Origin of the sequence: Myxococcus qinghaiensis, from assembly GCF_024198215.1 — a bacterium.
In the GTDB taxonomy this organism is placed as follows: Bacteria; Myxococcota; Myxococcia; order Myxococcales; family Myxococcaceae; genus Myxococcus; species Myxococcus qinghaiensis.
In genome coordinates, this window is record NZ_JAKCFA010000008.1 from 1 (window position 1) to 115343 (window position 115343).

The 115343-nt window shown below is 68.7% G+C and carries 90 protein-coding genes and 2 pseudogenes (1 of these 92 running past the window's edge); 47 read left to right on the forward strand and 45 right to left on the reverse strand.

Features of this window, described 5'->3' with window-relative positions; all coding sequences use genetic code 11:
* Positions 1-385, forward strand: a pseudogene (locus tag LZ199_RS16030) (IS4 family transposase); the annotation flags it as partial.
* 79 nt (positions 386-464) lie between these two features.
* Here the strand turns inward: LZ199_RS16030 and LZ199_RS16035 are convergent.
* Positions 465-1022, reverse strand: coding sequence for a hypothetical protein (locus tag LZ199_RS16035; protein WP_253994573.1), 558 nt, complete (start codon positions 1020-1022; stop codon positions 465-467).
* Between the two features lie 245 nt (positions 1023-1267).
* On the opposite strand from LZ199_RS16035, the gene carF reads away from it, so the two are divergent.
* The gene (gene carF, locus LZ199_RS16040; RefSeq protein ID WP_253994574.1) at positions 1268-2134 is read left to right on the forward strand and encodes a plasmanylethanolamine desaturase; all 867 of its coding nucleotides are present in this window, start codon (positions 1268-1270) and stop codon (positions 2132-2134) included.
* A gap of 175 nt (positions 2135-2309) precedes the next feature.
* Here carF and murI read toward each other — a convergent pair whose 3' ends face one another.
* Together murI and LZ199_RS16050 are read right to left on the reverse strand one after the other, a co-directional pair.
* Positions 2310-3125: a glutamate racemase gene (gene murI / locus LZ199_RS16045; protein ID WP_253994575.1), complete on the reverse strand. Its 816-nt coding sequence runs from the start codon at positions 3123-3125 to the stop codon at positions 2310-2312.
* A gap of 115 nt (positions 3126-3240) precedes the next feature.
* Positions 3241-4554 (reverse strand): hypothetical protein, encoded by a 1314-nt coding sequence (locus LZ199_RS16050; protein ID WP_253994576.1) that lies wholly within the window; start codon positions 4552-4554, stop codon positions 3241-3243.
* Positions 4555-4723: 169 nt separating this feature from the next.
* On the opposite strand from LZ199_RS16050, the gene LZ199_RS16055 reads away from it, so the two are divergent.
* From LZ199_RS16055 to LZ199_RS16085, 7 genes are read left to right on the forward strand one after another with little or no spacing between them, the layout of a single operon-like run.
* Positions 4724-5434, forward strand: coding sequence for a MotA/TolQ/ExbB proton channel family protein (locus tag LZ199_RS16055; protein WP_163865353.1), 711 nt, complete (start codon positions 4724-4726; stop codon positions 5432-5434).
* A gap of 12 nt (positions 5435-5446) precedes the next feature.
* The gene (gene tolR / locus LZ199_RS16060) at positions 5447-5920 is read left to right on the forward strand and encodes a protein TolR (protein ID WP_253994577.1); all 474 of its coding nucleotides are present in this window, start codon (positions 5447-5449) and stop codon (positions 5918-5920) included.
* Positions 5921-5923: 3 nt separating this feature from the next.
* Entirely contained in the window at positions 5924-6709 is a 786-nt protein-coding gene (locus LZ199_RS16065) for an energy transducer TonB (protein WP_253994578.1), read from the forward strand.
* Positions 6706-8001, forward strand: coding sequence for an LpqB family beta-propeller domain-containing protein (locus LZ199_RS16070; protein WP_253994579.1), 1296 nt, complete (start codon positions 6706-6708; stop codon positions 7999-8001). The genes LZ199_RS16065 and LZ199_RS16070 overlap by 4 nt, the downstream gene beginning before the upstream one ends.
* A gap of 50 nt (positions 8002-8051) precedes the next feature.
* Positions 8052-9236 (forward strand): aminotransferase class V-fold PLP-dependent enzyme, encoded by a 1185-nt coding sequence (locus LZ199_RS16075; protein ID WP_253994580.1) that lies wholly within the window; start codon positions 8052-8054, stop codon positions 9234-9236.
* A 14-nt stretch (positions 9237-9250) separates the two neighbouring features.
* Positions 9251-10186, forward strand: a complete 936-nt coding sequence (locus LZ199_RS16080; RefSeq protein ID WP_253994581.1) for a Ppx/GppA phosphatase family protein — start codon at positions 9251-9253, stop codon at positions 10184-10186.
* On the forward strand, positions 10183-11484 hold the full coding sequence (locus tag LZ199_RS16085) for a spinster family MFS transporter (protein WP_253994582.1): 1302 nt from the start codon (positions 10183-10185) through the stop codon (positions 11482-11484). The genes LZ199_RS16080 and LZ199_RS16085 overlap by 4 nt, the downstream gene beginning before the upstream one ends.
* A 226-nt stretch (positions 11485-11710) precedes the next feature.
* Here LZ199_RS16085 and LZ199_RS16090 read toward each other — a convergent pair whose 3' ends face one another.
* The 19 genes from LZ199_RS16090 to LZ199_RS16180 all read right to left on the reverse strand — a co-directional run bounded on the left by LZ199_RS16090 (position 11711) and on the right by LZ199_RS16180 (position 38720).
* Positions 11711-13030: a lysophospholipid acyltransferase family protein gene (locus tag LZ199_RS16090; RefSeq protein WP_253994583.1), complete on the reverse strand. Its 1320-nt coding sequence runs from the start codon at positions 13028-13030 to the stop codon at positions 11711-11713.
* Positions 13031-13065: 35 nt separating this feature from the next.
* Positions 13066-13584, reverse strand: coding sequence for a hypothetical protein (locus LZ199_RS16095; RefSeq protein ID WP_253994584.1), 519 nt, complete (start codon positions 13582-13584; stop codon positions 13066-13068).
* 9 nt (positions 13585-13593) lie between these two features.
* Positions 13594-16680, reverse strand: coding sequence for a POTRA domain-containing protein (locus LZ199_RS16100; protein WP_253994585.1), 3087 nt, complete (start codon positions 16678-16680; stop codon positions 13594-13596).
* A gap of 11 nt (positions 16681-16691) precedes the next feature.
* Positions 16692-20624, reverse strand: a complete 3933-nt coding sequence (locus tag LZ199_RS16105; RefSeq protein ID WP_253994586.1) for a translocation/assembly module TamB domain-containing protein — start codon at positions 20622-20624, stop codon at positions 16692-16694.
* Positions 20625-20629: 5 nt separating this feature from the next.
* The gene (locus tag LZ199_RS16110; RefSeq protein ID WP_253994587.1) at positions 20630-21577 is read right to left on the reverse strand and encodes an ExeA family protein; all 948 of its coding nucleotides are present in this window, start codon (positions 21575-21577) and stop codon (positions 20630-20632) included.
* 24 nt (positions 21578-21601) lie between these two features.
* Positions 21602-24832 carry a type IV pili formation protein SgmX gene (sgmX, locus tag LZ199_RS16115; protein ID WP_253994588.1) on the reverse strand — a complete coding sequence of 1077 codons (3231 nt, stop codon included), beginning with the start codon at positions 24830-24832 and terminating at the stop codon, positions 21602-21604.
* Between the two features lie 188 nt (positions 24833-25020).
* Positions 25021-26406, reverse strand: a complete 1386-nt coding sequence (accC, locus tag LZ199_RS16120; protein WP_253994589.1) for an acetyl-CoA carboxylase biotin carboxylase subunit — start codon at positions 26404-26406, stop codon at positions 25021-25023.
* Between the two features lie 67 nt (positions 26407-26473).
* Positions 26474-27067 carry an acetyl-CoA carboxylase biotin carboxyl carrier protein gene (gene accB / locus LZ199_RS16125; RefSeq protein WP_253994590.1) on the reverse strand — a complete coding sequence of 198 codons (594 nt, stop codon included), beginning with the start codon at positions 27065-27067 and terminating at the stop codon, positions 26474-26476.
* 28 nt (positions 27068-27095) lie between these two features.
* Positions 27096-27677, reverse strand: a complete 582-nt coding sequence (efp, locus tag LZ199_RS16130) for an elongation factor P (protein ID WP_253994591.1) — start codon at positions 27675-27677, stop codon at positions 27096-27098.
* A gap of 135 nt (positions 27678-27812) precedes the next feature.
* Positions 27813-28175 (reverse strand): roadblock/LC7 domain-containing protein, encoded by a 363-nt coding sequence (locus tag LZ199_RS16135; protein WP_253994592.1) that lies wholly within the window; start codon positions 28173-28175, stop codon positions 27813-27815.
* A 32-nt stretch (positions 28176-28207) separates the two neighbouring features.
* A complete protein-coding gene (locus LZ199_RS16140) occupies positions 28208-28843 on the reverse strand; it encodes a hypothetical protein (RefSeq protein WP_253994593.1) in 636 nt (211 codons plus the stop codon).
* 36 nt (positions 28844-28879) lie between these two features.
* Complete coding sequence (gene pilQ, locus LZ199_RS16145) at positions 28880-31609, reverse strand: type IV pilus secretin PilQ (protein ID WP_253994594.1); 2730 nt, start codon at positions 31607-31609, stop codon at positions 28880-28882.
* Between the two features lie 57 nt (positions 31610-31666).
* On the reverse strand, positions 31667-32239 hold the full coding sequence (locus tag LZ199_RS16150) for a pilus assembly protein PilP (protein WP_253994595.1): 573 nt from the start codon (positions 32237-32239) through the stop codon (positions 31667-31669).
* A 43-nt stretch (positions 32240-32282) separates the two neighbouring features.
* Entirely contained in the window at positions 32283-32864 is a 582-nt protein-coding gene (locus LZ199_RS16155) for a type IV pilus inner membrane component PilO (protein ID WP_253994596.1), read from the reverse strand.
* 15 nt (positions 32865-32879) lie between these two features.
* A complete protein-coding gene (locus tag LZ199_RS16160; protein ID WP_253994597.1) occupies positions 32880-33563 on the reverse strand; it encodes a PilN domain-containing protein in 684 nt (227 codons plus the stop codon).
* A 27-nt stretch (positions 33564-33590) separates the two neighbouring features.
* The gene (pilM, locus tag LZ199_RS16165) at positions 33591-34673 is read right to left on the reverse strand and encodes a type IV pilus assembly protein PilM (protein ID WP_141642888.1); all 1083 of its coding nucleotides are present in this window, start codon (positions 34671-34673) and stop codon (positions 33591-33593) included.
* 197 nt (positions 34674-34870) lie between these two features.
* Positions 34871-36289 (reverse strand): sigma-54-dependent transcriptional regulator, encoded by a 1419-nt coding sequence (locus LZ199_RS16170; protein WP_253994598.1) that lies wholly within the window; start codon positions 36287-36289, stop codon positions 34871-34873.
* Positions 36290-36355: 66 nt separating this feature from the next.
* Positions 36356-37477 (reverse strand): sensor histidine kinase, encoded by a 1122-nt coding sequence (locus LZ199_RS16175; RefSeq protein ID WP_253994599.1) that lies wholly within the window; start codon positions 37475-37477, stop codon positions 36356-36358.
* Positions 37478-37493: 16 nt separating this feature from the next.
* The gene (locus tag LZ199_RS16180; protein WP_253994600.1) at positions 37494-38720 is read right to left on the reverse strand and encodes an A24 family peptidase; all 1227 of its coding nucleotides are present in this window, start codon (positions 38718-38720) and stop codon (positions 37494-37496) included.
* Positions 38721-38952: 232 nt separating this feature from the next.
* Here LZ199_RS16180 and LZ199_RS16185 point away from each other — a divergent pair, with 232 nt between their 5' ends.
* The 4 genes from LZ199_RS16185 to LZ199_RS16200 all read left to right on the forward strand — a co-directional run bounded on the left by LZ199_RS16185 (position 38953) and on the right by LZ199_RS16200 (position 42267).
* Entirely contained in the window at positions 38953-39522 is a 570-nt protein-coding gene (locus LZ199_RS16185; protein WP_253994933.1) for a prepilin-type N-terminal cleavage/methylation domain-containing protein, read from the forward strand.
* 92 nt (positions 39523-39614) lie between these two features.
* A complete protein-coding gene (locus LZ199_RS16190; RefSeq protein ID WP_253994601.1) occupies positions 39615-40526 on the forward strand; it encodes a tetratricopeptide repeat protein in 912 nt (303 codons plus the stop codon).
* The gene (locus tag LZ199_RS16195; RefSeq protein ID WP_253994602.1) at positions 40523-41503 is read left to right on the forward strand and encodes an ABC transporter ATP-binding protein; all 981 of its coding nucleotides are present in this window, start codon (positions 40523-40525) and stop codon (positions 41501-41503) included. Before LZ199_RS16190 ends, LZ199_RS16195 begins: the two co-directional genes overlap by 4 nt.
* Entirely contained in the window at positions 41500-42267 is a 768-nt protein-coding gene (locus LZ199_RS16200; protein ID WP_253994603.1) for an ABC transporter permease, read from the forward strand. The genes LZ199_RS16195 and LZ199_RS16200 overlap by 4 nt, the downstream gene beginning before the upstream one ends.
* 51 nt (positions 42268-42318) lie before the next feature.
* On the opposite strand, the gene LZ199_RS16205 is transcribed toward LZ199_RS16200, so the two are convergent.
* Positions 42319-44037, reverse strand: coding sequence for a tetratricopeptide repeat protein (locus LZ199_RS16205; protein ID WP_253994604.1), 1719 nt, complete (start codon positions 44035-44037; stop codon positions 42319-42321).
* Between the two features lie 257 nt (positions 44038-44294).
* Between LZ199_RS16205 and LZ199_RS16210 the strand changes: the two genes are divergently transcribed.
* Entirely contained in the window at positions 44295-45404 is a 1110-nt protein-coding gene (locus tag LZ199_RS16210; protein WP_253994605.1) for a glycosyltransferase family 4 protein, read from the forward strand.
* Positions 45405-45408: 4 nt separating this feature from the next.
* Here the strand turns inward: LZ199_RS16210 and LZ199_RS16215 are convergent, their stop codons facing one another.
* From LZ199_RS16215 to LZ199_RS16225, 3 genes are read right to left on the reverse strand one after another with little or no spacing between them, the layout of a single operon-like run.
* Complete coding sequence (locus tag LZ199_RS16215) at positions 45409-45978, reverse strand: class I SAM-dependent methyltransferase (RefSeq protein ID WP_253994606.1); 570 nt, start codon at positions 45976-45978, stop codon at positions 45409-45411.
* 51 nt (positions 45979-46029) lie between these two features.
* The gene (locus LZ199_RS16220) at positions 46030-46689 is read right to left on the reverse strand and encodes a methyltransferase domain-containing protein (protein ID WP_253994607.1); all 660 of its coding nucleotides are present in this window, start codon (positions 46687-46689) and stop codon (positions 46030-46032) included.
* On the reverse strand, positions 46689-48521 hold the full coding sequence (locus LZ199_RS16225; RefSeq protein WP_253994608.1) for an ArnT family glycosyltransferase: 1833 nt from the start codon (positions 48519-48521) through the stop codon (positions 46689-46691). Before LZ199_RS16225 ends, LZ199_RS16220 begins: the two co-directional genes overlap by 1 nt.
* Before the next feature lie 227 nt (positions 48522-48748).
* On the opposite strand from LZ199_RS16225, the gene LZ199_RS16230 reads away from it, so the two are divergent.
* Positions 48749-49735, forward strand: coding sequence for a glycosyltransferase (locus tag LZ199_RS16230; protein ID WP_253994609.1), 987 nt, complete (start codon positions 48749-48751; stop codon positions 49733-49735).
* Positions 49736-49773: 38 nt separating this feature from the next.
* Positions 49774-50508, forward strand: a complete 735-nt coding sequence (locus LZ199_RS16235) for a class I SAM-dependent methyltransferase (protein ID WP_253994610.1) — start codon at positions 49774-49776, stop codon at positions 50506-50508.
* A gap of 6 nt (positions 50509-50514) precedes the next feature.
* On the opposite strand, the gene LZ199_RS16240 is transcribed toward LZ199_RS16235, so the two are convergent.
* The 6 genes from LZ199_RS16240 to LZ199_RS16265 form a co-directional block, all read right to left on the reverse strand.
* Positions 50515-51915: a sigma-54-dependent transcriptional regulator gene (locus LZ199_RS16240; RefSeq protein WP_407667206.1), complete on the reverse strand. Its 1401-nt coding sequence runs from the start codon at positions 51913-51915 to the stop codon at positions 50515-50517.
* 47 nt (positions 51916-51962) lie between these two features.
* Complete coding sequence (locus LZ199_RS16245) at positions 51963-53504, reverse strand: two-component system sensor histidine kinase NtrB (protein ID WP_253994935.1); 1542 nt, start codon at positions 53502-53504, stop codon at positions 51963-51965.
* 64 nt (positions 53505-53568) lie between these two features.
* Entirely contained in the window at positions 53569-54822 is a 1254-nt protein-coding gene (locus LZ199_RS16250) for a type II secretion system F family protein (protein WP_253994611.1), read from the reverse strand.
* 57 nt (positions 54823-54879) lie between these two features.
* The gene (locus tag LZ199_RS16255; protein ID WP_253994612.1) at positions 54880-55992 is read right to left on the reverse strand and encodes a type IV pilus twitching motility protein PilT; all 1113 of its coding nucleotides are present in this window, start codon (positions 55990-55992) and stop codon (positions 54880-54882) included.
* A 39-nt stretch (positions 55993-56031) separates the two neighbouring features.
* Positions 56032-57732 (reverse strand): type IV-A pilus assembly ATPase PilB, encoded by a 1701-nt coding sequence (gene pilB / locus LZ199_RS16260; protein ID WP_253994613.1) that lies wholly within the window; start codon positions 57730-57732, stop codon positions 56032-56034.
* A 212-nt stretch (positions 57733-57944) separates the two neighbouring features.
* A complete protein-coding gene (locus LZ199_RS16265; RefSeq protein ID WP_253994614.1) occupies positions 57945-58874 on the reverse strand; it encodes a bifunctional riboflavin kinase/FAD synthetase in 930 nt (309 codons plus the stop codon).
* A gap of 66 nt (positions 58875-58940) precedes the next feature.
* Between LZ199_RS16265 and trmB the strand changes: the two genes are divergently transcribed.
* The 7 genes from trmB to LZ199_RS16305 all read left to right on the forward strand — a co-directional run bounded on the left by trmB (position 58941) and on the right by LZ199_RS16305 (position 66962).
* Positions 58941-59561 carry a tRNA (guanine(46)-N(7))-methyltransferase TrmB gene (gene trmB, locus LZ199_RS16270; RefSeq protein WP_253994615.1) on the forward strand — a complete coding sequence of 207 codons (621 nt, stop codon included), beginning with the start codon at positions 58941-58943 and terminating at the stop codon, positions 59559-59561.
* 108 nt (positions 59562-59669) lie between these two features.
* Entirely contained in the window at positions 59670-60713 is a 1044-nt protein-coding gene (locus tag LZ199_RS16275; protein WP_253994616.1) for a diguanylate cyclase, read from the forward strand.
* Positions 60714-60768: 55 nt separating this feature from the next.
* Positions 60769-61185, forward strand: coding sequence for a hypothetical protein (locus LZ199_RS16280; protein WP_163865394.1), 417 nt, complete (start codon positions 60769-60771; stop codon positions 61183-61185).
* Positions 61186-61567: 382 nt separating this feature from the next.
* Positions 61568-62431 (forward strand): hypothetical protein, encoded by an 864-nt coding sequence (locus LZ199_RS16290; protein WP_253994936.1) that lies wholly within the window; start codon positions 61568-61570, stop codon positions 62429-62431.
* Positions 62432-62495: 64 nt separating this feature from the next.
* Positions 62496-62918: a cupredoxin domain-containing protein gene (locus LZ199_RS16295; protein WP_253994617.1), complete on the forward strand. Its 423-nt coding sequence runs from the start codon at positions 62496-62498 to the stop codon at positions 62916-62918.
* Positions 62919-62974: 56 nt separating this feature from the next.
* Positions 62975-65920 carry a helicase C-terminal domain-containing protein gene (locus LZ199_RS16300; protein ID WP_253994618.1) on the forward strand — a complete coding sequence of 982 codons (2946 nt, stop codon included), beginning with the start codon at positions 62975-62977 and terminating at the stop codon, positions 65918-65920.
* A 292-nt stretch (positions 65921-66212) separates the two neighbouring features.
* Complete coding sequence (locus LZ199_RS16305) at positions 66213-66962, forward strand: Uma2 family endonuclease (protein ID WP_253994619.1); 750 nt, start codon at positions 66213-66215, stop codon at positions 66960-66962.
* 21 nt (positions 66963-66983) lie between these two features.
* Here the strand turns inward: LZ199_RS16305 and LZ199_RS16310 are convergent, their stop codons facing one another.
* Together LZ199_RS16310 and LZ199_RS16315 are read right to left on the reverse strand one after the other, a co-directional pair.
* Complete coding sequence (locus tag LZ199_RS16310; RefSeq protein ID WP_253994620.1) at positions 66984-67724, reverse strand: sensor histidine kinase; 741 nt, start codon at positions 67722-67724, stop codon at positions 66984-66986.
* Entirely contained in the window at positions 67721-68470 is a 750-nt protein-coding gene (locus LZ199_RS16315) for a HEAT repeat domain-containing protein (RefSeq protein WP_253994621.1), read from the reverse strand. Before LZ199_RS16315 ends, LZ199_RS16310 begins: the two co-directional genes overlap by 4 nt.
* 158 nt (positions 68471-68628) lie before the next feature.
* Here LZ199_RS16315 and LZ199_RS16320 point away from each other — a divergent pair, with 158 nt between their 5' ends.
* From LZ199_RS16320 to LZ199_RS16345, 6 genes are all read left to right on the forward strand, one after another.
* On the forward strand, positions 68629-69429 hold the full coding sequence (locus tag LZ199_RS16320) for a hypothetical protein (RefSeq protein WP_253994622.1): 801 nt from the start codon (positions 68629-68631) through the stop codon (positions 69427-69429).
* A 289-nt stretch (positions 69430-69718) separates the two neighbouring features.
* Positions 69719-70159, forward strand: a complete 441-nt coding sequence (locus tag LZ199_RS16325; protein ID WP_253994623.1) for a serine O-acetyltransferase — start codon at positions 69719-69721, stop codon at positions 70157-70159.
* Between the two features lie 168 nt (positions 70160-70327).
* A complete protein-coding gene (alaS, locus tag LZ199_RS16330) occupies positions 70328-73024 on the forward strand; it encodes an alanine--tRNA ligase (protein WP_253994624.1) in 2697 nt (898 codons plus the stop codon).
* On the forward strand, positions 73021-73686 hold the full coding sequence (locus tag LZ199_RS16335; RefSeq protein ID WP_253994625.1) for a hypothetical protein: 666 nt from the start codon (positions 73021-73023) through the stop codon (positions 73684-73686). Before alaS ends, LZ199_RS16335 begins: the two co-directional genes overlap by 4 nt.
* Complete coding sequence (locus LZ199_RS16340) at positions 73683-78221, forward strand: TIGR02266 family protein (protein WP_253994626.1); 4539 nt, start codon at positions 73683-73685, stop codon at positions 78219-78221. The genes LZ199_RS16335 and LZ199_RS16340 overlap by 4 nt, the downstream gene beginning before the upstream one ends.
* Positions 78222-78342: 121 nt before the next feature.
* Complete coding sequence (locus tag LZ199_RS16345) at positions 78343-78969, forward strand: outer membrane beta-barrel protein (RefSeq protein ID WP_253994627.1); 627 nt, start codon at positions 78343-78345, stop codon at positions 78967-78969.
* 10 nt (positions 78970-78979) lie between these two features.
* Here the strand turns inward: LZ199_RS16345 and LZ199_RS16350 are convergent, their stop codons facing one another.
* Positions 78980-80323 (reverse strand): glutamate--cysteine ligase, encoded by a 1344-nt coding sequence (locus LZ199_RS16350; protein ID WP_253994628.1) that lies wholly within the window; start codon positions 80321-80323, stop codon positions 78980-78982.
* A 60-nt stretch (positions 80324-80383) separates the two neighbouring features.
* On the opposite strand from LZ199_RS16350, the gene LZ199_RS16355 reads away from it, so the two are divergent.
* From LZ199_RS16355 to LZ199_RS16365, 3 genes are all read left to right on the forward strand, one after another.
* Positions 80384-81199 (forward strand): EI24 domain-containing protein, encoded by an 816-nt coding sequence (locus tag LZ199_RS16355; RefSeq protein ID WP_253994629.1) that lies wholly within the window; start codon positions 80384-80386, stop codon positions 81197-81199.
* A 218-nt stretch (positions 81200-81417) separates the two neighbouring features.
* Positions 81418-84660, forward strand: a complete 3243-nt coding sequence (locus tag LZ199_RS16360) for an MXAN_5808 family serine peptidase (RefSeq protein ID WP_253994630.1) — start codon at positions 81418-81420, stop codon at positions 84658-84660.
* A 171-nt stretch (positions 84661-84831) separates the two neighbouring features.
* Positions 84832-85743: a hypothetical protein gene (locus LZ199_RS16365; RefSeq protein WP_253994631.1), complete on the forward strand. Its 912-nt coding sequence runs from the start codon at positions 84832-84834 to the stop codon at positions 85741-85743.
* 10 nt (positions 85744-85753) lie between these two features.
* Here LZ199_RS16365 and LZ199_RS16370 read toward each other — a convergent pair whose 3' ends face one another.
* The gene (locus tag LZ199_RS16370; RefSeq protein ID WP_253994632.1) at positions 85754-86479 is read right to left on the reverse strand and encodes a glycerophosphodiester phosphodiesterase; all 726 of its coding nucleotides are present in this window, start codon (positions 86477-86479) and stop codon (positions 85754-85756) included.
* Positions 86480-86591: 112 nt separating this feature from the next.
* On the opposite strand from LZ199_RS16370, the gene LZ199_RS16375 reads away from it, so the two are divergent.
* Positions 86592-86819: a twin-arginine translocase TatA/TatE family subunit gene (locus tag LZ199_RS16375; protein ID WP_253994633.1), complete on the forward strand. Its 228-nt coding sequence runs from the start codon at positions 86592-86594 to the stop codon at positions 86817-86819.
* A 27-nt stretch (positions 86820-86846) separates the two neighbouring features.
* Here the strand turns inward: LZ199_RS16375 and LZ199_RS16380 are convergent, their stop codons facing one another.
* The 3 genes and pseudogenes from LZ199_RS16380 to LZ199_RS46965 form a co-directional block, all read right to left on the reverse strand.
* Positions 86847-87656 (reverse strand): hypothetical protein, encoded by an 810-nt coding sequence (locus LZ199_RS16380; protein WP_253994634.1) that lies wholly within the window; start codon positions 87654-87656, stop codon positions 86847-86849.
* Positions 87657-87661: 5 nt separating this feature from the next.
* On the reverse strand, positions 87662-89911 hold the full coding sequence (locus LZ199_RS16385) for a hypothetical protein (RefSeq protein ID WP_407667210.1): 2250 nt from the start codon (positions 89909-89911) through the stop codon (positions 87662-87664).
* A 372-nt stretch (positions 89912-90283) separates the two neighbouring features.
* Positions 90284-90382: pseudogene (locus tag LZ199_RS46965) on the reverse strand (zinc-ribbon domain-containing protein); the annotation flags it as partial.
* A gap of 163 nt (positions 90383-90545) precedes the next feature.
* Between LZ199_RS46965 and LZ199_RS16390 the strand changes: the two are divergent.
* Complete coding sequence (locus LZ199_RS16390) at positions 90546-91202, forward strand: polyhydroxyalkanoate synthesis regulator DNA-binding domain-containing protein (protein WP_163865414.1); 657 nt, start codon at positions 90546-90548, stop codon at positions 91200-91202.
* Here LZ199_RS16390 and LZ199_RS16395 read toward each other — a convergent pair.
* Positions 91199-92002: a ParA family protein gene (locus LZ199_RS16395; RefSeq protein ID WP_253994636.1), complete on the reverse strand. Its 804-nt coding sequence runs from the start codon at positions 92000-92002 to the stop codon at positions 91199-91201. The two genes, LZ199_RS16390 and LZ199_RS16395, sit on opposite strands and share 4 nt — an antisense overlap.
* 33 nt (positions 92003-92035) lie before the next feature.
* Complete coding sequence (locus tag LZ199_RS16400; RefSeq protein WP_256569177.1) at positions 92036-92347, reverse strand: hypothetical protein; 312 nt, start codon at positions 92345-92347, stop codon at positions 92036-92038.
* A gap of 165 nt (positions 92348-92512) precedes the next feature.
* Between LZ199_RS16400 and LZ199_RS16405 the strand changes: the two genes are divergently transcribed.
* The 4 genes from LZ199_RS16405 (at position 92513) to LZ199_RS16420 (ending at position 97094) form a co-directional block, all read left to right on the forward strand.
* Positions 92513-93427 carry an ArsA family ATPase gene (locus LZ199_RS16405; RefSeq protein WP_253994638.1) on the forward strand — a complete coding sequence of 305 codons (915 nt, stop codon included), beginning with the start codon at positions 92513-92515 and terminating at the stop codon, positions 93425-93427.
* The gene (locus LZ199_RS16410; protein WP_253994639.1) at positions 93424-94536 is read left to right on the forward strand and encodes an ArsA family ATPase; all 1113 of its coding nucleotides are present in this window, start codon (positions 93424-93426) and stop codon (positions 94534-94536) included. The genes LZ199_RS16405 and LZ199_RS16410 overlap by 4 nt, the downstream gene beginning before the upstream one ends.
* Positions 94537-94699: 163 nt before the next feature.
* The gene (locus LZ199_RS16415; RefSeq protein ID WP_253994937.1) at positions 94700-95839 is read left to right on the forward strand and encodes a tetratricopeptide repeat protein; all 1140 of its coding nucleotides are present in this window, start codon (positions 94700-94702) and stop codon (positions 95837-95839) included.
* A 61-nt stretch (positions 95840-95900) separates the two neighbouring features.
* On the forward strand, positions 95901-97094 hold the full coding sequence (locus tag LZ199_RS16420) for a M48 family metalloprotease (protein ID WP_253994640.1): 1194 nt from the start codon (positions 95901-95903) through the stop codon (positions 97092-97094).
* A 138-nt stretch (positions 97095-97232) separates the two neighbouring features.
* Here LZ199_RS16420 and LZ199_RS16425 read toward each other — a convergent pair whose 3' ends face one another.
* Positions 97233-97757, reverse strand: coding sequence for a tetratricopeptide repeat protein (locus LZ199_RS16425; protein ID WP_253994641.1), 525 nt, complete (start codon positions 97755-97757; stop codon positions 97233-97235).
* Between the two features lie 7 nt (positions 97758-97764).
* Positions 97765-99231, reverse strand: coding sequence for a hypothetical protein (locus tag LZ199_RS16430; protein WP_253994642.1), 1467 nt, complete (start codon positions 99229-99231; stop codon positions 97765-97767).
* Positions 99232-99424: 193 nt separating this feature from the next.
* Here LZ199_RS16430 and ruvX point away from each other — a divergent pair, with 193 nt between their 5' ends.
* Together ruvX and mltG are read left to right on the forward strand one after the other, a co-directional pair.
* Positions 99425-99895, forward strand: coding sequence for a Holliday junction resolvase RuvX (gene ruvX / locus LZ199_RS16435; protein WP_253994643.1), 471 nt, complete (start codon positions 99425-99427; stop codon positions 99893-99895).
* Entirely contained in the window at positions 99892-100953 is a 1062-nt protein-coding gene (mltG, locus tag LZ199_RS16440) for an endolytic transglycosylase MltG (RefSeq protein WP_253994644.1), read from the forward strand. Before ruvX ends, mltG begins: the two co-directional genes overlap by 4 nt.
* A gap of 13 nt (positions 100954-100966) precedes the next feature.
* Here mltG and LZ199_RS16445 read toward each other — a convergent pair whose 3' ends face one another.
* On the reverse strand, positions 100967-102550 hold the full coding sequence (locus LZ199_RS16445) for an ArnT family glycosyltransferase (protein WP_253994645.1): 1584 nt from the start codon (positions 102548-102550) through the stop codon (positions 100967-100969).
* 610 nt (positions 102551-103160) lie between these two features.
* On the opposite strand from LZ199_RS16445, the gene LZ199_RS16450 reads away from it, so the two are divergent.
* The 3 genes from LZ199_RS16450 to LZ199_RS16460 are packed head-to-tail and all read left to right on the forward strand — an operon-like array spanning position 103161 to position 107894.
* Complete coding sequence (locus LZ199_RS16450; RefSeq protein ID WP_253994646.1) at positions 103161-105224, forward strand: PrkA family serine protein kinase; 2064 nt, start codon at positions 103161-103163, stop codon at positions 105222-105224.
* Between the two features lie 26 nt (positions 105225-105250).
* Positions 105251-106360, forward strand: coding sequence for a DUF444 family protein (locus tag LZ199_RS16455; RefSeq protein WP_253994647.1), 1110 nt, complete (start codon positions 105251-105253; stop codon positions 106358-106360).
* Positions 106361-106400: 40 nt separating this feature from the next.
* The gene (locus LZ199_RS16460; RefSeq protein WP_253994648.1) at positions 106401-107894 is read left to right on the forward strand and encodes a SpoVR family protein; all 1494 of its coding nucleotides are present in this window, start codon (positions 106401-106403) and stop codon (positions 107892-107894) included.
* A 52-nt stretch (positions 107895-107946) separates the two neighbouring features.
* On the opposite strand, the gene LZ199_RS16465 is transcribed toward LZ199_RS16460, so the two are convergent.
* Positions 107947-109008, reverse strand: coding sequence for a serine/threonine-protein kinase (locus LZ199_RS16465; protein WP_253994649.1), 1062 nt, complete (start codon positions 109006-109008; stop codon positions 107947-107949).
* A gap of 202 nt (positions 109009-109210) precedes the next feature.
* Between LZ199_RS16465 and LZ199_RS16470 the strand changes: the two genes are divergently transcribed.
* From LZ199_RS16470 to LZ199_RS16485, 4 genes are all read left to right on the forward strand, one after another.
* Complete coding sequence (locus LZ199_RS16470) at positions 109211-110110, forward strand: RNA polymerase subunit sigma-70 (RefSeq protein WP_253994650.1); 900 nt, start codon at positions 109211-109213, stop codon at positions 110108-110110.
* 235 nt (positions 110111-110345) lie between these two features.
* Complete coding sequence (locus LZ199_RS16475) at positions 110346-111734, forward strand: S8 family serine peptidase (protein ID WP_253994651.1); 1389 nt, start codon at positions 110346-110348, stop codon at positions 111732-111734.
* A gap of 29 nt (positions 111735-111763) precedes the next feature.
* Entirely contained in the window at positions 111764-113620 is a 1857-nt protein-coding gene (locus tag LZ199_RS16480; protein ID WP_253994652.1) for a Hint domain-containing protein, read from the forward strand.
* A gap of 178 nt (positions 113621-113798) precedes the next feature.
* Positions 113799-115343, forward strand: partial view of a choice-of-anchor A family protein gene (locus tag LZ199_RS16485; protein ID WP_253994653.1) — the beginning only. 2166 nt of this gene lie beyond the right edge of the window; the window shows 1545 of its 3711 coding nt (coding positions 1-1545); the start codon lies at positions 113799-113801; the stop codon falls past the right edge of the window.

The following is a 115343-nucleotide window of genomic DNA, read 5'->3' on the forward strand; positions in this document are numbered from 1 at the left end:
CGACGAAATCAAGACGCACCTGTTGGACCGACAGGAAGCCATCCGCAGCCGCACGCCGCAGGGCGTGCGGCAGGAGGTGTGGGGCATTCTGCTGGCGTACAACCTGGTGCGTGTCGAGATGGAGCGATCCGCGGATGAAGCCGGCGTGGAGCCGACGCGCATCAGCTTCGTCAATGCGCTGTCACTCATCCGCAACGCGTGGCTGGTCTGGTCGACTCCGCCGCTGGCGCCCGGACGGATTCCGGAGCACCTCCTCGACCTGCGCAGGCACCTGGGACTGCTTCTACTCCCGGAACGAAGGAGCGAGAGGCGCTACCCACGAGTCGTAAAGATAAAAATGAGCAACTACGACAAGAAGTGGGTGAAACGCCCCCGCCCTAACTGACCGGCATTGGCCCTAGTCGGGAAGTGTCGACTTCCCGACAGCGCGCTCCCGGGACGACGTGCCACCAGGGAGCCGCGGGCTACTGGTCGCCTTCTCCGGCGAGGTAGCTGAGGATGACCTCGTCGAGGCTCTTCTCGGAGATGAGGTCCTCGCCGAACAGCGTCTCGACGCCGACCTCGTTGATCTTCGGCTTCTCCTTCAGGGCGCGAGCGGCGGCGACCTCGGGGGGAAGCGCGGGAGGCAGGGGCGCGACGGGAGCGACGACCACCGGCTTGGGTGCGACAGGGCCGGGCTGCATCTTCGCGTGGGCCTGTTCGGCCTCCGAAGCCAGCTGACCGGGCTGATAGTGCCGGACGGTGGACTCGAAGTTGTCGTACACGTTGTTGATGAGGTTGCGCAGCATCTCCTTGTGCTGCTCCTCCATCAACTCCCGGACGACCTCCGCCAGATTCTCCGCGTTGAGGATGTCCGAGTAGGACGTCTTCTTGGACGCGAGGATGTTACCGCCCACGAACAGGTGGGTGATGATGTGGGGGTTGTTGACGCCCGAGTCCTCGGTCTGGACGTGGTAGACCTTCCCCTTGTGCTTGATGTTGTGGTTGAAGCCGGTGACGGCCTTCTCGAAGGTTTTCGTCATTGCCGAGGGGCGGACCGTACCAGCCGCTTCCCCACGACACAAGGTAAGCGTCAACCCCGCATGTCGCGCCCTGGGGGACGGTCCGCCAGACGCGCGCAATTCTTGCGGTCGACGCCCGCCTGCCGTGCAGCCCACCCTTCGTGCGGGAACGCGACCTCCGTCCGTTGAAAAGCCGAAAGCGGCTGGGGTACGTACAGGACCTCGCGGTGCGGTGTTGAGCGGCGCCAACGTCCAGGACTCCACGGATGAAGAAGACGAACGAGATCAAGAACAAGGTTCGCCTCCAGGACGCCCAGGTCCTGGCCGGAGGCTACTCACCCGCCATCCGCGCCATGGAGATTGGCGCCATCGTCAGCTTCATCGCGCTGGAGCTGTTCCTCGTCTACCGGCTCTACAACAACCCGCATGGCGGCCCGTGGCTGCTCTTGAGCGCGGTGCTGTTGGGCTACCTCGCCGCGGACTTCGTCTCCGGCTTCGTCCACTGGATGGGCGACACGTGGGGCTCCACGGAGATGCCCATTCTGGGCAAGGCCCTCATCCGCCCCTTCCGCGAGCACCACGTCGACGAGAAGGCCATCACCCGCCACGACTTCGTGGAGACCAACGGCAACAACTGCCTCATCTCCCTGCCCGTGGCCGTGGCCGCCGTGTCCATGCCGCTCACCAGCTCCGGCTGGGTGTTCTGCGCCAGCTTCCTGGGCGCGATGATCTTCTGGGTGATGGCGACCAACCAGTTCCACAAGTGGTCGCACATGGACTCGCCGCCGGCCCTCATCGGCTTCCTGCAGCGCGTGCACCTCATCCTGCCCCCGGCGCACCACCGCATCCACCACACCGCGCCCTTCAACAAGTACTACTGCATCACCGTGGGCTGGCTGAACTGGCCGCTCAACCTGGTGCACTTCTTCCCCCTGGCCGAGCGACTGGTGACGCGCGTCACCGGCCTCGTCCCCCGCGAGGACGACATCGGCGACGAGGCCGCCCGCGCGCTCGTGGAGGCCCAGGTCGCCGCCGAGGCTCCTGTCGTCCAGGTCGCCAAGGAGCTGCTCACCAAGGCCACGACGCAGGAAGAGGCTCCGCCCGTCCCCGTCCCCACCCGCCCCTCCGCCTGAGCGGGCCCTCGGGCGGCGACGCCCGTGTCCCGGTGATTCGGGCGAGCTCCAGGCACGCGATGCGCTGGAGCCTGGACTCTCGACTGACTCGGGCGCGCTCCAGGCACGCGATGCGCTGGAGCCTGGACTCTCGACGAGTGAGGCCCGCGTGCCGCGCGGGGCGCCTCCTCCCGGCTCAGAACTTCAGGTCCACCTGCTCGGCGGAGTCGATGGGCCGGCCGAGGAACCTCGCCCCCACCTCCATGAAGCGCTCGGGCACGTCCGTCACGTAGTACGCGTGAGTCGGTCCACTCGTCGTGGCCGGAGCCAGCAGCTCCTTGCGAGCCAGCAGCGCCGCCACCGCCAGCGCGGTGGCCTCCGCCGAGTCCACCAGCGCGACGTCGGGCCCCACCACCTCCGCGATGACGCCCTTGAGCAGCGGGTAGTGCGTGCAGCCCAGGACGAGCGTGTCCACGCCGTCCCGCGCGAACTCCCCCAGGTACTCACGCGCCGTCAGCAGGGGCACGTCGCCCGTCGTCCACCCTTCCTCCGCCAGCGGCACGAAGAGCGGACACGCGCGCGCCTTCACCTTCACCTGGGGATTCGCGGCCTCCAGCGCCCGCTGATAGGCCCCGGAGCGGATGGTGCCCGGCGTGCCGATGACGCCCACGCCGCCGCCCCGCGTGCGCTCCAGGGCCGCCTGGGCCCCCGGCTGGATGACGCCCACCACCGGCACCGGCAGCGCGGCCTCCAGCGCCGGCAGGGCCGCGGCGGAGGCCGTGTTGCACGCCACCACCAGCAGCTTGATGCCGCGCTCCAGCAGGAACTCCGCGTTCTTCAGCGAGTAGCGCGTCACCACCTCGCCGGACTTGGTGCCGTAGGGCACCCGCGCCGTGTCCCCCAGGTACACCGTGCTCTCGTGGGGGAGGTGCGCCATGAGTGACTTGAGGACCGTGAGCCCTCCGACACCCGAATCGAATACGCCAATGGGACTGTGGCTGCCTTGCCGCATGCCCGGTGTCCCTATCACGTTTGATGCCAACGCCACGGGCTCCCCCGCAACGCGAAGAGGGCCGAGGCACGTGGCCCCGACCCTCTCCTTCACCCCACGAGCGAGCGGGCTTTGGCTACTGCCGCGGGAACATCGAGACGAGGGCGGCGCCGGTCGGCCCCGGGAACACATGGCCGTCGACGTTGACGAACACGCTGTCCTCCACCGAGAAGTACTCCGTGCCGTTGCCCGCCCTCGCGTACATCTCCACCTCGTAGCGGCCCGGGCGGAGGAACTCGTAGACCACCGGCGCGTCGTTGCAGCCGTGCCGGTCGCCGGTGATGCCGTACACCAGGTTGCCGGTGAAGACGTCGCGGAAGTTGATGGCCACCTCGGTGATGCCCGCCTGCGAGCAGCTCAGCGCGGAGCCACCGGAGCGCAGCTCCCACTTGATGGACGCCCCACCAATCACCCACATCGAGGCCAACACGTTCTTCGTCTCGCCGGCCTGGAGGGAGAACTGCCCGCTGTAATAATACCAGGGGTTGTTCTGCCCATCGACGGCCACCAGCTGCAGGTCATGGGTGCCGGCGTTCAGCGTGGGCGTGGTGACGCTGGCGCCCGAGCTTCCCTCCGAGCAGCTGAAGCGGACCCACTCGCCCCCGTTGATGCGGGCCTCCACGTGCGTCACTCCGGCCTGCCCGCAGCCCAGCGTGCTGGAGCCGTCCACGAACTGCCAGCGGATGGCGGCGCCGCTGCTCGAGGAGCGCAGGGTGGCGGTGTAGGACGTCGGCTCTCCGTAGCGGGTGACGAACCGGCCACTGTGGGCGTACATCGTGCGCTGCTGCGAGTCGAGGGCGACCAGCTCCAGGCTGTGCTCACCCGGGTCCAGGTACGGCGTCTTCACGCTGTTGCCACCATGCCCCGCCGCGCAGTCGAAGCGCGCCCACTGCCCACCATCCACCCGGGCATCCACGAAGGCCACACCCGCCTGGTTGCAGTTCGGGTTGCCGCTGCTGGAGTTCGCCGGGAACAGCCAGTTCACGTACGCGAAGGACGGCGGGGCTCCCAGCGGCGCGAGGTCGATGTTCACCGTCACGTCGCCATCCACCCGGAAGGTGCCGGTGGCCTCGTAGAGGACCTCGTTGGTGTAGCTGATGGCCTCCAGGTTGAAGCTGTAGATGCCCGGCGCGAAGTCGTGGAGGACGATGCCGTCGAAGCCGTTGGCCTGGCAGGCGTATTGGCCGTCGTTGGCGAGGCGCTCACCGGGAATCGTGATGTTGACCCCCTTGATGTCGCGGTCCTCGTCGCAGCGCAGACCGCCGAAGGTCCAGCGGAACGTCGCGTCGCCCGGGTAGATGGGCTCGTCGTAGCCGTCGTCGCCGTGGATGATGCAGCCGGTGGAGACCGCCGCCAGGCAGAGGAGAGCAACCAGCAGTCGGGAGTTCATGGGGGCAACCTGTCCGTGGGGTGTTGAGGTGTTCGGCCCGTTTCAGTCACCTCTGACGACCCCCTCCGGGAATTATTCATCCGTACGGCCAAGCAACTTCAAGCAGGCAACCAGCCCCCGCCCTGGTTTGTTTGACCCAGTTGTAGCGGAGTGTTACGCGCTCCAACCCATGACGCCCCACCTGCCCCTGGCGCTTGGCGCCATGAACTACGTGGAGATCATCCGCGACGCTTCCCTCATCGAGCTGGCCGTCCTGCTGCTCCTGATGGGTGTCTCCGTGGCTTCCTGGGCCCTCATCGCCATGAAGGCCACCCAGCTCTCCAAGGCTCGCGCACAGTCTCTCACCTTCCTCGACACCTTCTGGAAGGCGTCCCGGCTGGAGGCCATCTACCAGACGGCCCAGAAGCTCGACGCCTCGCCCCTCTCCAAGGTCTTCTGCGCCGGCTACGAGGAGCTGTCCAAGCTGGCCCAGGTCAAGGAAGGCGGCGCCGAGGGCGCCATGGCCGAGCGGCTGGGCGGAATCGAGAACGTGGAGCGCGCGCTGATGCGGGCCTCCACGTCGCAAATCACGGAGCTGGAGGCGCGGGTGTCGTTCCTCGGCACCGTGGGCGCGGCGTCGCCCTTCGTGGGCCTGTTCGGCACCGTCATCGGCATCCTCAGCGCGTTCAATCAAATCGCCGAGCAGGGCAACGCGACGCTGGCCACGGTGGCGGCGCCGGTGGGCAACGCGCTGTTCGCCACGGCGGCGGGCCTTTTCGCCGCGATTCCGGCCGTGGTCGCCTACAACTCGTTCGTCAGCCGCATCAAGGTGTTCGACACGGAGATGTCGAACTTCTCCGCGGACTTCCTCAACATCATCAAGCGTCACTTCTTCCGCTAGGCGGGCGCGACCATGGGCATGGGCGGAGGCAATCGCGGCGGTGGCCGCACCACGATGAGCGAGATCAACGTCACGCCCATGGTGGACGTGATGCTGGTGCTGCTCATCATCTTCATGGTGACCGCGCCCCTCATCCAGCAGGGCGTGAAGGTGAACCTGCCGGAGACCAAGGCCGCGCCCGTGGAGGCCACGGAGAAGAAGGTGGTCCTCTCCATCGACGCGGGCAAGAAGGTCTACATCGGCGACGCCGAGGTGCCCATGGAGGAGCTGGAGGCGAAGCTCGCCGCCAACGCCAAGGTGCAGGCCGATAAAGAGGTGTTCCTCCATGCCGACCGGGACGTGCCCTACGGCACCGTCGTGGAGGTCATGGCGGCCGCGCAGCGCGCGGGCATCAACAATGTGGGGATGATCACGGACCCTTCGACAGGGGCCAAGACGTCCAACACCTCGTCGACCTCGAAGAAGCCGAAGGAGGCGAAGCGCTAGCCCATGCACTCCGCGGTGAGCCACAGCCTGCTCGTCAATCGCTCCGCGCGGGTGTCGCCGTTCGTCATCGCGTCGGTGGTGGGGCACGTCGTCCTGCTGCTCGCCGCGGTGCTGTACGCGCGCTTCAACGCCTCGCCCCCGGTGGACCTCACCGCGCAGCCCATCCGCGCCACGCTGGTGCGCCTGGGCAAGCCGCGTGACGCGAAGCTGCTGCCCCGCAAGGAGCAACCGCCACCGCCGCCCAAGGAGGTGAACGCGCCCAAGCCCGCGCCGGAAGCGCCGCCTCCGCCCTCTTCCGCCGCCGTCGCGGTGCCCATCCCTGGCGTCAAGCCGGAGCCCACCTCCGCGGCCAAGCCCACGCCGGTGAAGGGCGAGAAGGAAGGCGAAGACCGCCGCAAGCGGCTCTTCGGCGCCTTCGACAAGACGGCCAAGGCGTCGCCGGACGAAGAGCCCGAGGGCGCCGAGGATGGAGACGCGGACGGCGACTCGGCCACCGCCGAGGGCGAGCGCTACTTCGGGATGCTCCAGGCGCAGGTGCGGCGCAACTACAGCGTCGCGGACACCATCCCCGAGTCGGAGCGCATGCACCTCAAGGCGCTCGTCGCGCTGCGCCTGGGACGCGCGGGCGAGGTGCTGGACGTGAAACTCACCAAGCCCAGCGGCAATGATTTGTTCGACGCGGCGGTCCTCAACGCCGTGCGCAAGGCCTCACCCTTCTCGCCTCCTCCCGACCACCTCCGAGACGCGCTGCAGAAGAACGGCGTCAACCTGATGTTCAACGCCCTATGAAAGCCCTGCTCCTCTCCCTCGTCCTCGTCCCGCTCGCGGCGCTCGCACAGACCCCGACCATCGAAATCTCCGGCGCCAACTTCCGCCCGCTGCCCGTGGCGGTGCCCGCGCCCATCACCCAGAACGAGGGCGCCAAGGCGCAGGCCAGCGCCTTCGACACGGCGTTCAACTTCGACCTCGTGGCCTCCGGCATCCTCCAGGTGCTGGACCGCAAGAGCTTCACGGCCGACCCCAAGGAGGGCATGGCCGCCGGCACCATCACCTTCAGCCGCTGGGCGGACGTGGGCGCCGAGGCGCTGGTGAAGATTTCGCTCGCGGACGACGCGGGCACGCTGCGCGGCGAGCTGCGCCTGTTCAACGTGGGCACCGGCCGCGAGGACCTGAAGGTCTCCAAGGACGCGCCGGGCAACAACCCGTCCCTGCTGGCCCACCGGCTGGCGGACGCGCTGTACCGGCACTTCACCCGCGAGCCCAGCCCGTTCCTCTCGCGCATCACCTACGTGCGCAAGGCGGGCAACAACCGCGACGTGGTGGTGTCGGACTGGGACGGCGGCAACCCGGTGTCACTCACCAAGGGCGGCATCAACATCCTCCCCTCGCTGAGCCAGGACGGCGCGCAGGTGGCGTACACGTCCTACCGGAAGAACCGGCCGGACATCTGGGTGCAGCGTCCGGGTGGCGAGGCACGCTCGGTGGTCTCCGCCGGGCAGATGGCCACCGGTGGCGCCTTCTCTCCGGACGGCAAGCGCCTGGCGTACTCGCTGGCCGAGGGTGAGAGCGCGCAAATCTACGTGTCCAACGCCGACGGCAGCGGCCCGAAGGCCATCACCGACACGCCCTACGGCCTCAACACCAGCCCCACCTGGTCGCCCGACGGCAAGCGCATCGCCTTCGTGTCCAATCGCGGCGGCAGCCCGCAAATCTACGTCATGGGCGCGGATGGCTCGGGCGTGCGGCGCCTCACCTTCCAGGGCAACTACAACCAGACGCCGGACTGGTCTCCGCGCGGCGACCTCATCGTCTTCACCGCGCGCGACGAGCGCAACGCGTTCGACCTGTTCACCATCCACGTCGAGACGGGCAAGGTGACGCGCCTGACGCAGGACCAGGGCAACAACGAGGAGCCCGCCTTCTCGCCCAACGGTCGGCTGGTCCTCTTCTCCACCACCCGGGCGGGGGGCTCGCAGCTCTTCGTGATGACGGCGGAGGGCAACAACCAGCTTCCCCTGCGGGCGGAGAAGGGCACGCTCCTGACGCCCGACTGGGCGCCGCTCGCGGACGCGCAGCCGTAGAAGTCGCGGCACGTTGACAGGGGGCGCGTGCTCGGGTCCAGTTCCCGCGCATGAGCGCCCCCTTCCGTTCCCACTGGGGACTGGACCCCGAGGTCCGGTTCCTCAACCACGGCTCCTACGGTGCGTGCCCCACCGCCGTGCTCCAGAAGCAGGCGGAGCTGCGCGCGCGCATGGAGTCGGAGCCCGTCCGCTTCCTCCACCGCGAAATCGAGCCGCTGCTGGACGCGGCCCGGGCCACGCTCGCGGACTTCGTGGGCGCGGATGCGGAGGACGTGTCCTTCGTCACCAACGCCACCAGCGGTGTCACCACGGTGCTGCGCTCGCTGCGCTTCGAGCCGGGCGACGAGCTGCTCACCACGGACCACGAATACAACGCCAGCCGCAACGCGCTCGACTTCGTCGCGGCGCAGTGGGGCGTGAAGGTCGTCGTGGCGAAGCTGCCCTGGCCGGTGACATCCGCGCAGTCGGTGGTGGACGCGGTGCTCGCGCACGTGACGCCTCGCACGCGGCTGTTGCTGGTGGACCACGTCTCCAGCCAGACGGCGCTGGTGATGCCCATCTCCCAGCTCATCTCCACGCTGCGGGAGAAGGGCATCGAGACGCTGGTGGACGGCGCGCATGGGCCGGGCATGGTGCCGCTGTCGCTGCGCACGCTGGGCGCGGGCTACTACACGGGCAACTGCCACAAGTGGCTGTGCGCCCCCAAGGGCGCGGCCTTCCTCCACGTGCGAAGGGACTTGCAGGAGGGCTTGATGCCCCTGGCGGTGAGCCATGGCCGCAACTCGCCCCGCACGGACCGCTCCCGCTTCCGGCTCAACTTCGACTGGACGGGGACGCATGACCCGTCCGCCGCGCTCTGCGTCCCGGAAGCCCTGCGGGTGATGGGTGGACTGCTACCCGGCGGCTGGCCGGAGCTGATGGCGGCCAACCGCAGCAAGGCCCTGGCCGCGCGCGCGCTGCTGTGCGAGCGCCTGAAGTCCGCCCCCGCCTGCCCCGAGGACATGGTGGGCAGCATGGCGGTGGTGACGCTGCCCCCGGGCTACCCGGTGCAACCCGAGCCGCCGCTCTACCTGGACCCGCTCCACCTGCGTCTGTTCGACGAGTACCGCATCGAGGTACCCATCACCGCCTGGCCCAAGCCACCCCACCGGCACGTCCGGGTGTCCGCGCAGCTCTACAACACGGCCGACGAGTACCAGGCGCTGGCGGACGCTTTGGAAGCGCTGCTGCGTTGAGTAGGCTTGCGCGCATGCCGCGATTCGCCACCATCGATATCGGTACCAACTCCGTGCTGTTGCTGGTCGCGGAGCGCACGGAGGAGGGCCGCTTCGAGGCCGTCCGGGAGCGTGCGGAAATCACCCGGCTGGGCCGAGGCGTGGACGCCACGCGCCAGTTGTCGGCGGAGGGGATGGAGGCCACGCTCGCGGTGCTGGAGTCCTTCGCGCGCGAGGCGCGGGAGCTGGGCGCGGAGGACATCGCCGTCTCCGCCACCAGTGCGGCGCGCGATGCGAGCAACGGCGCGGAGTTCCTCTCCGCCGCGAAGGAGCGCGCGGGCGTCACGGTGGAGATCATCTCCGGGCAACTGGAGGCGCAGCTGTCCTTCGCCGCGGTGTACTCGGACTTCGCGGGCGAGGCAGCGGGGCCGCTGCTGGTGCTGGACATCGGCGGAGGCTCCACGGAGTTCATCTTCGGCAACCCCGCGGGCCACGTGGACTTCCGTCACAGCTTCGACGTAGGCGCGGTGCGGCTCACCGAGCGCTGCGTGCGCTCCGACCCGATGTCCCCGGAGGACCGGGCCCGCATCGAGTCGCACCTGCATGACACCTTCAAGACGCTGCCGGCGCCTCCTCCCGCCTCGGTGCTGGTGGGAGTCGCGGGCACGGTGACGACGCTGTACGCGGTGCAGCACGCCATCGACCCGTATGACGCGGAGCGGGTGCACGGTGGCACGCTGTCCGTGGGCGAGCTGACCGCGCTCGTGGACCGGCTGTGCCGGATGCCGCTGGAGGAGCGACGAGCCCTGCCGGGCATGCAGCCCAAGCGCGCGGACGTCGTCCCCGCTGGGGCCATCATCCTGTTGGAGTCGGTGAAGGCCTTGGGCCTGGACGGGTGCCGCGTGAGTGACAGAGGGTTGAGGTGGGGACTGCTGGCGCACCGCTTCGGAGCCGGGGCGGCCCGTTCATGAGCGCGCCCTCCGTGAATCTCTCACCCTCGCCCTCTCCGTCTCCCTCGCCCACCACGTCGCCCGTCGCCCCCGCGTCGAATGCCGGGTACGCGCTGCTCATCCTCACGCTCATCAACCTGGTCAACTACCTGGACCGGTACATCGTCGCGGTGGCGCTGCCGGGCATCCAGAAGGAGTTCGGCATCAACGACACCCAGTCGGGGCTGCTGGGCACCATGTTCATCGTGGTGTTCATGCTGGCCTCGCCGGTGGGCGGCTTCCTGGGAGACAGGTATCCACGTCGGTTGCTGGTGGCGGGCGGCGTGTTGCTGTGGAGCCTCGCGACGGGAGCCAGTGGACTGGCCACGTCCTTCGTCGCGTTGCTCGTCGCGCGCGCGGTGATTGGCATCGGCGAGGCGGGCTATGGCGCGGTGGCGCCGAGCATCATCTCGGATTTGTACCCGCGCGAGCAGCGCACGCGGATGCTGGCGTTCTTCTACATCGCCATTCCGGTGGGCGCGGCGGCGGGCTACGGACTGGGCGGCTGGCTGACGCAGCAGTACTCGTGGCACGTGGCCTTCTTCGCGGGAGGTGTGCCGGGCCTGATTCTGGGGGCGATGGCCTTCTTCATGCCGGAGCCGAAGCGCGGGGCCATGGATGGGCCGGACGCGGAAGCGAAGCTGCCCTTCATGGTGGGGCTCAGGGGACTGGGTCGCAACGCGGCCTTCTGGGCGGTGACGGCGGGCTACACGCTGATGACCTTCTCCATCGGCGGCCTGGGCTTCTGGATGCCGACCTACCTGGTGCGTGAGCGAGGGATGGCGGGAGACAGCGCGGGCTTCATCTTCGGCGCGATTACGGCGGTGGCGGGACTGTTGGGGACGGTGGCGGGCGGCTGGCTGGGCGACAGGATGGACCGCAAGCGCGAGGGCGGTGGCCTGTGGATGTCCGGCATCGGCCTGTTGCTGGCGGCGCCGTGCATGTACCTGGCGGTCAATCTGAAGGAAGTGGGCCCGGCGCTGGCGGCGATGGGCGTGGCGCAGTTCCTCATCTTCCTCAACAGCGGCCCCATCAACGCGGCCATCGTCAACTGCGTGCCGCCCGCGTTCCGCGCCTTCGCCATGGGGCTGAACGTGTTGTGCATCCACCTGCTGGGAGACGCGATTTCGCCCGCGCTCATCGGCAACATCGCCGACGCGGCGAACCTGCGCACCGCCATCGCGGTGAACGCCCTGCCCGTCCTGCTGGGCGGTCTGGCGCTGCTCCTTGGGGCACGATTGTTCCGCGAGGCAGTGCCGCGAGCGCGCGCTACCGCCTGACGGTGGCTGCCGGGCCGCGCGCTGCCGAGAGGCGCGGCTCAGCTCGCGTCTTCCGCGAGACAGGGTGGCGCGCCGCCGAGAGGCGCGGCTCTGCATCAGTCGCCCCTCTCTTCCGCGAGAAGGAGTCGCTCGCGCTACCACCTGACCGAGAGTGCCGTGCGCGTGTTGCCGAGAGGCGCCTCTCAGCCCATCGGCCACCTCGCGTCTTCCGCGAGGCCGCACCGCCCTACCGTCTGACGGCCGCGTCGACCTTCGGCCGGTACTCTTCCGCCAGTCGCTCCACCTCGGCGGCCAGTCGCTCGCCATCGGAGAGCAGCAGCGCCTTGAGGCGCGCGCGATTGCCCAGCGTGAAGAACACGTCGATATCCCGCTTCAGCACGTCCCAGCGCTCGGCGAAGTAGAGCGTGAAGAGCGCCAGGGGCGGCACGGCGACGAAGGTAAGGACCGCCCCGATGGCGCCCGCCCACACTCCCGCGGCGACGGTGAGCGCGCCCCACCACACGAGCGCCACGACGAAGGCGGTGAGGAACTTCACCGTCGCCTGCACGTCCAGCTCGGCCTTGCGGCTGGCGGCCCGAGGCACCTGGTAGGGCAGCCAGAAGAGCGCCAGGCCCAGGGCGGCGAGCGGCAGACCGAACACCAGCGCCAGCAGGTTCTTCACGACGAAGGGGACGACATTGCCCGTGCGGTAGACGAGCGCGAGGTCCTTCGGCCCATCCGCGTGCACCAGCGCCAGACGACGTTGAAACGATGCCAGGTGCGTGCGCACGTCCTCGAAGCGCTCGGGCTCCTGGGCGCGGAACAACTGCACGCCACGCGCCCACAGACGCAGGCGATCCGCGTCCAACGTCCCGCCTTGCTTGAAGGAGAAGAGCTGCTCGGCGAGCTGCACCAGCGGCAGGTCCGCCCACTGCTCCAGGTTGAGCGTCACGGCGCGGAGCCCCTCCGCGATGCGCTCGGTGAGCGCGCGCACGGCTTCGGGCTCCGACGCGGCATCCGCGGGGAGGAACGCGGCGACGTCGATGGCGGGCCCCACGTCGATGAGGACCTCGCTGCGGAACACGTGCTTCTCCGCGTACGTGAGGCCCACGGGGACGATGCGCACCGGCGCGCCCTCCTTCGCGGCGCTCAGGGCGATGCGCGAGGCCCCCGTCTTCAGCTCCGCGAGTCCAGGCTCCGAGTGGCTCTTCCCCTCGGGGAAGATGGTGATGGCGCGGCCCTGCACGAGCGCGCCCTTGGCGGCGTCCAGCGTGCCCTCGTTGCCCCCCATCTTCGTGGGGTCATCCTGCTTGCGGTAAACCGGCAGCGCATCCAGCCCCTTGAGCAACCAGCCCAGGACGGGCATGCGGAACAGCGGCGCCTTCGCCAGGAACGTCACCTTGCGGCGCGTGAGGACGAAGACGAGAGCCGGGTCGATGAGGCCATTGGGGTGGTTGCCCACGAAGAGCACCGGGCCCTCGGGCTCGGCGCCGGGCGCATTCACCTTCACCCGGTAGAAGAGTCGCAGAAACACCGCCACCACGGCCCGGACGCACGCGTAGAACACGGCCCGGACTGTACCTCACGAGCGGACGCGACTGCTCACGGGTACTGGTCCACGACGAGGATGACGCCCGTGTTGTCCTGCACCACGGAGAAGCCCTTCATCGGGCTCGGGTAGGCAATCAGCCCCTCGCCGTCACGGTCCCACCGCGCATCCAGCAGGATTCCGCAGAACGGCACCGACATCGCGCCACTCTCCGGCAGGAACACCCGGTCATACCGACCGAACACCCGGTGCTTCGTCACGTACAACCGTCCGCCGATGCGCGCCCCGGGCAGCTTCGTCTCCCCTTCTTCCCGAGGCAGCGCAATCACGAAGCTGTAGTTGTACCGGGCCGGCCCTGGGTGGTCCTGGATGGCATCGACGATGACGGGAATCTTGTCGCCCGGCTTCAGGCCCAGCCGGTCCATCTGGACGAGTGAGCCCTTCGGACACGTCCCCTCCGGCGGCATCCACTTGGGACGCTCCGGCTTCGGCGCTTCGTCCTTCGTGTGGCCGCACCCCACCCCGCCCACCGCCACCAACCATGCCGCCAGCCATCTGGACGACGCGCGCATCCCGCCTCCTCAGAACGTACCGATGCTGAAGTGGAACTGCGTCCGCGCCTCGTTCACTTCCTCATCCGGGTCCAGGTTGAAGCCCACGTCGAAGGCCAGCGGGCCCACCGGCGTCACATACCGGAAGCCGATGCCCGCCGCGTACCGCAGCCGCTCCAAATCCAGCCGCGTCCGGTCCAACCACAGGTTGCCCGCCTCGAGGAACAGCCCCAGGTCCACCGACGTGAGCGCCGGCACCCGCAGCTCCACCTTGCCCAACGTGAAGAGCTCTCCACCCTGGCTCCCCGGCACCTGCCCCGCGAGCACCGCCTTCAGCTCGCCCGAACACCCCGACGGGCTGATGAGCGAGCGACAGTCCCGCAGTCGCTGATGCAGCGCCTCGCGCACGTCCTCCGGCAGCACGCCGTCCTCGCGGAAGCCTCTCAGGCTCGACGAGCCACCCAGGTAGAACAGCTTCGAGCCGATGGTCTGCGCGCCCGTCTCCAGCGGGACGATGGTGCCCGCGCGCGCCGACAGCGCCAGGCTCGCCCGGCGTCCCAGGGGGATGTAGCCACTCAGGTTGCTCGACAGCTTCACGCCGTTGATGGGGAACGCGGCCACGGCATTGCCCGCCACGTCCGTGGGCTTCACGCTGATGCCCTTCGTGAGCTCCGCGCTGCTGATGAGCACCAACCCACGCCGGGGGTTCGTCGGGTCATCCCGGAAGTCGAGGGTGATGGACGGACGCAGCGAGTGCAGCGCGAAGTCCCCGTAGGGATAGCGCAGCCGCTCCTGGTCGGCGCGATTGAGCAACTCCAGCACGCCCGCGCGCGAGCGCAGCCGGTTGTTCTCCACTTCGTACGACAGCGAGACGTTGAACCAGGACGCCACCGCCCAGTCGAGCGCCGCGGCCGCCGCGAATCGCGAGGACACATACGAGGGCCGGTGCACCCGCTCCGCAATCAAGTCCAACCGCGCGCCCACCTCGAAGGGTAAGAGGAAGTACAAGCGCGGCTGCGACAGCGCGAGGTTGCCACGGCCACCCAGGCCCGCCAGCCCCTGGAGTTCCACGTCGCAACCAGCGGAGGCCGCGCCTCCGGACTGCTGACAGGCGATGCGCCGGTCCGCGGACAGCGCCTCCGCGCTCCAGCCCGCGTAGTTCACCTTCCCGCGCGCGAGCAGGTTCAACCCCAGCCCATCCAGGTTGCGATACGTCGTGTCCAGGGTGATGCGCGGACCGTCGACGAGGAAGTAACCGCCGGACACCTGCCCATCCAGGCGCGCCCGCTCGTGCACCGTCACCACCACGTCCTTGGACGGCTCGCGTCGGGTCGGGTCCGCGAGCGAGACGTCCACCTGTCGGAACAGCCCCAACCGGGCCAGGCGACGCTGGCCCTCCGTCAGCGCCTCCAGCGCGAGCGGCTGCCCCTCCTCCAAATCGAGGTTCGCCATGATGAGGTCCGGGTCCGTGCGGGTCAGCCCCTGCACCAGCACCTTGCCCACCTTCACCTGGGGCCCCACATCCGCGCGGAACACCACCGTCGCCGCGCGGCCGTCTGCTCCAACGGACGACTCCGTGGTGACGCGAGCGAAGAGATAGCCCTGCTGCCCCAGCCCGCGCTCCAGGACCAGGCGCGCCGCCTCCACCGCCTCGAAGCTCAGCGGCAGACCCTTGTGCACCCCCAACCCCGCCCGCGTCGTGAGCGGCGCCGCGCCCTCTGGCAGCCCCTCGTAGCGAACCTCCACCACGCGCGCCTGCGGCCCCTCCTCCACGTCGAAGTCCGCCACCGCCGTGCGCGTGCGCGCATCCACCGACAGCCCGCGGAAGACCACGGACGAGGACAGGAAGCCCCGCTCGCGGTAAGCCTCGTTCATCTCCTCCGTGGCCTCCAGCCACGCCTCCTCCACGTACACCGTGGACGGGTCCGGCACGGGCTCCAGCGCCGCGGCGCGACGGCCATGGCGGCCCTCGGCGTCCAGCGGATCATCCTGGAGCCGCAAGTCCAGCTCCGGCTGGAGCTCGCCCGCGCGAATGCGCTCCGCGAGGAACTCCCGCAGCGTCCCCGAACCAAGCGAGGCATTGCCATGGAAGCGGACCTCTTCGACGCGCAGGGGCTGGCCCTCGTCCACGTCGAAGGCCAGCACGGCCACCTCGCCATCCGGACGCGTCACCTCGCGCGAGCGCACCTTGGCGTCGTGGAAGCCACGGTGGCGATAGAAGGACTCCACCCGCCGCGCCAGCCGTCCTGCCACCACCTCGTCGAGCGGCTCCGCGGCGTCATGCGCCAGCACGCCCTCCAGAATCTCCGCCGAGAAGCGGTGGTTGCCATGGAAGCGCAGCGAATACCGGGGGCCCGCCGACAGCGGCACCGCCACCGACGCGGAGCTCCCCTCCACCAGCACCGAGGGCGTGCCCACCTGCGCCCGCCAATGCCCCTCCTGCCGCAGCAACATGCGCAGCTGGTCCAACCCCGCATCCAGGCGCGCCCGGTCGAACACCTCGCCCGGCTGCATCGCCAGCACGCTCAAGAGACGCGGCAACGGCAGGCCCGGGCTTCCCGAGAAGCTCACCTGTCGCACGAGCGTCGGCTGACCCTCGGCGATGAGGAGCAACACCGCGACGCCATCCGTCACCGGCTCCTGCCGCGCCGTCACCTTCACGGAGTCGTAGCCCTTGCGCTGGTACGCCTGGAGCACGGAGGACACCGCGCCCTCCAGCTCCTCGCCGTCCAGAGGTCCACCTTCCAGCAGGCCGCTGGCGTCCAGCAGCTCCGCGTCCGACAGCACCACGTTGCCGTCGAAGCGCAGCCGGGCCAGCCGCGACACGGGCGTGAGCTGGAACACCAGCTTCACGCCACCGGGTACGTCCTCCGCGCTCGCGATGACGTCCGCGAAGCGCCCCGTGGCCCACAGCCGTTCCACCGAGCGACGCACGTTCCCTGGCGTCAGCGCCTGGCCCTTGCGCACCGCCACCAGCGCGCTGAGTCCCTCCGCGTCACCGCCGCCCTGGAGGTGCAGCTCCACGGCCACGACTTCTGGCCCGGGAACGTCGACCTCGCGAAGCTGGGCTCGCGCCAGCCCCGCGCACAGGACGCAGAGCCACAGCACCAGCGCCATGGCGGCGCGGGCTACTCGACCTCCCAGCTCAGCTTCAGCTCGAGCCCGAGGTTGCCAAACGAGGCTTCGCTGTTCTCGTTGTCCCACTGGGCCTGCGCGGAAAGTCTGTCGTCGAAGCGGTACTCGGCACGCGCCCGCGTTCCTCGCCCACTCACGGGTTGAGTCATACCGATTTTAAGCTGCTCGCTGAGGAACTTCGACTCCAGTTGCGCGGTGGGCTCCGCTTGACGTGTGGCGTCGTTGTAGGTCGTGGAAATCTGGAGGGACAAATCCCGCAGCACCGGATTGCTGGGGAGGAAGCGCTGGACCTGCCGGTCCAGGCCAGACACGTTGAAGAGGGCCTCGGCCGCCAGCCCGGCGCCCGCGCTCGCCGCCGTCTCCTGGTCCGACGAGGTGAAGCCCAGCGTCAGCAGGGAGACGATGTCGCCTTCCACCAGCGCCGGCTCCGAGGACAGGAGGACCTGGGGGTCCGTGGGCTTGCCGAAGGCGTGGAGCTTCACCACGTACTCGCGCACCTGCGTCTGCGCCTGGACCTCGAAGACGGGCTCCAGGCTGGTGGCGTCCTGGAACTCGAGCTGACCCTGACTGATGGTGAAGGGGTTGTTGCGGAAGAACGCCTGGCTGCCCTCCGCCAGCTCCACCCGGCCCAGCAGGCCCGGCCGCAGGTCCGTCCCCGTCAGCCGCACGTCGCCCAGCATCCGCGCCTTGGCCAGGTTGTTGTCCACGCGCACGTCCCCGAAGTGGACGTTCACATCCCAGATGACCCAGGGCTTCTGCTGCTCGCCCGTGACGGCGTTCGCCGACGAGGACGCCGCGTTGGCGCGCTTCTGCATGGACTTGAGCAGGGACTCCACGTCCAGCGCCTTCTGGTAGCGCATCTTGACGATGTCCATGCCGCCCGTGACGGTGAACCCCCGGGGCGGTCCCACCACCTGGAGCAATCCGGAGAACGTCGCCGGCAGGTCCTCCGTCAGCCGGTAGGGCACCTCGTCGAGTTGCACCGTGAGGCCCAGCCGCTGCGGCAGGAAGCGCGCGAGCCGCACGTCTCCGCGCGCCGAGATGCGCCCCTCGTTGAGCAGCCCCTGGAGGTGCTCGAGCAGCACCCTCTGCCCCGTCAGCTCCACGCGCCCGGACATGCCTCGGATGTTGACGGGCAAATCCCGCATGGCGAGGCGCATGTCCAACAGCTCCGCGCTGCCCACCACGGACGGCGCATCCAGCGTGCCCGTCGCCTCCGCGTCCACCGTGACGCGGCCCGTGGAGCGCTCCACCATGGCGGGCATGAGCGACTCCAGCAGGCGCAGGTCTCCACCGCCGCGCAGGGTGAAGGCGATGCCGCCGCGCGTGGTCATCCACCCGCCCAGGTTCAAATCGATGTAGGGCCCGAGGAAGCGGAACGGCTGCACCTCCACTCGGCCCTTTCCATAGGAGAGCGAGACGGGTGCCGCGTTCTCGCCGCGTACGTCGCCGCGAGACAGCACCAGCTTGTCCACCGTCGCGCTCAAGTGCGCCGCCTCGGGCTCCATCAGCGGCCCCTTGGCCGTGAGCGAGCCGGACACCGCGCCGGACACGCCGGCCCACAGCGGCTCCGAGGGAAGCAGCGGACGAATCTCGGGCAGCGCCAGCGTTAGCGACGCGTCATAGGGCCACGCGTCCTGCACCTTGAGCTTCACGCGCCCGTCGGCGTCCTGGAAGGGCCGTCCCCAGACCTCCAGGTCCTTGCCCACCAGTCGTCCGGTGAGGTCCATGGCACCCAGGTTGCGGTCGGCGAACGTCACGCGCGGGGCGCGCAGCGTGACGTCGACGACGGGCAGGTCGGACGTGCCGGACACGACGCCATCCATCACCATCGTCCCCTGGATGCCCATGCGCCGCGCCAGCTCCGGCTCCACCGTCTCCGCCAGCGACAGGCCATCTCCGCCGAAGCGGTAGTCCAGCCCGCCCGCGAACAGCAGCGTGCCCTCCGCCCACGTGCGTCCCAGCGGACCACGCAGCTCCGTGCGCTCCAGCACCATCGCCTTGCCATCCACGAAGCGCAGCCGCGCCGAGCCATTCCCCAGGCGACGGCCGTAGTACGTGGTGTCCTTCACGTCGAAGGCCACCAGTCCCTCCAGTCGCTCGATGGGACTGTCTATCTCCACGCGACCTGAAGCCGTGCCGCCCAGCGTGCCCTGCATTACCGCCAGCGACGGCGTCAGGCCCGCCACCACGTCGACCAGGTCCTCGGTGCGTCCCTGGGGGACATTCACCTCGAGCATCAGGTTGAGCAGCCGGCCGAAGCCCACGGCGGCCTTGCCGTAGTACTGCGTGCGCCCCTTCTGTCCGGTGAACGAGGGGAAGGCGAGCACCCCATCGGAGTAGTTCAGCTTCCCCTGCAGCACCCCCATCGAGAAGCTCCAGAAGACGAAGTCGCGGAACGACAGTCCCGACTCCACCTTCACCTCCGACACGGGCCCCGTAATCGAGTACGTGGCGTTGCCCCGCCCCGCCCACTTCAGCCCCGCGATGTGGCCGAAGTCCGCGAGCTCCAGCTCGCCCTTGCCGTGGATGTCCAGCCCCAGCCCGTTGCCGATGAGCAGCCCCACGTCGCCCTGGACGCGCGAGCGGCCCACCTCCGCTGAGACATGGTTGAACGACACGCGGTCCGCCTGAATCTTCACCTGCGCCTGCGCGCGCCCCTTGTCGAACTCCAGGATGGTGATGCCGTCGGACGACGGTGCGTCATACGCCCGCGTGGCCAGCGTGAAGCGGCCGGTGCGCAAATCCAGCGGCCCTGACAGCGAGAAGCGCGGCAGCAGGTTGCCCGTGAGCTGCGCGTCGAGCGTGGCCGGGAAGTCCACCCACGCGCCCTTGATGCCCGCCTTGTCCAGGATGCGCGCCAGCGACGCGTCCTCCGTCTTGAGGCTGAGTTCCAGGGGGAACAGCGGCGTCAGCCCCAGCTTGCCCGTGGCGCGCACCCTGCCCGCTCCCACCGGCACCACCACCTCTTCCACCCGGAGCTCGTCTCCCGAGTAGGACAGGCGCGCGGAGATGTTGGCCGGGCCGTACCTGTCGTAGCCCAGCCCGTTGCCCGACAACTCCAGCGACACCGCGGGAGACTCCGCCTTGCCGGCGATGGACACGCGGCTCCACAGGTGCCCCGTCGCGGGCTTCGGCAACAGCTTCGCCTGCGACAGCGTGCGCAGCGGGAGGAACACTTGCGCATCCAGCGCCAGGTGCGGCTGGCACAGCGAGTCCACCCGTCCCGACACCGTGGTGCTGATGTCATCCAGGGACACTTCCGCGCGCTCCAGCTCCAGCAGCGCCTCGTCGGGGTCCACGGCGCCGGCGAAGGCCAGCCGCTGCAGCGCCAGCTCCTTGCCATCCGGGCCCAAACGCACGAGGCCGCGACGGGCCTCCGCGTCCAGCTCGATGACGCCCCAGCGCTCCGTCCAGCGCACGTCCAGGTCAGCGACTTCGACGCGCCGGCCCTCGGGAAGTGCCAGGCGCAGCTCCGCGCCGGTGATGTCCAGGTGAGCAATCCTCACCCGCTCCAGCGGGTCCAGGAAGCAGCCCTCCGACTTCTTCGCCGGCTCCGTCGAGGGCTGGGACAAGTCCAACGCCACGCGGGGCCGGTCGGCGCGCACCAGCGCGAGCGTCAGCCGGCCGGAGAAGGGGCGCAGGAAGCCGAACTGCACCTCCGCGGTGTCCGCCGCCACCAGCGGCGTGTCTTCACCCGGCAGGAAGAGCGAGAGGCCGTGCACCACCACGCGCGAGCCCAGCGGATCCAACTCGCATCGGCCAATGCCCACGTCCAGCCCGAGCACGTCAGGGAGGTGCCGCCGCGCGACGGTGCAGGCCACTTCCCACGTCTCGGGCATGCGCAACGCGAGCACACTCCCCGATAGAACGAGGAGCACGAGCAGCAGCGCTCGAAGCGCACCGTTGCGGCTCTGTGTCGCCAAAGCCCCTAGAGCTTACCCAGCCCTTCGAGGTAGCGGTCTATCTCCGCCAGGTCGAGCTTGTTGTTCGACGCTCGGGGCAGGTTCGTCGCCGGGGCGGTGCTCGCTCGCTCGCCTGCTCCGGGAGCAGTCGCGTTGATGCCCTGGAGTCCCAGGTTCTTTCCGATGCGATGCACCAGCTCCGCCGAGACTGTCTCGGCGCGCGCGAGGAAGGCCTCGAAGAGCGCGTTGTCGCACAGCGTGTTGATGACCCGCGGCGAACCGGACGAGTGCTCGTGCACCGCCAGCAGCGCCTCCGGAGAGAACGGCATGCGGGGGCAGCCCGCGAGCCGGAGGCGGTGCTTGATGTAGGCCTCGGTGGACTCGGCGGTGAAGGGCTCCAGCTTGTAGCGCATGGCCACGCGCTGGGCGAGCGGCGGGTCCAGCTTCAGGTTCTTCTCAATCTCGGGCAGGCCGAAGAACACGAAGGAGATGAGCTTGCGCTCCGGCACTTCCAGGTTGAGCAGGCCGCGGAACTCCTCCATCAGCTCCCGCGTCTCCAGCATCTGCGCCTCGTCGATGAGGACGACGGCCTTCTTGCCGGACTCGTAGATCTGCAGGAGCCGCTGGTAGAGCTGCGACAGGAGCGCGAGCTTCTCCTGCGCGGGGTTCTCCACGCCCAGCTGCAGGGCGATGCGCCGCAAGAGCCAGTTGGCGGTGATGCCCGAGTGGATGATGACCAGCAGCGCGGCCTCGTACTCGGACTCGGGCAGCGAGTCGAGCATGCGGCGGGCCAGCGTCGTCTTCCCCGCGCCGATGTCGCCGACGAGGATGGACAGGCCCTTCATGTAGCTCACCGCGTGCATCAGTCGGGTGAGCGCCTGCGAGTGCTGCGCGGAGTTGTAATAGAAGCGGCTCACCGGAGCGTTGGAGAAGGGCTCCTGCGTGAGGTCGAAGAAATCGAGGTAGGTCGTCATGGGCTCGCCGGACCTCGGGGGCAACTACACGTAACCGACCTTGCGCGCCTTGGGGGCGCCGGCCGCTGGCACAGGGGGATTCGCCACCGCCGCGGCGGGTGCGGCGCCGTGAGATTTGGCGCCATTCACCGCGGTGGGTGCCGGGGTCGGCAGGGGGTCGTCTTCCGGCTCCGTACTCGCCGCGAGGCGGGACACCTGCGTGCCCACGTCGCGGTACTTCGCATCCATCGCCACCACTCGCTGGTAGTGATGCAGCGCCTTGCCAGGCTCGCCATTGGCCTCGTAGGCCAGCGCCAGCTCGAAGCCGAGCGCCTTGGCCGCCTCACCCGTCGCATGCGGGCTCGCGAGCCCTTCACGGAAGGTCTCCACCGCGGAGCCTCCGTCGCCGCGCAGCAGGTGCAGCATGCCCATCATCGTGAGGCAGTCCACCTCGCGCTTGGTGCCCGCGGAGCCCTGCCGGGCCACCTCGAACTCGTGGAGCGCGTCGTCCAGCAGGCCCATCTCCTTGTAGGCGATGCCCAGGTCGTAGTGGGTGTCCACGTCCTCGGGCTTCACCACCTTGGCCAGGCCCTTCTTGAACTCGGAGAACACCTCCTCCACCGAGTACTGGAAGTCCTCTTCCGCGGGTGCCGGGGCGACCGTGTCGTCGCCCAGGTTGTCGATTTCGCCGGCCAGCTCCGCCGCCAGGTCGAACGCGTCGCGCTCCGCGCCGGCATCCGTCACCGGCTGCACGGAAGGCACGGAGATGGGCTCCAGCGGCTCCTCTTCGGGCGCCGCCCCACCGCTGGCCTCCATCGCCTCCAACCGCTCCATCAGCTCGGTGGCGCGCGCGTGGCCCGGGAAGGCGATGGTCACCGTCTCCAGGATTTCGCGGGCCTCTTCCAGCAGGCCCTGGTCCAGGAAGAAGGCGGCCTCGTCGCACTCCTCGCCCGCGGGCTCTTCCTCGTCACCCTCGGTGGCGCCGTCGGCGACCAGCTCGGCGGAGGCCTCCTCGGGCTCCTCCACCGACTCGAAGTCGGACTCGACCTGAGGCTCCGAATCGAAGTCGGCCTCGGCTTGCGGCTCCTCCACCGACTCGAAGTCGGACTCGACCTGCGGCTCCGAGCTGAAGTCGGTCTCCGGGTCCTCCGCCGGCATGTCGTCCAGCGACACGATGGCATGCGAGGCGGTGGGCTCCTCCTCCTCGAACGGATCCCCCAGCGAGGGCATGTCCGAGCCCGGTGCCTCCTCCAGCTCGTCGAGCATGGAGGCATCCAGCGGAGCGATGCCCACGCGCGTGGGCATCTCATCCACGTCCAGCGGGGCCTCTTCCACGTACACCGGCTGCTTGCGCGTGTTCGGCGCGGCCTCCTGGAGCAGGGCCCGCGTGGGAGCGCGCACCATCGTCGGAGGCGGCTCGTCCTCGTCTCCGAGCGACAGCGCCGCCATCGACGACGACGTGGCCTCGTCGTCCGAGTCCCCCAGCGACATGCCCTCGTCGCTGGCGTACGACGCATCCAGGTCCGCCGACTCGACGAGGGGCTCGTCCTCCGAGGAGGCGAGGCCGGGCTCGTCCGTCAGCATCAGCCCGTCGTCGTCTCCGGAGACAAGCGTCTCGTCCGCGGAGTCCGAGGCCAGGTCTTCCGGCGCGGGCGTGTCGAAGACGTCGTGCTCACCCGAGGTGATGGCCTCGCCGACGAGCGCTTCCTCGCTGACGACGGTGGCGTCACCCTCATCGTCGATGACCTCGTCGGAGTCGCTCGAGGGCAGCGTGGCCAGCGCCAGCTCGTCGCCAGGCGGGTGCAGCAGCGCGTCCTCGGGAGGCGGCGCGACGAGCACCTCGTCGTCGCTGGAGTCCACGAGGATGGCGTCCTCGCCCACCGACTCCACCACCGTGGCCGACGGCACCGCCGCCACCGGGCCCTCCACGCGCAGCACCGACAGGAACGCCGGCACCTCCGGGTGGGAGGGGTTCTGCTGGAGGATGGTCGCCAGGTACGGCTGCGCGCGCGTCGAGTCCGCCGCGCGAGTGCACAGCCGCAGCACGTTCAGGAGCTGCTCGGACGCCTGCGCCGAGTTCCCGGACGCGACGTAGATTTGATACGCCTTCTCGTGCGCATCCAGGTTCTCCGGGTCCACGGAGAAGACCTTGCGCAGATGCTCCAGCGCTTTGTCGTGGAGCCCGTACTTCACGTAGACGTCGGTCTCCGTGAGCAGCTTGGAAAGCTGCTCGCGGGCAAGGCCTCCCGGCTGCTGCGCGGGCGGCGCCGCCACGGGAGCCGGAGCGGCCTGGGGCGCGGGCTGCGGCGCGGCGCGAGCGGCGGGCTGCGGCGCCGCGGAAGACATGGGCTGCGGAGCCTGTGCCGGCTGCGGCGCGGCGGGGGCCGGCGCGGGGGCACGGCGCGCGAGCAGATCCGGGTCCTGCGGATCCAACACTTCAATCTGCGTCCAGACGGCCTCGGCCTCGGTCTGCCGGCCGCGCTCCTGGTGGATCTTCGCCAGTTCCTTGTAGACGGACACCGTCTTGGAGGTCTGCCCCAGGCCCTGGAAGGCCTGCGCCAAGAGCGACAGCGTCTCCACGTCGCGGCCATCCGCCTTGAAGCACACCTGCAGCTTCGCGAGCGCGCGCTTCTGGTCACCGCGTTGCAGATACGAAGTCGCCAGCTCCTTGGCGAGCGGCAGGTTGTCCGGCTCGAGCGTGGACAGTCGCTCGGCCACGCGGGCCCAGTCGTCGCCGCGGCTGTTGCGCTTGAGGTATTCGGCGGCGCGCTTGAACTCCTGGATGGCTTCGCGCGTCATGTTCTCGCGAGCGTAGAGCTCCGCGAGTTTGATCTTCGACGCCACGTTCTCGGGGTCGAGATCCACCATCTTCTTCAAGGTATCGAGCGACGACTTGGTGTCGCCCGCCTTGTCGTAGTGGTTGGCGACGATCTGGAAGTACGCCATCGCCTCCGACATCAGCCCGAGCTGCTGGTGAAGCTCCGCCAGCTTGAGGTTCACCTCCAGCAGGTTCGGGTTGAGCTTGAGGACTTGCTTGTAGAGGGCGACAGCCTTGAGGAAGAACCCGTCGGAGGAGTAGCTCTCCGCGACCTTCGTGAAGAAGTGCGCCGCCTGGGCGTTGTCGTTCTTCTTGACGTACAGCTCGCCCATCTTCTGGAGGACCCGGATGTCTTTCGGATCAACCTCCAGGACCTTCTGGTACTCCTTGATGGCTTTGTCGTACGCGCCCTTCGCGACCAGCTTCGCGGCGGCTTCGATGATCTTGTTCTTGTCCATCGAGCGTGGGCTTCCGGAAAGCCGAAACCCCTTGGAACTTCGCGGGTTTCTATCTTCAAAAGGGGGAGAGTCGGAGGCTAACGGAATCCTCCAACGCGGGTCAAGAAACAGCCCGGCTCCCCCCAGGGCCAGCTCACCTGCTCGCATGCCCGCCCCACGGGCGGGAACGCCACGTAGGCGGACGTGTGCTACGGCGTCTCTTCAACAGCTTTTTTCAACCGGCGAGAACCCGTCTCGCTGGCCAGGAGCCGCTCCACGAAGCGCGTGTCGTAGTTGCCTTCCTGGAACGACTCGTCCGCCAGCGCCGCGCGGTGGAAGGGGATGTTCGTGCGGATGCCTTCCACGACGTACTCGCCCAGCGCGCGCTGCATGCGGCGGATGGCCGTCTCGCGGTCCTCGGCGTGGACGATGAGCTTGGCCAGGAGGCTGTCGTAGTACGGCAGCACCGTGTAGTTCTCGTAGGCGCCTGAGTCCACGCGCACCCCGTAGCCACCCGGCACGCTGTAGCCGGTAATCTTCCCGGGCCAGGGAGCGAAGGTAATCGGGTCCTCGGCATTGACACGACACTCGATGGCGTGCCCGCGCATCTGGATGTCTTCCTGCTTGAAGCGCAGCGGGTGGCCGTAGGCCATGCGGATCTGCTCGCGGACCAGGTCGATGCCCGTGACGAGCTCCGTCACCGGGTGCTCCACCTGGATGCGCGTGTTCATCTCCATGAAGTAGAACTCGCCGCGCTCGTCCAGCAGGTACTCGATGGTGCCGACGTTGTTGTAGCGCAGCTTGCGCATCGCCTGGACGGACACCTCACCCATCCGCTGCCGCAGCTCCGGCGTGAGCGCGGGCGACGGGCTCTCCTCGATGAGCTTCTGGTGCCGGCGCTGCACCGAACACTCGCGCTCGTTGAGGTGGATGACGTTGCCGTGCTCGTCGGCGACGATCTGGATTTCGATGTGGCGCGGCTTCTCTACGTACCGCTCGATGTAGAGGTCGCCGTTGGAGAAGGAGGCCACCGCCTCCGCCTGCGCGGTGGAGAACGCCTGGGCCAGCGCGCTCGGCTCGCGGACGATCTTCATCCCCTTGCCACCACCACCGGCGGCGGCCTTGAGGATGACGGGGAAGCCAATCTCCCGGGCGAACGCCTCCGCTTCGCGGGGGTCCTTCACCGTGCCGGGGCTGCCGGGCAACAGCGGCATGCCTGCCTCGCGCGCCGCCTGCCGCGCGCGGACCTTGTTGCCCATCATCCGCAGCATCTCCGGACGGGGACCGATGAAGCGGATCTTGCAGTTCTCACACACCTCGGCGAACTCGGCGTTCTCCGAGAGGAAGCCGTAGCCGGGGTGGATGGCGTCCGCGCGGGTGATTTCCGCCGCGGAGAGCAGCTGGGGGACGTTGAGGTAGCTCTCCTTGGACGCCGGAGGGCCAATGCAGACCGCCTCGTCGGCGAAGCGGACATGCAGGGCGTTGGCGTCCGCCGTGGAGTGCACCGCCACCGTCGCGATGCCCAGCTCCCGACAGGCGCGGATGACCCGCAGGGCAATCTCCCCGCGGTTGGCAATCAGCACCTTCTTGAACACGGGGGTGTCTCCTGAAACGGCCGGCTCGGGCGCGCGCCCCGCTGAACGCGGAGGCGCGCGCGCCGCGTCAGGCCGGCTCGATGCGGAACAGCGCCTGGCCGAACTCCACCGGGCGACCGTTCTCCACGAGGATCTCCGCCACGCGGCCGGACACCTCGGACTCGATTTCGTTCATCAACTTCATCGCTTCGATGATGCAGAGCACCTGGCCCTTCTTCACCACCGAGCCCGCGTCCACGAAGGCGGGCTGATCCGGCGCCGGCGTCCGGTAGAACGTCCCGACGAAGGGGCTGGTCACCACGTGGCCAGGCTTCTCCGGTGCCTTCTCCGCGACGGCGGCGGCCACGGGAGCAGGAGCGGAGGAGACCGGGGCGGCGCGAGGCGCCGACGGGGCCGAGTACTCCACGGCCGGGCCCACCTGGACGGCCTGCGGGGCCGAGTGGTGGACGATGGTCGTCTCCGGGGCGTGGCCACGACGGATGAAGAGCTTCTCTTCCCCGCGCTTCCACACCAGCCTCGTCACGTCCGAGGCCTCCAGGATGTTGACGATTTCCCGCAGGGCCTCCACGTCCAGGGACGTGTTGCCCGCGTCTCGCGCGCTCGCCGGAGCGGGCGCACGGGTGGGCGCGGACGCCCGGGTCGACTTGCGCTTGGTTGCCATTCTCGCGTCCCTCCGAGCGGAGTCTGCGCTAGCCCGCGGTGGCCACGCGGGTCAGGTACTTGCCCCCGTCGCGCGTGTCGATCTTCAGGACGTCGCCCTCGTTGATGAACAGGGGCACGTAGACCTCGAAGCCGGTCTCCAGCGTGGCGGGCTTCAGCGCACCGGACACGGTGTCGCCGCGAACGCCCGGGTCGCACTTGACGACCTTGAGGTCCACCGAGTTCGGCAGCGTGACGGCAATCGCCTTCCCGTTCCAGAACAGGATGGTGGCGTCGATGTTCTCCTTCAGGAAGTTCTTCGCGTCGCCGAGTGCCTTCTCGCTGATGAAGGTCTGCTCGAAGTCGCGCTTGTCCATGAAGTAGTAGTCGTCGCCCTGCACGTACAGGTACTGCATGTCCTTCTCTTCGATGTCCGGCTTGCCCACCTTCTCGCCGGACTTCAGCGTGGGCTGGAGGACGCGACCCGAGAGGAGGCTGCGAATCTTGGTGCGGACGAAGGCGGAACCCTTGCCGGGCTTCACGTGCTGGAACTCGACGACGACGAACGGCTCGCCGTCGATTTCGATCTTCATACCGTTGTGAAACTCGGACGTATCGATGACACCGGCCATGGGGACCGACTCCTTCAGACTCGAAATTACGGAAGCTTGAAAAGTCGGGGGTGTCTAGCCCATGCCCCCTTCCATGGGAAGGGGAAACCGGCGGAGCGGCGCGTCGTCTGGACGACTGCTTTACAGCAGGCGAGCCTACAGCTCGGCGCTCACCTTGGGGGCCGTCACGCGCAGCACATAACGGCCCTTTCCGTAGTTGCCGTCCGCGCGCAACGCCAACACCAGGAAGTACTCCGGGGACACCAGCCGCATCAGCGTCAACACCTTGTCGCTGTTGACGCTGACCTCACTGACCGTGCCCGTCTTGAGCGTCTCCGCGGCGTTGCGCAGCTGCGTGAGGAGGTTGGCGTATTCCACCCAGGCACCATTCAAATCCAGCTCGCTCGTATCCTCGCGCTGGAAGGTGTCCACGGAGATGCCATCGAAGCCCATCACGCTGCAGGCGAGGGCTCCATCCACCTGGTTGACCACTGACTCGAGGTGCGTGCGAAAGGACATGGGCTCTCAGGGCTCCTGGGAGGAAGCGCTGTTCAAGGGGTTTCGCAGGCCGGCACGGCACCGTTCTGGCCACGCGGGTCACACGCCGATGTTCTGGCCACGGGAACGTCGCCAGCCTTGGGGCAGCTAAAGGGAGCGAAGCCCACGACCAGCGGATAGGAGACCTCGTTGGTCTCGACGTCGCCGCCCGAGACCGTGTGGCCGCGAACCCGCATGGTGACGAGGAGATCAACCAGGGTCCCGCCAGAGACCGCGGTGAACAACGCGTCTTGCGCGTCACGGGTCAACAGGCCGGCCAACAAGAGGCCATCCCGGTCACCCCGGAAGGCCGAGTAGACGGGCACCGTGGCGCTGGGAATGTTGAGGTTCGGCTCCGTCTGGTAACTGAGCTCCAGCTCGGTCAGATAGACGGCGGTGCTGTCAACGTCAGCGATTGGCCCTTCCCCTACCACTATGGGCGTTTCACTCAGGTTCGAGGTGACGACGAATCCGAGGAGGTAGTCTCCCGACAGAGCCATGTTCAGCGAGCCGCTGAGCAGGGCCCGGTCATCGGGGACAGAGCAGTCCTCATCGGGGGGAGCAGCCTGGAGAAGCTGGAGACTCGGGAGGTTGTCGACACAAGACACCGTGCCGAACGCCAGCAGCGCGGCGAGATAGATGGGCTTCATGAGCGAACGCTCTCCTGCATGAAGAGGCGCGGTGCCTTACAGGCTCTGCGCGATGGTCTGCCGGTTGAGGATACGGGGCGTGATGAAGATGAGCAGTTCCTGACGCTCATCCCGCTCCGAGTAGTTCTTGAACAGGAGTCCCAGCACCGGAATCTTCGAGAGGAAGGGCACGGCATTGGTCGTCGTGGCACCACGACGGACGTAGATGCCGCCGATGACCGTGGTGTCCCCGTCCTTCACCAGCACCTGGGTGTTGGCTTCCTTGCGCTGGATGGACGGCTGTCCGTTCGCTCCCGTGTTCGACTGGTCCGGCTGGTTGTTGGAGGCGTTGATGGACATCAGGATGCTGCCGTCCTGAGTGATGTGAGGCGTCACCTCCAGCGACAGGCGGGCTTCCACGAAGGTCGTATTCACACCACCGGCCGACGTCTGGCTGAACGGGATGGACACACCCTGGCTGATGCGGGCGGTGTTGTTGTCCAGCGTCGTCACGCGGGGCGCGGAGATGGTCTTCACCGTGCCCTCGTTCTCCGCCGCCGACAGCCGCAGGTTGAGCTGCAGCGCGCCACCCGCGGAGCCGAAGACGAAGCCGAGCGCGCCACCGGCGCCCTCACCCACCGACGCCGGCAGGTTCACCGCGAAGTTCGGCGCGGCGGGGAGACCCGCGGCCGTTCCCGTCGAGCCGCCCGTGACGCCGACGTTGTTCGGGAAGATGAGGCCCGTGGGGTTGCCCGTCGCCTGGGAGGCGCGTGCCTGGCCGCCCCACTGCACGCCGAGCTGACGGCTGAAGGCGGTGCTCGCCTCCACGATGCGGCTCTCGATGAGCACCTGCGGGGTCTGAGTGTCCAGGCTGCGCACCAGCGCGCGGGCCTTCTCCGTGTTGGAGCGCACGTCCTTGACGATGAGCACGTTGGTGCGCGTGTCCACCGTGACGTTGCCGCGCTCGCTCAGCACGTCCTTCACCCGCGCGGCCATCTCACCCGCAACCGCGTAGTTGACCGGGATGAGGTTGACCAGCAGGTCCTCCTGCTGCTGGAGCGACTTCTTGCGCTCCTGGCGCAGCCGGGCCTCCTCCTCCAGCGTCTTCAGCGGAGCGATGCGGATGATGTTGCCGAACTCCTCCTTGCCCAGCTGCTTGGTGCGCAGGATGAGGTCCAGCGCCTGGTCCCAGGGGACGTTGCGCAGGCGGATGGTGACCCGGCCCGCTACGTCGTCGGCGACGACCACGTTCTTCTTGGAGATCTCCGCGATGACCCGCAGGAGGTTCTGGATGTCGATGTCCTTGAATTCGAAGGAGACGCGCTTGCCACGGTAACGAGCCTGCTGCGGCGCGCCCTCGGCGGCGTAGGCGGGCGCCTCGGCTGTGAAGCCGGCGGTGCGCTGCGCCACGGACACTTCGTCCGTCTTCACGCCCTTCACGTCCAGGCGCCAGGAGAGCGTCCCGCCGTTCTGGCTGACCTTCTCCTCGATGGCTCCGTCGGCGGCGACGACCACGCGCACCTTGCGGCCCTCACCGGGGACGCTGAAGGCGCTGATCATCTTCACCGGCGTCTCCAGCGCGCTGGTGTCCAGGCTGCGCTCCAGCTTCTTCGGCAGCCGGGCGTTGTCCAGCGTCAGCACCGCGCTGCGCGGGTCGGGACGGTCCACCTTCCAGGCGGCCGTGCCGGACAGCTTGAGCACCACTCGGCCTCCCGCCCCACCCTCCTGGAAGGACAGGTCCTTGACCTCCACCAGCGAGGCCGTGACAGGCGCCTCCACCGGCTCGGGCGCGGGGCGCAGCGGCTCCACTTCGGCCACCGACGCGATGACCTCTTGCGGCGCGGGCGAGGGCGCGGCCTTGCGGGCCACCGCGCCACCCAGCACCACTTCCAGGCCCTTGTCGGCCCGGTCCACGCGGTAGGCGGGCATCTTGCCGCGCACGTCGAGCACCAGCCGGACCTTGTCCGAGTGGGCGCCCACGCGCACCTCCCTCAACGTCGAGCCATTCACGCGGGGCGCGCGGGCGGAGAGCCCCACGCCATACAGGTCCACCGCGAGCCGCGGCGGGTCCGCCAGCTCCAGCACCTCGTAGCGGGCGATGTCGCCGTCCGCGCGGATGCGGAGCGTGTCGTCGGAATAGGCCAATTGGGTGATGCGTTGAGCTGGCTGAGCCACCTCTCGCTCATCCGCCTCGGCGGCGACGACGTTCTCTGGCAGCGCGGGCTTTTCAGCGGCGGGCTTCGCCGGCGCTTCCGCCACCATCACGGCGGCGGGCGCGACGGGCTTGACCTCGGCGACCGGTGCGGGCGTCGGGGCGGCGGGAGCCGTGGCGACAGGAGCGACAACGGGCTCCGGACGCTTGGCCTCGGCGGCGGGCGTCGCGCCATCCACCGAAATCACCACGCGGTTGCCGTCCGCCCGGACGTCGTACTGCGACGCCTTGTCCAGCGCCAGCAGCACCCGGCCGACGCTCGCGCGCTCATCCGAGAACTGCGACGCCACGACTCCGGCCACGGGGCCAGAGCCGTCGTGGTGGCCCTTGATACCCGTCGCATCAGCCGACGAGAGGTCCACCACCAACCGCTCCGGACCACTCAGCCGGAACACGGTGAAGGTGGGGGGCCGGGTTCCGGTCACCACCACCTGGGCGCCCGAGCCGGTACGGGACACATCCAAGTCCCGAAGCGTATTCAGTTCGGCGCCATTGCTGCTGGCGCCCGCAAGGACGACCGCGAAAGCGGTCGCCAACATCCACTTGCCCCTCGTCACAACGCTCCTCTCGAGCATGCGTCCCCTCACCAAAGTTGGAAGCGGGCTGCCGCCCGCGGGCGCGCCACGGGTGCGCTACTCCCCGTAGTTCTTGCCCGTCATCAGATTGTAACTAGGGTCCTGCCGGTCATCGGCCTTGAGCTGCAGAGTCACCGGATTCTTGATGATCTCTCCGTTGCCCGAGAAGACCTCGGTCACCGTCAGCGAATCGCGGAGGATTTGCGTGACCTTGCCACCCTGGCGTCCAACCCGGGTGTTGCGGCGCACGATGTGGCCTCGACCCAACGGGTCTTCGACCATTGCCAGTGGATTGGCGTCTCCCGTGACGACCGCGACCAGCTTGAGCTGGTCCAGGTCGAACGCGCACAAAGGCTCCGTGCACGTCGTGACGGGATTGACCTGGGCCACCGGGCCCAGCTCTTCCAGCGGACTGCGGAACGGATCCCGCTTCCCCACCGGGTTGTAACTGTAGACGTATGGCGCCGGCGCGGCGGCGTCGACCGGCGTGGGCGCCGTCTCCGCGGGTGCCGCTGCCTGAGCCGCGGGAGGTGGCGCGGCCACCGGCGGAGGGGGCGGAGGTGCCTCCTCGCAGGCAGCGAGCGTCAGCGCGAGCGCGGCGGTCGTCATGGTGGCCTTGAACATCTTCATCCTCAATCCCCTTGTCGCCCTACTTTCCGGACGGATCAAGTTTCTAGTTCTTGGTCTCGACGAACCGGAAAGTCGTCGCCAGGAAGCTGCTCTGCAGCACGACCTTCTCGTTCTTCAGCGTCGGCTGGCCCAGGTTGATGTTGTTGACGTTCACGATGCGGCGCATGTTCGCCATCTCCTGCAGGAACATGGCGATCTCATGGTAGTTGCCGCTCACCGTCATGCGGATGGGGATGCGGGCGAAGAACTCGCCGCCGCCCACGTACTCGCGGTCGGGCTGCACCAGGGAGATCTCCAGGCCGCTCTTCTTGCCGATGTCGTTGATCTGCGCGAGCAGCTCCTCGACGTCCTTCTTCTCCGGCAGCTCCGTGAGGGCCTCGGCGAGCTTCTGCTCCAGCACGTCCATCTCGCGCCGGCGCTCGTTGAGGTTCTGGGCGATCTCACTCTTCTCCGCCAAATCCAGGTCCAGCGTGCGCCGCTCGGTCTGCTGCCGCTGGATGTTCTCATCAGTGGGCTGGATGAGCATGAAGAAGTTGGCGACGGTCATCAGGATGATGAGGGCTGCCAAGCCGCCGAACTTGACGGCCGGGGACGCCTTGACGAATTGGTCCAGGTACTTGTCCATGGGCAGTGGCCTCGCTCAGATGGCGTAGTTCGCGGTGAGGGTGATCTTGAAGTCGACCAGGGCCGGCATGGCCAGGGGTCCGGTGGACGCCTTCGTCTGCACGGCGCTGGTCAGGTCGATGTTGGTGAAGAATGGAGTGATTTCCCCGGCGGGGAACTCCTCGATGGTGGCCTCGGCCGTCAGCAGCTCCACGCGGGACGTCTTCGCGTCCCGGCGCTGATCCACCAAGCGTCCCATGCCCTTGGGCGTCCACACCACGCCGTTCAGGCTGCGCATGAACTCGGCGACCTCGTCGTGACTGACGGCCGAGCCGTCGATGGCTACCGCGCTGGCGGACTCGACGAAGCCCTTCACCCAGACCTTCTTCGGCGTGGCGGAAGCCAGCGCGTCCATCATCCGGACCGGGCCGTTGCGGCCCTTGCGCAGTGAGTCCAGCACGGCCAACTTCTTCTCCACCTCCGTCTTGCGAGCGTTGATGTTCCTCACCTCGCCGATGACCTTCTCCAGCTCGGCGATCTTCGCGCGAGTCTGGGCAATGGCCTGGGCGTTGCGCTGGAACTCACTGTCGCGGTCGTCGTACCAGAGGTAGTTGCCCACGGCTGCGCCGATGAGCGCCAGCGCGAAGAGGACCAGGATCTGCCGGCCCTTCTGCTGGGTCTGAACCTTCCGGACGGGAAGCAGGTTGATGCGAATCATCATGTGCGTCGTCTCCAGGAAGTGGACGGTCTAGGCCAGCTTGTCGCCAGGACGCCGGAGCGCCAGTCCCACGGCCACCGCGGCCATGGGCGCCACGTCCATGATGAACGCGGGGTCGAACTTGCGGTTGTCCACTTCAATCTTGCGGAACGGGTTGAGGATCTCCACCGGCACCCCGGTGCGCGCTTCAATGGTCTTGAACAGGGCCGGAATCTTCGCCGTGCCGCCGGACAGGTAGACCTTGGTGAAGTTCGAGTCCGCCGCGGTGCCCGCGTAGAAGTCCAGCGAGCGCTGGATTTCACCGGCCACCTGCTCGGCGACGCTGGACAGCACGCGCTCGACCTCCTGGGGCACCACGGCATCCGCGTCCGCGCGGTTGCCGCCGATCTTCAGCGCTTCCGCCTCCTCGTAGGAGACGTTGAGCTGCTTCTGGATCTCCTCGGTGAACTGGTTGCCACCGATGGTGACGTCACGGGTGAAGACCGTCACGCCGTTGGCGATGATGTTGATGTTCACCACCGAGGCGCCCGCGTTGATGAGGACGACGGTCTCCTTCTCCGGCAGGTCGTAGTTGACGGAGAACATGTTCTGCACGGCGAAGGCGTCCACATCCACGACCACCGGGGCCAGGCCCGCCTCGGAGACCACCGTGGTGTAGTCGTTGATCATGTCCTTCTTGGCGGCCACCAGCAGCACGTCCATCTGCCCGGTGGCGTCGTTGCCGCCCCCGTCGAGGATCTGCGTGTCGATGTTCACGTCCTTCACATCGAACGGGATGTACTGCTCGGCCTCCCACTGGATGCTCTCCTCGAGCTCCTCCTGGGACATGCGGGGCATCTGAATCTTCTTGATGATGACCGAGTGGCCGGACACGCCGATGGCGACGTCCTTGCCCTTCACCTTCAGCTCGGACATCAGCTCCTGCACCGCCTGGACGATGGCGGTGGAGTTCATCAGCGCGCCATCCACGATGGCCTCGGGAGGCAGCGGCTTCATGCCGAAGCTCTGCAGCGCGAAGCCGACTTCGCCCCGCTTGCGCTGCTCCTTGAGCAGGATCATCTTGATGGAGGTCGATCCGATGTCCAGACCGAGTGCCAGTTTGCCCTTCGCCATGCTTGACTCCGTCGAGAGGCAGCCAGCGTAGCACTGGCCGTCAACCCCTCCTAAAAAGTGCCCGGAGCCCGCCTGCTCTCCGTTCGGCCGGGACCCCTGCGTCCAAACTGCGCCGGGCCCCCCACCACGGTCGCGGAGGCCCGATTTTCCGGCTCCGGACGCATTCCGTCAAATGCCACCCGGCGGATTCTCTCGCCTCAGCTCCGCTCGGCCTCCGCGTCCGGGTCGATGCCGTACTCCTTGATCTTGTACAGCAACGCCCTGTGGCTGATGTCCAGGACCTCCGCCGCCCGGGTCCTGTTCCCCTTCGTCCGTCTCAGGGCCAGCCGGATGTAGGACTCCTCCAGCTCCCGGATGGCTCGCTTGAGCGACAGGTCGCTACCGACCTGTGGCATCGCTCCGGTGGTGGGGCCCGTCGGTCCGGGTGCGGGTGCGGCCCACAGCCTTTCGGGCAGGTTGGATGGAAGGATGTGCGGGCCATCCGCCAGGAGGACCGCCCGCTCCATGGCGTTCTCCAGCTCTCGCACGTTGCCCGGCCAGGCATAGGCGGACATCAACGCCTCCGCCTCCGGGGACAGTCCTTCGACGGGCGACTCGCGGTTGAGCTCGCGGTTGAAGCGGTGGATGAAGGCCTTCGCCAGCAGGGGCACGTCCTCGCGGCGCTCCCGCAGGGGCGGCACCCTCACGTTCACCACGTTGAGGCGATAGTAGAGGTCCTCGCGGAACTCCCCCTTCTCCACCAGCTTGCCCAAGTCCCGCAGCGTGGCCGCCACCACGCGCACGTCCACCTTCTCCACCCGGTTCTCACCCACCGGACGGATTTCGCCTTCTTGCAGCACGCGCAGGAGCTTCACCTGCGCGGGCAGCGGCAGCTCGCCCACCTCGTCCAGGAAGAGCGTGCCGCCGTCGGCCTCCGAGAAGAGGCCGCGCTTGGCCGTGCGCGCATCCGTGAAGGCGCCCCTGGCGTGGCCGAACAGCTCGCTCTCGAGCAACCCGCCGGGAATGGCGCCGCAGTTGACGGCGACGAAGGGCAGCGCGGCCCTCGGGCTGCGCGCGTGCAGCTCCCGGGCAATGAGCTCCTTGCCCGTCCCGCTCTCGCCGCTGATGAGCACCGTGGTGTCCACCGGCGCCAGGCGCGCCACCTGCTTGAGCAGCGCATGGAGCGACTCGCTGCCCCCGAGGATGTGCCCCTGGGGCGCGGAGGGCAGACCGCCCTGCTTGAGCCGGCGGTTCTCCCGCAGCAGCCGCTCGCGCTCTTCGGCCTTGCGCAGGACGAAGACAATCTCCTCGGGCTTGAACGGCTTCTGGACGTAGTCGTACGCGCCAGCCGACACGGCCTCCAGCGCCTGCTCCTGCGAGCCATACGCGCTCATCACCACCACGGTGAGGGCAGGGTGCGCGGCCTGCGCCTCGCGCAGCAGCGTCAGCCCGTCCTTGCGAGGCATGCGCACGTCGGAGACGAGGACGTCGTAGTCGCGCGTGGCCAGCTCTCGCAGCGCTTCATCCCCGTCCGCGACGGCACGCACGTCGTAGCCCTTGTCGGTGAGCACCAACGTGAGGATGTGCCGGATGGAGGGCTCGTCGTCGGCCACGAGGATGGTGCGGAACAGGGACATGGGGGCCTTCCGGCATCATCCCCCAGTCTCGGGGAGGGAGATAGCTTCTAGCCGGACGGCGTCCGCTCACACGGCGGGCAGGGACACGGTGAAGCGCGCGCCACCTTCAGGCAGGTTCTCCGCGCCCAGGCGCCCGCCCATCACCTGCGTCAGTCGCAGCGACACCGCCAGCCCCAAGCCCGTGCCCTGCCGCCCCTTCGTGGTGAAGAAGGGCTCGAACAGCCGGGGCATGACCTCGGGAGGAATGCCCGGTCCCTCGTCCTTCACCACCAACTGGACCTCGCCCTCCTCCCGGCGGGTCACCACACTCACGCTCCCCTTCCCTCCCATGGCCTGCGCGGCGTTGAGGAGGAGGTTGATGAGGATCTGCGACAGCGGCCCGGCCTCGGCCCGGGCGAACACCCCCGGCTCCAGCGCCAGGTCCACCGACACGCCGGCGAGCTCGGGCGCGGCGCGGACCAGCCGCACACACGTCTCCACCACCGAGCCGACATCCACGGGGCCTGGCGACGACGTCTCCGGACGCCCCAGGTCCAGCAGGCCCCGGACGATGCGGTCGATGCGCTGCACTTCGTGGTCGATGCGCTCCAGGTAGTCCTTCAGCTCCGCCGTGGGCGCCTTCGTCCGCGCCAGGGAGAGGTAGCCAAGGATGCCGGCCAGGGGGTTTCCCACCTCGTGCGCCACGCCCGCGGCGAGCCGGCCCACCGTGGCCAGCCGCTCCGCGGACACCAGCTCCGTCTGGGCCCGCGCCAGGCGGGTGTTGGCCTCTCGCAGCGAGGCGACCTGGGAGCGCGTGAGGGCCTGCTCCGAGCGCAGCGCCTCCGCCAGTCGCTGCAACGCGCGCTGCATCCTCGACAGCAGCGGTCCGCCCTGCGTGGGCGTCAGGTGTGGATCCAACTCCAGGCGCCCCAGTTGTTCCACCATGGCCTCGGCGGAGCGAAGCGGACGGCCCACCGTCAGGTCCAACACCACGTACGCCAGCAGCGTGAGAGCGACCAGGTCCAGCCCCAGCGCGAGCGGAAGGAAGCCCCGCACCTGCGCCAACACCTCCGCGTCCGGAGTGCCCGGAGACACGAGTCGGCGGCCCAACTCCAACAACCGGATGAGGACGGGCTGGAGCGACAGCCAGGAGAGTCCCGTGCAGAGCGAGCTGAGCAGGAACGCCACGCTGGCGATGCGCCACTTCATCGCCCGTCCGCGCCTTTCACGGCGCGCCCCCCAGCAGCATGGCGATGTCCATGGGCAGCACGCGCGCCAGCCAGGGCCCGAGCAGCATCACCTCCAGCCCCGCCAGCGCCAACCAGGGACCAAAGGGGATGTTGGTGGGCCCGGGCACCCACTCCTCCTCCTCGCCCGTCTCGTCATCCATGGGTGCATCGGGAATCGGCTGGAACAGCAGGCACCAGGGCACCAGCAACGCGCGCTTCCAGAGCGGAATCCCCGGCCGGGTGAACTCCCACGTCATCGTGGACTCGGGCTCGGACTCCTCTGTATTCGCGGCGCCTGCCGCCGTCGCGCCAACTCCGACGGGAGGTGCATCGCCCAGCGGGATGGCAGGAGGCGCCGCACCCTCATGAGGCGTGACACGTTCGTCACCAGGAGGATGTGCTGGAGCAGGAGCCGCGCCCTCCTCAGGAGGCGTGACGCCCGAGGCTTCTGGAGGCGGCGGGGCCACGCCCTCGGGAGTCTTCACGGGCTTGGCATCAGGAGGGGTCGACGGCCCCGCGCGTCCGGTGAGTCCGAGCATGGCGATTCCCACCACCGCGCCTTGCAGCGAGGACAGGAAGAGGATGCCCAGCAACGCCCGCCAGGAGAGGAAGGCGCCCAGCAGCGCGACAAGGAATTTGTCGCCGCCGCCCAGCGCTTCCTTCCGGAACACCTTCCAGCCCACGTACTCCATCAGGCGGAAGGCGAGGAAGCCGATGACAGCCCCCAGCGTGGCGTCCACCACCGCGTCCGCGCCCCTGGGCACCGCCAGCACCAGTCCCGCCGCGATGCCTGGCACCGTGAGCGAGAACGGCAGAATCCAGTGCGCCAGGTCGATGAAGGTGAGCGGTATCAGCAGCGACACGAGCACGAGCGCGGGAAACAACTCATACGTCCACCCGAACCTGCGCAGACACGCCAGGAAGAGCAGCCCGGTGAGCAGCTCCACCAGCACGTAGCGCGGGGAGATGGGGGCGTGACACGAACGACACCGAGCCCTCAGCGCGAGCCACGAGAGGACGGGGATGTTCTCGTACCACGACAGGACATGCCCGCACCTGGGGCAGCGCGAGCCGGGGCGGACGATGCTCAGTCCTTCGGGGACGCGGGCGATGACGACATTGAGGAAGCTGCCAATACACAGGCCGAGGACCAGGAGGAAGGCGGTGAAGAGAGGCCCGGCCCAGCCCGGCACGAGGGAAAAGTCCGTCACGGAGCCGGGCATCCTAGCTTCGCGGCCCGGGGAGGACAGCATCGCGGATCGACGATTTCCGTCAGGCGCGGTGACAATTTTTGGCAACCCCGGGGACGGGCGGCTGGGATCCGACACGCCCCTTCGTGAGAATTCATCGGGTTGGGGCAACTGTTGGCCATGGCACCGTTCGTGCTATGAACGCAGGCAGTCGTTCAACCCCCCTCTGCACCTGCGGAGCACTCCCGACATGCTGAACCGTCTCCTGAAGAAGAAGGGTGGCTTCACCCTCATCGAGCTGATGATCGTGGTCGCCATCATCGGCATCCTGGCCGCCATCGCCATCCCGAACTTCATCCGCTTCCAGGCCAAGTCCAAGCAGTCCGAGGCCAAGACGAACCTGAAGGCCATCTTCACGGCCCAGAAGGCCTACTTCGGCGAGAAGGACAAGTACGTCTCCGACTTCAAGGTCGTCGGCTTTGATCCCGAGCCGGGCAACCGCTTCAGCTACGGCATCAACGGCGCGTGCAACGAGTCCGTCGAGACGACCGAGCGGCGGTACGTCCTCGGCTGCATCGGCCAAGACAAGGCGCGCTTCACGCAGGTTCCCGACCTCGGCGCGGCGCCGCTGATCGCTGGCGTGGCTGGCACCTGCCCGAACTGTGACTTCTCCGCCATCGCGGTTGGCAACGTCGACAACGACAAGAACGCCGACACGTGGGGCATCACGTCCGCGGCCACCTCTGCCACCACGCTCAATGGCACCTGCGGCATCGACAGCGACAAGATCGGCGGCGGCGAGCCCGGCAACGCGTACAACGATGTGAGCTGCTAAGCCACTCGCCAGCCCTGGCTCGACCAGGGCATCATGCGGTACTAACGGGGCGCCCGAGTTGACCGGGTGCCCCGTGTCCGTTCAAAGGAATGATGCGCAAGCTGCCTCCCGTGCTGCTGGCTGCCGGCCTGGCCCTGGTCGTCCTGCTGTCCAGTCAGCCTCGACCACCGCTCTATCTCGGTGAACGCCCCATCCTGCCTCGCGCCGGCTTCATCAAGGCGTTGTTCAAGGCGCAGCTCGGGCTCGTCACTGACTACTTCTGGCTGCTGACCATCAATCGGGTCGGCTCGGCCAGGACACTGACAGAGTACCGCGACATCTACTACTACGCGGACCTCACGACGGACCTCGACCCTCGTTTCGCCAAGGTCTACACCTTCGCGGGCATCACCATCCCCATCCACCTGGGGCGCGAGGAGTACGCGAACGTCAAGGAGTCCTCGGCCATCTTGCGCAAGGGCATCGCCAACACGCCCGAGGACAAGCGGATCCATTTCCAGCTCGCCTACAACCTCATGTTCTTCGAGCGGCGCTACAAAGAGGCCGCCGCCATCATCGAGGAGCTGGCGCGGCTGCCCGAGTCACCGGCGTGGTACTCGGGCCTGGCCACCCGGCTGTACGCGCAGGCGGGCGACTTCGGCACCAGCCTGGGTCTGGCGCAGATGCTGCGCGACGGCGCGGAAGACGAGGAGACGCGCGCCTATTACGAGCGCCGGGTGAATGAGATCCTCCAGGAACAGTTGCTCCAGCGGCTCGACGACTCCATCAAGCGCTACAAGGACCGCACAGGTAAGCTGCCTGCCAACCTGGATGTGCTCGTCTCCGCCGGAGACCTGAGCGAACTGCCCGCCGATCCCCTGGGTGGCCAGTTCTTCCTGGGAGAGGACGGCCGCAGCTATTCCACGGCCGCGCGGTTCCGGTTGGAGATCATCTACGACGAGAAGACAGGGGACGGGGAGCGCCTCGTTCCCAAACCCCTGGATGCCAAGAGGCAAGAGCCATGACTGCCATCAGCCCTGACGCCCCGCCCATCCAGGTCCGAGGCCTGTCGAAGACGTACAAGGTCGGCTTCTGGTTCAACCGTACCGTTCGAGCCCTTCAGGGACTCGACCTCGAAGTAGGGCCAGGACAGATCTATGGCCTGCTCGGTCCCAACGGCGCCGGCAAGTCCACCACCATCAAGATCTTGATGAACCTGGTGCGCCCCAGCGGCGGCACCGCGCTGCTGTTCGGCCAACCCGTGGACCGGGCGGCGACGCGGCGACTGGTGGGCTTCCTCCCGGAGAATCCCGCGCCGTACGAGTACCTCACCGGACGCGAGTTCGTGACGCTCGCCGGGCAGTTGTGCGGCATGAGCGGCCACGAGTTGGACGTCCGGGTGAAGGAGGTCCTGGGCGCGGTGGAGATGGGCGCCGCGGAGAAGCTCCAGATTCGCCGCTACTCCAAGGGCATGGTCCAGCGCGTAGCGCTCGCGCAGGCGCTGGTGGCCCGGCCAAAGATGCTCATCCTCGACGAGCCCACCAGCGGACTGGACCCGGTGGGGCGCCGACAGATGAGAGACCTCATCCTCGCCGAGCGCGACAGGGGCACCACCGTCCTGTTCTGCAGCCACATCATCCCGGACGTGGAAGCGCTGTGTGACAGGCTGGCCGTGCTCGTGGGTGGCCGGCTGGTGCGCGAGGGAAGCGTGCGGGAGCTGCTGTCCGCGCAGGTGCCCACCGTGGAGCTCGTGGTGGAGGGACTGAAGATGGACCAGGTGAAGAACCTGGGCGTGGCCCTGGAGTCCTCCCAGTCCCTGGACGGCCGCGTGCTGTTGCAGGTGTCCGACTCGGACAGTCAGCGACTGCTGAGCCAGGTGCTGGCGGCGGGTGGGCGCGTCAACAGCCTCCAGGCGGCGAAGTTCTCCCTGGAGCAGCTCTTCATGGACGCACTCAAGGATTCCGGACGAACGACGAGTGTCGGTGGGGAGATCAACACATGAGCGCGTTCGGCGCGATGGTCTGGAACGGGTTCCGGGAGGCACGCCGCAACCGCGTCACGGTGGTGGTGGGCGCCTTCGCCGCGGTGGTGCTGCTGTCGTCGACCCTGGTGACGGAAGTGACGGTCGCCACGTTCGACCGAGTGCTCACCGACTTCGGCCTGGGGATGATGAGCCTCATTCTCGTCTTCCTCACCATCTTCCTGTCGAGCGGCCTGTTGAGCCGCGAAATCGAGCGGCGCACCATCTTCCTCGTGGTGAGCAAGCCCGTCTCTCGCACCCAGTTCCTGCTGGCGCGGCTGGCGGGCAACATGCTGACGCTCGCCGTGCTGATGGTGGCGATGATGCTCATCTTCGTGAGCCAGCTCCTGCTGTTCCAGGCGGAGGTGAACTCGGTCCAGTTCATCGCGGCGGCGGGCCTGTGGTTCGAGCTGCTCGTGTTGACGAGCGCGGGCATCCTCTTCTCCAGCTTCGCGGGCCCCGCGGTGTCGGCCATCGCGACCACGGGCATCTACTTCGCCGGGCACCTGGCCAATGACCTCTTCGACATCGCCCGCCGGCTGGATGACGGCGCCGTGAAGTCGTTCGCGACGGCGCTCTATTACATGCTGCCCAACCTGGAGCGGATGAACTTCCGTCCCCAGGCCACCTATGCCCTGCCCGTCGATGCGGCGACGTTCCTCTCGGGCATGGGCTACGGCCTCGGCTGGGCCGCGCTGTTCACCGCCGCCGCCATCTTCATCTTCGAGCGCCGCGACTTCCGCTGAGCACTCGCGGCGAGTTGTCCCGAGCCCGACATCACCGGGCTCGGGCGTGAGTCACGGCGTGGCACCCGCCGCCAGTCGGGCCTGACGCAGCCCCTGACGCGCGGCCTCTGATTCCGGCTGGAGGCTCAGCGCGGTTTCAAGCGCGGGCACGGCCTCTGCCGGGCGCCCCAGTTGAAGCAGCGTGCGGCCCAGTTCCAGGTGGGAGTCCGCGCGCCGGGGCGCCAGCCGCAGCACCTCCCGGAAGCGCGCCACCGCCTCCTCCAGTCGACGAGCCCGACGCAGGGCGAGCCCGAGATTATGAATGACCACCGGCTCGTTGGGACGAAGCTGGAGCGTCCGCTCAAGTTGGGGAATCGCCAGGTCCATCCGCCCCATGAGGGCATATGCCACGGCCAGGTCACTCTGCGGCTGGTACGCCCGGGGCAACGCCGAGGCCGCGGCTTGCAATTGAGGCAGCGCGTCCTCCACGCGACGCACCTTCAAGTAGGCCGCGCCCAGGTAGGCATGGATGTTCGGCTGGCCAGGCGTCTTCTCGAGGGTGTCCTCCCACAAGGCGATGTCGTCGCGCCAGACGGGGACACGGGCAAGCGTCAAGGCGGCGAATACCGCGACGCTCCCCCCCGCCACCAGGGCCATCGCCCTCGCCTGCCCCGGCCACCGCTCCAACATCCACTTCAGCCCCACCGCCGCCATCAGGCAGAAGCCGACCGAGGGCAGGTAGAGGAAACGCTCCGCATAGGCCTCCACGCCGCGAAGCTGCATGAAGAATATGGGCAGGAGGGGCGCCAACAGCCACACCGCGCCCGCGAAGGCAGGCGCCGCCTCACGGCGCATCCGCCACAACAGTCCCAGCAAGGCCAGGAGCAATACCGCGCCCAGCACCACCTCGCTCGCCTCGGGAGGAACGCGCGAGGGAATCGTCACCACGAGGGGATGGGGCCAAAACAGCTTGCCACCCAGCTTCCCGGCGAGCGCCAGCATGTGGAGCGGATACAACCCCGTGCGTCCCGCCCCCGTCGGCACCGGGAGCGACAAGCCCACGGCATTCATCCGGAGCGCCGCATAGCCCAGCACCCCCAGACCCAACGGCGCATAACGGCGCAGCCACCCGCGCGGGCCCGGCGGCGTCATGGTGAGCCCCGTCGCCCGGTCCGTGGCCCACAGCACCACGGGGAACACCACCGCCACTTCCTTGAACAGCAGGGCCGCGAGCCACAGGAGCGCCGCCCCCACGCCCCGCCCCCACGAGGAGGGCCCCTGCACCATGACTCGCACGGCGAGCAGCACCAGCAGCGTCGCCGACACGTCCATGCAGCCGCTCACCCAGGCCACTGACTCCGTGTGCACGGGATGCACCGCGAACAGGAGTGCCCCCGCCAGCGAGGCCCACTCCCCCGAGGGTGACAGCGGCGCATCCTTGCGTCGCATGCAGGCTCGCGACAGCCAGAGGACCAGGACGGAGGCCACGGCATGGAGCACCATGAGCACCAGGTGGAAGCCCCACGCAGAGGTGCCGAAGATGGCGCGCTGCGCGAAGAAGAGCACATGCGCGAGCGGCCGGAAGTAGCTCTCCGCCGGGCTTCGGTCCGACGCAACGGTGGGCCCATCATCGAACGGGAACAGCGGGTGTTGGAACGCATTGCTCAGCGCGCGCCACGAGCCCAGCCAGGGGTTGTCCACCACCAACTGCACGTCGTCGTAGACGAACCCGTTGAACAGGGCGCCGGCATAGACGAGCACCGCCGTCACGGCGACGAGCAACACCTGCATTCGAGGCTGGAGAGAAATCGGGCGGAGGTCAGCGGAGTCCATCGGCGTCACGCGGGCCCATACTACTGACTTCACCTCTCAAGAGTGTCGCAGGCCTTGCTCGCACCGAGGACAAGGTGGCTGCCGGGCGGCGCCATGTCGGTCCGGGGCGCTTGCGCCTCCCGGGCAGGCAAGTCTTGCGAAGACGCCCGCGAGCCTGCGCCTATACTCGCGCCGCCACGTGCCCCGACGAGCGGGCGCCGTCAGGGTCCAGGTCCATGCGAATCCTCGAGGTCTCCAACTTCATGCCCCCTCACCCGGGGGGCATCGAAATCATGATCGACACCCTGTTCCAGGGACTCCAGCGGCGCGGGCATGACGTGCGGTGGATTGCGGCCTCCACGCCGCTGGAACCCGGAACGACAGGGCCTTTCGTTCGCGTCCCCGCCTGGAACTGGCTCGAGCAGAACCTCCACGTCCCCATGCCGCTCTGGGCCCCATCCGGCTGGCGGCAGCTCGACGAGCAGGTGCGCTGGGCGGACGTCATCCACGTCCACGACTGCCTCTACTTCTCGTCCTCGCTGACCACGGCGCTGACGCGAGGACGGCGCAAGCCGCTCCTCGTCACCCAGCATGTCGGCGAGGTGCCCTATGGCGGCGTGCTGGATTGGGTGCAGGCGGCGGCCTACCGGACGCTCGGGCGCACCCTGCTGAGCGCCGCAAGCGAGGTGGTGACACTCAGCCCCCACGTCGCCGAGTACTTCCGCAAAGTCGGCGTGAAGAAGCCGCTGCGCATCATCCCCATGGGCTTCGAGCCTCGCTTCCAACCCCTCCCCGAAGCCGAGCGGCTCACAGCCCGGCGTGAATTCGGTCTGCCGGAGACCACGCCGCTGATGCTCTTCGCGGCCCGGCTGGTCCCCAAGAAAGGCGTCCAGCAGGTCGCCGAGGTCCAACGGCGCCTCGCCCTCGAGGGAATCACGCTCGTCGTCGCCGGAGATGGTCCACTCGCGAATGTCGTCGAGGGCCTGCCACGCACCGTCCACCTGAGACAGGTCGACCACGCCCGCATGCACGCCCTCTATGCCTGCGCGGATGTCCTGCTTCTGCCTTCGCGGGGCGAAGGGCTGCCACTCACCCTGCAGGAAGGCTTGATGACCGGACTTCCCGCCGTCGTCTCCACGGACCCATCCTTCGTCGCCAATGTCGCCTCGGCACCCGGGGTGACGCTGGTGGATGGAACCGAGCCGTTGGCGCAGGCCATTCGCACCGCCTTGACGAGCTCACCCTCCCGCGAGCACGTCGCCGAGTGGGCGCGAGCACGGTGGGGGCTGGAGCGCTTCGTCACCGATTACGAGCGCACCCTCGAAAGACTCGCTCGCGAGCACTGAGCTGCTATGCGCGCTTCCACAGACCGAGGAACTGGAAGCGGTTGAAGATGCGCAACGGGCCCTTCTCGCACTCAGCGGGATGGATGAAGGACTGAAGCACGAAGCCCGCGCGCGCCATCACCGGCATCCAGGACCACTCGCGCTGATAGCGGTAGCGCGACGGGATTCCGAAGCGACGGTTGCCCAGCTCATCCAGTGCGCACAGCGTCAGGTACCCCGCCTTGCTCTGGTAGGTGTGGTCCTTGAGCAGGAGATACTCCCCCGTGCAACGCAGCACCTCCGCGAGCGCGGCTTCGGGGTCTGGCGCGTGGTGGAGCACGTCGATGCTGTAGACCAGGGGGAAGGACCGGTCCGCGAAGGGCAGCGTGCGCCCGTCATACAGCGTGGGCTCGATGAGCACCTGCGCCCGCCGCTGGACGTCCACGGGCACGACTTCGCGCACCCAGCCGCGCTCGACGACCTGCCGGGCGAACCAGCCATCTCCCGAGCCGAAATCAAGCGCGCGCTCGAAGGGCGGCAGGTCCGACAACACGCGCCCCATCAACTCCAGAACGTTTCCACGGTAGCGACTCATGTTGAGTGAACGCGTCCTTCGCGGCACTGGGGAACGACCCCTGGGTTGAAACTAGCCATGCTCGAGCACCACGCAGGTCAGCTTGAAGGGCCGGACGAGCCAGGGCCAAAGCCACTGCCACAACGGGGCCCTGGGCGCGCCCGTCCCCGCCCCTCTCCCGGGATTCAGCAACCGCCTGACGGCGCCGGGCACATCACTTGCCACGAGGTCCAGGAGCCGCCCGCAGGGCACCACCTCCGAAGCCCTCACTCGCATGTTCGGGAAGAGTCCCGCTAGTTCCGCCACGGTGGGACGAAACAGGGTGTCGATGGGGTCGGGGTGCCAGGGGAAGGCGTGAGGCACCGAGAGAACGAGCACGCCTTCCGGCGCCACCAGCTCCGACAGTCGACGGGCGAAGGCAACTCGGTCTTCGACGTGCTCAAGCACGCTCGTACAGCACACCGAACGCGTGCCAAGTGCCGCGAGCCGGGCGACACAGTCAGGGTCCATCAGGTCGCCCACGACATCCACCCCCTCCTCGGGTTTGAGGTCCTGATGAAGCACGGTTCCCCCTCGGCGACGCAGCGGAGCGAACAGTTCCTCGTCGATCCAGGGCTGTTGGACCTCCCGGAAGTATCGCGTGGAACTCCCCACGTTGAGCAGTGGGGATACCCGCGACAACTCCAGGACGTCGAGCTGGTGGCCAAGCCATTGGGCTTCTGGCTTCAACATCACGGTTCCTCTGGGAAGTCGCCCGGGCGCTCTCGCACCGTGGGAGGAAACGCCGCGGGGGTCGCCTTCTCCAGCGGGACGATTCGTGGCACGCAATCCCGTCCCACCGACATCAGGAACCCCGTGCGCTGAGGATAGACGGTCCGCATGAACTGTTTGTCCCTGTCGACACTGACGTGATTCACCCACAGGACCGGGTCGTCCAGGTCCGGGCTGTTGTTCTTCCGGAAGAAGACGAAGTGGTTGGCGGGCGCGGAGGTGCATGGTGCGGCGAACCCTGGAGGCACGAAAACCACCGAGTCATCGGGCACCTCACGATCGACGGCATCACGCGGACGCATGATGTCGGCGGAGAGCGACCGGAGCGTGATGATGCGGGGAGGCAGGTACATCGTCGCGCAAACACACAACAGTCCCACCACCAGGGCGGGCACGAAGGCCGCCGCCTCCCACCGTTGCGCCCATTGCCACAGCGTTCGCAAACCACCCGTGGACAGCAACACCAGGGGCAACATCAGCTCCGAGTAGTGAACCGGACCGAACGTGTCCACCCCCGGGTCCGCGACGGGAAGATGCGCGACACAGAAACCGACCGCGGCAGCCATCAGCCAGCGCGCGGGCGCCCCCCGGGCCAGGAAGACAAACACGAACCCCAGGGGCCAACCGAACGAGTCCAGGCTCAAGCGGAAGAGGGCCAGCACCAGCCGTCCCACAGCGAGGACCACGGACCGGTCGGTGAAGAAGAACAAGAAGTCACCACTGCGCACCTGGTTCGGACCGAACGAGACGAAGCGGTAGCCATTGTCATGCCCATACCGGGCAATCGCATGGTAGCCGGTCTGCCAGGGCGAGCCGTTCATCTCCTGGTTCGCGAGCAGGAACAGCACACCCAGGGGAGCCGCGGCCACCACGAAGGCCAGGCCATGCTTCCATCGCGCGGCCACCGGCCTCCGCCAGGCCCTCAGGGCCCAATAGACGAGCAACGGAGCCCCCAGCCCGAGCCCCACGGCGGGCCGCGTCCAGAAGGACAGACAAAACAAGAGTGCCACCAGGGCACTGGTGCCCGGTCCAGCCTCATCCTTCGTCAGACGCTCGACGCAGTAGAGCAGCCAGGTCAGGGCGAAGATGGCCGCGGTGTGAGACATCAGCGTGGCCGCGCCGATCATGGTCAGCGGAGACACGAGATAGAGCACCACGGCGACGCGTCCCCACCCGCTCCCCCACCATCCGCGGGCCAGGAGGAACATCCCCACTGCGGTGGCACCCGAGAGCAAGGGATTCACCAACCAGGGCACGCCGAGCTTCACCCCAAACGCCAGCAGGAAAGGCCAGCCGAGAAAGTACTGGCTGTACATCTTTCCGTCATTGAGGATGAAGCCGTTGTCGAAGAACAACTTCATCGGCGGAGAGGGAACCCAGAGCCGGAACGAGGCAAGCAGTTCCGCCGCGAACCGATAGGAGGCCTCGTCGTCGGTCACCGGACCATAGCGAAGGACGGAGGCCTGAATGGCCAACGGAACGAGCGTACCGAGGACCCCCGCCAGCAGCAGGCTTCTGCGGTCGGGATAGTCTCGCCAGGCAGCGCGCCACGAGGCCAATCTCTCGTTCGACACCGAGCGCACGCCCGCCACCGCCACGAAAGCCGCCATGGGCAGCCCGAGAAAAGCGATGAGCGCGGCCATCGCCAGCCAGCGATGCGTCGGCATGTTGATGCTGCCCAGGTTCAGGATGAAGCCACTGAACTGGGACTCCCAGAACGCCCAATAAGCGAGCGCACAGGCGCAAGCTGCGGCGAGCGGAAGTAACGGGGCTCGGTATCTGGCGGGAAGCATCGGGAGCCGTCGAGGATGGTCTGTCACGCGGAGCATTGTCCACGGAAGAGTGTCCCCTCGACACGGACATGGGATCGCCGCACGCCCGAAGGCGCAACGCGTCCTGGTCGCTTGCCGGGAAGACTCCGGGGACGTGACGAAGCCCCCCCCAGCGCGGCGACATCCTGCGGTACACTCGCGCCACTCCGGATGGTGGCGCCGCGAACCACCCGGACGGAACTGGTGCCATGCCCCCATCGCCCCCGCGCATCGCGGTCATCCTTCCCTGTCACAACGAGGCTCCCGCCATTCGCGGAACGGTGCTCGCCTTCCGCCAGGCACTCCCCTCCGCATCCCTCTTCGTCTACGACAACGCCTCGACAGACCAGACGAGTGAGGTGGCGCGGGATGCCGGCGCCATCGTTCGGAGCGAAAACAGGCGAGGGAAGGGAAACGTCATCCGACGCGCCTTCGCGGACGTGGACGCGGACATCTACGTCGTGGCAGATGGAGACGGGACCTATGACGCCTCGGCGGCGGCCCGGTTGGTGAATCTGCTCGTCGAGGAGTCCCTCGACATGGTCATCGGAACGCGTCTCCACAGCGAGAAGGAGGCCTATCGCGTCGGCCACGTGGCGGGGAACTGGCTCTTCAACCAGGTGGTGGCCCGGCTCTTCGACAAGGGGCAGTCCGACATCTTCTCGGGCTACCGCATCCTCTCTCGCCGCTTCGTGAAGTCCTTCCCGTGCATGTCCGAGGGCTTCGAAATCGAAGCGGAGATGAGCATCCACGCGCTTCAACTGCGCATGCCCGTGCGGGAGGTACCCACCCACTATTCGAAGCGGGTAGAGGGCACGGCCAGCAAGCTGAACACCTGGCGGGACGGCTTCCGCATCCTCTCGCACATCCTTCGCCTGCAGCGCCTGCACCGTCCGAGACAGTTCTTCGGAAGCCTGGGTATCGCGACCATCCTGCTGGCCCTCGTCCTGGCCATTCCCGTCTTCACGACGTTCATCCAGACAGGCCAGGTGCCGCGGTTTCCAACGGCCATCCTGGCCATGGGCATGGTCCTGTTCGGCTCGCTCATGGCCTTCCTCGGACTGATTCTGGAGAGCACCAGCCAGCTCGCCCTTGAGACAAAGCGGCTGAGCTATCTCGCAATCCCCGCCGCCTCCGCGGCATCCCAATCGGTGGGCCCTCCCGGCTCCCAGGACTCCGTCGTCCAACCTGGCTGAGTCCGTCGCCCTCTCCCTGACGTTCAACGAGGTTCCCGGTGAGCTCCTTCCACGACCATCACGGGCAGCAGAAGGCATTTTTCGAAGCATCCCCGGGGCGCATCGCGACGCGGCTGTTCGGCCATCCGTCCTTCCCCCGGACCATGCGCTGCAAGTTCACGTTCCTCGCCCGGCAGCTCGCCGGTTGCCGCGAGGTGCTCGAGGTGGGCGCGGGCAAGGGGCTCCAGCTCACCTACTTCCTGGACCGCATGCCGGACGACTGCCAGTACACCGGCGTGGACATCGCTGAGGCCCCTCTGAAAGAGGCCCGCGAGCGGCTCGCCCCCCGGTTCCAGGACCGCGTGCGGCTCCAGCCCGCGGTGGGTGAGCAACTGCCGTTCGAGGACAGCACCTTCGACGCTGTCTTCTGCGTGGACGTCCTGCACCACGCTGCCTCCCAGCCCACCATGCTCGCGGAGATGCGACGCGTCGTCCGTCCGGGAGGCCGGGTCATCTGCGTGGAGCCCAATCCGCTCCACCCCGCCAACCTCGTCTATCTCCGGGACCCCATCGAGAAAGGCCTCTTCCAGCTCACGCCCACCCACGCGCGCGAATGGACCCGACATGCGGGCCTCGTGGAGGCGCGGCTGGAGAACCTGCCGGTGTTCTTCCCCAGCTTCCCTGGCGTCCTGGAGAACGTCTACGGAACGCTGGAGCGCGTGCTTGGCCACGTTCCCGTGCTCAACCGCTTCTCCACCACGCAAGTGCTCTTCGCCTCCCGCCCCGTGGCGTGACGCGCCCTACTTCGCCTCACGCGCTGGCGGCGAACTGGCGGGCTCATCCAGCTCGTCAGTGAGGCCGTGCTTCGCCAGCCGGTAGCGGAATGAGCGGAAGGACAGACCGAGCAGGTCCGCCGCCCGCGTCTTCACCCCACCCGCCTGCTTCAGCGCCGCCAGCAAGTATCGCCGCTCGCTGTCGTCCAGATGGCGCTCCAGGTTGAAGCCGCCGCTCAACTGGGGCTCGCCGCCATCCCCCGGACGCGACACCGGCTCCGACTCGCCGCGCACCGCTGGCGGCAACGTGGACGGCCCCAGCAGGTCCGAGTCCGACAGCGTGGCCGCGCGCTCCACCATGTTCTGCAACTGCCGCACATTGCCCGGGAACGCATAGCGCTCCAGCAACTCCAGCGTCTCCGGCGCGAAGCGCAGACCCGGCCGCCCCAGCTCCTCCGCCATCCTCGACAGGAAGTGTCCCGCCAACAGCGAGATGTCCCCCGTGCGCTCACGCAACGGCGGCAGCTCCAGCGTAATCACGTTGAGCCGGTAGAAGAGGTCCTCGCGGAAGCGCCCCGCCTTCACTTCCGTCTCCAACCGCCGGTTCGTCGCCGCGATGACTCGCGCCTGGAAGGGTACCTCCGCCGCGCTGCCCACCGGCTTCACCTTCCGCTCCTGGAGCACACGCAACAGCTTCACCTGGGTGGCCAGCGGCATCTCCCCCACCTCGTCCAACATCACCGTGCCCTCGCCCGCGGACACCAACAACCCCGCGCGCTCGTGCACCGCTCCGGTGAAGGCCCCCTTCACGTGGCCGAACAGCTCGCTCTCCAGCGTGCCCTCGTTCAGCGCCGCGCAGTTGAAGGGCAGGAAGGGCTGCGCCGCCCGGCTTCCACGCATGTGGATGCCCCGCGCCACCAGCTCCTTGCCTGTGCCGCTCTCCCCCGTCACCAGCACCGTGCTGCGCCCCGGCGCCACCTTCTCCACCAGCGCCCACACCGCCTGCATCCGCGCGCTGTGCCCCACCGCCATGCCCAGTCCGGGCAACAGCCGCGCGCGCAGCGTGGAGTTCTCCTGCCGCAGCGTGCGCTTCTCCAGCGCCTTCTGCACCAGCAGCCGCAGCTCCTCGTTGTCGAAGGGCTTGCAGATGTAGTCGTAGGCCCCCTCGCGCATCGCCTCCACGGCGGCGGACGGCGTCCCGTAGGCCGTAATCAACACGACCTCCGGAGGCTCCTTGCGCGCCCGCGCCGTGCGCAGCACGTCCAGCCCACTGCCCGTCCCCAGCTTCATGTCGGAGATGACCAGGTCCACCCCGTCTCGCGCGAGCACCTCACACGCGGGCTTCACCCCGGGCACGCTCGTCACCGCATACCCTTCGCGGTGCAGCAGGAGCTCCAGGTACTCCCGCATGGAGAGCTCGTCGTCCACGACAAGGACGTGGCCCCTCACTCCACCCTCTGCTGCCTGCGCGGTCGTCACAGCGGCAACCCCACGACGAACTCCGTTCCCTCGGCCGGGTCCGAGCGCACGCGGATGGACCCGCCATGTGCCCGGACGATGGAGTGCGCGGTCGACAAGCCCAGGCCCGTGCCTCCGTCCCGCGTGGTGAAGAAAGGCTCGAACAGGTGGCCCATCATCTCCTCGGTGATGCTTCCCGCCGAGTCCCACACGCGAATCTGCGCCTCCTTCTCGCTCCTCGCCAGCCCCACCTTCACCTCCCCCTTCGGCCCCGCCGCCTGGAAGCCGTTGCGCACCAGGTTGATGAGCACCTGTCTCACCTGGTCCGGGTCCACCGCGGCCATCAGCCGCTCCTGCGCGGACACCTCCACCCGAACGTCCCGCGCCAGGGGGTCCGCCCTCAACATGTCCACCGTCTCCGCCAACAGCGCGTCCAGCAGCACCTCGCGGCGCACCGGCTCCGGCGGCCTCGCGAAGCGCAGGAAGTCCTCCACCAGCCGCGCCAGCCGGTCCGACTCGCGCACCAGGATGTTGGTGAGCTTCACCACCATCACATCCCGCGAGCACTCCTGCGCCAGCAGCTGCGCGGAGCCCCGCATCGCCGCCAGCGGGTTGCGCAGCTCGTGCGCCAGCTGCGCGGAGAGGGCCCCCAGGCTCGCCAGCCGGTCCGAGCGCTCCAGGTCCTCCTCCATCCGCCGCAGCTCCGTCAAATCCTGGAAGACGATGAGCAGCGCCCCCTGCTCGCCCTCCAGCGGCGTCACCGACAACCCGAGGATGAGGCGCCGCCGGCCTCCATCCGTGCCCACCACCAGCTCGCCTCGCGACGAGCGCGGCGCCAGCCCCGACACGCCGGGGAGCAGCGACTCCAGCGGCTGTCCCGCGCCGACCTCGTCCTCCAGTTGCAGGATGCCGCGCGCGGCGGCGTTCACGTACGTGACGCGCTTCTGGCTGTCACAGGTGATGAGCCCCGACGGCATCGAGGAGAGAATCTGCTGCTGCAGCCCGCCAAGCCTGCGCAGGTCCGCCTCGCGCGCGGACAGCGCGCCACCCGTGGCGGAGAGCTGCCGGGACAGGTAGCCCGCCAGCACGGCGATGAGCGCCAGCGCCAGCAGGTTGCTGCCCAGCACGAAGAAGCCCCGGCTGGGCAACAGCGGCCCCAGGGGCGCGACGTCCGACAGCCGCTGCATCACCACCAGCCCGGCGAAGCACACCGCCGCGGCCGCCGCCACCCAGAGCGCGCCCCGCCAGTCCAGCACCACCGCGGCGCCGATGACGGCCAGGCTGTAGAGGAACGTCAGCGGGGAGTCGGAACCCCCGCTCAGGTACACCAGGCCCGTGGCGATGGCGACGTCGCCCAGCACCTGTACCCACGCGTCCAGCCGCCCCGCCTGCTCCCGCCGCAGCCGGATGCCCACCACCACCGTGGAGATGTACGCGGCGACGATGACGGCGAGCGAGAGGGAGTCTGCCCGGCTCGGCTCCTCCAGGGGCTGGAGCAGCAGGCGACCCACGGTGATGACGAGCGACAGGCTCGCCGCCACCGTCCGGAACAACACCAGCCAGACCAGGCGCGCGCGGAGCCTCTCGGCTTCGTCCGCGCGCGCACCAGTGACAGCGAAGAAGCTACTTGATGGCACCGGCAATGGAGAAGATGGGCAGGTACATGGCGATGAGGAAGCCACCGACCACGCCGCCGAGGAACACCATCAACAGCGGCTCAATCATCGCCGTCAGCGAGCTGACGGCCGTGTCCACTTCGTCGTCGTAGAAGTCGGCGATCTTGTTGAGCATCGTGTCCATGGCGCCCGTCGCTTCACCGACGCCAATCATCTGCACCACCATGGACGGGAACACCTTCGTCTCCAGCAGCGGACCGGCGATGTTCTTGCCTTCGGAGATCTTGCTGCGCACGTAGTAGATGGCCTCTTCCACCGTGCGATTGCCGGCCGTCTTCGCCGTCACGTCGAGCGCGTCGAGGATGGGCACACCCGAGGAGATCATCGTGCCCAGCGTGCGCGTGAAGCGCGCCACGGCCACCTTGCGGAGCACCGGGCCGAACAGCGGCAACTTCAGGAAGACCTTGTCCCAGAACTTGCGGCCCCGGGGCTGCCGGTAGCTCCAGGTGAAGGAGACGACGACCGCGGTGATGATGCTGATGACGTGCAGCCAGTACGCCTCCGCCCAGGCGGACAGGTCCACGACGAACTGGGTGGGCGCCGGCAGCGCCGAGCCGAAGTCGGCGAACATCGCCGCGAACACGGGCGTCACCTTGAGCAGCAGCAGCGCCGTCACGCCGATGGCGACCAGGATGACGATGGCCGGGTAGGTCATCGCGCCCTTGACCTTGCGCTTGAGCTTCTCCGCCTTCTCGCGGTAGGCCGCCAGACGGTTGAGGATGGTGTCGAGGATACCGCCGACCTCACCGGCCGCGCAGAGCTGGATGTAGAGCTCGTCGAAGACCTTGGGGTGCTCCTTGAGCGCATCCGCGAAGGTGCTGCCCTGCTCCACCTTGCTCTTGATGGCCAGCACCACCTTCTTGAAGGTGGGGTTGTCCATCTGGTTGGCGAGGATGTCCAAGCACTGCACCAGGGGGAGGCCTGCGTCGATCATCGTCGCGAACTGGCGCGTGAAGACGAGGATGTCCTTGCCGGTGACCCCACCCATGCCCGGGATGGTGATTTCGCCGTCGAAGGCGCTCTTCTTGCGCACCTTGACGGGATTGAGGCCCAGGGACTTCAGACGGGCGTTGACGGCCTCGCTGTCCAAGGCCTCCATCTCGCCCTTCTTCGTCTCCCCGCTCTTGGTCTTCGCCTCCCAGAGGAACTGGGCGGTGTTCTTCTTGGAAGGTGATGACTTCTGGACTGCAGTTGCTGCCATGAGCTTGGCCTCCGCGAACGCCGCGCGAGTCTAACCGCTGAATCTCAAAACCAGGAACTAACGACCCGCCGCTCCCCCGGCTGGTCGCTGACCCGCTGGGAGCACCCCACCCGTGGCGAGGATGTTGCGCAGCTCTTCCGGGTCGCTGGAGCGACCAAAGGCCTCGTCCTGGGAGATGAGCCGGCGCAAGAGCAGCGCCGCCAGGGCCTGATTGAAGGTCTGCATGCCGTACTTGGCCTGACCGACCTGCATGGACGAGTAGATCTGATGGACCTTGTCCTCACGGATGAGGTTCCGGATGGCGGGGTTGGGAATCATGACCTCCAGGGCAAGGATGCGGCCCGGACCGCCCGCCTTGGCCACCAGCGCCTGGCTCATCACGCCCTCCAGCACGAAGGAGAGCTGGGCGCGCACCTGCGGCTGCTGGTACGGCGGGAACACGTCCAGGACGCGGTTGATGGTCTGCACGGCGCTGTTGGTGTGCAGCGTCGCGTAGCAGATGTGGCCTGTCTCGGCGATGGTGAGCGCGGCCTCGATGGTCTCCAGGTCGCGCAACTCGCCCACCAGCACGATGTCCGGGTCCTGGCGCAGGATGTACTTGAGGGCCGTCTTGAAGTTTCGCGTGTCCGCACCCACCTCGCGCTGATTGACGAGGCAGTTCTTGTGTGGGTGCAGGTACTCGATGGGGTCCTCGATGGTCATGATGTGCTCATGACGCTCGGTGTTGATCTTGTCGATCATCGAGGCCAGCGTGGTGGACTTGCCCGAGCCCGTGGGGCCCGTCACCAGGATGAGGCCGCGCGGCTTCTTCACCAGCTCCGCCACGACGTTCGGCAGGCCCAGCTCCTGGAAGGTCAGAATCTTGAAGGGAATGGTGCGGAAGGCGCCGGCCACCGCGCCACGCTGCATGAAGATGTTGGCGCGAAAGCGCGACAGGCCCTTCACACCGAAGGACAGGTCCAGCTCGTTGTCCTCCTCGAACTTGTGCTTCTGGGCGTCCGTGAGGATGGAGTAGCAGAGCTGCTTGGTCTCCACGGGCGTCAGCGGCGCCGTCTTCAAGGGGACGAGCTCGCCGTCCACGCGCAATTGCGGCGGCGAGCCGGTGGTGACGTGGAGGTCGGAAGCGCCCTTCTCGACCATCGCCTTGAGGAGCTGGTGCAGGTTGGCCACGGTGGGAGTGTCCTTCGGTGAGGCTGGGGGAGGGGGTGACTAGAAACGGTCCGGCGCGGTGTTGCCGACCACTTCTTCCAGGGTGGTGTGGCCGTCCATCACCTTCTTGAGACCACTCATGCGAAGGCTGCTCATGCCCAGCCGGATGGCCTCCTGCTTGAGCTCCGCAGCGGACCCGCCGTTGATGACCAGCTCCTTGAGGCCGTCCCAGAAGGGCATGACCTCGTAGATGGCCACGCGGCCCCGGTAGCCACGGTCATTGCAGTCGCGGCAGCCGACCTTCTCGTACACCGTGAAGGTGCCCATCTTGTCCGGGGGGATGCCGGCGTCGATGAGGGCCTGCTCGTCCACCTTGTCCGCAGGCTTCTTGCAGGCGGGGCACAGGCGGCGCGCCAGACGCTGGGCGAGGATGAGGTTGAGCGAGGCCGTCACGAGGAACGGCTCGATGCCCATGTTGAGCAGACGGCTCACCGTGCCTGGGGCGTCGTTGGTGTGCAGCGTGGAGAGCACCAGGTGGCCGGTGAGGGCGGCCTTGACGCCGATTTCCGCCGTCTCGAAGTCGCGGATCTCACCAATCATGATGATGTCCGGGTCCTGGCGGAGGAACGAGCGCAGGCCCGCGGCGAAGTTCAGGCCGATGTCTTCATGCATCTGCACCTGGTTGATGCCGGCGAAGTTGAATTCGACCGGGTCCTCGGCGGTGCAGATGTTGGTGCCGACGTCGTTGAGGCTGGAGAGCGCGGAGTACAGCGTGGTCGTCTTGCCGGAGCCGGTGGGGCCTGTCACCAGCACCATGCCGTAGGGCCGGTCGATGGCCTCCTTGAACCAGGCCAGCGGCTCCGCGTCGAAGCCCAGCTTCGTCATGTCGAGCTGGAGGTTGCTCTTGTCGAGCAGACGCATCACGACCTTCTCGCCGAAGAGCGTGGGACACACGCTCACGCGGAAGTCCATCTCCTTGCCGCCGCCAATCTTGATCTTGATGCGGCCGTCCTGCGGCAGGCGTCGCTCGGAGATGTCCAGCGAGGCCATGATCTTCAGACGGGAGGTGATCGCGTTGCGCAGCTTCATCGGCGGGCGCATCACCTCGTACATCACGCCGTCAATCCGGAAGCGGACCCGGAAGTCCTTCTCGTACGGCTCGATGTGGATATCGGACGCGCGCTTCTTGATGGCGTCCATGAGGATGAGGTTCACCAGCTTGACGACGGGCGCGTCATCCGCGGCCTTCGCCATCTCGTCGATGTTCTCCGTCTCCTCCTTCGCCAGCTCGATGTCGTCGCCGACGTCGCCGACGATCTCCTCCATCGAGGGGCCCTTCTCCGCGTAGTAGCGCTCAATCGCCTCGCGGATGGAGACCTCCGACGCCACCACCGTCTCGATGTTGTAGCCGGTGAGGAACTTCAGGTCGTCCACCGCGAAGATGTTGGACGGGTCGCACATGGCGACAATCAGCGACGGGCCCGCGCGGTTGACGGGAATCACCAGGTGCTTCTCGGCCACTTCCTTGGGCACCAGCTTGATGATGTCCGGGTCGACGTCGAAGTCCTTCAGGTTGATGGCCGGCACGCCGTACTGCTTGGAGAGGAAGTCGGTGAGCTTCGACTCCTCGATGGCGCCCGTCTTGATGAGCGCGGTGCCGATGCGCGTGCCGCTCTTCTGCTGTTCTTCCTGGGCCTTGCGCAGCTGCTGGACGGAGATGAGATTCTCGCGGACCAGCAGTTCACCCAATCGACCGGACATTCGTGAAGCCTCTTCCTGGTGGCACAGAAGGATGAGACGGGCGGGGGCCCGCCTCGCTCTTGGGAGACAGGGGCGTTGCCTCGGGGCCCCACAGCACCTTTGGCACGGTTCCTGACAGCGAATTAGAGGGGAGCCGCGCACATCCGTCAAGGCGCCCTCTGGGGGCCCCCGACTCGCCAACCCGTTGAACAATCACGGGAAAAATGCGTGCGTCATTCCCCGGCCCGCGCAATCACCGTGCGAGCGGCCTCCACGTCGCGTTTGATCTGCCCCGTCAGCTCCGCCACGGAGCCGAAGCGCTGCTCGGGGCGCAGGCGCTCCAGGAACTGCACGCGCAGCTCCCGCCCGTAGATGTCCCCAGCGAAGTCCAGCAGGTGCGCCTCGATGGTGACCTCGGTGCCGCCGAAAGTCGGCTTGATTCCGATGTTGGCCGCCCCTCCGTGCCAGGTCCCCACGCCCTCGCCGCCGAGGAAGCGCACGCGGATGGCATAGACGCCCGGCGCGGGCCGCAGCTCGTTCTGGGTGTCCACGTTGGCGGTGGGAAAGCCGATGGTCCTCCCCCGCCCCGCGCCCGCCACCACCATGCCGTCCAAATCGAACGGGCGGCCGAGCAGCCGGCACGCGGCGGACACCCGGCCCTCCAGGATGTACTCGCGCACCCTCGAGGACGAGGCCACCACGCCGTCCACCGTGACGGGCGTCACCACGTGGACGCGGGCGCCCCGCCGGGCCGCCGCCTCGCGCAGCGTCTCCACGGTGCCCGCGCGCGCCGCGCCGTAGGTGAAGTCGCTGCCCACCACCACATGCGCCACGCCGAGCGCGTCGAAGAGCGTGGCCTCGAAGTCCGCGGGCCCCGTGCGCGCGTAGTCGCGTGAGAAGGCCTGCACCACCGTGGCCTCCAGCCCCAGGTCCGCGAGCAGCTCCAGGCGGCGGGGCAACAGGGTAATCAGCTTGGGCGCCAGGTCCGGCTGGAGCACCTTGCCCGGGTGGGGATTGAAGGTGAACGCCGCGGGGGAAGCGTGCCTGCGCGCCTCCGCGAAGAGGGCCTGGTGGCCCACGTGCACCCCGTCGAAGTTGCCCAGGGCGAGCGCCCGGCCGATCAGCGCCCGGCCCGCCTCCGCCACTGACTGGAAGACCTTCATGTCCCCCCTATACCAGTGTTTTTCCCTGGCCAGACCCCGCTCGCCCGTGCTTGGAGCGCCCTCCTCATGCCACGCCCCCGCTTGCTGCCAGACCCCGTCGGCCTCCACCTCATCGCCCAGGAGACCCCTCCGGACTGGGACGCCGAGTTCGGCTTCCCGGGCCCCCTGGAGCTCGAAATCGGCTCCGGCGCCGGCGGCCACGCGCTGGAGTACTGCCGCCGCAACCCCACCGTCCGCTTCGTCGCCTTCGAGTGGCGCAAGAAGTACGCGCGCGACACCCAGGAGCGCGCCCAGAAGGCCGGGATGAAGAACCTGCGCGTCGTCGAGTCCGACGCCCGCTTCGCCGTCCCCCGCATCTTCGCGGACGGCTCGCTCTCCGCCATCCACCTCCAGTTCCCGGACCCCTGGTGGAAGCGCGCCCACGCCAAGCGCGCCGTCGTGCAGCCGGACTTCGCCGCCCTCCTGCTGGCCAAGCTCGCCCCCGGCGGCCGCTTCGACATGCGCACCGACGTCGAGGACCGCGCCCACAATATGCTCTCCATCCTGGAATCCGTGGGTTTCCACAACCCCCTGGGTTCCGGCGTTTTCCATCCCTATGACCCGGAGGAGGTGCCCTCGACGCGGGAGCGGCGGTACCTGGCCTCCGGGGAGCCGGTGTACCGGGCCCGGCTCGTCAAACCCGGCTGAGCCTCCAGAAGACGGGGACTTGCCCTACCCCTTGGCTTCCTGGAGTCGTCAGGAGACAATCAAAGGCATTCTGGCAGAGCGGGATGATTGCACTGGGGGCGCAACCGCATGGCGGAGGGTGATTGGAAGAGGACGCCGGAGGTAGCCCGGCGGACGGGGTCGGGCGGCGAGCTGAGCGGCCGGACGGTGCTCATCGTCGACGATGACCCGGCGCACGTGGCGCACGTGCGCGAGGGGCTGGCGCCGCGAGGGTACGTCTTCAAGGAAGCCCATGACGGGACGCAGGCGCTGTCGGCCATCCGCGAGGCGAGGCCGGACCTCATCCTGATGGACGTGGAGATGCCGGGGCTGGGCGGCGTGGAGGTGTGCCGCATCATCAAGGCGAACTCCGGGGAGGAGGGCTTCGGCTTCATCCCGGTGATTCTGATGACGGCGCGGCAGGCGGCGGGGAAGGTGGAGGGGCTGGAGCTGGGGGCGGACGACTACCTGGTGAAGCCCTTCGACATGCTGGAGCTGTCGGCGCGGGTGAAGTCGATGCTGCGGCTCAAGGCGCTCCAGGACGCGCTGGTGGAGAAGAACCGGGAGCTGGACAAGGCCAACAAGGAGCTGGCGCGGCGACGCGAGGAGCTGCTCGCCTTGAGCCGCACGGACGCGCTCACGGGCCTGTTCAACCGGCGCTGCTTCGAGGAGCGGCTGAGCGACGAGTTCGCGCGCTCGCGGCGCTACCAGTCGCCCTTGTCGCTGGTGATGCTGGACATCGACCACTTCAAGCGCATCAACGACACCTTCGGCCACCCCTTCGGGGACCAGGTGCTCAAGGCGGTGGCGCAGACGACGCGCTCGCGGCTGCGCGAGGTGGACGTACTGGCGCGCTATGGCGGAGAGGAGTTCATTGCCCTGTTGCCGGAGACGGGGACGGCGGACGCGCTCAAGGTGTGCGAGCGCGTGCGCGAGGCCATCGCCGGGCTGCGGGTGGAGCACGTGGGTGTGGACGGGAAGCGGCAGGAGGTGCGCCTGACGGCGTCGCTGGGCGTGGCCACGGTGCCCTCGGCGGACCTGGAGAGCTCGGAGGCGCTGCTGCGCGCGGCGGACGCGGGGCTGTACGCAGCCAAGGGAGCGGGGCGAAACCGTGTCCAGCAACACGTTCCGTGAGGTGGACGCACCCAAGGCTTTCCCCCGGCGCCGCTTTGACCTAAACCCCACCTCCATGCGCCTGACCGCGACGATGCCCTGGTTGCTGGCCCTGCTCCTGGTGGGCGTGGCCGGCTGCAACCAGCCCCGCTTCGGCACACCGCAAGATGCGTATACGTCCTTCCACCGGCTGGTGAAGCGCGGTGAGTTCCGCGCGGCCTGGGGCGCCTTGTCCCAGCCCACCCAGACGGCCCTGACGAAGCGGGCCCAGGCGGTGGCTGACGCCTCCGGGGGCGCGGTGAAACCCGAGCCCCTGGGCCTCTTCTTCGCGAATGTCCCCCCTCCTCCGGATGTTACGGAGGTCTCCCTGGTCCGGGAGGCGAACGACGAGGCGACCGTGCTCGTTCGCTCGTCAGGCAGCACCCACGAGGTCCGGATGGTCCGTGAGCCGTCTGGGTGGAAAGTGGACCTCTCAGCCTCCCTCCAGCCGTGAAGCCGGGCATGCCCGGGCTCCTCGCATCAGGTAACGTACGACTGTGAACGATCGGAAGACACGGCGGGTGGTTCCCGCGGTCGAAGTCATCCGGCGGCCGGCCTCGACGCCCGGCAGCGCCGCCCAGACTCCGTCCCCCTCGGAATCCGCCCCTCCGGCGCCCACGCCGCGCCCCACGCCCACGCCCCGGCCTGCCGCCGGCATGGCGCCCTCCACCCCGCCGGCCCCTCGGCCCGCGGGAGTGAATCCCACGCCCCGTCCCGCCGCCCCCACGGCGACAGCGCCGGCAGCCACCACGGCTCCCCCGCCCGCTCCCAGGCCCGCCGGCGTGGCCCCCGCCCCCTCGCCGCGTCCGGCGGGGGTGACGCCTGGCGCCCGTCCGATGGCACCGCGAGCGCCCGGAGGCCCCGGTGGACCTGGTGCCCGTCCGGGAGGCTTCGGTGGCCGGCCCGGAGGCTTCCGCTCCTCCACGCCGCGGCCTCCGCCCACGCCCGAGCAGATCCTCGCGCTGGCGCAGCGCGAGCATGTGCCCGCGCGCATCGCCAAGGGTGAGCTGGAAGGGAAGATGAAGGCGCGCATCTGGCGCAAGCTGCACGCCGAGGAGGCGAAGCGCTTCGACCAGGTCTACGAGCTGATGGGCCAGACACCGAACCTGTCGCTGGGGGATGCCTTCGGCGTGCTCCAGAGCGGCATGACGGTGGCGGAGTTCATGGCGCGCAAGGAGCGCACCCAGCGCAAGGCGGCCATCAAGCAGGCGCGCGGCGAGGTGGACAACGCCGTGGTGGCGGAGCTGCTCGGCGGGCTCATCTCCGGCAAGGTGGAGGTGTCCGTCGTCCTGGCGGAGCGCTCGCTGCTGGACACGCTCGTCGCGGAAGAGCCCATCGCCTTCACGCTGGAGCGCACCGGGCGGCTGGAGAAGCTGCAGGTGGTGCTGCTGGCGCGTCGCGCCGAGTGGGAGCGACTCCTGCCTGGCCTGGAGCGCGATGCCAAGCTGACGCAGAAGCCCTCCACGGTGGCGCGTCAGCCGGACAAGCGTCCGTACTCGGACCCGCGCGCCTTCCTGGACCACCTGGGCGACACGGTGAAGCTGGTGCTGCGCAACGGCATCACCCTCCAGCTTCCGCTGATGCACGTGGGCCGGTTCGACCTGCTGCTGGGGGAGCCGGGCCACGAGGTCTTCGTCCCGCTCCACGCCCTGCTCAAGTTCGAGCCGCTCACCGCGAGCGCTCCCGCCGACGAGGCCTGAGGGCCCGACGTCGGGGGCGCCGCCCCTTCACCTTCGCCAGTCCTTCGTTCGCTCGAGGCCCGCCATGCGCCCCTTCTTCTCCCGCATCATCAAGCCCTGGCTCGCGCTGGCCGCGACGGCCGCCATGGTGGGCGCCACGCAGCAGGGGTGCACCAAGGACGCGCCCGCCGCGGCCGGGACGCCCGCCGCGCCCACCGTGCCCGAGAAGCGGGAGAACGGCGTGCGCGTGGTGGAGCTGACGGTGACGGAGAAGGGCTACGAGCCCAGCCCCGTGACGCTGAAGAAGGGCGAGCCGGTGAAGCTGGTGGTGACGCGCAAGACGGACCAGACGTGCGCCACCGAAGTGGTGATGGACGGCTACGACATCAACACGCCCCTGCCGCTCAACCAGCCGGTGGACATCTCCTTCACACCCAAGGAGTCAGGAAAACTCGTCTACGGGTGTGCCATGGGGAAGATGATTTCCGGCGTTTTCCTGGTGGACTGAAGACGTAGGCCGAAATCTGGGCAGCGCGCGGGGAAGCGTTAGTCTCCCGGCCCTGCATGGGCGGCGCGGCGGAGCTTTTCACGCGGCATGTCTTCCTCGACCTCGAAACCACGGGGTTGGATCCACGTGCCGACGAAATCATCGAGCTGGGGTGTCTCTTCTTCGAGAACGGACGCGAGGTGGACCGCTTCGCGCGGCTCTACTCGGCGTCGCGGCCCCTGCCTCTCACCATCCGACGGCTCACGGGCCTGACGGACGCGGACCTCGCGGGCCGGCCTCGCTTCGGCACTGACATCGAGGAGCTGCGAAGTCGGCTCACGGGCTGGACGGTGGTGGCGCACAACGCGCCCTTCGAGAAGGGCTTCCTGCCGGACCTGCTGGGCCCCATCCGCGCTCCGGTGCTCGACTCGTGCGAGTTGATGCACTACCTGCACCCGGAGCTGACCAGCCACTCGCTGGAGTCGCTGCTGCGCTGGGCCGGGCTGGGCATCCGCCAGCCGCACCGCGCGCTGTCCGACTGCGAGGCGGTGCACGCCGTGCTCGTACAGACGATGGACCGCTTCGTGCGCGAGGGCCGGGGCGAGGACGTCTCGGACCTGCTGGCCACGTTGGACCCTCGGGCCGCGCGCCGGCTGGGACCTCCGGAGACGGACGGCGGCGCGTTCGACTACGAGGAGTGGCCGCTGCTGGAGCTGCTGTCGCGACTGAGCGAGGCCTGTCGTGCCGCTCCCGCGCCGCTGGCCCTGGAGACTCAAGGGTTCCTGCGTGGGAAGCCGGAGCGACGTCGCGCGGCGGGTGTCCCGTCGCTCCCCGAGCCGGAGGCCGAGGCTCCGGTGCTTCCGGTGCGGGCCGAGGAAGTGACGGCGGTGCTGGGGGTGGGCGGAGCGCTGGAGCGGATGGAGGAAGGATTCAGGAGTCGGGCCGCGCAGCTCGACATGGCGCAGGCGGTGGCGCGCGCGCTGTCGGACGGCGAGCAGGTGGCGGTGGAGGCCGGTACGGGGACGGGCAAGTCGCTCGCGTACCTGGCGCCCGCGGCCCTCTTCGCCGCACGCAACGGGCGCAAGGTGGGCGTGGCTCCGCACACGAAGACGCTCCAGGACCAGTTGCTGGAGAAGGACCTGCCCCGGCTCCACAAGGCGATGGGCGGCACCTTCGGCTACGCGCTGCTCAAGGGACAGTCGAACTACCTGTGCCGACGTCGCGCGCTGGAGGCCACGCGCGTGGAGCCAGGCATGGGGCACTCCGCGCGTGCGCCTCGCGCATACCTGCGCGCGTACCTGCGCCGCAGCGTGGACGGAGACCTGGACCGGCTGAGCCACTGGTTCCGCGAGCGCTTCCCCGTGCTGCTCGGCCTGACGCCCGCGGTGCGCTCCGAGGCCGCGACGACGCTCGGCGAGAAGTGCCCGCACTACCACCGCTGCTTCTACCACTCGGCGGTGGCCCAGGCGCGTGAGGCGGACGTGCTGGTCATCAACCAGTCCCTCGCCTTCGCGTGGCCCGCGCGCTACCCGAAGCTGGAGCACCTGGTCCTCGACGAGGCGCACGAGGTGGAGGACGTGGCCACCACGGCCCTCACCGTGGAGCTGTCGGACCTCGCCTTCCAGCGGCTCACCGAGCGACTGCACGGACGCGATGGACGCCACGGCCTCTTCGCGGAGCTGCGTCGAGCCTTGTCCGCGTCGCGTCGCGAGGAATCGCGCGCGCTGATGGGTCAGGTGGAGGACGCGCTGCGCCGGCTGATGGACGAGGCGCGGGACTTGGGCGCCCGGGTGACGGAGCTGTGTGAGCCCTCGGCCACCACCGCGGGCGAGGACCCTGACGAGGGCGCTTATGCCCCGGAGCTGCGTGTGACGGAGGCGGTGCGCGCGCTGCCGACGTGGGAGCCGGTGCGCGACGGCCTGGAGCTGGCGCGCGGCGCGCTGCAGGCGCTGCACACGCTGCTCGCGGTGCGGGTGCTGGAGGCGCTGCCGGAGCTCGCCGCGAGGATGCCCGCGCTGGAGCGCGAGCTGTCCGGCGCCACCACGGAGCTGGGCGAGTTGGCGACGCTGGCGCAGGAGCTCTCGGGCGAAGCAGCGGCGGGGCGGTGCTACTCCGCGACGGCCGAGCCTCGGCGGCAGCGCTGGAGCGTGGGCGCGCAGCCGGTGGATGTGTCCTTCCATGTGTCGCGCGACTTCGCGGCGAACAAGCGCGCGCTGGTGCTGACCTCCGCCACGCTGGGGCCCACGAGCCAGGGCTCGGGGACTCCCTTCGTTCTGAAGCGCTTGGGGCTGGATGGACGCGGTGACCGGCCCGCGCCCCGACTGCTGCGCGCACCCTCCCCCTTCCAGCTCCATGAGCAGGCGCTGGTGGTGCTTGTCACCGATGCGCCGCGCGCGCACGAGGAGGCCTTCATCGACTGGGCCTCGACGCGGATTTCGGGCCTTGCGCAGACGATGGGTGGACGGCTCCTGGGCCTGTTCGCCTCCACGCGGCGCATGGAGCGCGTGGGCGCGGAGGCCCGGACTCGGCTGGAGCCCTTGGGCATCGAAGTGCTGCGGCAATCGCGTGGACACAGCCGCTCACTGGCGGCTCGACAGGAGCGCGACACGGGCACGGTGCTGCTGGGCACGAAGAGCTTCTGGCAGGGCGTGGACATCCCCGGGCGCGGCGTGGGCTGCGTCTTCATCGACAAGCTTCCGCTGGAGCCCGCGCTGCGTCCGCTGGTGGCCGCGCGTGAAGAGCCGCTGTCCCGCTCCGGTGGCGAGTACCAGGGCTTCCTCCAGTACCGACTGCCACGCGCGTTGCTGCTCCTTCGCCAGGGCGTGGGCCGACTCATCCGCTCCACCACGGACCGGGGCGTCGTCATCGTCGCGGACCCGGGCCATCCGAGCTACCGCGCGCACCTCATGGAAGCGCTCGAAGGCTATCGCGTGGAGGCGCTCCCGTGGGCCCAGGCGCGCCTGCGCATCCACGCGGTGCTCAAGCAGACGGGGCTCACCGTGGACGTGGCCTCCCCCCCGTGAGGCTTCACAAGTCCGCTCCCGTGGACTCCTTCGTGGAGTCCTGGGACACGGTTCGCGCGCATTGCTCGCTTGCTGCTTCGCGACGCGTGCGGCCTGGGACATGGTTCACGCGCATTGCTTGATTCCTGCTTCGTGACACCTGCGGAAGTGCGTGGCGCGCGCCTTGCTCATCCACCTCGGGCATTGACGCGCGAGGCTGCCAACCCCACGCTTTCGGCGCATGGGACGGCACGCGGACAGAGTTCGTGGTGACGCCTTCCCTCGGGCTCCCACCCAGGCGGAGTGGGACGCGATGGGGCCCGAGGAGAGGGCGCAGGTGGTGGAGACACTGCCAGCGGAGGTGACGTACCGGGAGATGTCGCCGCCCGAGGGGGATTTGCATCAAGACGCGAAGTACCGGGTGCTCGATGTGCTCAGGCATCACTTCCGTCATCGGCGGCGCAAGGCCTACGTCGGCTCGGAGCTGCCTGTGTATTACCCCGGGGAGCGCCGCTTCGCGCCGGACCTGCTGGTGGTGTTCGACGTCGAGCCACATCCTCGCGAGAAGTGGCTGGTGAGCCACGAGGGCAAGGGCCTGGACTGGGTGATGGAGGTCCACTCGGGCGGCAATCGGAAGAAGGACGCCGTGGTCAACGTGGAGCGGAACGCGCGGCTCGGCATCCGCGAGTACTTCATCTACGACGCGGGCCGGGAGCGCCTGGAGGGGTTCCGGCTGAAGTCCGCCAAGGCCAGGACCTACGTTCCCCTCAAGCCGAAGCAGGGACGGTTCACCTCGAAGGTGTTGGGGCTCGAGTTCGAGGTCCGTGGCGACAAGATGTTCGTCTGGACCGGAGAGACGCTGCTGCTCGAGTCCACGGAGATGATTGACCAGCTCAAGGCCCGGATGGAGAAGGCCCGGCTGCGCCGCCAAGCGGAGGCCCGTCGACGTCGGCAAGCAGAGGCCCGGCTGCGGCGCAAACTGGAACTGGCTCTCAAGGACGCCGAACAACAAATGGCGAAGATGAAAGCCGAGCTCCGCAAGCTCCGTCCCCGGAAGCACTGACCGGGGACGGCGGCGCGAGACTCAGGCCTCCAGACGCGCGCGGAAGCGGGACTCCAGCGCGCGCAGCTCGTCGAGCGACTCTCCCGGCACGCCGGAGCGCTCCGCCGTCTCCAGCGCCTTCGCCAGCACCCGAGCATCCTCCTCGCTCTGGTCCCGCAGCTTCTGCATCATGCTCCGCGTCGCGTCGAACAAGTCCCTCAGCTCGTCGCCGTCGCGCAGACCGTACTGCGGCGGGCGCAGCTTGCCGTCGAGCACATCGCCCACCATGCGCCGGATGCGCAGGAGCGGCCCGGCCAACCGATGCGTCACGACGATGGTGGCCAGCGCCACCACGGCGATGAAGCCCACCAGGAAGGCACCCAGCACCCACCACGTCGCGCGCTGACGCCACTCCAGCTCCGCCCGCTGCGCGACGATGGCGGCCCGCTCAGCCTCGTAGGCCGCGTCGATGCCTTGCGCCTTCTCCCGGAAGGTGGCCTCGAAAGTCGGGTCGTCCATCCGCGCCAACAGCTCGTTGGACAGGGTGGCGCCGGACAGCTCGCGGCTGACCTCGGCGGCCTTGGAGCGGGCCTCCACCGCCGTCGCCGTCTCCCGCATCAGCGCCCAGGCGGAGCGCACCAGGAACACGCCCAGCAGGGCCGACAGCACCAGCGTCACTCCGACCATGTACGCGGTCAGCTTGAGCTGGAAGCTCGTATCCAGGAGGAAGTTACGCCAGCGCCGCTTCGGGGCCGCCGCATGCGCCGTCGTGCTCGTCGTCATGTCTCGTTGCTCCACTCGAAGGTTTCCGCTGCTTCCTCCACCGCGCGCGGCACCAGCGCCTTGAGGAGGTCCGCGGGCTGCGCGCCCCCGGCCTTCACGTCCACCTGCCCCAGCAGGGACAGGTCCGGGTAGCTCAGGCAGACGATAGCCACCCGCAACCCGCCCCCCTCCATCGCATGGACCTCCGGGGTGATGCGGTAGCCATGCACTCCCAGCTTCTTCAACGCGCCCTTCGCCGCGGCCTTGGACTCCTTGGCCGGCGCCAGGAGCGCCCCCCGGCGAATCAGCCGCGAGCGCAGCCGCGCCTCGGTGGACTTCACCAGCTCCGCCGGCAGCGAGCGCGTCAGGTCCTTCATCCCCTCCAGCGAGACGTAGAAGCGCGGCGGTCGCGCCTGGTACTCCTTCAACGCGCTCACCGCCTCGCGCACGGCCGCCTGCACCGTCGCGTCCGCCTCCGTCTTATGGGCCTCCAGGCAGGGCAGCGCGGAGGACTCCTGAAGCTTCGCCAGGGACTTGGCGACGGCCGCGCGCACCAGCTCGCTCGGGTCCTTCAGGGCGCCGCACAACGGCGTCACGGCCTCCGGATCCTCGGTGGCCCCCAGCACCAGGGCCGCCTGGGAGCGGGAGCGCGGATCCTTTCCCTGCGTGAGCTGGCGCCCGAGGAACGCAAGCCGGGTGTCCCCCTGGGCGAGGGCCACACCGGGAGCGACAAGCAACACGAGGAGGAGGAGGGCAGGCAGCCGCATGGCAGGGACGACGGAGAGTGTAGCGCCGTCTGCCCGCTGACGAACAGTTGCAGGAGGCCCGGTCCACGCGCACCCACCTCCCCTGCTTGCGTAGGCGGGGTGGATCCGACATGTGGCCATCCTGGGGTAACGTGCGCACGTCCAGGAGGGCATGCCCGGTGTCATTCGCTTCCCGGTTGGAAGGTCTGCTGCAGCAAGTGGGGTTGAGCGGCGTGGTGGAAGAGGTGCGTTCGCGCCTGGGCTATGCGCGCCCGCAGGCCCCTTCCCACAACGGTGTCGCCCATCCCTCCCCCCGTCAGGTGGAGCGGCGGGAGTCGCCGTCCCCTGCCCCCGTGGCCGTCGCGCCCCCCAGCGCGCCAGAGCCCACCCGCGTGGAGCGCACACCGCGCCCTCGCCCCATCGCCGAAGCGGAGGGCTCCCCCGTCGCCGAAACCGTCGCCGCCGACCCACCGGCGCCGCGCGCCCAGAAGGCGGCGAAGAAGACCCGGGGCGTGAAGTCCGCGAAGCCCGCCACCAAGGCCTCCAGCACGAAGTCGGGCAAGAGCCCGGCCCGGAGCAAGGCCCGAGCGAAGAAGAAGGGCGAGGCCGCCCCCGCGCCCCAGGCCGCGTCCTCCGCGGACACGGGACAGGCGGTGAATCAGCTGATGGAAGCGCTCCGCTCCCACCCCCGCCACGAGGAGCTGCGCTCGGCGGGCAAACTGAAGGATCAGCTGGTGCGCTCGCTGATTCCGCTCTACCTGGCCCGAGCGGTGGCGCTGGACATGGAAGTGACGTCCGGAACGACGTCCCGCTTCTGGGGCGAGCTGGGCGTCACCTACGCCGCCCCCAACGCGGCGAAGGCCCTGCGCCTGCACGCCGGCTACGCCCAGGACACCAAGAAGGGGAAGGCCATCACGCCCAAGGGCGTCCAGTACGTCGAGGAGGCCCTGAAGCGCCTGCGCGAGGAAGCGGCCTCCTGAAACGCCCGCCGTGAGCCACCGAGGCGACTGTCCGCTCGGTGGCACTCCAGGGTCATCGCGGAACCAGCAGGGTTCGCTGGAGGACGGTCTTCCAGGCCATGCGACCGAGCGGCTGGCCCGGGCCAGGAGGTCCCCTAGATTGGCGCGGAGCAATGGCCACGACGCGCCCTTCACCCTGGACGGCTTGCCTCAATCCCCCCGCTTCCCTTCCCGGGATGACGAGCGTGGGCTTGGACCGCCTCCAGGCCGAGGGGCCATCTGGCATCCGGGGGGTGGCGCGGGGTGGGGCATGGGCCCGACGGCGCTGACCTTCTACCGGGCCGCGAGGCGGCTGAAGAGCCTGGGTGTGCCCGTGCTTCCGAGCATGGTGGCCGCCGTGGGTGACCGGCTCCTGCACTGCCACGTGGACATCGACGCGCGGCTGCACTCCACCGTGGGCCTGGGCTACGGCGGCGTGGGCGTGGTGGTGGCGCCGGGCGTGGAGGTGGGCGAGGGCAGCTTCCTGTCCCAGAACGTCAGCGTGGAGCCCCGGCTCGGAGAGACGGGAGTGCCCCGCATCGGTCGCAACGTCTATGTGGGCGTGGGCGCGCAGATCATCGGCCCGGTGACGGTGGGAGACGGCGCGGTGATTGGCGCGGGCGCCCTGGTCATCTCGGATGTGCCCCCCATGTCCGTGGTGGCGGGAGCCCCGGCCCGGGTGGTGAAGCAGAAGGCCGCGAACGGACACTGAGGGGCGGACCCCACGCCAAGGCACGGGTGGCGTGTTCACCGCCCCCCACCCCTCCTGCCGTCCAGGCGTGCGCGGGCTGTCGGAGTCCCACCTCCCGGGCCGTCCGCCCCCCTCATGCAACCTCCAAGAACTCCTGCGCGGCCTCCTCTTGTGGCATATACCCACACCATGCCTTCCGCCCTGACCGCCTCCGAGATTCGAGAGGCGTTCCTCAAGTTCTTCGAGGAGCGTGGACACCGCCGCGTCCCCTCCTCCTCACTGGTGCCGGCGAACGACCCGACCCTGCTGTTCACCAACGCGGGCATGGTCCAGTTCAAGGATGTCTTCACCGGCCGCGAGCGGCGCGACTATCAGCGCGCCACCACGTCGCAGAAGTGCGTGCGCGCCGGTGGCAAGCACAACGACCTCGACAACGTGGGCTACACGGCCCGGCACCACACGTTCTTCGAGATGCTCGGCAACTTCTCCTTCGGCGACTACTTCAAGGCGGACGCGATTGCGTACGGCTGGGAGTTCGTGACGAAGACGCTCGGGCTCGACAAGGCGCGGCTGTCCATCACCGTGTTCAACGGCGAGGACGGCATCCCCTGGGACGAAGAAGCGTTCGAGCTGTGGGCGAAGCAGGGCGTGTCTCGCGACCGCATCTTCAAGCTCGGCAAGAAGGACAACTTCTGGTCCATGGGCGAGACGGGCCCGTGCGGTCCCTGCTCCGAAATCCACTACCACCAGGGTGACGACATCCCCTGTGTCGAAGAGGCGGCGGGCAAGAAGTGTCAGGGCGTCGCGTGCGACTGCGACCGGTGGCTCGAAATCTGGAACCTCGTGTTCATGCAGTTCGAGCGCAAGGAGAAGGACGCGCCGCTGATTCCGCTGCCCAAGCCGTCCATCGACACGGGCGCGGGCCTGGAGCGCATCGCCTCCGTCGTACAGGGCAAGCGCTCCAACTACGACACGGACCTGTTCCAGAACATCATCGCGAAGGTCGTCGAGGTCTCCGGCAAGCCGTACTCGCAGGAGACGGGCGCCTCCCACCGCGTCATCGCGGACCACGGCCGCGCGGCGGCGTTCCTCATCGCGGACGGCGTGCAGCCCTCCAACGAGGGCCGGGGCTACGTCCTGCGCCGCATCATGCGCCGCGCGATTCGCCACGGCACGCTGCTGGGGCTGGACCAGCTCTTCTTCTTCAAGGTCGTCGACCGCGTCATCGAGGTGATGGGTGACGCGTACCCGGAGCTGCGCGAGAGCCGGCCCTTCCTGCTCAAGGTCTCCGAGCACGAGGAGGAGAGCTTCCGGCGCACGCTCAGCCGCGGCATGAAGATGATTGAGGAGAGCGTCGCCCGGATGAAGAAGTCGGGCGAGACGCTGATGACGGGCGCGGACGTGTTCCTGCTCCACGGCACCTACGGCTTCCCCTGGGATTTGACGCAGATCATCCTGCGTGAGCACGGGCTGGACGCGGACATCCCCGGCTTCGAGGCGGAGCTGGTGAAGGAGGCCGAGCGCGGCAAGGGCGGCGAGCTCAACAAGGACAAGGCCGTCGGCGACGTCTACCTCAAGCTGGTGGAGAAGCTCGGGGCGACCGAGTTCCTTGGCTACGAGGGCGAGGGCCACGAGGGCGAGGGCAGCGTCCGCGCGATGATTCGCGACGGCGTGGAGGTCATCCAGGCGTCGCAGGGTGACAAGGTGGAGCTGGTGCTGGACCGGACGCCCTTCTACGGCGAGTCCGGCGGTCAGCTCGGCGACAGCGGCAACATCATCGGCCACGGCGGCAAGGCGGTGGCGCAGGTGAAGGACGCGCAGCGTCCGGTGCCGGGCCTCATCGTCCACTCCGTGGAAGTCACCGAGGGCACCTTCAAGGTCGGCGACATGGTGCAGACGGCGGTGGACGTGGAGCGCCGCAAGGCCATCCGCTCGAACCACTCTGCGACGCACCTGCTGCACAAGGCGCTCAAGCTGGTGCTGGGCGAGCACGTGAAGCAGGCGGGCTCCGTCGTGGCGCCGGACTTCCTGCGCTTCGACTTCTCGCACTTCGGGCCCGTCACCTCCGAGCAGGCGGAGAAGGTCGAGGACCTGGTCAACGGCTGGATTCGCGACAACGCCGCGGCCGAGACGCGCGTCATGGCGCTCGAGGACGCGAAGAAGTCCGGCGCGGTGGCCATGTTCGGCGAGAAGTACGGCGAGACGGTGCGCGTCGTCACCGTGCATCCGGAGTCCACCGAGCTGTGCGGCGGCACGCACGTGCGTCGCAGCGGCGACATCGGCCTGTTCAAGCTCTCCAGCGAGAGCGGCGTGGCGTCCGGCGTGCGCCGCATCATCGCGCTCACGGGCGTGGGCGCGCTCCAACACGTGCGCGAGCAGGAGCACGAACTGCGCAAGGCGGCTGAGCTCTTGAAGGCGTCTCCCAAGGACGTCGTCAAGCGCGTGGAGGCGGCGCAAAAGCGAGTGAAGGAGCTGGAGCGCAAGGTCGAGGAAGCGTCCGTGAAGGCGAACACGGCGGGCAGCAAGGACCTGCTGGAGCAGGCGCGCGACGTCAACGGCATGAAGGTGCTCGCCACGCGGGTGGACCCGGCGGACGACAAGGTGTTCCGCGGCATGGCGGACCAGCTTCGCGACCGCATGCGCTCCGGCGTCATCGCCATCGGCGGTGAGAAGGACGGCCGCGCCATCATCCTCGTCGCGTTGACGAAGGACGTGGTGGCCAAGGGCATCAGCGCGGGTGACCTGGTGCGCGAGATGGCCAAGGAAGTCGGCGGCAAGGGCGGCGGCAAGGCCGACATGGCGCAGGCCGGCGGTCCCGACGCGTCGAAGCTGCCCATCGCGCTGGAGAAGCTGTACGAGCTGGTGAAGGGAGCGGGCAACGCGTGAGCGCTCGCTCTCCCCTCGCCCTCGCGCCGGTGGCGTGCCTCCTGGCTGCGGCCCTCTTCATCGGGGGCTGCACGAAGGATGAGCCCTCGTCCGAGTCCCTGGGTACGGCGGATGAGCGCACGCTCCAGAAGCTGCGGCAGGAAGTGGACCGGGTGAACCAGGGTGGCCGTCCGGCCCAGGGACCCGAGGCCACCCGGGGTGCGCCAAACTCGCAGCTCGCGGGACTCGCCGCGGGACTGGAAGAGGCGGCGCCCCGGCAGTTGGGCGTGCCCGAAGGCAACAACACGGTGCACGTGGACACGGTGGCGGTGAAGCTGACCGGGCTGGAGTCCTCCCACTCCGCGAAGGGCTCCGGGAAGATGAGCGTGACGACGGAGGAGCTGTTCCTCCGGGTGCAGCTCGTCACGCAGAATGTGGGTCCGAAGCCCGTGACGCTGGACCTGGAGTCGGCCACGGTGGTGGACGCGAAGGGCGCGTCGTTCGTGCTGGCGAGGGACGCTCAGGTGCTCGCGGGCACGCGTCCCTTGCGGCGGACGTGGGCCCCTGAAGAGCGCGCCGACGTCGTCCTCCTGTTCGAGCTCCCCCCGCCGGCCCTGCGGGAAGGTGCCCTGCACCTGGTCATGCAAGGGACGGGGGGAGAGGTGCGGATCCCCCTGCGATGAGCGGGCTTGTGTCCAAGCTGCTTCCGCTGCGCATCCGCCTCCCGTACAGCACGGAGGAGGAGTTCGTCGACAAGTACGGCTCGAACGTGGCGCGCGGAGGTGTGTTCGTCGCCACGCGTGCGCTGAAGCCCGAGGGTACCGGGCTGGCGTTCGAGTTCGTCCTCGCGGATGGCAGTCGGTTGCTGCGCGGCGAGGGCGTGGTGGTGAAGGCACAGGTGGAGTCTGGCGCCGGTCGCTCCGGGATGACGGTGCGCTTCGTGAAGCTGGACGCCGCGAGCAAGGCGCTCGTCGACCGCGTCGTCGCACGTCGCGCCTCGCCCGAGCCGCAGCAGACCGTCCCGGGGCTGGTTCGCAAGACGCAGGCTCCCAGGGCCGTTGCGCCCGAGCCGCCCCCGCCCGTGCAGGTGCCGGCGGTTTCCCAGGACGTTCCCTTCGCGGCCAGGAGCGCACCGGAGGCACAGCCCCTCGCTCCCGAGAGCGACGACCTGGCTCAAGGTGGACTCTTTCCACCTGATTCCGACGACACCACGGAGCCACCGCGAGGCGACCACTTCGCTCCCGCGAGCGATGAAGGTGAGACGCCCAGCACTGCACTGAGCCAGCACGGTGCCCCCAGTGAGCAGCACGTCGAGGACACCGGCCCTGGTCTGTCGGGCGAAGTGGAATCGGCGGCGCCACCGCAAGGCGCGGGTGAACTGTCAGATGCGGCGGCGCTCGACGCGAGCACGACGGTCGCTGATGAGGCTTCGGGCTTCGGGAACACGCCTGAGTCGACGTCGCCCGCGTGGACGGAGAGTGCCGCATCCACTGAGGGCAGCGCGCCTGTCGCCACCGAGGAGCGCGAACTCGACTTCGACATCACCGCGAGCTTGTTCGATGCCGATGAGGAGTCACCAGCGAGCGCGGTGAGTGCACCGGTGTCTGGCGCGGACACGGCGTCCAACGCTTTCGCCCAGGAGCACGACACAGCCACGGAGAACGCGGCCTCGACCTTCGAGTCCTCGTCGATTGACGGGAGCGAAGCGGTCTCGAACTTCGAAGCGGAGGCCTCCAGGAGTGTCTCCGCCCAAGCTCCTTCGGACTTCTCCGGCGCGGAGACTTCGGACCCTGTCGAGGACACGTCCTCCGAAGTGCCCTGGTTCGGGACACCGGAGGTCCCAGCGTGGGAGGCCAGTCCCACCGAGGTGGCCGCCGCGACTGTTCACGCCACCTCCACCGAGCAGGCGTCAGTTCCCGAGGATGAGGGTTCGCCGTTCAGCCCACGGGACATCGTTGACGAACACTCAGAGACGGAGGGCATCTCGGCGGCACCGGTTCGCTCGGATGCACCATCGTCTCGCGTCGAGTCGACTCCCACGACGGGTGCGCAGTCGGACGTGTCTTACATCGAGGCCACGAGCGACTCAGACCCGTGGGGCATTGCGAGCAGTTCCAGCGGCACCGAAGCAAGCACCACGAAAGAGACCTCGACCTGGTCACTCGCTGAGCGTGACGAGTCCAACTTCGCCACCGATGCGGACTCGTCCACGGACCCGCTGGCTCGTATCGAGTCGACGACCGTCACCGCCTCCCCGGTCGACACGGGCCACATCGCGGCCAACGCCGATACCGATGTGGAGTCCATGGCAGCGGCGCTGTCTCGCATCGAGGACGAGGCCTTCGCGACAGCACGCACCGAGCCACTCGCCAACACCGAGGCCCGTCCATCCACGGAAGCCCCAGCTCACGCCGAGCCATCCGTCACCACACAGTCCACCACGGTGACAGCCGCGCAGGAGGCGTCCGGGGCGCTCGCCGACACGGGGGCAGCAGCGAGAGGAACAGCTACGGCACCCCTGGGGCCGACAACCGCACAGGGCTCCACCGAGCACCCCTCGACCGAGGTACGCACCGACGACAGCGAGCGCGCGTCCGCGGCGACCACGGCCTCGCCAACGGCATCCTCCGTTGAGTCCTTCGGGCCCGGCTCGACCGAGACGCGAAACGACTCCGGAGCATCCACCTCCGCAAGGGCATCAGGTGCACCGGCGACGGCTGCCGCGCCCGGAGCACCCCAGGCACATGCCAACGCGGGAGAGCCCTCCTCCGCACCGGCGACAGGTGTACCGACGACGTCCGTCGCGCCCGGAGCACCCCAGGCACATGCCAACGAGGGAGAGCACTTCTCCGCACCGGCGACAGGTGTACCGACGACGTCCGCCGCTCCCGGATTGACCGAGACACGTGCCGACTCGGGAGAGCCCTCCTCCGCACCGGCGACAGGTGTACCGACAACGTCCGCCGCTCCCGAATCGACCGCGACGCGTACCGACGCCAGCGCGTCCACCTCTGCATTGGCGACAGGTGTACCGACAACGTCCGCCACGCCTGGCTCGGCCGAGTCGAATACCGACACGCGAGCGTCCGCCTCCGCACCGGCGACAGGTGTGCCGACGACGTTCGCCACGCCTGGCTCGGCCGGAAGGCATACCGACGCGCAAGAGTCCACCCCCACAACGGCGACGGGTGCACCGGCGACGTCCTCCGTGCCCGACTCAGCCGAGACGCGCACCGACGCGCGAGAGTCCACCTCCGCAACGGCGACGGGTGCACCGACGACGTCCGTCGCGCTGGGCACCACGGAGCGCGCTGCACTCAGCTCGATAGAAGCTCGGGCCAACTCCAGCGAGTCCACTTCCTCGACGGTAGCGGCATCACCCTCCACCACGGACGAGCCCTCACACAGGACGCTGGCCTTTCAAGCCGGTAACACGGGTCCCGTCGGCTCCATCCCCCAAGCACCAGGGACCACCACACCCTCCCCTGCGCCCACGGAGCCGACCTCCCCCGCTCCGCGCCCCATCACCGAGGCGCGCACCGAGCCCACTGAGCCACCCGCCCTCCAGGACGCCGACACCGCGCGCAACCGCCGCCGTGCGCTCCTCGAAGTCCCCGTCTCCGCGCCCTCCACCTCTCCTTCCGTTCCGGAGGTAGTGCTCGGCATCGACCTGGGCACCTCGCACGCACGGGTCGCCGTCTTCCACGAAGGCGTCGCTCGGCTCGTTCCACTCCCGGGCACGGACGGCAACGAACTGCCCGCGCTCGTCGCGGTGGACGGCAATGACGAGCTGCTCGTCGGCCCCTCCGCTCAAGTCGAGGCCATGCGTGCCCCCCGCCGTGCCGCACACGGCCTCATGCGCCTGCTCGGCCTGCGCGCTCGCTCACCCCGACTCCGTGCCCTGGCCCCGCAGCTCCCCTTCCCCGTGGCCGCCGACCCGAGCGGTGATGCCTGCGTGGAACTGGGTGGACGACTCGTCGCCCCTACCCTCTTCACCGCCCTGCTCCTGCGCGAGCTGAAGCACGCCGCCACGACCTTCGTCGGCCGCAAGGCCACCCGCGCCGTCATCTGCGCCCCCACTCACTTCACGGACCGCCAGCGCGCGGCCCTCCGTGACGCGGCCACCCTCGCGGGGCTCGACGCCCAACGCATCCTCACCGCTCCGGCCGCGGCGGCCCTGGCCCACGGCCACGGACGCGGGCTGGCTCGCAAGCGCGTGCTCGTCGTGGACCTCGGCGGCGGCGGGCTCGGAGTGTGCGTGGTGCAAGTCACGGGCGATGACCTGGAGGTCATCACCACCGGCGGCGACCCCATGGTGGGCGGCCTCGACTTCGACTCCCGCATCGCGGAAGCACTCGCCAGCGACCTCGCCGCGCAGGGCATCCCCCGCCCCGAGCACCTGCTCGACTGGGGCCACCTGCGCACCGCCGCGGAGACCGCCAAGGTCGCCCTCTCCGAGCGCGAGCAGGTGGAGGTGCCGCTGTCCTCGGGCACCGTGCCTCCGCTCACCCGCGAGCGCATGGAAGCCCTCACCGCGGACCTCGCCCAGCGCGTCACCTCCGTCGTGCGCGAGGTGCTCGACTCCAACGCCCTCTCACCCCAGGGCCTCGACGCCGTGCTGCTCGTGGGCGGTCAGGGACGCACGCCCCTGGTCCGCCGCCGGCTCGAGGAGAGCCTCGGCGTGCCCGTGCGCGACGACGTCGACGCGCGAGGCGCCGTGGCCCTGGGTGCCGCGCTGCTCGGCCACGGCATCCTCCTGGCCGAAGGCGGCAAGCCCGCCGCTTCCGTCTCCGAAGTCCTCTCCGCCCCCATCGGCGTCGCCGAGCGAGGCGGCACCCTGCGCCGGGTGCTCGAGCGCACGACACGGCTGCCCGCTGGCAAGACGCTTGTCATCCCCGTCGCGCCCGGCCCCCTGGAGCTCGCCCTCTTCCAGGGCGCCTCGCCACTCGCCGCGGAGAACGAGTACCTGGGCCGGCTCTCGCTCAACGTGGAGCGCGCGGGCGAGGTGGAGCTGCACTTCGCGCTCACCGCTGACGCCGCACTCTCGCTGGAAGCCACGCTGCCCGGAGTCCGTCGCCAGCCCGTCTCCCTCTCCCTCGAGGACCTGGACGACGCGGCACGCGAGGCGCTCGTTGCCCGCTCGCCGCTGATTGGCGAGCCCGAGGCGCGTCCTGGTGGACTGCTGTCGGGCTTGAAGAAGCTCTTCGGTCGCCGCTGAGCGCCTCTCCGTCAGGCCCCTCGCGGACCTTTCGGACCACCGCCCCTCCAGTGGTCTCTCTCTGTAACCGACTCAACGGATGCCCAGCTTTGCGCTGACCCGGACTTCGAGGAGGTATGCGATGCGTCGATGGATGGTGGGAGGTGTTGCCGTGGTGGCCTTTGCACTGGCGACTCCAGCCGTGGCCGCCGTGGGAGCGCAGAACGTCGCCCGGAAGCTGGGCGTCCGGCAGGAGCCGGAGGTCGGCCTGGACGTGCGACTGGGCCTGGGCAGCTTCACGGGCGACTTGGGCGAAGACGTGGGCGTGGGAGCAACGTTCGGCATCAACGCCGACGCCCAGGCGTGGAAGTACGTGGGGCTGGAGGTCGGCTACGAGCTGCAGCGCCTTCCCATCGATTCACGTCGAATCGACGATGAAGACGCGGGCCTGTGGCGCAACAACTTCGGCATCCTCGCCAAGGCGGGGCCGCTCATCGACCAGAAGTGGCGGCCCTTCGTCGGCGCGGGCTTCGGCCTGAGCTACCTGGACCCCTCCGACGGCGCGGACGACGTCTACCAGAACGACTGGATGACGGAGATTCCGCTCGCCGCCGGCGTGGACTACCGCTTTGGCAACGTCCTCTTCGCGGGGGCCCGCGCCACCTATCGCCTGCTGGGCGGCGAGGACGTCGTCGACCGCCCAGGCACCAACAGCGCGGCGAAGGGCAGCCTCTTCAACGCGAACCTCACGCTGGGCGGCCGCTTCTAGCCGCCCCGCTTCACACGCTCGCCAACGAGAGCACCGTCTCGGGGCGTGGGTCCTTCTCCCACGCCTCGAGCAGCACCGCCGCGGGGGAGCGCTTGGACGCGGCCACCTCCGCCAGCGGGTCCAGCAGCGGAGCATCCGCCGCGTCCAGGCGCAGCAGGCCCCGGCGGGCAATCCCCACCATCTCCTCCGCCAGCCGGTACAGCTCGCGCGAGCCCAGCTTTCCCGCCAGCCCCTCGCGGCGCGCGGTGTCGTGGAAGGCCAGGTGCTCGGTGTACGTGAGCTGCGGCAGCAGCTTCTCCGCCTCGTCCAACGCCGTGGCGTCATAGAGGATGCCGCGCCACAGCGCGCCCAGCGCTCCCGTCATTCCCGCATTGCCGCAGTCCGCGCCGCGCACCTCGACGACCTTCTTCAGGCGCACCTCGGGGAAGAGCGTGGAGAGGTGGTCCGTCCAGTCCGCCAGGTCCGGCGGCTGTCCCTCGAAGCCCTGCTCCAGCAACTGTCGGAAGGTGAGCTTGGGGTGCAGGTACTGGCCCTCGCGGCGCAGGAAGAGCAGCGGCGCGTTCATCGCCCACTCGACATAGGCGCGGTACGAGAAGGAGCCGTCGAAGAACGCGGGCAGGTAGCCACAGCGCGTCGGGTCCACCTCGTCCCAGACGCGGTTGCGGAAGGACAGGTAGCCGGAGGGCTTGCCGTCCACCAGGGGACTGTTGGCGTACAGCGCGTTCATCACCGGCGACAGCCGCGCCACCACCACCGTCTTCCGGACACAGTCCGCCTCGTCCTTCCAGTCGAGCGACACCTGTCCGGTGGCCGTCATCAACATCATGTTCAGCGCCAGCTGGCCCCGCTCCGGCAGGGTGCGCCGCATCACCAGGTAGCGCGACTTGGGCATCCACGGCATCGTCCCCGTCGTGCCCGTGGGGCGGTACCCCAGCGTCACCAGCCGCAGCCCCAGCTCCCCCGCCGCCGCCTTCACCTGCTTCAGGTGGGCCAGGTTCTCCGCGTGGGCCTCGCGCGCCGTGTGGAAGGGGCTGCCGGACAGCTCGAACTGTCCCCCCGGCTCCAGGGAGATGGTGGCCTCGCCGCGCTCCCGCTGGAGGGCGATGACCGGCGACTCGGGCGTCTCCCGGAAGGGGACATAGCCGTCGGGAGCCAGCCGGTTCAGCAGGGCCCCGACTCCAGACGGCCCCTCGTACGGCACGGGAGCGTCGGAACCCACGGGGAAGAGCAGCTTTTCGTGCTCCAAACCGAGGCGAAGGTGGCCCTGGGGCTTCTCGGCGGACCGAAAACCCGACACCAGCATGTCGACGGAGGTGATCGGCTCGGAGTTGGCGCGCTTGAGGTCGAGGGACATGAGCGCGCCCTATATAACGGGTAACTCCAGAGCCGCTTTCGATTTGCACACCAGCCCCACATGTCCCCCCCATCCCCCATCCCCTCCATCTCCCCGCAGCCCCGCCTGGCCGACTTCTTCCAGGGGCTGGGCCTGCTCGGCCGGGCCTTCGGCCTCATCTTCCGCTCCCGGCGCCTCTTCGTCCTGTCCGCCCTGTGCGCCGCCGTCACCGCGGTGGCCCTGGTGGCCCTGGCGTGGCTCCTGTGGCGCTACGCCCCGGGGGCCCTGGGCTCTTTTTGGACCCAGCCGGAGTCCTGGTACGGCCGGGGGCTCTGGTACACGGTCCTCGTCCTGTCCGGACTGGTGCTCTGGGTGGTGGGGGCCAACGTCGTGCCCCCGCTCCTGCTCGCCCCCCTCCAGGACCCCCTGTCCGAGGCCACCGAGGCCCTCTGTGGGGGAGGCGACGGTCCGCCCTTCACCCTGGCCAGTTTCGTGCGGGGCATCGTCACGGGGCTTGCGCACACGCTGGCGCGGCTGTTCTTCCTGCTCGCCGGGCTGACGATCCTCTTGCCGCTCCACCTCATCCCCGGGGTGGGCAGTATCTTGTGGACGGTGCTCGGCGGCCTGTGGACCATGACCTGGATGGCGGGCGAGTACCTGGCCGCTCCCATGACACGTCACCTCTACCCTTTCGCCGAGGTGAGGCGCATGCTGAGGCAGCGCCGGGCCCTGGGCCTGGGCCTGGGAGCGGGCGTCTACCTGCTCCTCTGGGTCCCCGTGGTGAATACCTTCTTCCTGCCCGTGGCCATCGTCGCCGGGACGCTCCTGTACCGAGGGCTGCGCGAGGCGAACGTCCTGCCGCCTCCGCCCACGAGCAGCCAGGGGGCGTTGCCCTGAAATAAACGCCTCCACCGACTGTCGGTCTCTCCAAGACGGGAACGCAGTGCCCGCCAGGGACGTTCTGCCTCTTCAGCGGAGAGTCGATGCCTTGAAGCACCAGAAAGCCGTGATTAGGCTTGCCCGGCCGCTTCAATGCCCAGCTACCGTTTCAAACGTTCGGATTTTCTAGGCATTTCACGCCACACCCCGGGGCGCGGCGACGCGCTCCAGCTTGGATGAATCACATGCCGCGTTTTCTCCGCCGCATCGCCGCTGTTGCCGTGCTCCTCGGCGCCTGGGCCCTCGTGGGCAACCACCGGGCGCCGATTCCATTGATGATGGGAGCGGCCGAGGCCGGGCAGGGACAAGGCACCTGGGATGGCAGCCTGCCCTCCGCCAAGGGCGAGAAGGCACCTCACGACCTCAACAGCCTTCGCGTGCTGACCAAGGTCATCCTCTACGTGAAGGAAAACTACGTCGACCCCAAGCGCATCAAGCCGAAGGAGATGATGATCTCCTCGCTGGAGTACGTGGAGAAGAGCGTTCCGGACGTGCTGGTGGACGGCAACCCGGAGACGGGCAAGCTGGCCGTCAACGTCAACGGCAAGACGCGCGAGTTCGACATCGGCCACGTCGACTCGCTGTGGAAGATGTCCTTCGCCCTCAAGGACGTGTTCGACTTCCTGTCGAAGAACATGCGTCCCATCGAGGACACGCGCGACATCGAGTACGCGGCCGTCAACGGCATGCTGTCCACCCTGGACCCGCACTCGGTGCTGCTGCGCCCGGAGCTGTACCGGGAGATGAAGCTGTCCACCAAGGGTGAGTTCGGTGGCCTGGGCTTCGTCATCCAGATGCGCGAGGGCAACCTGACCGTCGTCAAGGTGCTGCCCAAGACGCCCGCGCACCGCGCCGGCATCCAGAAGGATGACCGCATCAAGAAGATTGGCGAGGAGTCCACCGTCAACATGGACCTCAACGAGGCCGTGTCCAAGCTGCGCGGCCCGGTGGACAGCCGCATCGTCATCACCGTGGAGCGCGACGGCTGGGACAAGCCCCGCGTCATGACGCTGGCCCGCGCGATGATCTCCATCGAGAGCGTCCAGCACAAGATGCTCTCCGGCAACGTGGGCTACATCCGCCTGAAGAACTTCCAGGGCAACACCACCCGGGATTTGGAGTCGGCGCTGGGCGAGCTGCGCAAGCAGGCGGACGCCAAGGGCGGCTTCAAGGGCCTGGTGCTGGACATGCGTGGCAACCCGGGCGGCCTCCTGGAGCAGGCCATCCAGGTGTCCGACACGTTCCTGTCCACGGGCACCATCGTCGCGACGGTGGGCCTGTCGGACAAGCTGCGTGAGGAGAAGCGCGCGCGTCCCACCGAGGGCGAGGACACCTATCCGATTGCGGTGCTCGTCAACGCGGGCAGCGCCTCCGCGTCGGAAATCGTGGCGGGCGCGCTGAAGAACCTCAACCGCGCGGTCATCATCGGCCGGCAGACGTTCGGCAAGGGCAGCGTGCAGGTGCTGTACGACTTCCCGGACGACAGCGCGCTGAAGCTGACCATCGCCAAGTACCTGACGCCGGGCGACAAATCCATCCAGGAGGTCGGCATCGTCCCGGACATCCAGCTCGTCCCCACCCGCGTCACCGACGAGCGCGTGGACGTGTTCGCGTCGCGCCGCTCCATGGGCGAGGCGGACCTGGATCAGCACTTCGGCAACCCGGACTCGGCCACCGTCGCGAAGAAGCGCGAGGACGTGTTGGATCGCGAGAAGCCGCGCGAGAGCCTCAAGTACCTGAAGGTGGACCCCAAGCAGCAGGAGAAGCTGGCCGTCGCCGCGAAGGAGGAGCCGAAGAAGGATCCGAAGGCCGTCGCCGCGAGCAAGGACGGGGACAAGAAGCCGCATGGGGAGAACGACCCGCTGCTCGACGTGGCGGGCCAGGGCGAGGACCTGGACGACCAGCTGGACGCGGAGTCCCAGGAGGAGATCAAGGAGGACTTCGAGGTGCAGTTCGCGCGGGACTACGTGCTGAAGGCCCCGGCGGCTACCCGTGAGCAGCAGCTCCAGCAGGGCAAGGGCTTCATCGAGCAGAAGCGCCGCGAGGAGGAGACCCGCATCAACGCCGCCATCGCCGCGCTGGGTGTGGACTGGAGCGCCGGTCCCACGCCGAAGAACGTGCAGCTGACGGGCACGCTGACGCCGACGCCGGACACGAAGATTCACGCCGGCGACCTGCTGGAGATGGTGGTGACGGCGGAGAACAAGGGCGCCGAGCCGCTCAAGCGCGTGCGCGCCTGGACGGAGAGCGACAACGCCTTCCTGGACCGCCGCGAGTTCCTCTTCGGCGCGCTGAACCCGGGTGAGAAGAAGTCCTGGAAGGTGAAGGTGCGCCTGCCCAAGGACCTCACCAGCCGCCGCGACGACGTGACGGTGCGCTTCTTCGATGACCAGGGCGCGCTGCCGGAGACGCGCGTGTCGGAGCTGAACTTCGCGGAGCTGCCGCGGCCGTCCTTCGCCTTCAACTGGCAGGTGGTGGATGACTGCGCCAACTGCAACGGCGACGGCACGGTGCAGCGCGGCGAGACGGTGGCGGTGCTGCTCGACGTGACGAACGTGGGCCCCGGCGTCGCGATGGACTCCTTCACTCAAATCAAGAATGGCGGGGACGCGAACATCTTCATCGAGAAGGGTCGCTTCAAGCTGGGCGAGCTGAAGACCGGCGAGACGAAGACGGCGCGGTTCCAGGTGGAGGTGAAGAAGGGCTACAAGGGCGAAACCTTCCCGCTGAAGCTGGCCATCATCGACGAGCCGCTGGAGGAGTTCGTCATGGAGAAGATGGAGCTGCCCGTGAAGGACGCGGCCGTGGCCACGCTGGAGGCGAAGAAGGGCTCGGTGCGCGTCACGGAGAAGACCGAGTTCCTCGGCTCGCCCGTGGAGGGTGGCCGCACGGTGGCGAAGCTGAACGCCACCGCGGTGCTGCCGGTGGAGGCCGCGAACAAGGGCTTCTACCGCGTGGAGCTGGAGAAGGGCCGCTTCGGCTTCGTGCGCGCCCAGGATGCCAAGGAAGTGAAGGCGGGCAAGCCCACCGCGCCGAAGCTGGCGTGGACGACGACGCGCCGTCCGCCGGACATCAAGCTGGACGCGGACCCGTCCGCGGGCGGCCTGGTCGCCAACGGGGAGAAGTTCACCCTGTCCGGCGTGGTGACGGACCCCAACGGCCTGTTGGACGTGTACGTGCTCGTCAACGACCAGAAGGTCTACTTCAAGGGCGTGGACCCGAAGGGTGGCGAGCCGAACACCCTGAAGTTCTCCACCGAGTTCACCCTCAAGGAAGGCAACAACAACGTGCTGGTGGTGGCGCGCGAGAGCACCGACTTCGCCAGCCGCCGCACCCTGGTCATCCGCCGCCGCCCGGCCGAAGTGGCCCAGAAGGTGACGGGCCAGAGCCCCGGCGGAGTGAAGCCGCAGCCGCAGTAGGCGTCTGACGACACGCGCCAGCCGCCTTCCGGGCGGCCTTTCCGGTGGGTCCTCCTCAAGAGACTCGTCGGAAGGGCCGCCCGTTTTGTTGACGCTCCTCGCGGGCTGGCGTTAGCGTCCGCCGCTGTGGGGCGCCCCCGGCCGGCGGGTTCCCGGGAGGCGGTGACTCGAATGCGGACGTTCAGTCGGTGGCTCGCCCTGGCGGCGTGTGTCTCGGGAGCGACCGCATACGCGGACGACAACGACCTGCGCATCTCGGACTTTGGTGATCCGAATGCGGCGGATGGCTCCAACGCCGCCGCCAACGCGAACTTCCGCGCCTTCGCCCGCGTCATGGGCGCCGCAATCACCTCTGCGAACCTGATGCCGCCGGAGACGACGGGGCACTCGGCCTGGGCCATCAACGCGGAGCTGTCCGTGGTGTCGCTGCCGGACAGCGTGCGCATCCCCACGGAGAACGTGGACCAGCCCTCCACCGTGCTCATCCCCTCCTTCCACGTGCGCAAGGGCCTGCCCTTCTCGCTGGAGCTGGGCGGGCGCGTGGGCTGGGTGGAGAAGAGCAGCCAGGTGGTGGCCACCGGCGAGGTGAAGTGGGCCGTCAACGAGGGCTTCACGTGGCTGCCCGACGTGGGCGTGCGCGGGCACGTGACGAAGCTGTTCGGCGCCCGGGACTTGAGCCTGACGGTGATGGGCCTGGACATCGGCGTGGGCAAGCAGTTCCCGCTGGGTGGCATGGTGACGCTGACGCCCTACGGAGGCCTGGATCTGGGCTTCGTCGGAGCCACCACCAGCCGCCTCGACTTCAATCCGACGCGCGACTACGAGGACTCGCTCGGCGACAACTCGCGCGAGGCGCTGGACGGCACGGCGAACTATTCGAAGGTGTCCTTCGGCGACAATGTGAACCAGCGCATCTACGGCGGCGTGCGCTTCATCGGCGGCGTGCTCCAGCTGGGCGCGGAGCTGTCGCTCACCCGCACCGGCAGCGTCGAGACGCCTCGCGCGGACAACCCGAACGCGCTCGAGGACCGGGGCCTGCCCGCGGTGTTCGCCTTCAGCACCACGCTGGGCCTGGACTTCTAGGCGCGGGCGGTCAGGCCGCGGCGCGCAGGGCCTCTCGCAGCGCGCCGGGCCGGTTGGTGATGAGGTAGCTGACCCCCATCTGCTCCAGCGCGCGGGCCTTCGCGGCGTCGTCCACCGTCCAGGTGGCCACGCGCAGTCCCGCGGCGCGCCAGGTGGCGACCCGCTCCGGAGTGCAGTCCTCGTAGTAGGGATGCACCGAGTGGGACGAGACGAGCGGGCTCACCGCGTACGCGTGCACGCCCCAGCGACGGTCCGGGTCGATGAGGTAGCCCCGCCGCAGCTCGGGCGCGACGGCGAGCAGGCGGAAGAGGCACAGCGGGTTGAAGCTGGAGATGACCACGCGCTCGGCCAGCCCCAGGCGGCGCACCAGCTCCGCCACCTTGCGTGAGAGGCCGTCGTCGTCGAACCGGTCGCACTTCAGCTCGATGTTGACGAGGAAGTGGGGCGGCAGCGCCTCCAGCACCTCCTCCAGCAGGGGGATGCGCGCCGGAGCGAAGCCCAGCGCTGTCCCCACGTCCGCGCGTCGCAGCTTCCACCACGGCGTGTGGCGCACCTCCCAGGGAAGGCGCGCCAGCCGCTCCAGTCGCTCGTCGTGACAGACGACCACCTCGCCCGAGCCGCACACCATGGCATCCAGCTCCACGCCGTCAGCCCCCTGTCGGGCGGCCTCCGTGAAGGCTTCCAGGGTGTTCTCGGGGGCGTCGGCGGAGGCGCCTCGGTGGGCAAGCAGGAGCATGGGCTCAGTGTGCGCTGGATGAGCCTTCCCGCGCAGCAGAAGTGCGGACGGGCGTCAGCGGGTGGACGCGCGACTTGCCTCCCCTACCCCTTTGCTGCACTGTGAGTTCATCATGTTGGGCCTTCACCTCGGCGAAATCATCCTCCTCGGCTTCATCCTGCTGGTGGTCTTCTCGGCCGCCCGGATGGGCCAGCTCGGCAACGCCGTGGGCAAGTTCGTCTACTCGTTCCGCAAGGCCTCCAAGGGCGAGGACCTGGTCGACGCGAAGTCGCTGCCGTCCTCGCGCCGGGGCTCCACGGACGCCGAGTACAGCGAGCCGGATTCAACGCGCCGCCGCTAGTCCGCCCGCCCCCTCTTCCCCCGCCATTCAGTCGTGCAGGTGACGGGTTCCGCTCACGGGCTCGGGCGCTTCCTCAGGTGCGGGCTGAAGCAGGGCCGCCCCTTCCGCCAGCAGTCGCGCGGCCTGCTCCCTCAGGGACAGGTGCAGCGCGGCGCTCGAGTGGAGCTCGCGCAAGTCACTGCTGTTGAGCAGCGGAACGATTTTCGCGCCGATTTCGGGCGGCAGGTACGGGTTGAAGACGAGCGCGCGGCGCACCGTATGGCGCACGGACCAGCGAGGAGAGCGCCAGATTTCCAGCAGCGGCTCCGGGCGGGCCGGACGGCGGGCGGCGATGCGCACCACCAGGTCCTCGGTGAGGCGCGGGTTGATGAGGACGTTGCGCAGCACGGACGGGTTGCTGACGGTGGCCAGGCGCGACAGCGTGTCCGGGTCCCTGGTGAGCCGGGCCTGTTGCTTGAGGTGCCCCAGCGACTGGGAGAAGGCGTTGGCGTCCGCGCGCGCGGCGGCGTCCGGGTTCATCTCCCGCTTCGCGGGGCCCTGGGCGAACAGGTCCGCCACCGTGTCGAGCGCCTGCACGTGCGCGAGCCTGCGCAGCTCGGTGACATGGGGGATGTGCTCCGCCTCCTGCGCCAGCGCGGCCAGGAAGTCGGACAGCACGCAGGTGGCGGGCTCCCAGCCCTGACGTGAGAGGGAGATGAGGTGCCCCACCAGCTCGTTCGCGTCGAACGGGTCGCCGCGCGACAGCTCCCTCGCGGCCGCCTTGCGGCGCACCTCGGCGCCTCCACCCAGGGCGTGGAGGAACCTGGCGACGTTGCGTGCGTCGTCCAATGAGGGCATGGCGCTTACTCCGTGGGCGCGGCCTGGGCGGGTGCCTGGGACGGCGCGGCCTCCGTGGGGGCGGGGACGGCCTCGGCGGCGGGCGCGGGGACGGCCTCCACCGAGACTTCGAGCCGGAAGCTCCCGAGGGCCGCCGGATACTCGTGGAACACGAGGAGGAAGGGCGCACGGGCCCCGGGCGCGACGGAGACAGCTCCCGCGTCCAGGCGCTTGCGCAGGGCTTGAGCCGCCTCCGCGTTGCCCACGGCGTGAAGCTCCTCGGGAGTGGCCACCAGGCCCGCGAGCCCGTCGACGGAGCGCACGCGCTGGTCACCGTCGAAGAGCGCGCCGCGCACGCGGACATGGGTCGCCGCGCCGGTCCGGTTCTCCACGTCGCCCCGGATGAAGAAGAGGGGGCGCCCTGCCTGCGTTTCGTACAGGCCGTTGGAGACGTCGAGCGCCACCAGCGGCTTGGGCTCGGGGACGAAGAGGGCGCGCAGGCTCTCGGGCGACAGCACCGACAGGTCCAGTCGACCTTCGCTCAGATAGACGCTGCCCACCGCGCCCAGTCCCACCACGAGCGCGGCGGCCACCACGAGGTTGACGAGCAGCGCCGTCACCTTGCGCGCGCGGCTCGGCGGGCGGCCCTGGGGGATTCCGACGTCCTCCGGCCGGGCCGTGGGCTTGGCCACGGAGACCACGGGCGAGGTGGACATCTGCGGGTCCAACTCGAGCACCTCGCGCTGCCCCACCCCTGCCCCGCCGATGCGGCCGAGCGTGACGCCGCCGAAGTCCTGCCCCTCGTCCGGAGGAGGAACGTCGTCCAGGAGCGAACCCGCCGAGTGCGCCTGGGAGTCGTCGAACCCGAGCGAATCATGGGACGAGGAGCCGAACAGCTCGGCGCGCCCGGTGTCGGAGGGCTGAACGCCCGCGTGCTCACCGAAGTCGCCGTCCGAGGAGTGGCCGAACAAGTCCTGGGCACCCGGAGGTGAGGCAGGGCCCAGGCCGGCGGACGGCTGTGGCGGATGACCGGGCCTCGTCGCGTCGTCGAGGTCGAGGGACGCGAATGGATCCGCGCCGCCCGGAGCCGCCTGCATCGGAGGACGACCGGGCACCGTCGCGTCGCCAAGGTCGAGGGACGCGAACGGGTCCGCGCCACTGGGGGCCGCCTGAAGCGGAGGACGACCAGGCTTCGTCGCATCGTCGAAGTCGAGTGACGCGAACGAGTCCGCGCCACTCGGAGCGGCCTGAAGCGGAGGACGGCCGGGGACCGTCGCGTCTTCGGGCGCGGAGTACGGCGCCGCGCCTCCAACTGGACGCGCCGACGGGGCGGCGCCCTGGTGCGGAGGACGCCCGGGCAAGGTCCCGCCCTCGGGCCCCAGGAAGGCAGCTCCCGCCTGGGCGGCACGCGCGGGCGATGCGGTGAGCGGGGCTCCCGCCGAACCCCCACGGGGCGCGGATGAAGCACCAGGCGCACCCGCCGAGGCTCCAGGTGGCACGCCCGCTCCCGCCGGAGCGGCACGAGGCGCGGATACAGCCCCGGGTGCTCCCGGCTGGGGCGCGGAGCCGAGCGGCGCGCGCGCATCGGAAGCAGGCACGCCCGCGACGGCCGCACGCTGCGCGGAGGCCCCCGCCGGAGCAGCACGGGCCCCCAGTGGAGCCCCAGTCGCTGCGGGCGGAGCACTCGGAAGCGCTCCACGCGCTGGAGGCGCCGACGACGAGAACGGAGGCTGTCCCGTCATCGTCGCGTCGTCGATGTCGATGGACGCGAACGGATCCTCCTCCGCACTGGGAGGAGCAGGAGGCGGAGCCTGGACCGGCGGGCTCGCCGTCATCGTCGCGTCGTCGATGTCGATGGACGCGAATGGATCCTCCTCGGCGCTGGGAGGAGCAGGAGGCGGAGCCACCCGCGCGGCGGGAGCCACGGGGCGACGGTCGGCGATGCTCGGCCCCTTCACGGGCGCGGGCAGTGAGTCGAACGGATCCTCCGCTCCTCCCGGCATCGGAGCGGACATGAAGTCCGCGAACGGGTCGTCCACCTCGGGGCCCGGTGAACCAGGGGCCTCGGGTGCGGTGCCTCCACCCTGGCGCAGCGCGGCGGGCGGAGGGGGCGGCGGCATGGGCCGCTGCGTCATCGCCCCCGGTGACGCACCGCGAGGCGAAGCGACTCCCGGGCCCGAACCACCCGGCAGGGGCACGGCGCCGGAGAACATGGCCGCGCCTTCATCGACGGGAGGCGGCACCGCGCCGCCGTAGAGCCCGGTCGAAGTGTCCACTGGTGGACGAACGGCCTCGGGCGGCGCGGGCAAGGGCACAGCGCCCCCATTGCGCACAGTGCCAACACCGGGCGCCCCCGTGGCCTGGAGCGGCGGCCGAGGCATCGGACCGATGCGGGTGGGCTCTCGGAAGACTCCGTCGTCGAGCTCCCCATCCATGCTGTTCCAGGAGGGGTTTCCAGACGGCGGGGGCTCCGAGGCCACGCGCGTGGCGGCGACGCCCTGGGCAAAGAAGCCGGGGCGTGTGACTTCCACGCCTTTCGGGTCTGGGGCGACACCGAACTCAGCGAAGGGGTCGGCCTGCCCGGCCGAGGAGGGAGGCGAGGACGCACCGGCATCCTCCCCGCCTGGTTCGCGGGTGACGCGGAACGTGTTCTGACATTTGGTGCAGCGGACCTTGACCCCCTTTTCGGTCACCTTCTCGTCGGGGATCTTGAACCGTGTCTGGCACCGCGCGCACTTGACGATCATTCAGGCCTGGGGGCGGGGACGAGTATAGGGCCACCGGGTGGGTACCGCGAGTCGGGTTCTCGCTGCTTGCTCGCCTCCAACCCCTCTGGTACGAGGTTCGCCCCTGCGAGACTCAGACATGGAAGCTGGCTTTGAGTCGAGCCCAAAAGGGGCGGAGAGACCGATGAGCGAGGCCGAGCAAGCAGGCGCTCCGAGCAAGGAGCCGAAGATCATCAAGCGGTACACGAACCGAAAACTCTACGACACCGTAGAGAGCCGGTACGTGACGCTGGATGAGATCGCCGCGATGATCAAGGAGGGCACCGAGGTGCGGATTGTAGACAACCGCACGAAAGAAGATCTCACTTCGGTCACCCTCGCGCAGATCATCTTCGAAGAGGAGAAGAAGAAGAACCAGATGCCGCTGTCGGTGCTGCGGGAGATCATCCGCCACCCCGGCGAATCCATCTCCGGCTTCATCCAGAAAGAGGTCACTCCCCGCGTCGCCTCCATCCGCGAGGAAGCGGAATCCCGGCTCGACAAGCTCCTGCGTCGCGAGGAAGCCGCCAAGGCGGGCCTCCCCGAGACGGCCGTCGAGGAGACCCCGCAGGCCGCCGCCGACGCCGCGGGAGGCCTGTCCCCCGCCGACCTGCTGAAGGCCAGCCAGCGCGCCTTCGAGGACTGGCAGCGGAAGATCGACGAGCGCGTCAAGCACGTCGTCGAGAACCTGACCGGCAACCTCCCTGCCCTGGGCCGCGACATGCAGTCGCTCACCCAGCGGCTGGAAGAGCTGGAGAAGAAGCTCGAGCAGTTCGAGCAGCAGAAGAAGCAGGAGCCCTAGTCGGCTCGCGGTGCCCGCTTCCGCTTCCGGGGAGCGGGCCCGCCGTGGATTTCGGCCGCGATGGCCGCCAGCATCCGCGCCCCCCGGCTCCTGGGCGCGTACTCGAAGATGGTCTTCCCGTGGCTCTGCGCCTCGTCCACCTTGACGTCGTAGCCCAGGGGCGTGGTGGCCAGTGAGTCCGGGAAGTACGCCCGGAGCCGGTCGAGAATCGCCGTGGCCAGGGCCGTCTTCCGGTACAGCGTGGGCACCACCTTGGTGACGCTCAGCCCGGGACGCCCCTCCGCCTCCCCCACCTGCCGCACCGTGTCCGCCACCTCCGCGCAGCCATCCAGCGCCAGGTACGTCAGCGCCACGGGCACCACCACCTCCGTGGCGGCGACCAGGATGTTGCGCGTGGTGAGCCCCATGGACGGCGGCGAGTCGAACACGATGGCGTCGTAGCCCGCCTCCCGGGCCGCCTCCAGCCTGTCCGCCAGCCGATGGGCCCGTCGCGCGTCCGCCGCCACGACCACGGGGAAGTCCGCCATCTCCTTGTACGCGGGCAGCACATCCAGACCGGGCACGGCCGAGGGGTGCACCACGTCCTGGAGGCGCACGGAGTCGTCGGTCAGCAGGTGGAAGACGTTGCGAGGCAGCGTGCGCACGTCCAGGCCCAGGGCCTTGCCGGCGTGGCCCTGAGTGTCCAGGTCCACCAGCAGCACCCGCAAGTCCCGCTCCCGCGCGAGCCACGCGGCGGTGTTCACCGCCAGCGTCGTCTTGCAGGTGCCGCCCTTCTCGTTGATGAAGGCGATGCGCCGCATGGGCCTTGGACTCCCCGGCTCGCTCCCGGGTGCTTACTTCTTCGACGACGGCGCCTTCTGCGCCACCAGGGTGTCCACCTTGCTCTCCACCGATGCGAGCAGCCGCTCCAGGTCGTCCACCTTCGAGCGGAGCTGCTCCAGGTCCGCCGTGGACGGCAGGTTCATGGCCGACAGCGCCGAGCGCAGCGCGCTGTCCAGCGTGCCTTTCGCGGCCAGCGAGCGCGACACCAGCGTCTGCACCGTGGACACGAACTTCTCGTTCGACAGGAGCTGCTGCGCCAGCTTGCCGACGCGCTCCTCGCCCGTCTCGACGAGCTTCTTCATCACCGGGTTGTTCTTGAGCATGGGAACCAGGAGCTTCACCCGCGCGGGAGCCCCCCGCCATCGGGACGTCAGGAAAAAGACGCCGCACTCTGCGAGGGGGCAACGCGACGTGTCAAGTTGGGCAACACCTCGTGGCCAAACGCGTTGACTCCTGGAGACACGATTCCTACGGTTCGCCGCTCTCTTATGGCAGGGCTCCTGGACAAGCGGTTGTGGGTCGTCTCCGGCAAGGGCGGCGTGGGCAAGAGCACGGTTGCCGCGGCGCTCGCCCTGCGCTCGGCGCGCGCGGGGCGTAGGACGCTGGTGTGCGAGGTGAATACTCAGGAGCGCATCAGCCGCTTCCTGGAGCACCCCACCGCCGGCCCCGAAGTGACGTTGCTGGAGGAGAACCTCTGGGCGGTGGACGTGCGCCCGCAGGAGGCCATGCGCGAGTACGGCCTCATGGTGCTGCGCTTCGAGGCCCTCTACAAAACCGTCTTCGAGAACCGGCTGGTGCGCTACTTCCTGCGCTTCATTCCGTCCCTGCAGGAGCTCGTCCTGCTGGGGAAGATCATGTACCACCTGCAGGAGAAGCTGCCGGACGGGCGGTGGCGCTTCGACACCATCGTCCTGGACGCGCCGGCCACGGGCCACGCCATCTCCTTCCTCAGCGTGCCGCACGTGCTCGTGCAGACGGTGCCCCAGGGGCCCATGTCCCGCGAGGCGCAGAAGATGAGGGACCTGCTGGTGGACCCGGCGGTGACGGCGGCGGTGCTGGTGGCGCTCCCGGAGGAGATGCCGGTGAACGAGGCGCTGGAGCTGCACGCCGCGCTGAAGGACAAGGTGCACATCCGCACGCACGCGGCGGTGCTCAACCAGGCCATTCCGGAGCGCTTCACGGAGGCGGACCTGGAGGCGCTGGCGGGCCACCCGGAGCTGCACCGCGTGGCGCAGGCGAACCACGACCGCGCCTCGCTGACGGTGCTCGCGGGCACCAAGCTGGAGCGCAACCTCCACGCGCCGGTGTTCAACGTCCCCCGGCTGTATCTCCCGACCTTCGGGCGGGACGCGATTGAACAGGTCATGGGCCACCTCGAAGCACTGGTGATGGGGGAGAAGTGAGCACGACGGCTCTGGGTCCCGCGCTCGCCAGGAAGCGCGTCCTCATCTGCGTCGGCTCCGGCGGTGTCGGAAAGACGACGGTGGCGGCCACCCTGGCCCTGCGCGCGGCGGTGGATGGCCGCGACAGCCTGGTGTGCACCATCGACCCCGCCAAGCGCCTGGCCAACTCGCTGGGCCTGTCCGCGCTGGGCAACGCGGAGACGCAGGTGCCGGCCTCCGCGCTGGAGCCGCTGGGCGTGACGGCCCGCGCGTCGCTCCACGCGATGATGCTGGACATGAAGCAGACGTGGGATGACCTCATCACCCGCGTCGCTCCGCCCGAGCAGCGCGAGCGCATCCTCGCCAACCGCTTCTACCAGTCGCTCTCCACCGCCCTGGCCGGCAGCCAGGAGTACATCGCCATGGAGAAGGTGTGGGAGCTGCGCCGCAAGGGCGAGTACGAGCTCGTCGTGCTGGACACGCCACCCACCGCGCACGCGCTGGACTTCCTCGACGCACCCAACCGCGTCCTGGACTTCCTGGACAACGAGGCGGCGAAGTGGCTGCTGGCCCCCGCGCTGAAGGCGGGCAAGCTGGGCCTGTCGCTGTTCAACCGCAGCGGCTACGTGCTGCGCGCGCTGTCCAAGTTCACCGGCACGGAGATGCTCCAGGAGCTGTCCAGCTTCATGCTCTCGCTGTCCGGCATGAACGAGGGCTTCCGTGAGCGGGCGCGCGGCGTGCGGGCGCTGCTGGAGGATGCGTCCACGGGCTTCGTGCTGGTGACGAGCCCGCACCCCGAGCGCATGGATGAAGCCATCCACTTCAGCACCCTGTTGAAGCAGCACCGCATGGAGGTGGTGGCGCTGGTGGTGAACCGCGTCCACCCGCTGCCCACCGAGGCCATGTGGGCCGACGCCGCCACGCTGACGCCCACCCGCCGCGCCAAGGTGGAGGAGACGCTGCGCGAGCTCCAGGTCCTGGCCGAGCAGGATGGACGCGGCATCGCCCAGCTCCAGGCCGCCTGCCCGGGCATCCCCCTGATTCAGGTGCCGCGCTTCGGACTGGACGTGCACGACATCACCAGCCTCTGGCAGACGGGCCGCTTCCTGCTCGGCGACGACACCTTCTGAGGCGAGGCCCCACGCCGAGCGACCGGCCGGGGCGGCGCGGAACAGGAGGACGCATTAAACTGGGCGCGCCCACCCGAGCGGTGGGAACTCCGAGGGACAGCGCGTTGTCCTGAGGCGGCAGGGCCAGGAGGCGCATTCCGTGACGGGAAGCGAGCGAACGTACATGTCGGTCAGCCGGTGGTGGTGGGTGGTCGCCCTGGGTCTGGGTGTCACCGGATGTCGGACGACGGGCAGCGCCGCGCGTCCGGAGTCCTCCGAGACGGGCCCCGTGAAGCAGGAGCTCCAGTTCGACGCCGTGACGGTGACGGCGGACCTGGAGCTGGACAAGCTCAACGACGAGGAGCTGTTCGCCGGGGGGACGTCGGCCTTCGCGGCCAACGACTTCAAGCAGGCGGCGCGCTACTTCGGCCGGCTGGTGGACTTCCACCCCAACAGCCAGCACCGGCGCGCGTCCCTCTACAACGCGGGCCTCGCCCACCAGCGCCTCAAGGAGTGGGAGGAGGCCTGGCACCGCTTCTCCGAGCTGGCGGACCCGGCCAGGGGCCAGGGTGACGCGCTGGACGCGTCCTTCCGCGTGGCGGAGACGCAGTACCACCTGGAGCGCTACGACGAGGCCATCAAGGTGCTGACCACCGTGGCCGAGCGCGAGGACCTCCCCGTCAACCGCCGCATCGAAGCCCGGGTGCAGCAGGGCGTCTGCGAGCTGGAGGCGGGCCGCACCGACGCCGCGGAGGCGACGCTGCGCAAGGCCATCACGTCCTATGAAGCCCTGGCCGACAAGGACGAGGTGGACGACTACTTCCCCGCGCAGGCGCACTTCTTCGTGGGGGAGCTGTACCGGCTGCACTACGAGAACGTGAAGCTGGACCCGGCCAAGGGCGCCGACAAGCTCGCCGAGGAGCTCAACTACAAGGCGGAGCTGCTCCTGTCCGCGCAGGGCCACTACCTGCGCTCCATCCGCGTGGGCAACGGCTACTGGGCCACCGCCGCGGGGGCGCAGATTGGCGCGCTCTACGAAGACCTCTACGCGCAGATGGTCAGCTCCCCGGCCCCCTCGGAGCTCAACGCCGAGGAGGCCGTCGTCTACCGCCAGGAGCTGCGGAAGAAGATTCGGGTGCTGCTCACCAAGTCCATCAACATCTACGAGCGCACCCTGGAGACGGCCGAGCGCATCGGCTCGCAGAGCGCCTTCGTGGACCGCACGCGTGAGAGCCTGGCCAAGGTGAAGGCACTGCTGCTGGCGGACGCGGAGGGAGAGCCCGTTCCGGCCCCGCCCGCCTCCGAGCAGGAGCCCCATACGTAGAGCGGAGGAGTCCCCCTGACTGGGCAGCTGGGGGCCGCGCGGCGTAGCCTGGGGCCCTCGCATGGAGCCCCTCTTCACGCCCGAGCAACTGGCGGAGATTCACGCCTACCACCTGCCCTACTACGTCCGGGCCGCGGTGGACCCCTTCGCGCGGCTGGCCCTGCTGGCGCTGCTCCTGGGCGTGCTCGTCCGGCCCTTCTTCCGCATGGCCACGGGGATGGCGGCGGGCCTGGAGCGCCGACTCGGCTTCCTGCGCACCGCGCCCGTCAGCCGCGCCTTCTTCAGCGCCATGGACCGGCTGTGGGGTGAGCCGGGCTGGGGCGCGGCCGTCATCTTCGCGTTGATGACGGACCTGTTCGTGAAGCTCGTCTACGCGCCCGTGGACATCTGGTTCGCGTACACGCTGGAACACCAGCACGGCATGTCCAACTACACCCCGGCCGCCTTCGCCCGGGACATGCTCAAGGGCCACCTGCTGGGCGCATTCGCCATCGCCGCGCTCGTCATCGGCCTGTACGGACTGGCCCGTCGCACGCGGCGCTGGTGGTGGATTCTGGGCGTGCCCGTCGCCCTCCTCCTGCTCGTCTCCTCCGCGCTGGACCCGTACCGGGGCCGCCTCTACTTCGAGCAGCAGCCCCTTCCCTCGGGCCCTTTGCGCACGCGGATGACGGAGCTGATGACCCAGGCGGACATCGCCTTCTCCGACGTGCTGGTGGAGAAGACCTCCATCGCCTCGCGCCGGCTCCAGGCGTACTTCGCGGGCCAGGGCCCCACGCGCACCATCGTCCTCAACGACATCATCCTGCAGGAGCTCACCGAGGATGAGGTGTTGGCCGCCGTGGCCCACGAGGCCGGCCATGTGCACGAGCCGAAGTGGCCCGGCCGCATCGCCTCCTCGCTGGCGCTGGTGGCGCTCCTCTTCGCCATCGACCGGCTGCTGCGCGTGGCCTCAGCGCGCGGCTGGTTCGGCACCACGCGCTTCGCGGACATCCGCACCCTCCCCCTGCTCTCCCTCCTGCTGTCCGCCGTCCTGCTCGTCGGAGGCCCCATCGCCGGGGCCTTCTCCCGCGAGCGCGAGCGCGAGGCGGACCGCTATGCCCTGCGCCTCACCCACGACGTCGACGCATTCCGCCGCATGCTGGTGAAGGCCGCCCGCGTCAACAAGATGGACCCCCAGCCCCCCCGCTGGGTCGTCCTCAAGGGCCAGAGCCATCCCCCCATTGGCGAGCGCCTGGCCGACCTGCCTCACCCCTGACACGACACGAAAAAGCGGCCGGCAGGTGGGCTCCCCCATTCCCCGTTCCCTCTCCACCCGAGCCCACCCGCCGACAGCCCCCGCCGGGCCACTCCCCCGAGCGCCGGCGGCACTTCCCCCCACCCTCCTTCCGCCCCGCTACGGCTGCTGGGCGTCCTGCTTCAGCTTCTCCACCGCCGCCAGGGTGATGGACTTCACCAGCGCCCTCGCCCTCCGCCCCGCCGCCGTCTCGCCGTGCGGGTCCACCTCCACCGCGTTGGACAGGTCCGTGAAGCCCTGCCGCTCCCCCTTGCGCAGGTACAGCTCCCCCCGATTCGCCAGCGCCACCGGATGACCGGCATCCCTCGCCAGCGCCGCGCTGTACTCCGCGATGGCTTCCTCCAGCCTCCCGAGCTTCTGGTACACGGTGCCCAGCGCCGCGTGAGCCCCCGCGTCCCTCGGGTTCCCCACCACCAGGCCCTCGAAGAGGATGCGCGCCTCCTCCAGCCGCCCCGCCGCCGCCAGGTCACATCCCACCTGCGCAATCGCCTTCGCCTCTTCGAAGGTCATCCCCTCCACCTCCGCCCATGTCGCCTCCCCCCGCGCGAAGGACTTCATCCGCTGCACCGCTCCGCTCTCCATCCGCATCGCCACCGTCGCCTCGTGTTTGATGACGCGTCCCATGGGCCCCTCAGGCGCCACGCAGGTTGGAGATGGCTGTCTTCGCCATCTCGTTGAACTTCGCCGACATGTTGCTCATCAGGTCGAACATGGATTTGCGCTTCTCCAGGAGCCGCTGAAGCCGCAGCTCCAGCTCGCGCATGTTCCCGTCGAGCGTCGCGGCCTTCTTCTTGTCGGCGTCCGACGTGCCCAGCGCCGCGCGGTCCTCTCCCGCGCTCGCCATGCTGTCCATGACCTGCAGAATCTCCGCGTCCGTCTCCGTGGAGATGGCACCGAGGATGGCCTGCACCTTGTCCTCGATGCTCATGTTCGGGTTGTCGACGATGGAGCGCGCGCTCGACACCTTCGTCGGTGACGTGCCCGGCTTCGCGCCCCCCGACAACTCCAGCTCCGCCTTCACGTCCAGCCACCCGATGATGCCGTCGCGGCCGTCGATGCCCGCCGCCATCTCCAGCCGGTCGAAGTACTCCGGGTGGTCCTTGAAGAACTGCGCGGCCTTCTTCAGCGTCGACGACGCCGCGGGATTCGCCAGCAGCGCCGCCAGGTCCTCGCGCGTGACGCGGTCATCCTTCGTTCCCGCCGCCGTGTCGAACGTGCCCCAGTTGTCGCGCAGCACCGCCACCGCCTCCAGGTACTCGCGAAAGTCCGGGTCCTTCGACGTGGGCGGCTTGCCACCGCCCGTCACCGGGCCCTGTCCTCCGCCCGTTCCCGGCGTCGGCCCCGTGCCCGGCGTGGGAGGACGCGTGCCCGGTGAAGGAGTGCCCGGCGACGGACCTCCCGTGGAAGGAGGACGCGTGCCCGGCGTCCCCGTCGAGGGCGGACACGTCTCCGGCTCGGGCTTCGGAGTCCGCGGACGCTCCGGCCGGCCGTAGCGAGAGAACTCCTCACCCACGCGCTTCAGCTCGGAGCGGACTCCCGACAACTTGATGCGGTCGTCGTTGTACAGCTTCTCCACCACCGGCATGAACCGCGCGAGCAGTCCGTTCGAATCCACCCGCTCGAACAGCGCCGCGTTCTCCGTCAGGAAGCGGGCCGCGCTTCGCAGCTGCGGAGACAGGCTCGTGTCATGGGCCGCGCGCCGCAGCTCGTCCTTCGACAGCGAGCCCGACTTCTTCCCATCCGCGAGGTCCAGCTGGTCGAAGTTCGCCTCGAGCACCTTCAGCGCGGCCTCGTAGTCCAACATCTTCGGGTCCAACGCGCTGGTGCCCGTGGGAAGGATGGGCGCATAGCCCTCCGTCTTCGCCGCGCCCCCCGTTGCCGCGTACTCCGTCTTCGCCGCCGGGTTCTTCTTCAGGTCCTCCGCCACCCCCACCACGCCGCTCGCCGCCAGCAACACGTTGCCCGTCGCCACGCCCTCCACCGTCTTGATGGAATGAGCGATGAGGGGCGTCAGCCCCCGCGTGTCACCCGCGCCCTCCACCGCCGTGCCCTCGGGGCTGGCCAGCAGGTTCGTCGCGCCCTTCAGAAAGTCCACCATGAGCCCTCCCGCGCGGCGTGTTGGAAGCAGTGCCGCGCGCTGGGCAGAGGGGGTTGCAGCGGGGATGCCGCCCGGTGGCTCGCAGGGCGTCGCAGCGAATTCCGTCGGTTAGCCTGACTGACAGGCGAGGCGCGTCCCCGACGTCGGACGGAGCGGTCCGCGACGGAGGATTGCGGTTAAGGTCCTGAGGCACATGCGCACCTTCGGTTTGGACTACGGAACCAAGACCATCGGCGTGGCCGTCTCGGATGGGCTGGGGCTCACCGCCCAGGGCGTCACCACCATCCGACGCACCTCGCTCAAGGCGGACCTCGCCGCGCTCGGCGCCCTGGCGCGCGAGCACGAGGTGGACCGCATGGTCATCGGACTGCCGCTCAACATGGACGGCTCCGAGGGCCCACGCGCGGAGGCCTCGCGCAAGTTCGCGGACGCTGTGACGCAGGCGCTCGGCGTCCAGGTGGAGCTGCTGGACGAGCGGCTGTCCACCGTGGCCGCCACCCGCACGCTCCTGGAAGCGGACGTCAGCCGTGCCCGCCGCAAGGAGGTCATCGATCAGGTAGCCGCGCAGTTCATCCTCCAGGGGTGGCTGGACGCCCGCCGTCCCCAGGAGGCGTCTGCGCACGCGGATGACTACGACGACTACGACTCGGAGCCGTCTGAGTGAAGAAGGCCCTCGTCTCAGTGCTCGTGCTCGCCGTCCTCGCGGCGGCGGGCGTGGGAGGCTGGTACTTCCAGCAGTCGCGCCACCTCTCTGAGTTCGCCGCGACGCCCACTGCCTTGCCCGCGCCCGTGACGGTGGACGTTCCTCCCGGCACGGGGCCTCGCGCGCTCGCGCGGCTGCTGGCGGACCGAGGCGTGGTGACGGACGCGGAGCTGTTCTATCGCTACCTGCGCCGGGAAGACCTTGGCCCCCGGCTGAAGGCCGGTGAGTACGAGTTCGAAGGCACCCTCACGCCGGCCCAGGCCGCGGAGAAGGTCGCCTCGGGTCAGGTGAAGCTCCACCGCTTCACCGTGCCGGAGGGACTGCGCGCGGAGGAAATCCTTCCGTTGCTCGTGGCCTCCGGATTGGGGCTCGACCTCCGGAAGCTGGAGGCGCTCATCGCCGACGCGGCCTTCCTGCGCGAAGCGGGCGTGCCCGCGAAGTCCATCGAGGGCTTCCTCTTCCCGGACACGTACACCTTCGCCAAGGGCGTCCGCGAGGAGGCCGTGCTCGGGAAGATGGTGGCGCGAGCCCTGGAGGAGTACCGGAAGGCGGACGCGGCGCGAAAGCCCGGCGTGAAGCTGGGCCTGCTGCAGACCTTCACGCTCGCCTCCATCGTGGAGAAGGAGACGGGCGCGCCCGAGGAGCGGCCTCGCATCGCCTGCGTCTTCCACAACCGGCTCCGCAAGGGCATGCGCCTGGAGACGGACCCGACGGTGCTCTACGCCATGCGCCTGTTGCGCGGCGTCTTCACGAAGAACCTCACGCGCGAAGACCTGCGGACGCTCCACCCGTACAACACCTACAAAGTCTCAGGGCTGCCGCCGGGGCCCATCGCCAGCCCGGGCGCCGCGGCGCTCCAGGCCGCGCTCGCGCCACAGGACTGCGAGGACCTCTTCTTCGTGTCGCGCAACGACGGCACCCACGTCTTCTGCCCCACCTACGACTGCCACCAGGCGCTCGTGAAGCAGTGGCAGGTGGAGTACTTCAAGAAGCAGCAGGCGACGCCCCGGAAGCCCTGAGGCCCCACGCCCGCTACGGGCGGCGACGGTACACGTGCAGCGGCGCGGTGAAGCCGTCGATCTCCTCGTAGGCGACGCCGTCCAGCGTCAGCGTGCGCCCCTCCAGCTTCACGCCGGCGTCCTTCACCAGCGAGCCCTGGTCGAAGCGCACCAGCACCTCCGGCCGAGCCTCCGCCAGCAGCTTGCGGAACGTGTCCCAGCGCACGCGGGCGATTCTCTCCTCCGGCAACCCGGAGAAGAAGGCCACCTGCAGGTCCATGTAGCCGGGGTCGTCGTCGAGGGCCAGCGAGCCCCCCTTCAGGGCCACCTGCTCCTTCACGTAGTCCGCCACCTGCATCACCGGCACCGGGTTGGTCGACGTGGGGCTCACCGGCCGCAAGGAGTTCTGCAGCCGTCCCTCCGCGCGGAACGTGTACAGGCCCATGGCCACCGGCAGCACCACCGCCAGCACCGCCGTCACGCCCAGCACCGCCTTGCGCAGCCCCTCGCCCCTGCTGCCCACCAGCGCCGCGAAGCCGAAGGCCACGAACACCGGCAGCACCGCCAGCTGCGTCACCGTGAAGCGCCCCAGCGGGACGAAGTTCAACAGCACCACCGCGCGGAACGTGAAGTACGCGGTGGGCACCACCGCCGTCGCCACCAGCCAGCGCGTGTCCGGACGCGCCTTCCACGCCTTCACCATGCCCACCATGCCCAGGAGCGCCACGCCGGGCGTCAGGGTGAGCAGCGCCACCCCAGGCCAGAAGAAGAGCTGTTGCACCCGCCATCCGATGGCGGCTCCCGAGCCCGCGGACGACAGCACCCAATCGCGATGGAACGCCTCCACCGCCTTCACGGGGAAGAACGGGTCGCCGTGCATCAGCTCGTTGCCCTGCATCCACAGCAGGGGAAACGGCAGGCACGCCAGCCCGAAGCCCACCGCGCGCGTCACCGACGCCACCTTGTCCTCGCTGCTGAAGAGCAGCGCCGCGCACATCAGCGGGATGTACATCCACGCGTCGTAGCGCAGCGCGCACGCGAGGTTGATCATCAGCGCGGCCTGGAACAGCGGCGCGAAGCGGTTCTCGTCCACGGCCTCCGCGTACAGCGCGAAGGCGGCCAGCATGAAGAACAGCGACACCGCCTCACTGCCCGCCGTGGTGGAGAACTGCAGATGCATGCCCCACGCGGCGAACGCCAGCCCGCCCGCCACGCCCGCGCGCCAGCCGAACAGCCGCCGCGTCAGCGCGAACAGCGGCACCACCGACAGCACGCCGAACAGCAGGCTCACCACGCGCCCCGCCACCTCCCTGTCGAACACCGACAGGGCCACGCCCACCAGGTACAGGTGCAGCGGACCGAACTGGTACGCGCCATCCCCGTACGCGGTGATGAGGTGCGGCTCGCGCAACCAGCGCTCCGCCAGCTCCGTGCGCACCACCGCGTCGCCGTAGAGGTTCTCGTTGATGAAGAACACCACCAGCCGCGGCAGCAGGGCCACCACCAGCAACATCCCCAAAAGCCAGCGGGTGCTCGGCTCGCGCGAGGGGGTGGGGACCGCCGCCAGGCTCGGCACGGGGGACGAAGGGTGGGAGACGGGGGTAGGTGCGGTCGCCATGACGCGCGGCAGGATACGCAGGCACGGCCCAAAGCCAAGCTGGCGACCCCGGCTTCTCCCACTCCGGGCCCTTCACCCTCGGCACGGCCCGCCCCGGAACGCGCGAAGCCTCACCGTGCGTATGCCTCCCGCGGGGCCACCCAGCGTGCGGAAACGGGCGAATGTATCACCCTCCAGGCCCGGGTCGCCCGCCTGGTTGCCGCTATTTCCTCGCACGGATGCAAACCCTGGCGCCGACATGTGGAGCGAACGGAGACGCCGCCCCACAACCAGCGGACAATTGGCGCTCGGCGGGCACCCGAACCCCCCCTCAGGCGTTCAATACCCTTCGCGTTCGGGGGGGGCACCTACCCCCTCGCGGGGGCGGCCCTATAATCTCCTCTGCCTCTTCACCCCGTGAAGGGGGCGCGCCTGGTCGGCGTCCAGCCCCTGACACGAGCGTAACGCGCGGTCCCATTCCGCGGCGGGGTCCCGAATTGGCTGCAGGGCTGTCGTGCCTGGGACCTCGGCGGGATGGTTGTGGAATGGCAATCCAGCCCTCCAGGTTCACCATTCTGGCCCCCTCGGGTGTGAACATTTCGCACCCCTGGCCGGCCCCCGAGGGAGAGACATGAAGGACGCTGAAAAGGGTTCGTGGGTCTCCAAAATCGCCGCGCTCCAGGACGCGAAGACCTACGCAGAGCTCACCTGGGAAGGCTCTTTCGAGGACTACCTCGAGGTGGTCCGCAAGAACCCCAAGGTGACACGCACCGCCTTCCAAAGGATCTACGACATGATCCTCAGCCACGGGAAGACGGAGTACATCGACAACAAGAAGAAGCTCATCCGCTACCACTTCTTCAGCGACGAGAAGTTCGGCGGCCGCGACGCCATCTTCGGCCTGGACGTGCCGCTGATGAAGCTGGTGAACGTCTTCAAGTCCGCGGCCCAGGGCTACGGCACCGAGAAGCGCGTCATCCTGCTGCACGGCCCCGTCGGCTCCTCCAAGTCCACCATCGCCCGCCTGCTCAAGAAGGGCACGGAGGACTACTCCAAGACGCCCGAGGGCGCCGCGTACACCTTCTCCTGGACCACCGACAAGAAGCTGCCGGATGGCACCACCGTGAAGGAGAAGATGAAGTGCCCCATGAACGAGGAGCCGCTCAACCTCGTTCCCCGCGAGTGGCGCGCCAAGGTCTACGCGGAAATCTCTCCGCCGGAGTCCGGCCACACGATTCCGGATGGCTCCGAGCTGTGCCCCGCGTGCCGCTTCGTCTTCAAGGACCTGATGACGCAGTACCACGGTGACTTCGCCCGGGTGATGGACCACATCCACGTCCACCGGCTCGTCTTCAGCGAGAAGGACCGCGTGGGCATCGGCACCTTCCAGCCCAAGGACGAGAAGAACCAGGACTCGACCGAGCTCACCGGCGACATCAACTACCGCAAAATCGCCGAGTACGGCTCCGACTCCGACCCGCGCGCCTTCAACTTCGACGGCGAGTTCAACATCGCCAACCGCGGCATCATCGAGTTCGTCGAAGTCCTCAAGCTGGACGTCGCGTTCCTCTACGACCTGCTCGGCGCGTCGCAGGAACACAAAATCAAGCCGAAGAAGTTCCCGCAGACGGACATCGACGAGGTCATCCTCGGCCACACCAACGAGCCCGAGTACAAGAAGCTCGAGAACAACGAGTTCATGGAGGCCTTGCGCGACCGCACGGTGAAGATCGACGTGCCGTACATCACCAAGCTCGCGGAAGAGGTGAAGATCTACGAGAAGGACTTCAACTCCCGCGCCATCAAGGGCAAGCACATCGCCCCGCACACGCTGGAGATGGCCGCCATGTGGGCCGTCCTCACCCGCCTGGAGGAGCCCAAGAAGCACAACCTCTCCCTCCTCCAGAAGCTCAAGCTCTACAACGGCAAGACGCTCCCGAACTTCACCGAGGACAACATCAAGGAGCTGCGCAAGGAGAGCAACCGGGAGGGCCTGGAGGGCATCTCCCCGCGCTACATCCAGGATAAAATCTCCAACGCGTTGGTGAGCGACAAGGGCGAGGGCTGCATCAACCCCTTCATGGTCCTCAACGAGCTGGAGGCGGGCCTCAAGACGCACTCGCTCATCAGCAACGAGGACGCGCGCAAGCGGATGAAGGAGCTGCTCACGTCCGTGAAGCAGGAGTACGAGGACATCGTCAAGAACGAGGTCCAGCGCGCCATCTCCGCCGACGAGGACGCCATCGGCAAGCTGTGCGGCAACTACATCGACAACATCAAGGCCTACACCCAGAAGGAGAAGGTCAAGAACAAGTACACCGGTCTCTACGAGGAGCCCGATGAGCGCCTGATGCGTGCGATTGAGGAGAAGATAGACATCCCCGACAGCCGCAAGGATGACTTCCGCCGCGAAATCATGAACTACATCGGCGCGCTGGCGGTGGAGGGGAAGACCTTCAACTACCGGACGAACGAGCGGCTGCACAAGGCGCTGGAGCTGAAGCTGTTCGAGGACCAGAAGGACAGCATCAAGCTCAAGAACCTCGTCTCCTCCGTCGTGGACAAGGAGACCCAGGAGAAGATCGACCTGGTGAAGGACCGGATGATGAAGAACTACGGCTATTGCGAGATCTGCTCCACCGACGTGTTGAACTTCGTGGCGAGCATCTTCGCCCGCGGCGACGCGAAGGAGTAACCACCTCAGGAGAAGGGCGAGCCGTCGTGACCTTGAAGATCCACCAGGACCACTCCCGCTTCAAACAGATTGTCCGCGGGAAGATCAAAGCCAACCTGCGCAAGTACGTGCAGAAAGGCGAGATGATTGGGAAGAAGGGCAAGGATGCCATCAGCATCCCCATCCCCTTCATCGACATCCCTCGCTTCAAGTACGGCCACAAGGAGCAGGGTGGCGTCGGACAGGGCGAGGGTGAGGTGGGTCAGCAGCTCGGCCCCGGGGCGGTGGAGCCCGGGGAGGGCCACCAGGCCGGCCAGGGCGAGGGAGACCACGCCCTGGAGGTGGACGTCACGTTGGAGGAGCTGGCGCAAATCCTGGGCGAGGAGCTCCAGCTCCCCAACATCGAGCGGCGCCAGAACGAGCGGCTCGTCACCCAGAAGATTCGCTACACCGGCATCAACACCACCGGTCCGGAGTCGCTCCGGCACTTCAAGCGGACCTTCAAGCAGGCCCTGCGGCGGCAGATCGCCGCGGGCACCTACGACGCCGCGCGCCCGGTCATCATCCCCACGAGAGAAGACCGCCGCTACCGCAGCTACAAGCTCCAGAACCTGCCGGAGACCAACGCGGTCATCATCTACATGATGGACGTGTCCGGCTCCATGGGCGACGAGCAGAAGGAGATCGTCCGCATCGAGAGCTTCTGGCTCGATACGTGGCTGCGTCACCAATACAAGGGCCTGGAGGCGCGCTACATCATCCACGACGCGGTGGCGCGCGAGGTGGACCGCGACACGTTCTTCCACACCCGCGAGTCCGGCGGGACGATGATCTCCAGCGCCTACAAGCTCTGCCGCGACATCATCCTCGCGGACTACCCGAAGAGCGCGTGGAACATCTACCCGTTCCACTTCAGCGACGGTGACAACTGGAGCGCGGATGACACGCGCCAGTGCATCGAGATGCTGCGCAACGACGTGCTGCCCAACGTCAACCAGTTCGCCTACGGACAGGTGGAGTCCCCCTACGGCAGCGGCCAGTTCATCAAGGATTTGCGCGAGGCGGTGGGAGACACGCCCAACGTCGCGCTCAGCGAAATCGCGGACAAGGACGCCATCTACGCGTCCATCAAGGACTTCCTCGGCAAGGGCCGCTGACGTCTGGCCTCCCCCACGTGCCCCTCGGAGCGACTTCCCGATGCCCAAGAGCCTCACACCCCGCCTCGCCGCGCTGAGGGATGAAATCCACGGCTACGCGAAGGAGTTCGGCCTCGACTTCTTCGACACCGTCTTCGAGATGGTGTCCTACGACGAGATGAACATGGTGGCCGCCTACGGCGGCTTCCCCACGCGCTACCCCCACTGGCGCTGGGGCATGGAATACGAGCAGCTCGCCAAGGGCTACGAGTACGGGCTCAGCAAAATCTACGAGCTCGTCATCAACAATGACCCTTGCTACGCGTACCTGATGGAGAGCAATCCGGAGGTGGACCAGAAGCTGGTCATGGCCCACGTCTACGGACACTGCGACTTCTTCAAGAACAACTTCTCCTTCCGCCACACCAACCGGCGGATGATTGATGAGATGGCCAACCACGCCACGCGCGTGCGGCGCTGGGTGGACAAGATTGGCGTGGAGAAGGTCGAGGACTTCATCGACCGCACGCTGAGCCTGGAGAACCTCATCGACCAGCACTCGCCCCACATCCGGCGCAACCCGGACCCCAAGCGCGTGGCGGACGAGCTCAAGGCCAATGAGGGCGTGGAGGGCTTCAAGGTCGGCCGCGAGTACATGCGCGGCTACATCAACCCGTCAGAGTTCCTCGACTCCCAGCGAAAGAAGGTGGAGGACGAGAAGCAGCGGGCCAAGAAGTTCCCCGAGCGCCCCCAGCGCGACGTGCTGCTCTTCCTCCTGGAAGAGGCGCCGCTGGAGCCGTGGGAGTCGGACATCCTCGCGATTCTCCGTGAGGAGGCGCACTACTTCGCGCCCCAGGGCCAGACGAAAATCATGAACGAGGGGTGGGCCAGCTACTGGCACTCCACCATCATGACCCGCCGCGCCCTGCGCGATGACGAAATCATCGACTACGCGGACCACCACTCCGGCACCATGGGCACCCGCCCCGGCGCCATCAATCCCTACAAGCTGGGCATCGAGCTGTGGCGGGATATCGAGGAGCGGTGGAACAAGGGCCGCTTCGGCAAGGAGTGGGACGAGTGTGATGATTTGCGCGCCCGCCGCTCCTGGGACAAGAAGTCGGGCGCCGGCCGCGAGAAGATTTTCGAGGTCCGCAAGCACTACAACGACATCACCTTCATCGACACGTTCCTGACGCCCGAGTTCGCGATGGAGCAGAAGCTCTTCGTGTATGGCTTCAATGACAAGCGCAACTCGTGGGAGATTCTCGACCGCGAGTTCCGCAAGGTGAAGAGCAAGCTGCTCCAGGGGCTCACCAACTTCGGCCAGCCCATCATCGAGGTCGTGGACGCCAACCACGAGAACCGCGGGGAGCTGCTGCTCGCACACAAGCACGATGGCCAGGACCTCAAGGGCGACTACGCGCGCGAGACGCTCAAGAACCTCCAGTCCCTCTGGCGCAGGCCCGTCAACATCATCACCCGCTATGACAACAAGGGCGTGATGCTGCGCTTCGACGGGACGACGCAGACGGAGAAGAAGGTGGAGCTGTAGCGCTCCCCTCCCCTCGGGCGCACTGCTCGCGCCCGGGGGACCCGAGAGGACCTCAGACCGGATTGAGCGCCGCCCAGGGGCGGGGCTCCGGCGCTGACGCGGACCTCGCGGGAGGGAACGCCGCGTCGGAGCCCGACGAGGTCAGCCGCTCCAGCACGCAGCACAGCGCGTCCGCCCGGCCGAAGCGCCTGGCGGGCTCTTCCATGAGGCAGCGCTCGATGGCCTCCGCGAAGTCGGGAGCGATTCCAGGCGTCCGCTCCGACAACGGAATGCCCGCGCCTCCCGTGACGGCGGGAGCCTGTCGCGAGGCGCAAGGCACCGTCCCCGTGCACAGCTCGTACAGCAGCAGCCCCAGCGCGTAGAGGTCGCTCTGCGGCGTGGCGGGCGCGCCCAGGCGCGTCTCCGGGGCCATGTAGCGCGGCGTGCCGACGACACCGGGCACCGCCCAGGGAGTGCAGCGGTCCGTCCCCACGAAGGCCGCGAGGCCGAAGTCGAGCAGCTTGATGGTGCCGTCGGTCTCCAGGATGGCGTTGCTCGGCTTGAGATCGCGGTGGAGCACGCCCCGCTGATGCGCGGCCCTCAGTCCCCGCGCCAGCCCCACCGCGATGTCGAGCACGTATCGCCAGGGCAGCGGCAGCTTCAGCTCCGCCAGGCTCTTGCCCTCCACGTACTCGTAGACGAGGTACGGCCGCCCCGAGACTTCCCCCGCTCGAAACACCGTGACGACATTGGGGTGTTTGATTCGGGCAATCGCGCGCGCTTCGATGGCGAAGCTCTCCAGCGTGCTCGTATCCGGCTGGAGCGCGACGCTCAGCTTCAGCGCCACCAGCCTGTCCAACGAGGTGTCGTGCGCGAGGTAGACGGCCCCCATGCCGCCTCGCCCCAACAACCGCATCAGCCGGAACTCGTCCAGCTCCGTCGGCGGCTCCCACGTCTTGCCCAGGGCAGGCCCCCGCTCCGGAGCGAGGACCGACTCCGTGGGCACCTCTCCGTGAAACGCCTCGCTGCGCACGACGGCCACCAACAGCTCACGACAGGCCGGGCACGACGCGGCGTGGTGATGCACCCGGGCCCGGGCCCCTGTCTCCAGCCGCCCTTCCATCAGGCCCACCACGTCCTCTTCACACAGGCAGCTGGCTGAAAGGATTTGGCACCCCCTGGTACACCCCGGGAGAAGCCTCGCACAAAAGGAGCTCCCTCCGGAAAACCTTGGGAATCTCCCCTTTCATGCACAAAGCCGACCTTCACCCAGACTAACCTGCATAGTCAGCAAAGTCAGAATGCGGCGTATGATGAAGAGCAGGAGGGAGGGGGGCTTGGCATTCGCAGCGTCATTCCTCGCGCGGGTGGGCTGCCACGGCAATGGGGCCCTGTCTCCCGACCGCCTCGAGCACCTGCTGCTCCGCTGCTGGCGGGCCGGGTGTGAACAGTGGCCAGACATCCCCCTGGGTGTCGACAGCTTCGTCAGCCATCTGGCCATGCACTTCCCACGGCGGGTGCCCGGGGAGGACCTGGAACAATTGCTCTCCCAGTTCGTCCCGGGGGACCTCTTCCTCGCGTGCGCCTGCGCCGAGGGCCTTCCCACGGCGCTCGCCGCCTTCGAGCGGCACCACATGGCGGGCCTGCCGTCCGCGCTCGCTCACATGCGGCTGTCCCCGACAGTCGTCGACGAAATCCGCCAGCGCGTGCGGGAGCGGCTGCTGGTGCGCACCGACAGCGCACCGAGGATCGCCGAGTACTCCGGCAGGGGCACGCTGACCAACTGGGTGCGGGTCATCTCCCTGCGCACCGCCTTGAGCCTGCTCCGAAAGACTCACGCTGAAGGCCCGATGAGCGAAGCGCTGCTGGAGCTGCTCCCCGCGCCGAACTCGGACCCTGAAGTCGAGGCCATCCGGCGGCGCTATCACGAGGCGTTCCGCCAGGCCCTGGAAGACGCCTTCGCCACCCTGCCTGGCGAACACCGGTACCTGCTCCGGCTCCACTTCGTGGACCACCTCTCCACGACGAAGATGGGCACCCTCTTCAACGTCAACCAATCCACCGTCTCTCGCTGGCTCCAGAGTGCGCAGCGGGCCGTGCACGACGAGACACGACGTCTGCTCAAGGAACGCCTGGACCTCTCCTCCCAGGAGTTCACCAGCGTGTTGCGGACCGTGGAGAGCCAGATCAATCTCAGCCTCACTCGCATTCTCAATGAAACTATTCACTCCGAGTGAAATTTGAGAATTTCTGCATAGGTTGATTCCGGCGGGCGTCATTCATTCGCGAGCGTCGCTCGGGCACTTGTCGGCCAGGTGCCATCGAGTCCCTGTGTGCGCTCGAAGCCACACGACTTCACCCCACTGAGCGGCCTCCCTCGGCCCACCGCGCCGCTCCCCACGTCAGTCCATTCCAGGAGTGCTCACCCGGCCGTCGCGGGCGGGCACCTCGCGCGCCGCCAGCGGAGACACCATGCGGACCCAGCACGGCCTTGCCCGTCGCTCTCGTGACATGAACTTCCACGCCCTGCCTCTCCTCGGGGCGCTCGTGCTGGCCTGGAGCGGCTGCGAGGAGCGGCGGCCCGAAGGCGTCGCGCCCGAAGGCCTCGCGACCACGGGCGGACTCGCTCGCCTGGGTCTTGCGCCGGAGGCACTGCGCGTCCCGGACGAGTACATCGTCGTCTTCTCCGAGGGATTCTCCGGCCTGGCCATCGACTCCGCGGCGAGCCAGGTGGCGCGCGCGGGTGGAACGAACACCCTCCTGCACCGCTACGCGGTCATCCCCGGGTTCTCCGCGCGGCTGGACGGCGCAGAGCTGGAGCGGCTGCGCGGGACTCCAGGCGTGGCGTACATCGAGGAGGACCAGCAGGTCTCCATCAACAGCGTGGTGACGAGCCCCGCGGACGGCATCGACCGGGTGGACCAGCGCCAGGGGCGCGACGGCCTGTACAACGACTACGAGAACACGGGGGCAGGCACCCACGTGTACGTGCTCGACACGGGCCTCAACGTGGAGCACTCGGAGTTCACCGGGCGGGTGGGCTCGTCCGAGAGTTTCGTGCTCGACGGCCGCGGCATCGACGACTGCAACGGGCACGGCACCCACGTGGCCAGCACCGCGGCGGGCACCCTCTTCGGCATGGCCAAGGAGGCCACGGTGCACCCCGTCCGGGTGCTGCGCTGCAATGGCCTGGGCAGTTGGGGAAACATCATCGCGGGGTTGAACTTCGTGCTGACGGACTGCCCCCGGCAGGACGGGCCCTGCGTCGTCAACATGAGCTTGAGCGGTCCGCTCTTCGCTCCCGTGAATCTGGCCGCGGCGACCCTGGTCAACGCCGGAATCCCAGTGGTGGTGGCCGCGGGCAATGACGACCTGGACGCCTGCGCCGAGTCACCCGCGAGCGAGCCCAAGGTCATCACCGTCGCGGCCGTCGACGACAACGACGCGCGGGCGGCGTTCTCCAACTGGGGCACCTGCGTGGACCTGTTCGCCCCGGGGGTGAGCATCCTGGGCGCCTGGAGTGGCGACGCGGTGGCCACCCAGGTCGAAGAGGGCACCTCCATGGCCAGCCCCCACGTCGCGGGAGCCGTGGCCCAGTACCTGAGCACCCACCGCTCCGCCACGCCCACGCAAATCATCGCGAGCCTCAAGGACTCGGCCACGCTCTCGTGCGTGGATGACCTGAAGGGCTCGCCGGACGTGCTGCTCTTCAGCGACCTGACCCAGGGCAACTACCACTGCGCGGGCGAGGCCAACAGCTGCGTGGGCCTGTGCGGAGAGGCCGCGCAGGGCTGCTTCTGCGACCCGGGCTGCCTGGAGTTCAACGACTGCTGCCCCGACTTCCGCGAAGTCTGCATGTGAAGGCAGTTCCAAGCAGAGGAGGAAACACCATGTCACGAATGCGTCGTCTTCTGGTGATGGGTAGCACCGCCTGCCTGGCCCTGTTGTCTGGCTGCAGCTCCAGTCCCCCCGCGGAGCAGGTGGCGAACTTCGGCCGCACCCTCCGGGGGCTCGGAGATGCCAGCCGACTGACTCCGGCCGAGTGGACCGCGTACCAGGCGGACCAGCGCTACCTGCATGGACTCGCCAGGCCGGATGTCCGCGTCCGCCTGAACCTGGCGGACCCGGCCCAGTATCGCTTCGCCCTGGCGCGACTGAAGCTCGCCGGCAAGACGCCGGAGAACTCGCCCTACCTCTTCGAGGCCATGGAAGCGCGCCACCGCGACCACCTGGCCCAGGGCCTCGCGCCGGGCCTGCTGTCGCCGGAGGCCCCTGGCCTGGCGGAGTCCGCCGGTCGCAAGGAGATGCACGCCATCGAGGCGGCCAATGCCGGTGAGACCACCAAGGAGGTCAACGACGGGCTCGGCGTGTCCACGTCCACCTTCCCGGGCGGCACGTACTACACGTACACGGACACCAACTACACGGACTCGACGGGACATCCGCTCAGCCAGCTCGCGTGGGCCGAGGAGTTCGACAAGGGCACCAACCTCACCGTCCCCACCAACGCGAACCTGGGCCTCACTGGCCTGGGGCGCTACCGGGTCTCCTCCTACAAGGTCGAGGACTCCGTGGAGGGGTTCAAGGACTCGTACATCTATTCGGAGTTCGGCTCCCCGCCGGGCACCACGTCCACCCGCCCTGGTCTGTCAGCGATCACCGTCCAGGCGCCCGTGGACACGGTGCTCAACGACAACCTCATCTCCGTGTGCCTCAACCGCACGTGGACGCAGGACTGCGACTACGACCTGACGGGCACGCCCCAGGCCATCAAGCTGCCCCTGAAGGGCCAGCTCTCCCTCACCACGGCCCATCTGTTCGACCAGGCGAAAATCAATCAGTTCAAGGCCGACCTGACCGCGGGGATGGTCACCTATGACGTGGGCCACCTGAAGCTCATCCTCACCAACGCCGGCGGCGGCTGCGACGTCACGGACGGCAACCTCATCGAGGCGCGGATGAGCCAGTTCTGGGACCGGGCCACGCTGAGCGCCGACCAGAAGACCTTCTCCTGGGATTTGACGGGCGCCTACGCGGCCTTCTTCGACGACGAGTGCCGTCAGGTGCAGGACGAGGTGAAGCTGACGCTCAAAATCGTCCTGCCCATCGTCGCGAGCGCGGGCGGCGCGGTGTACCAGTCCTCCGTCACGCTCAGCAATGACCGGAGCGTCCCGCGCCCGGACTACACCTTCAAGAAGATCACCGTCACCAACAGCTGCCTGGCGGCGGGGACGGAAATCGAGCTGGCCGAAGGCAAGGTCGCGCCCGTGGAGTCCCTCAAGGCCGGAGACCGCGTGAGCAACCCGCACCAGCCCACCCTCACCGTCATGGACACCGCCATCGGCGTGGAGACGGTGCCCATGGTGCGCATCCGCAGCGAGTCCGGCCGCAGCCTGCTGATGACGGAGATGCACCCCATCCAGGTGCTGGCGCGCGGCATGGTCCAGGCCCGGGCCCTGAAGACGGGTGACGTGGTGATGACGAAGACGGGCCCCAGCAAGCTCGTCGCGGTCAGCCGCGAGCCGTACGCCGGCAAGGTGTACAACGTGAAGGTCGGCTCGGACGCGGAGAAGCTGGCGCTCGCCGCGGACCAGACCGTCGTCTACGCCAACGGCTTCGTCGTGGGCGATGGCCAGATTCAGCAGAAGTACGAGTCCGTCGCCATGACGAAGCAGAACGAGAACGTGCTGGCCACGCTGCCCGCGAAGTGGCACCGCGACTACCAGCTCGCCGGCAAGCGCAAGTAGCACGCCGCACTCACCGCGGGACGCTCCAGCAGGCCCTGGAGCGCCCCGTGGCTGACGTCAGGCCCGCGTCCCGACCGCCGGCCATCCAGTGGAAGCCCGCTGGGTGGCCGTGCCCGTCACCGCTCCCCTGATTCAGCCCCGTCCCGCCTCATCCGCTCAACGCAACGGAGTGAACCTGATGCAGACGCGCAACGTCCCCCTGCTCCCGCTGGTCCTCGCGATGGCCCTGGCATGTGGCGACGCCAGCTTCCACGAATCCCCAACGCCCCAGCAGAAAGCCCAGGCACTCCGGGCCGACCTCGTCGCGGAGCGACAGCGCATCGCGAGTCGCTACGTGGTCCAGCCTTCCCGCCAGCCCACGCTCGCCACCGCCACCGAGCTGGCCACCGCCCTGGACATTCCCTCGGGCACGCTGGTGAGCGGACAGCTCACCGCGCCCGTCGTCCAGGCGGCGCAGGTCCTGCCCGCCTTCGGCGCCATCACTCCCCGCAAGGGCAACTCGCTGGTGGTCCTGAGCACCGGCTACGCCAATGACGCCGTCCGGCTGCCCGAGCCCGGCACCGACTTCGCCCCGGAGGGCACCGACGGAGACGTCGTCACCCTGCGGCTCACGTTCAACGTGCGCCCCGGCATGACGCGCCTGTCCTTCGACTACCGCTTCCTGAGCGCGGAGTCGCCCGACTTCATCGGCAGCGAATACAACGACCAGTTCACCGCGCACGTGATGGACGCGCAGGGCACCCGGCTGGCGGAGCAGACCTCCGTCAACAGCGCCCACTTCTTCGACGCCTCGACGACGCGCGCGGAGAACACCCACTTCGACTCGCTGCTCGCCGACGACCCCTCCGGCGTCGACTTCTTCCCGGCGACCTACCCGGACGGCGTCCAGTTGTTCCCGGACGCGGGCATCACCGACTTCAGGAGCGTCAACGTCGCCATCACCGGGGGCGGCCAGGTCACGCTCGTGTTCGAGATTCGGGACCTGGGCGACGGCATCCTCGACTCCACGGTGGTCATCGACAACGTGGCCTTCTCCAGCCTGGAGATGATCGACCCGAACCCCATCCTCATCGACCCGCTGCTCAAGACGGTGGAGACCAACCCGGCCCGGCTCGCCACGCTCGGCACGACCGCGGTCGCCATCGCCGCGGACGGCGTCAGCGTCATGCTGCTGCGCGCCAGGCTCCCGGGCCCCGGCACCCTGGTCTTCAAGCTGGGCGACACCCACGTCCCCGCCAACGGAGGGGTCAGCGCCGTGGGCACCGTGACGCCGCCCTCCAACACCGTCACCGTCACGGCCGAGCAGACCTCCTCCGGCCAGTACTACGCGTTCGCGCTCTACACCGCCCCCGAGGACTTCAAGCGCCCGGGCGTGCCGGGCGACGACCTGCTCAAGAAGCGCACCGTCGCGCTCTCCACCACGTTCACTCCCACGAGCGGCACCGCCTTCACGGACACGCACGAGCTCAACGTCGTGCGTCCGCCCATCGTGGCCGTGCACGACATCTGGTCCGACTGCCAGTACTGGGAGTGGCACGCGGGCATCTCCTCCAACCTCCTCTTCGACGTGACGTGCGCCGACTACTCGACGACGAGCTCGGAGAGCATCGACTCGGAGACGAACAGCAAGGTGGTCGGCAAGGCCATCCGGGAGGCGCTGCTGGAGATGCGCACCCAGGGCGTCGCGGTGACGCAGGTGGACACGCTCGCCCACGGCATGGGC

Coding starts and splice junctions, on each gene's coding strand:
- LZ199_RS16035 (WP_253994573.1), bottom strand. CDS start 1,022: ATGACGAAAACCTTCGAGAAGGCCGTCACCGGCTTCAACCACAACATC.
- carF (WP_253994574.1), top strand. CDS start 1,268: ATGAAGAAGACGAACGAGATCAAGAACAAGGTTCGCCTCCAGGACGCC.
- murI (WP_253994575.1), bottom strand. CDS start 3,125: ATGCGGCAAGGCAGCCACAGTCCCATTGGCGTATTCGATTCGGGTGTC.
- LZ199_RS16050 (WP_253994576.1), bottom strand. CDS start 4,554: ATGAACTCCCGACTGCTGGTTGCTCTCCTCTGCCTGGCGGCGGTCTCC.
- LZ199_RS16055 (WP_163865353.1), top strand. CDS start 4,724: ATGACGCCCCACCTGCCCCTGGCGCTTGGCGCCATGAACTACGTGGAG.
- tolR (WP_253994577.1), top strand. CDS start 5,447: ATGGGCATGGGCGGAGGCAATCGCGGCGGTGGCCGCACCACGATGAGC.
- LZ199_RS16065 (WP_253994578.1), top strand. CDS start 5,924: ATGCACTCCGCGGTGAGCCACAGCCTGCTCGTCAATCGCTCCGCGCGG.
- LZ199_RS16070 (WP_253994579.1), top strand. CDS start 6,706: ATGAAAGCCCTGCTCCTCTCCCTCGTCCTCGTCCCGCTCGCGGCGCTC.
- LZ199_RS16075 (WP_253994580.1), top strand. CDS start 8,052: ATGAGCGCCCCCTTCCGTTCCCACTGGGGACTGGACCCCGAGGTCCGG.
- LZ199_RS16080 (WP_253994581.1), top strand. CDS start 9,251: ATGCCGCGATTCGCCACCATCGATATCGGTACCAACTCCGTGCTGTTG.
- LZ199_RS16085 (WP_253994582.1), top strand. CDS start 10,183: ATGAGCGCGCCCTCCGTGAATCTCTCACCCTCGCCCTCTCCGTCTCCC.
- LZ199_RS16095 (WP_253994584.1), bottom strand. CDS start 13,584: ATGCGCGCGTCGTCCAGATGGCTGGCGGCATGGTTGGTGGCGGTGGGC.
- LZ199_RS16100 (WP_253994585.1), bottom strand. CDS start 16,680: ATGGCGCTGGTGCTGTGGCTCTGCGTCCTGTGCGCGGGGCTGGCGCGA.
- LZ199_RS16110 (WP_253994587.1), bottom strand. CDS start 21,577: ATGACGACCTACCTCGATTTCTTCGACCTCACGCAGGAGCCCTTCTCC.
- sgmX (WP_253994588.1), bottom strand. CDS start 24,832: ATGGACAAGAACAAGATCATCGAAGCCGCCGCGAAGCTGGTCGCGAAG.
- accB (WP_253994590.1), bottom strand. CDS start 27,067: ATGGCAACCAAGCGCAAGTCGACCCGGGCGTCCGCGCCCACCCGTGCG.
- efp (WP_253994591.1), bottom strand. CDS start 27,677: ATGGCCGGTGTCATCGATACGTCCGAGTTTCACAACGGTATGAAGATC.
- LZ199_RS16135 (WP_253994592.1), bottom strand. CDS start 28,175: ATGTCCTTTCGCACGCACCTCGAGTCAGTGGTCAACCAGGTGGATGGA.
- LZ199_RS16140 (WP_253994593.1), bottom strand. CDS start 28,843: ATGAAGCCCATCTATCTCGCCGCGCTGCTGGCGTTCGGCACGGTGTCT.
- pilQ (WP_253994594.1), bottom strand. CDS start 31,609: ATGCTCGAGAGGAGCGTTGTGACGAGGGGCAAGTGGATGTTGGCGACC.
- LZ199_RS16150 (WP_253994595.1), bottom strand. CDS start 32,239: ATGAAGATGTTCAAGGCCACCATGACGACCGCCGCGCTCGCGCTGACG.
- LZ199_RS16155 (WP_253994596.1), bottom strand. CDS start 32,864: ATGGACAAGTACCTGGACCAATTCGTCAAGGCGTCCCCGGCCGTCAAG.
- LZ199_RS16160 (WP_253994597.1), bottom strand. CDS start 33,563: ATGATGATTCGCATCAACCTGCTTCCCGTCCGGAAGGTTCAGACCCAG.
- pilM (WP_141642888.1), bottom strand. CDS start 34,673: ATGGCGAAGGGCAAACTGGCACTCGGTCTGGACATCGGATCGACCTCC.
- LZ199_RS16170 (WP_253994598.1), bottom strand. CDS start 36,289: ATGTCCCTGTTCCGCACCATCCTCGTGGCCGACGACGAGCCCTCCATC.
- LZ199_RS16175 (WP_253994599.1), bottom strand. CDS start 37,477: ATGAAGTGGCGCATCGCCAGCGTGGCGTTCCTGCTCAGCTCGCTCTGC.
- LZ199_RS16180 (WP_253994600.1), bottom strand. CDS start 38,720: ATGCCCGGCTCCGTGACGGACTTTTCCCTCGTGCCGGGCTGGGCCGGG.
- LZ199_RS16190 (WP_253994601.1), top strand. CDS start 39,615: ATGCGCAAGCTGCCTCCCGTGCTGCTGGCTGCCGGCCTGGCCCTGGTC.
- LZ199_RS16195 (WP_253994602.1), top strand. CDS start 40,523: ATGACTGCCATCAGCCCTGACGCCCCGCCCATCCAGGTCCGAGGCCTG.
- LZ199_RS16200 (WP_253994603.1), top strand. CDS start 41,500: ATGAGCGCGTTCGGCGCGATGGTCTGGAACGGGTTCCGGGAGGCACGC.
- LZ199_RS16205 (WP_253994604.1), bottom strand. CDS start 44,037: ATGCAGGTGTTGCTCGTCGCCGTGACGGCGGTGCTCGTCTATGCCGGC.
- LZ199_RS16210 (WP_253994605.1), top strand. CDS start 44,295: ATGCGAATCCTCGAGGTCTCCAACTTCATGCCCCCTCACCCGGGGGGC.
- LZ199_RS16215 (WP_253994606.1), bottom strand. CDS start 45,978: ATGAGTCGCTACCGTGGAAACGTTCTGGAGTTGATGGGGCGCGTGTTG.
- LZ199_RS16220 (WP_253994607.1), bottom strand. CDS start 46,689: ATGTTGAAGCCAGAAGCCCAATGGCTTGGCCACCAGCTCGACGTCCTG.
- LZ199_RS16225 (WP_253994608.1), bottom strand. CDS start 48,521: ATGCTTCCCGCCAGATACCGAGCCCCGTTACTTCCGCTCGCCGCAGCT.
- LZ199_RS16230 (WP_253994609.1), top strand. CDS start 48,749: ATGCCCCCATCGCCCCCGCGCATCGCGGTCATCCTTCCCTGTCACAAC.
- LZ199_RS16250 (WP_253994611.1), bottom strand. CDS start 54,822: ATGGCAGCAACTGCAGTCCAGAAGTCATCACCTTCCAAGAAGAACACC.
- pilB (WP_253994613.1), bottom strand. CDS start 57,732: ATGTCCGGTCGATTGGGTGAACTGCTGGTCCGCGAGAATCTCATCTCC.
- LZ199_RS16265 (WP_253994614.1), bottom strand. CDS start 58,874: ATGAAGGTCTTCCAGTCAGTGGCGGAGGCGGGCCGGGCGCTGATCGGC.
- trmB (WP_253994615.1), top strand. CDS start 58,941: ATGCCACGCCCCCGCTTGCTGCCAGACCCCGTCGGCCTCCACCTCATC.
- LZ199_RS16275 (WP_253994616.1), top strand. CDS start 59,670: ATGGCGGAGGGTGATTGGAAGAGGACGCCGGAGGTAGCCCGGCGGACG.
- LZ199_RS16280 (WP_163865394.1), top strand. CDS start 60,769: ATGCGCCTGACCGCGACGATGCCCTGGTTGCTGGCCCTGCTCCTGGTG.
- LZ199_RS16290 (WP_253994936.1), top strand. CDS start 61,568: ATGGCACCGCGAGCGCCCGGAGGCCCCGGTGGACCTGGTGCCCGTCCG.
- LZ199_RS16295 (WP_253994617.1), top strand. CDS start 62,496: ATGCGCCCCTTCTTCTCCCGCATCATCAAGCCCTGGCTCGCGCTGGCC.
- LZ199_RS16300 (WP_253994618.1), top strand. CDS start 62,975: ATGGGCGGCGCGGCGGAGCTTTTCACGCGGCATGTCTTCCTCGACCTC.
- LZ199_RS16305 (WP_253994619.1), top strand. CDS start 66,213: ATGGGGCCCGAGGAGAGGGCGCAGGTGGTGGAGACACTGCCAGCGGAG.
- LZ199_RS16310 (WP_253994620.1), bottom strand. CDS start 67,724: ATGACGACGAGCACGACGGCGCATGCGGCGGCCCCGAAGCGGCGCTGG.
- LZ199_RS16315 (WP_253994621.1), bottom strand. CDS start 68,470: ATGCGGCTGCCTGCCCTCCTCCTCCTCGTGTTGCTTGTCGCTCCCGGT.
- LZ199_RS16325 (WP_253994623.1), top strand. CDS start 69,719: ATGGGCCCGACGGCGCTGACCTTCTACCGGGCCGCGAGGCGGCTGAAG.
- alaS (WP_253994624.1), top strand. CDS start 70,328: ATGCCTTCCGCCCTGACCGCCTCCGAGATTCGAGAGGCGTTCCTCAAG.
- LZ199_RS16340 (WP_253994626.1), top strand. CDS start 73,683: ATGAGCGGGCTTGTGTCCAAGCTGCTTCCGCTGCGCATCCGCCTCCCG.
- LZ199_RS16345 (WP_253994627.1), top strand. CDS start 78,343: ATGCGTCGATGGATGGTGGGAGGTGTTGCCGTGGTGGCCTTTGCACTG.
- LZ199_RS16350 (WP_253994628.1), bottom strand. CDS start 80,323: ATGTCCCTCGACCTCAAGCGCGCCAACTCCGAGCCGATCACCTCCGTC.
- LZ199_RS16355 (WP_253994629.1), top strand. CDS start 80,384: ATGTCCCCCCCATCCCCCATCCCCTCCATCTCCCCGCAGCCCCGCCTG.
- LZ199_RS16360 (WP_253994630.1), top strand. CDS start 81,418: ATGAATCACATGCCGCGTTTTCTCCGCCGCATCGCCGCTGTTGCCGTG.
- LZ199_RS16365 (WP_253994631.1), top strand. CDS start 84,832: ATGCGGACGTTCAGTCGGTGGCTCGCCCTGGCGGCGTGTGTCTCGGGA.
- LZ199_RS16370 (WP_253994632.1), bottom strand. CDS start 86,479: ATGCTCCTGCTTGCCCACCGAGGCGCCTCCGCCGACGCCCCCGAGAAC.
- LZ199_RS16375 (WP_253994633.1), top strand. CDS start 86,592: ATGTTGGGCCTTCACCTCGGCGAAATCATCCTCCTCGGCTTCATCCTG.
- LZ199_RS16380 (WP_253994634.1), bottom strand. CDS start 87,656: ATGCCCTCATTGGACGACGCACGCAACGTCGCCAGGTTCCTCCACGCC.
- LZ199_RS16390 (WP_163865414.1), top strand. CDS start 90,546: ATGAGCGAGGCCGAGCAAGCAGGCGCTCCGAGCAAGGAGCCGAAGATC.
- LZ199_RS16395 (WP_253994636.1), bottom strand. CDS start 92,002: ATGCGGCGCATCGCCTTCATCAACGAGAAGGGCGGCACCTGCAAGACG.
- LZ199_RS16400 (WP_256569177.1), bottom strand. CDS start 92,347: ATGCTCAAGAACAACCCGGTGATGAAGAAGCTCGTCGAGACGGGCGAG.
- LZ199_RS16405 (WP_253994638.1), top strand. CDS start 92,513: ATGGCAGGGCTCCTGGACAAGCGGTTGTGGGTCGTCTCCGGCAAGGGC.
- LZ199_RS16415 (WP_253994937.1), top strand. CDS start 94,700: ATGTCGGTCAGCCGGTGGTGGTGGGTGGTCGCCCTGGGTCTGGGTGTC.
- LZ199_RS16420 (WP_253994640.1), top strand. CDS start 95,901: ATGGAGCCCCTCTTCACGCCCGAGCAACTGGCGGAGATTCACGCCTAC.
- LZ199_RS16425 (WP_253994641.1), bottom strand. CDS start 97,757: ATGGGACGCGTCATCAAACACGAGGCGACGGTGGCGATGCGGATGGAG.
- LZ199_RS16430 (WP_253994642.1), bottom strand. CDS start 99,231: ATGGTGGACTTTCTGAAGGGCGCGACGAACCTGCTGGCCAGCCCCGAG.
- ruvX (WP_253994643.1), top strand. CDS start 99,425: ATGCGCACCTTCGGTTTGGACTACGGAACCAAGACCATCGGCGTGGCC.
- LZ199_RS16445 (WP_253994645.1), bottom strand. CDS start 102,550: ATGGCGACCGCACCTACCCCCGTCTCCCACCCTTCGTCCCCCGTGCCG.
- LZ199_RS16450 (WP_253994646.1), top strand. CDS start 103,161: ATGAAGGACGCTGAAAAGGGTTCGTGGGTCTCCAAAATCGCCGCGCTC.
- LZ199_RS16460 (WP_253994648.1), top strand. CDS start 106,401: ATGCCCAAGAGCCTCACACCCCGCCTCGCCGCGCTGAGGGATGAAATC.
- LZ199_RS16475 (WP_253994651.1), top strand. CDS start 110,346: ATGCGGACCCAGCACGGCCTTGCCCGTCGCTCTCGTGACATGAACTTC.
- LZ199_RS16480 (WP_253994652.1), top strand. CDS start 111,764: ATGTCACGAATGCGTCGTCTTCTGGTGATGGGTAGCACCGCCTGCCTG.